Origin of the sequence: Methanolobus sp. ZRKC2, from assembly GCF_045291185.1 — an archaeon.
Lineage (GTDB): Archaea > Halobacteriota > Methanosarcinia > Methanosarcinales > Methanosarcinaceae > Methanolobus.
This window is the reverse complement of sequence record NZ_CP146980.1, coordinates 1,153,432-1,268,774: the sequence shown is the minus strand read 5'-3', so window position 1 is coordinate 1,268,774 and position 115,343 is coordinate 1,153,432. Positions and strand designations below refer to the sequence as shown.

General features: G+C 43.2%; 116 protein-coding genes, 6 tRNA genes and 1 pseudogene (1 of these 123 running past the window's edge). 56 read left to right on the top strand and 67 right to left on the bottom strand.

The features are described from left to right. The first annotated feature begins 10 nt into the window (after nt 1-10). The 6 genes from V7O62_RS05975 to V7O62_RS05950 all read left to right on the top strand — a co-directional run bounded on the left by V7O62_RS05975 (nt 11) and on the right by V7O62_RS05950 (nt 2,470). Entirely contained in the window at nt 11-577 is a 567-nt protein-coding gene (locus V7O62_RS05975) for a 30S ribosomal protein S4 (RefSeq protein WP_406658093.1), read from the top strand. A gap of 4 nt (nt 578-581) precedes the next feature. Next, nucleotides 582-965: a 30S ribosomal protein S11 gene (locus tag V7O62_RS05970; RefSeq protein WP_406658092.1), complete on the top strand. Its 384-nt coding sequence runs from the start codon at nt 582-584 to the stop codon at nt 963-965. A 20-nt stretch (nt 966-985) separates the two neighbouring features. Further along, on the top strand, nt 986-1,783 hold the full coding sequence (locus V7O62_RS05965) for a DNA-directed RNA polymerase subunit D (protein WP_406658091.1): 798 nt from the start codon (nt 986-988) through the stop codon (nt 1,781-1,783). Between the two features lie 48 nt (nt 1,784-1,831). After that, a tRNA-Leu gene (locus V7O62_RS05960) sits at nt 1,832-1,919 on the top strand. A gap of 69 nt (nt 1,920-1,988) precedes the next feature. Continuing rightward, nucleotides 1,989-2,073 (top strand) — tRNA-Leu (locus V7O62_RS05955). 250 nt (nt 2,074-2,323) lie between these two features. After that, nucleotides 2,324-2,470, top strand: a complete 147-nt coding sequence (locus V7O62_RS05950) for a hypothetical protein (protein ID WP_406658090.1) — start codon at nt 2,324-2,326, stop codon at nt 2,468-2,470. 131 nt (nt 2,471-2,601) lie between these two features. Here the strand turns inward: V7O62_RS05950 and V7O62_RS05945 are convergent, their stop codons facing one another. From V7O62_RS05945 to V7O62_RS05930, 4 genes are all read right to left on the bottom strand, one after another. Further along, entirely contained in the window at nt 2,602-2,934 is a 333-nt protein-coding gene (locus V7O62_RS05945; protein ID WP_406658089.1) for a DUF2834 domain-containing protein, read from the bottom strand. A 74-nt stretch (nt 2,935-3,008) separates the two neighbouring features. Further along, nucleotides 3,009-3,887, bottom strand: coding sequence for a polyprenyl diphosphate synthase (gene uppS / locus V7O62_RS05940; protein ID WP_406658088.1), 879 nt, complete (start codon nt 3,885-3,887; stop codon nt 3,009-3,011). A gap of 94 nt (nt 3,888-3,981) precedes the next feature. After that, nucleotides 3,982-4,293 carry a DUF2551 domain-containing protein gene (locus V7O62_RS05935; protein ID WP_406658087.1) on the bottom strand — a complete coding sequence of 104 codons (312 nt, stop codon included), beginning with the start codon at nt 4,291-4,293 and terminating at the stop codon, nt 3,982-3,984. Between the two features lie 115 nt (nt 4,294-4,408). Beyond that, nucleotides 4,409-5,464 (bottom strand): radical SAM protein, encoded by a 1,056-nt coding sequence (locus V7O62_RS05930; protein ID WP_406658086.1) that lies wholly within the window; start codon nt 5,462-5,464, stop codon nt 4,409-4,411. Nucleotides 5,465-5,555: 91 nt separating this feature from the next. Between V7O62_RS05930 and V7O62_RS05925 the strand changes: the two genes are divergently transcribed. Next, the gene (locus V7O62_RS05925; protein ID WP_406658085.1) at nt 5,556-5,741 is read left to right on the top strand and encodes a 4Fe-4S binding protein; all 186 of its coding nucleotides are present in this window, start codon (nt 5,556-5,558) and stop codon (nt 5,739-5,741) included. 3 nt (nt 5,742-5,744) lie between these two features. On the opposite strand, the gene V7O62_RS05920 is transcribed toward V7O62_RS05925, so the two are convergent. Then, nucleotides 5,745-6,320 carry a flavin reductase family protein gene (locus tag V7O62_RS05920; RefSeq protein ID WP_406658084.1) on the bottom strand — a complete coding sequence of 192 codons (576 nt, stop codon included), beginning with the start codon at nt 6,318-6,320 and terminating at the stop codon, nt 5,745-5,747. 229 nt (nt 6,321-6,549) lie between these two features. Here V7O62_RS05920 and xseA point away from each other — a divergent pair, with 229 nt between their 5' ends. From xseA to V7O62_RS05905, 3 genes are read left to right on the top strand one after another with little or no spacing between them, the layout of a single operon-like run. Next, a complete protein-coding gene (gene xseA / locus V7O62_RS05915; RefSeq protein WP_406658083.1) occupies nt 6,550-7,767 on the top strand; it encodes an exodeoxyribonuclease VII large subunit in 1,218 nt (405 codons plus the stop codon). Nucleotides 7,768-7,778: 11 nt separating this feature from the next. Then, nucleotides 7,779-8,063, top strand: a complete 285-nt coding sequence (locus V7O62_RS05910; RefSeq protein WP_406658082.1) for an exodeoxyribonuclease VII small subunit — start codon at nt 7,779-7,781, stop codon at nt 8,061-8,063. A 16-nt stretch (nt 8,064-8,079) separates the two neighbouring features. Then, a complete protein-coding gene (locus V7O62_RS05905) occupies nt 8,080-8,859 on the top strand; it encodes a class I SAM-dependent methyltransferase (RefSeq protein ID WP_406658081.1) in 780 nt (259 codons plus the stop codon). Between the two features lie 29 nt (nt 8,860-8,888). Here V7O62_RS05905 and ccsA read toward each other — a convergent pair whose 3' ends face one another. After that, nucleotides 8,889-9,953 carry a cytochrome c biogenesis protein CcsA gene (gene ccsA, locus V7O62_RS05900; protein ID WP_406658080.1) on the bottom strand — a complete coding sequence of 355 codons (1,065 nt, stop codon included), beginning with the start codon at nt 9,951-9,953 and terminating at the stop codon, nt 8,889-8,891. Further along, a complete protein-coding gene (locus V7O62_RS05895; RefSeq protein WP_406658079.1) occupies nt 9,950-10,909 on the bottom strand; it encodes a cytochrome c-type biogenesis CcmF C-terminal domain-containing protein in 960 nt (319 codons plus the stop codon). Before V7O62_RS05895 ends, ccsA begins: the two co-directional genes overlap by 4 nt. A 128-nt stretch (nt 10,910-11,037) precedes the next feature. On the opposite strand from V7O62_RS05895, the gene V7O62_RS05890 reads away from it, so the two are divergent. The 5 genes from V7O62_RS05890 to V7O62_RS05870 all read left to right on the top strand — a co-directional run bounded on the left by V7O62_RS05890 (nt 11,038) and on the right by V7O62_RS05870 (nt 14,811). After that, entirely contained in the window at nt 11,038-11,595 is a 558-nt protein-coding gene (locus V7O62_RS05890) for a CDP-2,3-bis-(O-geranylgeranyl)-sn-glycerol synthase (RefSeq protein ID WP_406658078.1), read from the top strand. Between the two features lie 133 nt (nt 11,596-11,728). Further along, nucleotides 11,729-12,280 (top strand): orotate phosphoribosyltransferase, encoded by a 552-nt coding sequence (gene pyrE / locus V7O62_RS05885; RefSeq protein ID WP_406658077.1) that lies wholly within the window; start codon nt 11,729-11,731, stop codon nt 12,278-12,280. 156 nt (nt 12,281-12,436) lie between these two features. Further along, a complete protein-coding gene (purD, locus tag V7O62_RS05880) occupies nt 12,437-13,741 on the top strand; it encodes a phosphoribosylamine--glycine ligase (RefSeq protein ID WP_406658076.1) in 1,305 nt (434 codons plus the stop codon). 17 nt (nt 13,742-13,758) lie between these two features. Next, nucleotides 13,759-14,664: an ornithine carbamoyltransferase gene (gene argF, locus V7O62_RS05875; protein ID WP_406658258.1), complete on the top strand. Its 906-nt coding sequence runs from the start codon at nt 13,759-13,761 to the stop codon at nt 14,662-14,664. A gap of 59 nt (nt 14,665-14,723) precedes the next feature. Then, nucleotides 14,724-14,811 (top strand) — tRNA-Leu (locus V7O62_RS05870). Between the two features lie 8 nt (nt 14,812-14,819). Here V7O62_RS05870 and V7O62_RS05865 read toward each other — a convergent pair. Together V7O62_RS05865 and V7O62_RS05860 are read right to left on the bottom strand one after the other, a co-directional pair. Then, nucleotides 14,820-15,605, bottom strand: a complete 786-nt coding sequence (locus V7O62_RS05865) for a helix-turn-helix transcriptional regulator (protein ID WP_406658075.1) — start codon at nt 15,603-15,605, stop codon at nt 14,820-14,822. A gap of 241 nt (nt 15,606-15,846) precedes the next feature. Further along, on the bottom strand, nt 15,847-16,668 hold the full coding sequence (locus tag V7O62_RS05860) for a nitroreductase family protein (RefSeq protein WP_406658074.1): 822 nt from the start codon (nt 16,666-16,668) through the stop codon (nt 15,847-15,849). A 107-nt stretch (nt 16,669-16,775) separates the two neighbouring features. Here V7O62_RS05860 and V7O62_RS05855 point away from each other — a divergent pair, with 107 nt between their 5' ends. Together V7O62_RS05855 and V7O62_RS05850 are read left to right on the top strand one after the other, a co-directional pair. After that, a complete protein-coding gene (locus tag V7O62_RS05855) occupies nt 16,776-17,549 on the top strand; it encodes a GTPase (RefSeq protein WP_406658073.1) in 774 nt (257 codons plus the stop codon). Between the two features lie 20 nt (nt 17,550-17,569). Next, nucleotides 17,570-17,791 carry a DUF2769 domain-containing protein gene (locus V7O62_RS05850; protein ID WP_406658072.1) on the top strand — a complete coding sequence of 74 codons (222 nt, stop codon included), beginning with the start codon at nt 17,570-17,572 and terminating at the stop codon, nt 17,789-17,791. A gap of 48 nt (nt 17,792-17,839) precedes the next feature. Here V7O62_RS05850 and V7O62_RS05845 read toward each other — a convergent pair whose 3' ends face one another. Next, complete coding sequence (locus V7O62_RS05845; RefSeq protein ID WP_406658071.1) at nt 17,840-19,900, bottom strand: methyl-accepting chemotaxis protein; 2,061 nt, start codon at nt 19,898-19,900, stop codon at nt 17,840-17,842. Nucleotides 19,901-20,144: 244 nt separating this feature from the next. Between V7O62_RS05845 and V7O62_RS05840 the strand changes: the two genes are divergently transcribed. Next, complete coding sequence (locus tag V7O62_RS05840) at nt 20,145-20,900, top strand: type 1 glutamine amidotransferase (RefSeq protein ID WP_406658070.1); 756 nt, start codon at nt 20,145-20,147, stop codon at nt 20,898-20,900. Beyond that, nucleotides 20,890-21,357 carry a hypothetical protein gene (locus tag V7O62_RS05835; RefSeq protein ID WP_406658069.1) on the top strand — a complete coding sequence of 156 codons (468 nt, stop codon included), beginning with the start codon at nt 20,890-20,892 and terminating at the stop codon, nt 21,355-21,357. Before V7O62_RS05840 ends, V7O62_RS05835 begins: the two co-directional genes overlap by 11 nt. A gap of 22 nt (nt 21,358-21,379) precedes the next feature. Here the strand turns inward: V7O62_RS05835 and V7O62_RS05830 are convergent, their stop codons facing one another. From V7O62_RS05830 to V7O62_RS05820, 3 genes are all read right to left on the bottom strand, one after another. Then, nucleotides 21,380-22,267: a PHP domain-containing protein gene (locus V7O62_RS05830; protein ID WP_406658068.1), complete on the bottom strand. Its 888-nt coding sequence runs from the start codon at nt 22,265-22,267 to the stop codon at nt 21,380-21,382. Between the two features lie 161 nt (nt 22,268-22,428). Then, nucleotides 22,429-22,761, bottom strand: coding sequence for a P-II family nitrogen regulator (locus tag V7O62_RS05825; protein WP_406658067.1), 333 nt, complete (start codon nt 22,759-22,761; stop codon nt 22,429-22,431). Nucleotides 22,762-22,770: 9 nt separating this feature from the next. Next, the gene (locus V7O62_RS05820) at nt 22,771-23,967 is read right to left on the bottom strand and encodes an ammonium transporter (protein ID WP_406658066.1); all 1,197 of its coding nucleotides are present in this window, start codon (nt 23,965-23,967) and stop codon (nt 22,771-22,773) included. Between the two features lie 359 nt (nt 23,968-24,326). Here V7O62_RS05820 and V7O62_RS05815 point away from each other — a divergent pair, with 359 nt between their 5' ends. Together V7O62_RS05815 and purB are read left to right on the top strand one after the other, a co-directional pair. Then, on the top strand, nt 24,327-25,034 hold the full coding sequence (locus V7O62_RS05815; protein ID WP_406658065.1) for a hypothetical protein: 708 nt from the start codon (nt 24,327-24,329) through the stop codon (nt 25,032-25,034). Between the two features lie 144 nt (nt 25,035-25,178). Continuing rightward, nucleotides 25,179-26,516: an adenylosuccinate lyase gene (purB, locus tag V7O62_RS05810; RefSeq protein WP_406658064.1), complete on the top strand. Its 1,338-nt coding sequence runs from the start codon at nt 25,179-25,181 to the stop codon at nt 26,514-26,516. A gap of 172 nt (nt 26,517-26,688) precedes the next feature. On the opposite strand, the gene V7O62_RS05805 is transcribed toward purB, so the two are convergent. The 3 genes from V7O62_RS05805 to uvrA all read right to left on the bottom strand — a co-directional run bounded on the left by V7O62_RS05805 (nt 26,689) and on the right by uvrA (nt 30,560). Further along, nucleotides 26,689-27,180, bottom strand: a complete 492-nt coding sequence (locus V7O62_RS05805) for a rubrerythrin family protein (protein ID WP_406658063.1) — start codon at nt 27,178-27,180, stop codon at nt 26,689-26,691. A gap of 26 nt (nt 27,181-27,206) precedes the next feature. Beyond that, nucleotides 27,207-27,557: a DUF2173 family protein gene (locus V7O62_RS05800; RefSeq protein WP_406658062.1), complete on the bottom strand. Its 351-nt coding sequence runs from the start codon at nt 27,555-27,557 to the stop codon at nt 27,207-27,209. Between the two features lie 174 nt (nt 27,558-27,731). Next, nucleotides 27,732-30,560 carry an excinuclease ABC subunit UvrA gene (gene uvrA / locus V7O62_RS05795; protein ID WP_406658061.1) on the bottom strand — a complete coding sequence of 943 codons (2,829 nt, stop codon included), beginning with the start codon at nt 30,558-30,560 and terminating at the stop codon, nt 27,732-27,734. A 242-nt stretch (nt 30,561-30,802) separates the two neighbouring features. On the opposite strand from uvrA, the gene htpX reads away from it, so the two are divergent. Both htpX and pspAB read left to right on the top strand, forming a co-directional pair. Continuing rightward, on the top strand, nt 30,803-31,684 hold the full coding sequence (gene htpX / locus V7O62_RS05790) for a zinc metalloprotease HtpX (protein WP_406658060.1): 882 nt from the start codon (nt 30,803-30,805) through the stop codon (nt 31,682-31,684). After that, on the top strand, nt 31,684-32,256 hold the full coding sequence (gene pspAB, locus V7O62_RS05785) for a PspA-associated protein PspAB (RefSeq protein ID WP_406658059.1): 573 nt from the start codon (nt 31,684-31,686) through the stop codon (nt 32,254-32,256). Before htpX ends, pspAB begins: the two co-directional genes overlap by 1 nt. An 11-nt stretch (nt 32,257-32,267) precedes the next feature. Here pspAB and pspAA read toward each other — a convergent pair whose 3' ends face one another. Together pspAA and V7O62_RS05775 are read right to left on the bottom strand one after the other, a co-directional pair. Continuing rightward, nucleotides 32,268-32,546, bottom strand: coding sequence for a PspA-associated protein PspAA (gene pspAA, locus V7O62_RS05780; RefSeq protein WP_406658058.1), 279 nt, complete (start codon nt 32,544-32,546; stop codon nt 32,268-32,270). Further along, complete coding sequence (locus V7O62_RS05775; protein ID WP_406658057.1) at nt 32,543-33,244, bottom strand: PspA/IM30 family protein; 702 nt, start codon at nt 33,242-33,244, stop codon at nt 32,543-32,545. Before V7O62_RS05775 ends, pspAA begins: the two co-directional genes overlap by 4 nt. 273 nt (nt 33,245-33,517) lie before the next feature. Between V7O62_RS05775 and V7O62_RS05770 the strand changes: the two genes are divergently transcribed. From V7O62_RS05770 to V7O62_RS05755, 4 genes are all read left to right on the top strand, one after another. Next, nucleotides 33,518-34,351: a HEAT repeat domain-containing protein gene (locus tag V7O62_RS05770; protein WP_406658056.1), complete on the top strand. Its 834-nt coding sequence runs from the start codon at nt 33,518-33,520 to the stop codon at nt 34,349-34,351. Between the two features lie 131 nt (nt 34,352-34,482). Beyond that, a complete protein-coding gene (locus tag V7O62_RS05765) occupies nt 34,483-34,977 on the top strand; it encodes a flavodoxin family protein (RefSeq protein ID WP_406658055.1) in 495 nt (164 codons plus the stop codon). Nucleotides 34,978-35,017: 40 nt separating this feature from the next. Next, nucleotides 35,018-35,212: a hypothetical protein gene (locus V7O62_RS05760; RefSeq protein ID WP_406658054.1), complete on the top strand. Its 195-nt coding sequence runs from the start codon at nt 35,018-35,020 to the stop codon at nt 35,210-35,212. Between the two features lie 680 nt (nt 35,213-35,892). Further along, on the top strand, nt 35,893-36,210 hold the full coding sequence (locus tag V7O62_RS05755) for a hypothetical protein (protein ID WP_406658053.1): 318 nt from the start codon (nt 35,893-35,895) through the stop codon (nt 36,208-36,210). A 36-nt stretch (nt 36,211-36,246) separates the two neighbouring features. On the opposite strand, the gene V7O62_RS05750 is transcribed toward V7O62_RS05755, so the two are convergent. Further along, nucleotides 36,247-36,402, bottom strand: coding sequence for a hypothetical protein (locus tag V7O62_RS05750; RefSeq protein ID WP_406658052.1), 156 nt, complete (start codon nt 36,400-36,402; stop codon nt 36,247-36,249). 347 nt (nt 36,403-36,749) lie between these two features. On the opposite strand from V7O62_RS05750, the gene V7O62_RS05745 reads away from it, so the two are divergent. Together V7O62_RS05745 and V7O62_RS05740 are read left to right on the top strand one after the other, a co-directional pair. Then, a complete protein-coding gene (locus V7O62_RS05745) occupies nt 36,750-39,623 on the top strand; it encodes a GLUG motif-containing protein (RefSeq protein WP_406658051.1) in 2,874 nt (957 codons plus the stop codon). A gap of 380 nt (nt 39,624-40,003) precedes the next feature. Next, a complete protein-coding gene (locus V7O62_RS05740) occupies nt 40,004-40,282 on the top strand; it encodes a DUF1905 domain-containing protein (protein WP_406658050.1) in 279 nt (92 codons plus the stop codon). Between the two features lie 216 nt (nt 40,283-40,498). Here V7O62_RS05740 and V7O62_RS05735 read toward each other — a convergent pair whose 3' ends face one another. Beyond that, nucleotides 40,499-43,546: an FAD-binding and (Fe-S)-binding domain-containing protein gene (locus tag V7O62_RS05735; protein ID WP_406658049.1), complete on the bottom strand. Its 3,048-nt coding sequence runs from the start codon at nt 43,544-43,546 to the stop codon at nt 40,499-40,501. A 166-nt stretch (nt 43,547-43,712) separates the two neighbouring features. On the opposite strand from V7O62_RS05735, the gene pyk reads away from it, so the two are divergent. Beyond that, entirely contained in the window at nt 43,713-45,152 is a 1,440-nt protein-coding gene (gene pyk / locus V7O62_RS05730; RefSeq protein WP_406658048.1) for a pyruvate kinase, read from the top strand. 35 nt (nt 45,153-45,187) lie between these two features. On the opposite strand, the gene V7O62_RS05725 is transcribed toward pyk, so the two are convergent. The 4 genes from V7O62_RS05725 to V7O62_RS05710 form a co-directional block, all read right to left on the bottom strand. Continuing rightward, nucleotides 45,188-46,168 carry a formylmethanofuran dehydrogenase gene (locus V7O62_RS05725; protein WP_406658047.1) on the bottom strand — a complete coding sequence of 327 codons (981 nt, stop codon included), beginning with the start codon at nt 46,166-46,168 and terminating at the stop codon, nt 45,188-45,190. A gap of 6 nt (nt 46,169-46,174) precedes the next feature. Continuing rightward, entirely contained in the window at nt 46,175-46,543 is a 369-nt protein-coding gene (locus V7O62_RS05720) for an ATP-binding protein (RefSeq protein ID WP_406658046.1), read from the bottom strand. An 18-nt stretch (nt 46,544-46,561) separates the two neighbouring features. Then, the gene (locus V7O62_RS05715; protein ID WP_406658257.1) at nt 46,562-46,867 is read right to left on the bottom strand and encodes a CGGC domain-containing protein; all 306 of its coding nucleotides are present in this window, start codon (nt 46,865-46,867) and stop codon (nt 46,562-46,564) included. 102 nt (nt 46,868-46,969) lie between these two features. Continuing rightward, nucleotides 46,970-47,629 carry an NAD(P)/FAD-dependent oxidoreductase gene (locus V7O62_RS05710; RefSeq protein WP_406658045.1) on the bottom strand — a complete coding sequence of 220 codons (660 nt, stop codon included), beginning with the start codon at nt 47,627-47,629 and terminating at the stop codon, nt 46,970-46,972. Between the two features lie 91 nt (nt 47,630-47,720). Between V7O62_RS05710 and V7O62_RS05705 the strand changes: the two genes are divergently transcribed. After that, complete coding sequence (locus tag V7O62_RS05705; protein WP_406658044.1) at nt 47,721-48,077, top strand: winged helix-turn-helix transcriptional regulator; 357 nt, start codon at nt 47,721-47,723, stop codon at nt 48,075-48,077. A 143-nt stretch (nt 48,078-48,220) separates the two neighbouring features. Continuing rightward, a complete protein-coding gene (locus V7O62_RS05700) occupies nt 48,221-48,484 on the top strand; it encodes a hypothetical protein (protein ID WP_406658043.1) in 264 nt (87 codons plus the stop codon). A 97-nt stretch (nt 48,485-48,581) separates the two neighbouring features. Here V7O62_RS05700 and V7O62_RS05695 read toward each other — a convergent pair whose 3' ends face one another. Then, nucleotides 48,582-49,940 carry an MATE family efflux transporter gene (locus V7O62_RS05695; RefSeq protein ID WP_406658042.1) on the bottom strand — a complete coding sequence of 453 codons (1,359 nt, stop codon included), beginning with the start codon at nt 49,938-49,940 and terminating at the stop codon, nt 48,582-48,584. Continuing rightward, nucleotides 49,937-50,368: a MarR family winged helix-turn-helix transcriptional regulator gene (locus V7O62_RS05690; RefSeq protein WP_406658041.1), complete on the bottom strand. Its 432-nt coding sequence runs from the start codon at nt 50,366-50,368 to the stop codon at nt 49,937-49,939. The genes V7O62_RS05695 and V7O62_RS05690 overlap by 4 nt, the downstream gene beginning before the upstream one ends. Nucleotides 50,369-50,777: 409 nt before the next feature. On the opposite strand from V7O62_RS05690, the gene V7O62_RS05685 reads away from it, so the two are divergent. The 4 genes from V7O62_RS05685 (at nt 50,778) to V7O62_RS05670 (ending at nt 53,177) form a co-directional block, all read left to right on the top strand. Then, on the top strand, nt 50,778-51,077 hold the full coding sequence (locus tag V7O62_RS05685; RefSeq protein ID WP_406658040.1) for a PspC domain-containing protein: 300 nt from the start codon (nt 50,778-50,780) through the stop codon (nt 51,075-51,077). 139 nt (nt 51,078-51,216) lie between these two features. Beyond that, on the top strand, nt 51,217-51,348 hold the full coding sequence (locus tag V7O62_RS05680) for a hypothetical protein (protein WP_406658039.1): 132 nt from the start codon (nt 51,217-51,219) through the stop codon (nt 51,346-51,348). A gap of 42 nt (nt 51,349-51,390) precedes the next feature. Further along, on the top strand, nt 51,391-51,819 hold the full coding sequence (locus V7O62_RS05675; RefSeq protein ID WP_406658038.1) for a YbhB/YbcL family Raf kinase inhibitor-like protein: 429 nt from the start codon (nt 51,391-51,393) through the stop codon (nt 51,817-51,819). Nucleotides 51,820-51,857: 38 nt separating this feature from the next. After that, entirely contained in the window at nt 51,858-53,177 is a 1,320-nt protein-coding gene (locus V7O62_RS05670) for a glycerate kinase (protein ID WP_406658037.1), read from the top strand. A gap of 22 nt (nt 53,178-53,199) precedes the next feature. Here V7O62_RS05670 and V7O62_RS05665 read toward each other — a convergent pair whose 3' ends face one another. After that, nucleotides 53,200-54,042 carry a TatD family hydrolase gene (locus V7O62_RS05665; protein ID WP_406658036.1) on the bottom strand — a complete coding sequence of 281 codons (843 nt, stop codon included), beginning with the start codon at nt 54,040-54,042 and terminating at the stop codon, nt 53,200-53,202. Between the two features lie 100 nt (nt 54,043-54,142). Between V7O62_RS05665 and V7O62_RS05660 the strand changes: the two genes are divergently transcribed. The 3 genes and pseudogenes from V7O62_RS05660 (at nt 54,143) to V7O62_RS05650 (ending at nt 57,211) form a co-directional block, all read left to right on the top strand. Then, on the top strand, nt 54,143-54,373 hold the full coding sequence (locus V7O62_RS05660) for a hypothetical protein (protein ID WP_406658035.1): 231 nt from the start codon (nt 54,143-54,145) through the stop codon (nt 54,371-54,373). Between the two features lie 120 nt (nt 54,374-54,493). Then, nucleotides 54,494-54,795, top strand: a pseudogene (locus V7O62_RS05655) (isocitrate/isopropylmalate family dehydrogenase); the annotation flags it as partial. A 190-nt stretch (nt 54,796-54,985) separates the two neighbouring features. After that, nucleotides 54,986-57,211, top strand: a complete 2,226-nt coding sequence (locus V7O62_RS05650) for an NADP-dependent isocitrate dehydrogenase (protein WP_406658034.1) — start codon at nt 54,986-54,988, stop codon at nt 57,209-57,211. 329 nt (nt 57,212-57,540) lie between these two features. Here V7O62_RS05650 and V7O62_RS05645 read toward each other — a convergent pair whose 3' ends face one another. Beyond that, nucleotides 57,541-58,899, bottom strand: a complete 1,359-nt coding sequence (locus tag V7O62_RS05645; protein ID WP_406658033.1) for an isopropylmalate synthase — start codon at nt 58,897-58,899, stop codon at nt 57,541-57,543. A 256-nt stretch (nt 58,900-59,155) separates the two neighbouring features. On the opposite strand from V7O62_RS05645, the gene V7O62_RS05640 reads away from it, so the two are divergent. Further along, the gene (locus V7O62_RS05640) at nt 59,156-59,659 is read left to right on the top strand and encodes an amino acid-binding protein (protein WP_406658256.1); all 504 of its coding nucleotides are present in this window, start codon (nt 59,156-59,158) and stop codon (nt 59,657-59,659) included. 5 nt (nt 59,660-59,664) lie between these two features. Here V7O62_RS05640 and V7O62_RS05635 read toward each other — a convergent pair whose 3' ends face one another. Beyond that, nucleotides 59,665-60,873 carry an NAD(P)/FAD-dependent oxidoreductase gene (locus V7O62_RS05635; RefSeq protein WP_406658032.1) on the bottom strand — a complete coding sequence of 403 codons (1,209 nt, stop codon included), beginning with the start codon at nt 60,871-60,873 and terminating at the stop codon, nt 59,665-59,667. Then, nucleotides 60,854-61,582 (bottom strand): HAD family hydrolase, encoded by a 729-nt coding sequence (locus V7O62_RS05630; RefSeq protein ID WP_406658031.1) that lies wholly within the window; start codon nt 61,580-61,582, stop codon nt 60,854-60,856. The genes V7O62_RS05635 and V7O62_RS05630 overlap by 20 nt, the downstream gene beginning before the upstream one ends. Nucleotides 61,583-61,735: 153 nt before the next feature. On the opposite strand from V7O62_RS05630, the gene V7O62_RS05625 reads away from it, so the two are divergent. Beyond that, nucleotides 61,736-61,894, top strand: coding sequence for a hypothetical protein (locus V7O62_RS05625; RefSeq protein ID WP_406658030.1), 159 nt, complete (start codon nt 61,736-61,738; stop codon nt 61,892-61,894). A 315-nt stretch (nt 61,895-62,209) separates the two neighbouring features. On the opposite strand, the gene V7O62_RS05620 is transcribed toward V7O62_RS05625, so the two are convergent. Then, on the bottom strand, nt 62,210-62,929 hold the full coding sequence (locus tag V7O62_RS05620) for a helix-turn-helix transcriptional regulator (RefSeq protein ID WP_406658029.1): 720 nt from the start codon (nt 62,927-62,929) through the stop codon (nt 62,210-62,212). Between the two features lie 309 nt (nt 62,930-63,238). After that, nucleotides 63,239-63,310, bottom strand: a tRNA-Arg gene (locus V7O62_RS05615). 385 nt (nt 63,311-63,695) lie between these two features. Between V7O62_RS05615 and V7O62_RS05610 the strand changes: the two genes are divergently transcribed. Then, nucleotides 63,696-63,767 (top strand) — tRNA-Cys (locus tag V7O62_RS05610). Between the two features lie 46 nt (nt 63,768-63,813). After that, on the top strand, nt 63,814-64,008 hold the full coding sequence (locus V7O62_RS05605; RefSeq protein ID WP_406658028.1) for a MoaD/ThiS family protein: 195 nt from the start codon (nt 63,814-63,816) through the stop codon (nt 64,006-64,008). Between the two features lie 24 nt (nt 64,009-64,032). Here the strand turns inward: V7O62_RS05605 and fdhD are convergent, their stop codons facing one another. Genes fdhD through V7O62_RS05590 form a run of 3 tightly spaced genes read right to left on the bottom strand, consistent with a single transcriptional unit; the run spans nt 64,033 to nt 66,372 of the window. After that, complete coding sequence (gene fdhD / locus V7O62_RS05600; protein ID WP_406658027.1) at nt 64,033-64,830, bottom strand: formate dehydrogenase accessory sulfurtransferase FdhD; 798 nt, start codon at nt 64,828-64,830, stop codon at nt 64,033-64,035. Between the two features lies 1 nt (nt 64,831). Next, entirely contained in the window at nt 64,832-66,013 is a 1,182-nt protein-coding gene (locus V7O62_RS05595) for an aminotransferase class V-fold PLP-dependent enzyme (RefSeq protein WP_406658025.1), read from the bottom strand. Nucleotides 66,014-66,048: 35 nt separating this feature from the next. Then, nucleotides 66,049-66,372, bottom strand: a complete 324-nt coding sequence (locus V7O62_RS05590; protein WP_406658024.1) for a transcriptional regulator — start codon at nt 66,370-66,372, stop codon at nt 66,049-66,051. A 281-nt stretch (nt 66,373-66,653) separates the two neighbouring features. Here V7O62_RS05590 and pscS point away from each other — a divergent pair, with 281 nt between their 5' ends. Continuing rightward, entirely contained in the window at nt 66,654-68,024 is a 1,371-nt protein-coding gene (pscS, locus tag V7O62_RS05585; RefSeq protein WP_406658023.1) for an O-phospho-L-seryl-tRNA:Cys-tRNA synthase, read from the top strand. 44 nt (nt 68,025-68,068) lie between these two features. Beyond that, nucleotides 68,069-68,815, top strand: coding sequence for a HesA/MoeB/ThiF family protein (locus V7O62_RS05580; RefSeq protein ID WP_406658022.1), 747 nt, complete (start codon nt 68,069-68,071; stop codon nt 68,813-68,815). 37 nt (nt 68,816-68,852) lie between these two features. On the opposite strand, the gene nadA is transcribed toward V7O62_RS05580, so the two are convergent. The 25 genes from nadA to V7O62_RS05455 form a co-directional block, all read right to left on the bottom strand. After that, nucleotides 68,853-69,785, bottom strand: a complete 933-nt coding sequence (nadA, locus tag V7O62_RS05575; protein WP_406658021.1) for a quinolinate synthase NadA — start codon at nt 69,783-69,785, stop codon at nt 68,853-68,855. A gap of 165 nt (nt 69,786-69,950) precedes the next feature. After that, entirely contained in the window at nt 69,951-70,316 is a 366-nt protein-coding gene (locus V7O62_RS05570; RefSeq protein WP_406658020.1) for a DUF1641 domain-containing protein, read from the bottom strand. Between the two features lie 12 nt (nt 70,317-70,328). Next, complete coding sequence (locus tag V7O62_RS05565) at nt 70,329-71,519, bottom strand: NAD(P)/FAD-dependent oxidoreductase (protein ID WP_406658019.1); 1,191 nt, start codon at nt 71,517-71,519, stop codon at nt 70,329-70,331. Nucleotides 71,520-71,774: 255 nt separating this feature from the next. Then, nucleotides 71,775-72,086 (bottom strand): 30S ribosomal protein S10, encoded by a 312-nt coding sequence (rpsJ, locus tag V7O62_RS05560; RefSeq protein WP_176964439.1) that lies wholly within the window; start codon nt 72,084-72,086, stop codon nt 71,775-71,777. 34 nt (nt 72,087-72,120) lie between these two features. Further along, nucleotides 72,121-73,389: a translation elongation factor EF-1 subunit alpha gene (gene tuf, locus V7O62_RS05555; RefSeq protein ID WP_406658018.1), complete on the bottom strand. Its 1,269-nt coding sequence runs from the start codon at nt 73,387-73,389 to the stop codon at nt 72,121-72,123. Nucleotides 73,390-73,507: 118 nt separating this feature from the next. Further along, complete coding sequence (locus tag V7O62_RS05550; protein WP_406658017.1) at nt 73,508-75,709, bottom strand: elongation factor EF-2; 2,202 nt, start codon at nt 75,707-75,709, stop codon at nt 73,508-73,510. Nucleotides 75,710-75,759: 50 nt separating this feature from the next. Further along, nucleotides 75,760-76,320 carry a 30S ribosomal protein S7 gene (locus V7O62_RS05545; protein WP_406658016.1) on the bottom strand — a complete coding sequence of 187 codons (561 nt, stop codon included), beginning with the start codon at nt 76,318-76,320 and terminating at the stop codon, nt 75,760-75,762. A gap of 5 nt (nt 76,321-76,325) precedes the next feature. Further along, nucleotides 76,326-76,754 carry a 30S ribosomal protein S12 gene (locus V7O62_RS05540; RefSeq protein ID WP_406658015.1) on the bottom strand — a complete coding sequence of 143 codons (429 nt, stop codon included), beginning with the start codon at nt 76,752-76,754 and terminating at the stop codon, nt 76,326-76,328. A gap of 49 nt (nt 76,755-76,803) precedes the next feature. Then, on the bottom strand, nt 76,804-77,229 hold the full coding sequence (locus tag V7O62_RS05535) for a NusA-like transcription termination signal-binding factor (protein WP_406658014.1): 426 nt from the start codon (nt 77,227-77,229) through the stop codon (nt 76,804-76,806). A gap of 14 nt (nt 77,230-77,243) precedes the next feature. Continuing rightward, the gene (locus V7O62_RS05530) at nt 77,244-77,531 is read right to left on the bottom strand and encodes a 50S ribosomal protein L30e (protein ID WP_406658013.1); all 288 of its coding nucleotides are present in this window, start codon (nt 77,529-77,531) and stop codon (nt 77,244-77,246) included. 99 nt (nt 77,532-77,630) lie between these two features. Further along, a complete protein-coding gene (gene rpoA2 / locus V7O62_RS05525) occupies nt 77,631-78,743 on the bottom strand; it encodes a DNA-directed RNA polymerase subunit A'' (RefSeq protein ID WP_406658255.1) in 1,113 nt (370 codons plus the stop codon). 31 nt (nt 78,744-78,774) lie between these two features. Continuing rightward, nucleotides 78,775-81,417, bottom strand: coding sequence for a DNA-directed RNA polymerase subunit A' (locus V7O62_RS05520; RefSeq protein WP_406658012.1), 2,643 nt, complete (start codon nt 81,415-81,417; stop codon nt 78,775-78,777). Nucleotides 81,418-81,428: 11 nt separating this feature from the next. Further along, on the bottom strand, nt 81,429-83,243 hold the full coding sequence (gene rpoB, locus V7O62_RS05515; RefSeq protein ID WP_406658011.1) for a DNA-directed RNA polymerase subunit B: 1,815 nt from the start codon (nt 83,241-83,243) through the stop codon (nt 81,429-81,431). Next, complete coding sequence (locus V7O62_RS05510; protein WP_406658254.1) at nt 83,236-84,858, bottom strand: DNA-directed RNA polymerase subunit B''; 1,623 nt, start codon at nt 84,856-84,858, stop codon at nt 83,236-83,238. The genes rpoB and V7O62_RS05510 overlap by 8 nt, the downstream gene beginning before the upstream one ends. Nucleotides 84,859-84,970: 112 nt before the next feature. Next, nucleotides 84,971-85,207, bottom strand: coding sequence for a DNA-directed RNA polymerase subunit H (locus V7O62_RS05505; protein ID WP_406658010.1), 237 nt, complete (start codon nt 85,205-85,207; stop codon nt 84,971-84,973). A gap of 48 nt (nt 85,208-85,255) precedes the next feature. Next, nucleotides 85,256-85,332, bottom strand: a tRNA-Lys gene (locus tag V7O62_RS05500). 383 nt (nt 85,333-85,715) lie between these two features. Then, entirely contained in the window at nt 85,716-86,951 is a 1,236-nt protein-coding gene (locus V7O62_RS05495) for an adenosylhomocysteinase (protein WP_406658009.1), read from the bottom strand. A gap of 57 nt (nt 86,952-87,008) precedes the next feature. After that, nucleotides 87,009-88,307: an amidohydrolase family protein gene (locus tag V7O62_RS05490; protein ID WP_406658008.1), complete on the bottom strand. Its 1,299-nt coding sequence runs from the start codon at nt 88,305-88,307 to the stop codon at nt 87,009-87,011. A gap of 2 nt (nt 88,308-88,309) precedes the next feature. Continuing rightward, nucleotides 88,310-88,951 (bottom strand): HD domain-containing protein, encoded by a 642-nt coding sequence (locus V7O62_RS05485; RefSeq protein WP_406658007.1) that lies wholly within the window; start codon nt 88,949-88,951, stop codon nt 88,310-88,312. Next, on the bottom strand, nt 88,942-89,712 hold the full coding sequence (locus V7O62_RS05480) for a 4-phosphopantoate--beta-alanine ligase (RefSeq protein ID WP_406658006.1): 771 nt from the start codon (nt 89,710-89,712) through the stop codon (nt 88,942-88,944). The genes V7O62_RS05485 and V7O62_RS05480 overlap by 10 nt, the downstream gene beginning before the upstream one ends. 42 nt (nt 89,713-89,754) lie before the next feature. Beyond that, a complete protein-coding gene (locus V7O62_RS05475) occupies nt 89,755-90,699 on the bottom strand; it encodes a prohibitin family protein (protein WP_406658005.1) in 945 nt (314 codons plus the stop codon). Between the two features lie 45 nt (nt 90,700-90,744). After that, nucleotides 90,745-91,671, bottom strand: a complete 927-nt coding sequence (locus V7O62_RS05470) for a pantoate kinase (RefSeq protein WP_406658004.1) — start codon at nt 91,669-91,671, stop codon at nt 90,745-90,747. Then, nucleotides 91,671-92,915, bottom strand: coding sequence for a bifunctional phosphopantothenoylcysteine decarboxylase/phosphopantothenate--cysteine ligase CoaBC (gene coaBC / locus V7O62_RS05465; RefSeq protein ID WP_406658003.1), 1,245 nt, complete (start codon nt 92,913-92,915; stop codon nt 91,671-91,673). Before coaBC ends, V7O62_RS05470 begins: the two co-directional genes overlap by 1 nt. Before the next feature lie 147 nt (nt 92,916-93,062). Beyond that, nucleotides 93,063-93,740: a M48 family metalloprotease gene (locus V7O62_RS05460; RefSeq protein ID WP_406658002.1), complete on the bottom strand. Its 678-nt coding sequence runs from the start codon at nt 93,738-93,740 to the stop codon at nt 93,063-93,065. 20 nt (nt 93,741-93,760) lie between these two features. Next, nucleotides 93,761-94,120, bottom strand: coding sequence for a BlaI/MecI/CopY family transcriptional regulator (locus tag V7O62_RS05455; RefSeq protein WP_406658001.1), 360 nt, complete (start codon nt 94,118-94,120; stop codon nt 93,761-93,763). A gap of 129 nt (nt 94,121-94,249) precedes the next feature. Between V7O62_RS05455 and V7O62_RS05450 the strand changes: the two genes are divergently transcribed. From V7O62_RS05450 to V7O62_RS05420, 7 genes are all read left to right on the top strand, one after another. Continuing rightward, nucleotides 94,250-95,479, top strand: a complete 1,230-nt coding sequence (locus V7O62_RS05450) for an ABC transporter permease (RefSeq protein ID WP_406658000.1) — start codon at nt 94,250-94,252, stop codon at nt 95,477-95,479. Beyond that, nucleotides 95,472-96,170 (top strand): ABC transporter ATP-binding protein, encoded by a 699-nt coding sequence (locus tag V7O62_RS05445; protein ID WP_406657999.1) that lies wholly within the window; start codon nt 95,472-95,474, stop codon nt 96,168-96,170. The genes V7O62_RS05450 and V7O62_RS05445 overlap by 8 nt, the downstream gene beginning before the upstream one ends. 29 nt (nt 96,171-96,199) lie before the next feature. Continuing rightward, complete coding sequence (locus V7O62_RS05440; protein WP_406657998.1) at nt 96,200-96,694, top strand: Fe-S-containing protein; 495 nt, start codon at nt 96,200-96,202, stop codon at nt 96,692-96,694. Between the two features lie 124 nt (nt 96,695-96,818). Then, the gene (locus V7O62_RS05435; protein WP_406657997.1) at nt 96,819-97,844 is read left to right on the top strand and encodes a Vms1/Ankzf1 family peptidyl-tRNA hydrolase; all 1,026 of its coding nucleotides are present in this window, start codon (nt 96,819-96,821) and stop codon (nt 97,842-97,844) included. 13 nt (nt 97,845-97,857) lie between these two features. Further along, a complete protein-coding gene (locus tag V7O62_RS05430; RefSeq protein WP_406657996.1) occupies nt 97,858-98,415 on the top strand; it encodes a hypothetical protein in 558 nt (185 codons plus the stop codon). 39 nt (nt 98,416-98,454) lie between these two features. Further along, nucleotides 98,455-99,234, top strand: coding sequence for a 23S rRNA (uridine(2552)-2'-O)-methyltransferase (locus tag V7O62_RS05425; protein ID WP_406657995.1), 780 nt, complete (start codon nt 98,455-98,457; stop codon nt 99,232-99,234). 127 nt (nt 99,235-99,361) lie between these two features. After that, on the top strand, nt 99,362-100,348 hold the full coding sequence (locus V7O62_RS05420; RefSeq protein WP_406657994.1) for a hypothetical protein: 987 nt from the start codon (nt 99,362-99,364) through the stop codon (nt 100,346-100,348). Between the two features lie 43 nt (nt 100,349-100,391). Here the strand turns inward: V7O62_RS05420 and V7O62_RS05415 are convergent, their stop codons facing one another. Further along, a complete protein-coding gene (locus tag V7O62_RS05415; protein WP_406657993.1) occupies nt 100,392-100,682 on the bottom strand; it encodes a DUF211 domain-containing protein in 291 nt (96 codons plus the stop codon). Between the two features lie 167 nt (nt 100,683-100,849). On the opposite strand from V7O62_RS05415, the gene V7O62_RS05410 reads away from it, so the two are divergent. From V7O62_RS05410 to V7O62_RS05400, 3 genes are all read left to right on the top strand, one after another. Further along, nucleotides 100,850-101,491: a histidinol phosphate phosphatase domain-containing protein gene (locus tag V7O62_RS05410; protein ID WP_406657992.1), complete on the top strand. Its 642-nt coding sequence runs from the start codon at nt 100,850-100,852 to the stop codon at nt 101,489-101,491. An 8-nt stretch (nt 101,492-101,499) separates the two neighbouring features. Continuing rightward, complete coding sequence (locus V7O62_RS05405) at nt 101,500-102,171, top strand: cyclase family protein (protein ID WP_406657991.1); 672 nt, start codon at nt 101,500-101,502, stop codon at nt 102,169-102,171. A gap of 243 nt (nt 102,172-102,414) precedes the next feature. After that, nucleotides 102,415-103,296 carry an archaellin/type IV pilin N-terminal domain-containing protein gene (locus V7O62_RS05400; RefSeq protein ID WP_406657990.1) on the top strand — a complete coding sequence of 294 codons (882 nt, stop codon included), beginning with the start codon at nt 102,415-102,417 and terminating at the stop codon, nt 103,294-103,296. A 340-nt stretch (nt 103,297-103,636) separates the two neighbouring features. On the opposite strand, the gene V7O62_RS05395 is transcribed toward V7O62_RS05400, so the two are convergent. The 5 genes from V7O62_RS05395 to V7O62_RS05375 form a co-directional block, all read right to left on the bottom strand. Further along, the gene (locus V7O62_RS05395) at nt 103,637-104,182 is read right to left on the bottom strand and encodes an XTP/dITP diphosphatase (protein WP_406657989.1); all 546 of its coding nucleotides are present in this window, start codon (nt 104,180-104,182) and stop codon (nt 103,637-103,639) included. After that, the gene (locus V7O62_RS05390; RefSeq protein ID WP_406657988.1) at nt 104,175-104,750 is read right to left on the bottom strand and encodes a Kae1-associated kinase Bud32; all 576 of its coding nucleotides are present in this window, start codon (nt 104,748-104,750) and stop codon (nt 104,175-104,177) included. The genes V7O62_RS05395 and V7O62_RS05390 overlap by 8 nt, the downstream gene beginning before the upstream one ends. 27 nt (nt 104,751-104,777) lie before the next feature. After that, on the bottom strand, nt 104,778-105,782 hold the full coding sequence (locus tag V7O62_RS05385) for a bifunctional N(6)-L-threonylcarbamoyladenine synthase/serine/threonine protein kinase (protein ID WP_406657987.1): 1,005 nt from the start codon (nt 105,780-105,782) through the stop codon (nt 104,778-104,780). A 27-nt stretch (nt 105,783-105,809) separates the two neighbouring features. Further along, entirely contained in the window at nt 105,810-110,141 is a 4,332-nt protein-coding gene (locus V7O62_RS05380) for a PGF-pre-PGF domain-containing protein (protein ID WP_406657986.1), read from the bottom strand. 124 nt (nt 110,142-110,265) lie between these two features. Continuing rightward, a complete protein-coding gene (locus tag V7O62_RS05375; protein ID WP_406657985.1) occupies nt 110,266-114,516 on the bottom strand; it encodes a PGF-pre-PGF domain-containing protein in 4,251 nt (1,416 codons plus the stop codon). On the opposite strand from V7O62_RS05375, the gene V7O62_RS05370 reads away from it, so the two are divergent. Further along, nucleotides 114,515-114,724 (top strand): hypothetical protein, encoded by a 210-nt coding sequence (locus V7O62_RS05370; protein WP_406657984.1) that lies wholly within the window; start codon nt 114,515-114,517, stop codon nt 114,722-114,724. The genes V7O62_RS05375 and V7O62_RS05370 overlap by 2 nt on opposite strands. 204 nt (nt 114,725-114,928) lie before the next feature. On the opposite strand, the gene V7O62_RS05365 is transcribed toward V7O62_RS05370, so the two are convergent. Then, a protein-coding gene (locus V7O62_RS05365) for a cobaltochelatase subunit CobN (protein ID WP_406657983.1) crosses the window boundary here: on the bottom strand, nt 114,929-115,343 show its 3' end. Its footprint extends 5,780 nt past the window's final position; 415 of the gene's 6,195 nt are visible here — the last part of the coding sequence; the start codon falls outside the window, past its right edge; its stop codon occupies nt 114,929-114,931.

Here is a 115,343-nt window from a genome sequence, read left to right as displayed (position 1 = left end):
AGGTGATTTTATGGGATATCCAGGTAAAAAAAGAAAGAGTTATGATACTCCAAAGCACCCCTGGCAGGCAGCCAGGATGGCCGGTGAACTTGAGCTTGTTAAAAAGTATGGTCTCCGTAACAAGAAGGAACTCTGGAAGGCACACAGTGTCCTGAGAAGGTACAGGGCGGATGCCCGCAGGCTTCTTGCAGAATCTGCAGAAGGAGAACTCACAGGTCACTTGAAGACCGAATCTGACCAGATCCTTGCAAGGCTCATTCGCTACTCAATACTTCACGGCGATTCCAATGTTGATGATATTCTTGGTCTGCAGACCGATTCCATTCTGGAGCGCAGGTTGCAGACACAGGTCCACAGGCTCGGACTAGCACGTACTCCAAAACAGGCCAGGCAGTTCATTACTCACGGTCACATTGCGATTGATGGTAAGAGGGTTACAGTTCCCGGTATGCTTATATCAAAGGACGAAGAAATGCGCATAGACTATTATGGCAAATCACCGCTTACCAGCGAAGGGCATGCAGAAAGGCCTGCACAGGTTGCTTCATCTGTAGCAGGAGTAGCAAAGGAGGAATAAATTCATGGCTACAAACGGAATCTGGGGCGTTGCTCACATCAAATGCTCATTCAATAACACTATCATCACAGTGACAGACATCACCGGTGCGGAAACATTAGCCAAGTCTTCCGGTGGAATGGTTGTAAAAGCTGCACGTGATGAAAGTTCACCTTATACTGCCATGCAGATGGCAAGCCAGCTTGCAGATATACTCAAGGACAAGGGAATCGAAGGAGTTCACATCAAGGTGCGTGCACCTGGTGGGAACAAGCAGAGAAGTCCGGGTCCTGGAGCACAGGCTGCAATCAGGTCATTTGCAAGGGCAGGTATCAAAATTGGAAGGATACAGGATGTAACTCCTGTGCCACATGACGGAACCCGTCCAAAAGGCGGAAGAAGAGTATAATCTAAAGCGGATACTGACTCATGACAATGGAAATAGACGTACTGGAGATATCTGAGAGGTCTGCAAAATTCGTATTGTCTAATGTAAGTGCGGCCTTTGCGAACGGTATAAGGAGAGCTGCTCTCTCCGATGTACCTACACTTGCAATTGACGATGTCAATATATACAACAATACGTCTGTCCTCTTTGACGAACAGCTTGCATTAAGACTTGCTCTTATTCCTTTAACTGCAAACATGGATGACTTCGTGCCCATGCAGGAATGTAGCTGCGGTGGTTCTGAATGTCCTGGATGTAAAGTTTCCCTGACGCTCAGCGCTGAAGGACCAAAAATGGTATACTCGGGTGACCTTATTTCCTCTGATGAAACAGTGCGCCCTGCAGATCTCAATGTACCCATAATTGATCTGAAGGAGGGCCAGAAGGTCGTGCTTGAAGCTATAGCTCATGTGGGTTATGGTTACGATCATGCCAAATGGCAGGCAGGTGTTGCTTGTGGATATAAGAACATGCCTGTTGTTACATTCACAAACTGTGACAAATGTGGTGCATGCATTCAGGAATGTCCTCAGGATATCATTAAAATGGGACCTGAAAAGGCTGAAATCTCAGACGAAGATATTCTGAAATGTATACTCTGCAAACTCTGTCAGGAAAAATGTGAGATCAATGCGATTAAAGTTTCCCAGGATGAAACTTCTTTCATTCTGACTATGGAATCGGACGGCTCTTACACTATTCAGGAGTTAATTATAAATGCAGGGACGAACATTAAGGACAAAGCCGCCCGGATGGGGGAAATCTTAGATTCCCTGTGATCCGGCCAGGAGATTTTTCTCCTGAATATTTATTTGATCTGCACTTGTGCGGGGGTTGCCCAGCCAGGCCAAAGGCGCTAGGTTGAGGGCCTAGTCTCGTAGGAGTTCGTGTGTTCGAATCACACCTCCCGCACCATATTTTATCATTTCAACTTCATCAGACTTTAAGTAAAATGCGTTAAATTATTTCATTCATAATTCTTGTGCGGGGGTTGCCCAGCCAGGCCAAAGGCGCTAGGTTGAGGGCCTAGTCTCGTAGGAGTTCGTGTGTTCGAATCACACCTCCCGCACTATGTGCTATATTGTGGACTCTGCTTTTTCTTGTTTCAAGGATTTTTAATGTATAATGCTCAATATATCTCATTTTTTATCATATTCACAAAATATCATATTTTCATCAACAGATTTAACACATTGTTGATTTTTGTTATCAGAAGACTTTTTACTGATTTTATGTCCAGAGTGAATATATACTGACAAATTCCAATCATGCATTGGGCGTATATGCTCCATGGAGTCTAACAATAAGGGGGAGTGAATATGGACAAAAAATTCAGGGAAACAGAACAAGAAAGAGAAGATATTCGTACTGAATATACAACTGCAAAAAGTAGAAGAGAAGAAATTGAAGACATAGAAAAGAAGGAAAGAGAAGAAATTCTTAGCAAAGACAAGAAAATGAAATAACAACAGAATGCAGAAGGCATCTTTAATTATTTGTCTATCTGCAACATATGAGTGCTCAAGGATTTAAACAAATCTCCTGGGCATGTACTCATTTTATTAGATTTTCAAAGCAACTGAACTTTTACGTCTCGCTAAACAGAAATCCTATCATTGTCCAGTTGCAGCTGTCTCATATACAGAAACAGAGGTAACCCAAGAGAAACTCCTACCAACAATGTTGCTACCACTGGTAGCCAGAGTTTCTTCATATGCAGTCTTCTTCCTTCAGTTGCAATAAATACTAACAGTACAATGGCAGACACAATAACATCCATTGCAAAAAAGCTGCTTATATCGCTGGCCAGCATTTGCTCAACGAACAACTGGATATCTATTCCGTTTTCCATCAGGAAGGAAACAAAGTAGAAGTATGGCAGGATAAATCCAGCAATGCACAATATAAGGTATACATTCCGAAGTTTCATAAATTCAGAACCTTTGTGAGCTATACACAAAGTTTCTCTTTTAAGGATATATTTTTTATGAATAATGGAGGAAATCAATGTTGCATTTTTCCTGTTTTTGATATACTCCTCATATCGTTAACTTCCGCCTTTCCAAGCACTTTCAGGAAATGGGCAGCACGAACTGCAGTTTGTTGTTTTCTCTCTTCTATACGGGTCTGGTAGACTCTTATAGAACGAAGAAAATCAATCTTGCGGAATTCAGGCCAGAAAGGAGCACAAAAATAGGATGCACACTCGTTTCCATTTGCCTGCCAGGGGAGAAAATTCGAAACACGTTCGTCTCCCCCTGTTCGAATGATTAGGTCAACGTCAGGAAGTGCTGTTCCTCCGGAAGGATAAAGGTGGTTGGATATAGTATCTTCGTTGATATCCTCAAGGGCTATCTCACTTCTTTCAACCTTTGCTGCTATCTCTCGGACAGCTTGTACGATCTCCTGCCTTCCACCATAGGCAATTGCAACATTAAGATTGAACTTGTCATACTTTGACGTTACAAGTTCAGCGTTCTTTATGGATTCCTGTAACTGTTCTGGTAATTTTTCTATGTCACCGATAGCATGGACTCGCATTCTTCTTTCATGAGTCCTTTCATCCTCTCCTATCTCGTCGAACCTGACTTTTATCAATTCGAAAAGATTAGCTTTCTCATCATTTGGCCTGTTAAAATTTTCGGTTGAAAAAGCATAAATGGTCAGATGATCAATGCCCAGCTCACAGGACCACTCTATGACTTTTTCCGTCATGTCTGCTCCCTTTACATGTCCAAAGACATTAATCTGGCCAAACTTTCGTGCATACCTGCGATTACCATCCATGATAATTGCAACATGCCTCGGAATCGGGGCATTTTTGACTTCTTGTGTAAGAAGATGTTCATATCCTCGATAGATCAACTGAGGTATGCGCTTCAATAAAGGACACCACTTCTTTTAGATTGCTTGCAAATCAACGGAAATATCTGCGTTTTTGATAATTCAATATATAAGAATAACACGATATGTGCAATTAATAATTTTCCAGAACAGTTTTTACAATATCTCTATAATCTTCTTTCAACAAATAGATATTATGATCACCAGTCACATCAATGCTAAGTATTCCTAATCTGGTATTCATAAGGCCTACCATTGCTGAAACACCTCTGTAACTTACATCAAAATCAGCGTTGTGAAGATGTTCGTAAACGTCGCCTGTAGTGAATTTACCCCCTTTGAGGAATAATTTCAATACGACTTTACGTATACCTGTGTCATCGCGACTAAGATATTTTATGAGTCTCTCCCTTACTCGCTCTTCTATCGTTTCCAGTACAAACACCTCTTTTTTTTATATGTTACTTTCTCTTATAAAACTATTGTACTTGTAATCGTAAACCCGTGAGGGCAATGAAAATCGTACTACTTATATCATCCTAACATATATAATTTGGCTTTCAAACAGGCATCTTTTCGACTATTAGTCCCTTTTCAAAAGGATATCTCTCTATAATGTACATTTCATCAGTTTTTTGCCGTAATAGTTCTGCAAGATCTTCCAGTACCCACCATGCAGTCTCAATCCCGGATTCTGTTATTTTTACCAGTTCATCAGGTATGCCTTGCTCTAGGAAGCAATCAATTACTTTTTGCATGGTTCTTTCATCCTTACAGATGACCTGTCCGTAAATTATGGTTCCGTCTTCAGTAATTTCATCAAAATCCCTTGCAGTGTTTTGAGCAATGCGTATCAGGCGTTTCCTGAGCTGAACTGCATCTTTGTAAGTTGATGAGCAGAAGTGCATTTTGGAGGCTACCGGAACTATCGTCCGTGCAAGCTCCCTTGAGCCTTCAACAGCATTGGATATATCGTTCTGAAGTGTAAAACCATGCAACTTCATATCCTCTGCATTGGAATCAGAGAACTCCAGTTCATTAAGGTTCAGGAAACAGTCCATTTTTCGAGTGAAATCTGCTATCTTTTCAACACCTTCAATTGCAGGAATTTCAATTCCAACCTGTAAACCATTTTCCTTTGCACATTCAATTGACATGGAATAATTGCTCTCTTCGATGCTGTCCCAAAGGTCTGCCGGTGGATGGAACCTTATTTCATTCAACCCGGCATCAGCAAGTCTGACGATAACATCCCTTTCAGGGGCCAGCGATGTATAAAGATGAATATGATGATCCTTTCCAAACTCTGATTTCAGCACTCTTATGTAATGAAGTACTTCCTTGAGTTTGAGAAGTGGTTCCCCTCCGGTGATACCAGTGCCAAGAGCATCCATCTGCCTTGCTTCTTCGATTATGTCCCTGTCGGAATTGATGAGTCTCTCATTGGCATAAACCACCTCATTTCGTCTCTCATGGGACACCGGGCAATAAAAACAATTCCTGGGGCATATTCCAGTAACGAAAAGCACCATCTTGGCTCCAAGCTGGCACAGCTTACAGCCTTCTGATAAGAATGTGTTAAAAGACCCTGTCTCACTCTGGCTCAATTCACTCATTGCGCAATCTAACGTTTGTATGTATATAAGGCTTGGTAAAACCATTCCTTATTCAACATCTTAATGTAAAATAGTTACATGCTACAACCGGATGGAAGAGAAGAATGGCCATATTGCAGTCATTGGTTGCAGGAAATGCGGTAAATGTAACAATGTCTGTCCTCAGGGAGCCCTGTACAAGGTGGATGGGATTGTGCGGGTGGATTATAGCAGGTGTACCTTTTGCATGGAATGTATCAGGGTCTGTCCCAATAAGGCCCTGATTTACATGGAATGAACATTATTTCTTCTTGATCTCCCCGCCAATTGAGAACGCTTTCCCGAGTATTTTTCCTACTCCGTGGTAGTTTCTGGTCTCCGGTGCGAACACAATTGCTTTAACTTTTTCAATATCAGGTGTTCCACTTTCACTCAGTATGGATTCGTTGGCCTTGATGTCAACGATCTCTCCTATAAATTGCGTGTGGAGCCCAATCTCAAAACTATGAATGAGCTTGCATTCCAGAGCAATCGGGAACTCTTCTACGTAAGGAGCGTACACCAGCTCACTCTTTACTGGCGTGAGGCCTGCCACTTCGAACTTGTCCGCATTTTCGCCGCTTTCCATGCCGAAATAATCAGTATGTTTAACGTATTCTTCTGAAGGTATGTTGACAGTAAAAGCTTCTTTTTCCATGATATTCGTGTAACTTTGGGTTGCTTTCCTTAATGATATGCTGATACACGGAGGATCCGAGCAGGATATTCCTCCCCAGGCAATGGTTGCTGCATTGGGGTTGCCGAACATATCATACGTACCGATCACCCATGCAGGTGTCGGGAATGCAAGTGGTTTAGCTCCTATGGATATTTTCATGAATCTGACTCCCTGTCAAAATAGAGACTATTGCATATTGAACCTTGCGGAATGCAGATGATAATGTCCGGGCAAGCTTTCAGAGTATAATTTCATCCTGATGCTAGCATTAAGAAAATTCTCTTCCTATATCAGGAACGCTTAATATAGTCGATGAACAATAGTTTCACATAGCTTCCTTCAGAATATAATAGCAGTAATGTATTCTTAAAATAACGGAGTATCACGTATGGGAATATACACGGTCTCACAATTGAACGATTATATCAAGCATCTGCTGATAAGTGACCCTCAACTTAGTCAGGTATGGGTCAGGGGTGAGATCTCAAACCTTACTAAACATAGCTCTGGTCACTATTATTTTACACTGAAAGATAAAGGCAGCCAGATGAGCTGTGTAAGCTTCAGGTCAACTAACAGGTCACTGAAATTCGACCCGGAATCATCCATGAAAGTACTGATATTCGGCTCTCTTGATGTATATACCGTACGAGGGCAGTATCAGCTTCGTGTTCTGGACATGCGCCCGGATGGCATAGGTGAGCTGTACAAGGCATATGAACAACTCAGGACCAAGTTACAGGAAGAAGGATTATTCGAAGTATCCCGCAAAAAGCCCATTCCGCGTTATCCGCATAGAATAGGGGTCGTGACATCTCCGACGGGTGCTGCGATACATGATATACTGAATGTGCTCAAGCGCAGATATCCCGTAGATGTGCTGCTGTCCCCGACAATCGTACAGGGTGAGATGTCAGCGGATAGCATCGTGAGTTCCATTGAGAAACTCAACCATACGGATGTGGATGTCATTATACTTGGAAGGGGTGGAGGTTCATTGGAGGACCTATGGTCGTTCAATGAAGAAATAGTTGCAAGGGCCATATACGACTCATCTATTCCTATTATCTCTGCTGTGGGACACGAGACTGATTTTACAATTGCCGATTTCACAGCTGACCTGAGAGCACCCACCCCTTCAGCTGCAGCAGAACTGGCAGTACCTGACAGTTCCTACCTTCAGATGCATATCCTGTCACTTTCGGAGCGTATTGAAAAGGCTGCAATACGAAACATATCCACATATTCTGAAAGACTCGATTATCTACGCAGCAGACTGGAACCGGAAAAACTCAGTGATATTTTGCGGCAGAATTTCCAGAGAGTTGATGAACTCACTCTCAGGATGGAGCGTCTCTCCGGAAGAATAATAGAATCAAAACAGTCATTACTTTCCAACCTTGCAGGCCGGTTGAATGCCGTAAGCCCCCTAAAGACATTGGAAAGAGGCTATGGCATTGCAATCAGGACTGATGACCGAAAAGTAATCCGCAGTACGGAAGATGTGTCTGAAGGTGATGGTGTCGGTGTGATCGTGAGTAACGGAACTATAATATGCAATGTAAAAGGAATTTCTAATGATCATGTTCGAGATATCGGAAATTAACGGAGGAAATAATGAAAAAGCTGGAAAATGAAGAAGAAGACCCGAAAATAAAAGTCGATCATGAAGAAGTCAGCGAGGATATGAGCTTTGAGGAGTCTCTCGACCAGCTTGAATCCCTTGTGGACAGACTGGAAAGAGGTCAGTTACTTCTTGATGAAAGTCTTGAATTGTTTGAGAGGGGTATGAAACTGGCACGTATCTGCAACAAAAAATTGTCCCGGGCTGAAAGGAAGATTGAAGTGCTCATTGAAAAGAACGGCAAGCTTAAGACTGAGGACTTCATCGAGGATGAATAATGGGGTGGCCAAATTAATGAGTAATGGTTTTGACGGTCAGAAATACGAAAAGTCTTCTTCACACCAGAAAGAATGGGGAGAGAGACTTATCAAAGAGATTGACCTGAAAGGCACGGAACATATACTGGACCTTGGCTGCGGAAACGGTCTAATCACAAAAGCCCTGGCTGAGAGAGTACCCGAAGGAAGTGTTGTCGGAGTTGACAGTTCATCTTCTATGCTTGAAAGGGCACGCTTCCATCAGCTTGATAACATGGAGTTTCGGTTGCTTGACATAAGCGATATAATTTTTGATCGAGAGTTCGATATTGTTTTTTCGAATGCAGCTATGCATTGGGTCAGGGATCATGGCAATGTACTCCGCAAAATATACGCTTCTCTTAAATCAGGTGGAATTATGAGGATGCAGTTTGCAGGCGAGGGAAACTGTCCTACTCTTTCAAAGGTACTGGAAGAATCGATGTCTTCCGCTGCATTCGAGCAACTGTTTCAGGATTTCGAATGGCCCTGGTATATGCCTGACGCAAATAGCTATGAAGATATGCTCTCATCTGCAGGATTTATGAAGTACAGGGTATGGATGGAGGATGCTGATCGCAATTTCCAGGACGATCAATCTTTTGTAGGATGGATTGAGCAGCCAAGCCTTGTTCCTTTCATGAATGCACTGCCGGAGGAAAGCTATGCTCTTTTCAGGGATACGGTTATCGAAAAAACAAAGGCAGCAGCTTTACAGGCAGATGGTACCTACTTTGAGGCTTTCAGGCGAATCAATGTCTTTGCTGTAAAAGAATAAAAAAGAATAAAGAGCAGAGTTTCAGAGCATTATTTTTCATCCTCTAAGTATCTTCTCACGAGCAAAAACGCACTACTGCCAGTCAGCACTATAAGGAAGATAGCTATCACAAGCCCTTCCTGGCTGAAGTCCTGCCATGAATGTACTGATGCCCACATACCGCTCCTTGTTACAAAGGTAGCAAATATCACAAGTATGAACGAAAGCACTGCAAGCAGAGGCGCAAGAAATCCGTATTCTCCATATGATACTCGTGTTCTTGCATGCAGGAATGCAGTGGATGTGATCCAGGGTATAAGGGATGAAGTTTCCACAGGGTCCCAGGTCCAGTACCATGCACCCCATCCAAGTACTTCATATGCCCAGAATCCTCCAAGCCCGATTCCGAGTGTGAGGAAGAGCCATGCTACACGCATCCAGTCCTTTGCTATATCTGTCCACCTGCTGTCCTTTGTAAGCAGATTTGCGATTGCTGCTGCAAAGGGTATCGTAAATGCAGCATATCCAAGGAAAAGTATGGGGGGATGCACTGCCATCCAGGGGTTGCGGAGCAGGGGATTCATGCCCTGGCCGTAGGGAACATCATGGAGTACGACAAAGGGATTCCAGTTCGTAAGTTCAACTCCGATACCTTCCACTACGTGGTAGGCAGCAAAGGGATTCTTCAATACCAGAAGTAGCAGAAGTACTGAACTTATTGCAAGTGACGTCATTCTGGTGATATCCATGAGCCTGGTACCTGCAAGGTGCTTTGTGGGATTTGTGTATTGCATCAGAAGCAACATCATCAATATTGCCCAGGCCCAGAGTAGTAGTGATCCTTCCTGACCGGCCCAGAGTGCTGATATCCTGTAGTACCATGCCAGGTCAATGCTGGAATGGCTGAATACGTAATCATAGGATGCATTCACAACAAGAAGCTGGAATACCAGTACTATCATCGAGAGTGTGGTTGCAGCAGCACAGAAGAATTCCATCCTTTTTGAAAGGATGCCGAATTTGTGCCTGCTGGTAATGATTTTACCAAGAGATAATACTGTTGCTACGACACATGTGATGAAAGCAATCCATATAAGTATCATTCCAACATTCATTTTCTTCCTCCCTTGGTTATTTTATTTTTATTCCCGGGAGATTCCTTCGCATCTTTCCTGCGGTCGGTTATTAAGAGTGCGATAATACCAATGACCATGAGATACATCCCTCCCCACAGGAAATTTATGAAAGGTACGGTTCTCATATAGATGTCTATTTTATCTTCCTGGAGATCTACAACCCTCGGTGCTACGAACAGTTCTTCGGTGAGTCCTCTGTGGATGTATGTTGTAGTGTAGCTCTGTCCCCATTTGAAGTCGGTTATATATTCCATCCGGCCTTCCCGGAAGTATTCTCCTCTTTTATAAATCTCAAAATCTATTTGAGTAACATACGATGACCCGGGGTATTGCTGATATGCATTTCCTTTATATGAAGAATCCATTCCTGTTATCTTCAGGACGTAATTCTGATTAGGAAAATGAGCCACCTCATTTGAGGAGACTACGCTTGTTCCCTCTACTTTCATATTTGAGCTCAGTACGATTCCGAGGAGGATAAACAGTATTCCCAGATGTATCAGATGAGCACTAAATCCCCTGACTTTCTTTCTCAGGGGTTTTTGGCCAAGGGCTTTTATTATCTTGTAGATAGTTGCCATAAGAGCAACTGCAATGATAGGAACAGAAACATCAATCGGCAGGTTTCCGAAAGGAGATATGATGGCAAAGAAAATAGATAGCAAAGCATAACCGCCGACTACCACTAATGTGTTTTTCTGACCCATATAACCCACAAGGAGGCAGGTACTCAGGATAAGTACCAGTGCTGCAGTTGGCAAAGCGGTCCTGTTGTTGAAGTACTCAGGCTCAAGGCTTATTTCAACCCCGGTCGTGAGTTTTGCAATAAGAGGTGTAATCATCCCCATCATTATTATCGTCGCCAGGAGCAGAAAAACAATTACTGTGGCGAGCATTGTATTCTTTGATGTTAGAACAGGTTTTTTGTCTTTCATCGTTTTCCAGCCAATGTCTGCAACATATATATAGTATAGAGTTGCAGACTGGGGCTTGCGATAATTTATATAGTTGTTACGCTCTCATGCAAATAACTGGAATATTATACAAAACGAGTTTTGATAACATGATGGAGATAGTGCTAACTGCTGTGTGGCTAATGCTTCCGGCTTATATCCCGAACTCGACTGCTGCTGTCTTTGGTGGTGGAAAACCCATTGATGGTGGCCGAACGCTCAGCGACGGAAGACGTATCCTCGGTGACGGGAAAACCTACAGGGGACTTGTGGCCGGTACTTTGTGCGGAATGCTGCTGGGCTTGCTTCAGACATATTATCTGGCGGTCAATGGCACAATATTTGGGGTAGAACTGCCTTCCTTCGGGGAGCTCCCCGGTGGCCTGGTAGTAATCTTTACGCTCGCCTTTGGTTCTCTTTTTGGTGATATGTTCATGAGCTTCTTTAAGCGAAGGCTGGGGCTGAAAAGAGGTGCACCGTTGCCTGTAATTGACCAGCTTGATTTTGTTTTTGGTGCATGGTTGCTGACTTATATAGCATCTCCTGTGTGGTTTACTGAAAATTTCACTTTCGGAGTTATCATTGCAGTGCTGATAATTACGCCGTTGCTGCATTTTGTGACAAATGTCATAGGTTACTTCATTGGGGTCAAAAATGAACCCTGGTGATCAAAGAGCTTAGATTGACAGGGTTTTAGGATTTAATGGGTGAGGCTTATATTCAGGCTCATACTTAATTGTTGGAACTTAGAGTTAGATAATTCAGGTACAGAGTTAATCAAAAGTTATCAGAGTTGTATTCATGGTAAAGGAATCTTTTAACGATAAACAGTCACTGATCGATGCCCTGAAAGAATGTGGAGCTGTCAGGTTCGGAGATTTTACTCTTGCTTCAGGGAAGAAGAGCAGTTATTATGTAGACATCAAAAAGGCAAGCACTGATCCGCTGACCCTCAAAAAGATTGCAAGGGAAGCCACCACCTTGATCCGTGATATGCACGTGGATTCTGTTGGAGGAGTTGTTCTTGGAAGTGTTCCGCTTGCTACTGCAGTATCACTTGAATCGGGATTACCTCTGGTGCTGATCCGTAAATCCGATAAAAGTTACGGGACTGGCGGGCGTTTTGTAGGAGATGTCCGGGAAGGTTCTAAAATTGTCCTGCTTGAAGATGTGACTACCAGTGGAGGCTCAGTCAAGGATGCCATTGAGGCTATTCGTGCTGAGGGTGCCATAGTTGAAGCTGTGGTAACAGTAGTGGACCGTGAATCAGGTGCATCGGAAAATCTGGCATCTATGGACGTAAAACTTGTTCCACTGGTCAGGGCAAGTGAACTTGTCTCGTCTCCACAATAGTTTTCCTGAGAAGAAAAGGTAAATTATTTATTTCAGGAAATTGAACTTTGTGATATTCTAAATCCTATTAAACAATAAGGTAAAGAAATCGTATTTTAGCATCTATCAAATTTATCACACACTTATTATCAGCATTTTTAAAACGAGGTTTAAGTCATGAACATTTTAGTAGTCGGTGGTGGCGGAAGGGAGCACGCTATAATAGCAGCATTGGCAAAGAGCAGGAAAGACCCTTCTCTGTACGCAGTAATGTCAAAGAAGAATCCGGGAATTGCACATCTATGTGAGGATTTTTTGCTGGAGAAGGAAACCAATGTTGAGAAAGTGGTCGAGTTTGCTGCCAGGCACAACATTCAGATCGCAGTGATTGGTCCTGAGGCTCCTCTTGCAGCCGGACTTGCCGATGCACTTGAGGATGCGGGCATTAGTGCTGCAGGCCCCAGAAAAGCAGTTGCGGAAATAGAGTTCAACAAAGCATGGGCACGAAATTTCATGAAGGAGAACAATATTGCCGGATGTCCCGAGTTTGAAGTATTCGACGAAAGGGAGCCAATGGATGCTTTTATCGAAAAGCTTGGTGATGTTGCTATCAAACCTGCAGGTCTTACAGGTGGAAAAGGCGTCAAGGTCATGGGTGACCAATTGCCTGATCTGGACGCGGCCAAAGAATATGCTGCAAGCCTTCTTGATGGGGATAGCGTTGTGGTTGAGGAAAACCTCAAGGGCGAGGAATTTACCCTTCAGGCTTTCGTTGACGGTGAAAATCTTGCTTTCATGCCTACAGTACAGGATCACAAGCGTGCCTTTGAGAGTGATCTTGGTCCTAACACCGGTGGAATGGGTTCGTACAATGCGCCGGGAGAGATACTTCCTTTCCTGATTGAAAATGATGTAGTTCAGGCAAAACAGATCATGAAAGATACAGTAGTTGCATTGAAGAAAGTAACCGGTGTGGGCTACAAGGGTACATTGTACGGACAGTTCATGATAACTCCTAACGGCCCCAAGGTCATTGAATTCAATGCCCGTTTCGGTGATCCTGAAGCAATGAACGTTCTGCCACTTCTGGAGACCGATTATGTGGATGTTCTCTCTGCAATTGTCACTGAAACCCTTGACAAGCTTGATGTCAGGTTCAGCGGAAAAGCTACCGTCTGCAAATATGCGGTTCCTGCAGGCTATCCCGATAACCCTACAAAGGACCGGGAAGTTGTAGTAGGCGACATCGGAGAAGCACTGATATTCTATTCAAGTGTCTATGAGAAGGACAATAAGGTCTATACAACTGGTTCAAGGGCTGTGGCTGTTGTAGGTATGGCTGATTCAATACAGAGAGCTGAAGAGATTGCTCAGAATGCACTGGAGAACATAACCGGTGACCTGCATTCCAGGCGGGATATCGGTACCAAGGCCCTTATACAAAAACGTATTGATCATATGAAAACGATACGTGGAAACTAATAATAATGGATGATACCATGAAGCACCTGCTATCGATGACCGATCTTTCCCATGAAGAAATAATCGAATTGCTGGATATGGCAACGGACCTGAAGGAAAAACGCCAGAGGGGTAAAGTCACAGACCTGCTGAAGAATAAGAGTATCGGTATGATTTTTGAGAAATCATCAACCCGTACCAGAGTTTCTTTCGAGGTAGCTATGTCAGATCTCGGAGGTCATGCCTTGTATCTCAATACAAGGGATATGCAGGTTGGAAGAGGAGAAACCGTAGCCGATACCGCTGCTGTGCTTTCACGATATCTCTATTGTATTGTTGCCAGGGTATACAGTCATGATACTGTAAAAGAACTGGCTGAACATTCCAGCATACCTGTGGTAAATGCACTTTCTGATCTGGAACATCCCTGCCAGATAATTGCTGACCTGATGACCATCCGTGAATATAAGAATCGATTGACAGGTCTGAAATATGCCTGGATCGGTGACGGTAACAATGTTTGTAACTCTGCAATTCTGGGCTGTGCCCTGGTAGATATGGAAATAGTTGTTGCATGTCCTCCTGGCTATGAACCGGATGAAAATATAGTTGAGCAGGCCAGAAAAATGGGAGGCAAGGTCACGGTAACCCATGATCCTGCCGAAGCTGCAAGGGATGCAGATATCATTTATGCTGATGTGTGGGTTTCCATGGGAGATGAGGAAGAGCGCGAAAAGCGTTTAACGGAACTGGCACCCTATCAGATTAATTCAGAACTTGTAGACCTCGCAAAGCAGGATGTAATAGTTATGCATTGCCTCCCTGCACATCGTGGTGAAGAAATTTCCGCAGAGGTTATGGATGGTCCTCATTCTGTGGTTTTCGATCAGGCTGAAAACCGCCTGCATGCCCAGAAAGCCCTGCTATTGAAATTAATGTGCTGAACCGCTTATTCAAACACAAGCTTTAACTAGAAAAAGCGCTACTAAACAGCATTCAGTTTGCGGGAGTTGCCCAGCCAGGCCAAAGGCGCTAGGTTCAGGGCCTAGTCTCGTAGGAGTTCGTGTGTTCGAATCACACCTCCCGCACCATACGTTTTTTAAATGTCACTTATGAGCATTGATCTTTGTTTGTAATTCTCAAAAAATTCTTTACCCCATTCTGAAGAATTCCGGTTAAAGCTCAGAAGAGTCTTATTATCATATTGTAATTTTTCGTTAAATAGCATGAGCATAATACAATGATCATTCTGGGCGAATTTCATGAATTCGATATTATCAGGATACAGGAAAAGTTCGAAACTTCCGGTATTTATGCAATTCATGAATTCTTTTGCATGGCTCTCTTTAATCCGCTTTAATAGTTCGTTGTCAACTATCATTGATATTTGCACCTGTTTCTCTATCCACTCATTTAAGAGTGAATCAAAATCAGGATATAAGAACCTGCAAATAAAAGACGCTGAACTTGATTCGAAGGTCCTGTCGCGGAAATCATTGTTAATGCCATGTAAGTCCATTGAACTGGGTTCTGTTATTTCACAATCTCCAAGTTCACTGATCCTTTCAAGGAGATTTTTGGGGAGAAATTCTAAGTTTCGGGTTCCCCAGTAGTCAATATCAATGTCAAGGATATCAACGGTTTTCAGAAAAGGTTCAATTTCATCAACTACTAATTTACCGATAGTTGTCAATTGGTAAACATCATTGAATTGGGTAATTAAGTGATAATCTTCCAGTATCCTGATTTGAGGGAGTAATGCCGGCCTGTTAGTTTTCAGATGCTTGAGAATTGTTTTCATTACTTTTGGGCCGCTGTTCAATAACAGGAGCACTTTCTTCCTTTTCTCTGATGCAAATACTACGTCAATTAAGGGTTTCTTCATAGTCCGACACACTTCTTTAACTTATCATTCCCCCAAACGATAAACTTCAAGTGATTTATTACTCTCAACCTAGCGAAGTTGTCATGACATTTAAACTTATTGAAATTTAACCTTAAATCCCGGAAAACAATAAAAAATCCCTGCCTTTCTAGTGGCCTGGCAGGATTACATTTTAAACAAAGCCTGTGATTTTTTCCTGAACTGATGATGACATTGCTGGACTGATCTATTCAAACCTTAGTCATTTCCAGGAGACTCTGGCCGGCTCTCTTCCAGGTATGTTCCTTACTTTGTACATGGGGTAACCAAACATCATTGCATATTGCACAATATGACCCTCAGGCAGGTCAAGTTCTTTAATGAGTAGTGGATATTCCGATGCGGCCATTTTCAAAAATCCAGCCCAACAAGTCCCAAGGTCAAAAGCCGGAGCAGCGAGTTCAAACCATGAAAGGGCAATTATACTATCTGTGAATGCCATTGGATTTTCTTCAGCAGCGTACGCAATCGCCACATGCGGTGCTCCATGACAAATGGGATCTTTTCCTGCTTCATATGCAGAGATGAGTGGAGGCACAATTGTTTTTAATGGGTGCATTTCTTCACTGTCACGGATGCCGCGCATCCAGTCGATGCTAATCCGGGTCAGTTCACGTACTTCTTCAGGATCATGTATAATAAGCCAGTGAACAGGCTGGTTATTCATTCCGGATGGCGAATAACGGGCAATGTCAAGAATTTCCTCAATTTTTTCCCTCTTTACTATTTCATCTGTATAGTTACGGACGGAACGACGCTGTCGCATGTAGACTCCTATTTGCCCGGGTGTAATTCCATGCCTTTCTTCTTCAGATATGGTTGAATGTGTTGTATTGAACTCCGGTGAAATGGAATCTTCAGGGCAGAAAGCTTCACAGTTTCCACATTTCGTACAAAATACACCCACTTCATCCGGCATGAAAGGCATGCCTTCACTGTCCGGGACAATCAGGTTCACTGGACATATTTCCATGCATGTGCCACACTTCGTACACGTATCAGGGTTAATCAAAATACTTTTCATACTATCCAACTCATTTAATAATCAGCGACCCTACGTGATAAATATTTGTGCTACTGTCAGTCAGCTACCTGTAACACTTCTATATCTTCGGGCTATATAGCAATAGCATGGCAAGTTACAAGATGCTGGTCAAGGATGTAATCAAGCAGGCAGACGTACTTCTGGAAATTGTGGATGCACGTTTTCCTGACGAGACAAGGAACAGTGCTGTCGAAAATGAAATAAGCCGCTTCAACAAGCCATTCATCATCGTTCTGAACAAATGTGATCTTATCTCAAAAGAGAAACTTGAAAAAGCTAAATCCCGTTTTTCCAAGATAGCCCCAACCGTATTTGTCTCAGGTAAGGACAGGTACGGCACGACTATTCTCAGGCACAAGATACTGGAGGTCGTCGAAGCTTCCAAAATCAAAGACCGGGATATTCTGGTAGGCTGCCTTGGTTATCCCAATACAGGTAAATCATCTGTTATCAATGGTGTTACAGGAAGGCACAGGGCCGGAACCTCTGCAGTATCCGGGCATACAAAAGGTGTGCAGTATGTAAACGCCGGCTCACGCATCAAGTTTATCGATACTCCCGGAGTGATACCCACCGATGAATTCGATGAGATTATGCAGGGTCTTCTGGGAGTGAAGGATGCCACGCATTTGAAGGATACGATTGGTGTTGCCCTTAAGATCATCGAAGTGATGTGTTCCGGGAACCGGGCTGCTCTGGAATCTTTTTATAAAGTATCTATTGAAGATGAGGATGCCTACGAGGTACTTGAACTTATAGGTCAGCAGAATAAGTTCTTGAAGAAAAAGGGCGAGGTTGATGAAACAAGGACTGCTATCCGGATAATCCATGACTGGCAAAAGGGACAGTTTATTGTCTGAGTTTTACATAGGAATTATCTATGTCAACTAATATGGGAAAATATTTCGGGGTCTGCACTTCTTATCATCATTCTAAGGGCTGCAACTGTCCGACGTGTCCTTCGTATCCTGAAAATGGGATGTATATGTTCTGTTCGAAAGGTAAAAGTTCGAAATCCGAAAAGAAGGCCGGATGCTTATGTAAAGAATGCGAGATATACCTGAAATTCAGGTTTGAGGGTGATTATTTCTGTAGAGATTAACTGCAGAAAATCATTATCGACACAAAAATAAAAGAAGAAAAAATGGAATCATTCTGATTCCATTGTCTGGCTTTCGATTTTGAACATTTCCAGCTTCTGTCTCAGTGCATCTGCCATGTTGCTAAGGTCCTGTGCAGTATCTGTGAAATCTCCCATCGATGAAGCCTGTTCTTCAATGGCTGCTGCAACTTCCTCAGTTCCTGCTGCCGAGCTTTCACTGACGGCTGAAACTTCTTCCAGGGATGCGGTTATCTCCTGGATGGACGCAGACTGTTCCTGTGCTGAAGCAGCTATGTTCTGTGCCATACCTGCAACTTTTCCGCCACCTTCAACGATACTCTTTACAGCATCAACTGTTTCGTTAAGTGCTGCTGCCCCACTTGCAACAGTACTGGTGCCACGTTCAACAGCTTCTACCGCCTCACCGGTTCCCTGCTGGATTTCCTGAATGAGCAGGGATATCTGCTGTGCTGCATTGCCAGAGTCTTCTGCAAGTTTTCTGACTTCATCCGCAACTACTGCAAAACCTTTCCCGTGATCACCTGCCCTGGCAGCTTCTATAGCAGCATTCAGTGCGAGGAGGTTTGTCTGATCTGCAATATTGGTAATCAGGCTTACGATTTCGCCGATTTCCCTGGATTTGTGATCAAGTTCCCTTATAACATTTGCAGAGTCTCCTGAAGCTTCCTGTATCTCATCCATCTGTGAAAGTAGCATTTCTGACTGGTTGCCAACTTCTCTTATGAGATTACTTGCTGCGGTTGCGGTTTCGGCTGCTTCCTGCGCACTGCTCGCAATTTCCTGTACATTCGTTGTCATGTCAACCATGGCCTTTGAAACCTCATCTGCCCTGCCTGACTGGCTCTGTGCACCGGATGATATCTCTGAAATGGTATGGGATATTTGGTTTGAAACAGAACTCATTTCATGTGATGTGCTAAGGATTCCGCCGGATGTGGATGTTATCTGGTTCACGCTATTGTTGACTTCCTTAACCAGTTCCCTCAGGTGCAACGTCATTTTATCCATTGCAATAGACAGTTGTCCTATCTCATCTCGTGAATCATCTGCAACATTCACACTCAAGTCACCTTCTGCGATCTGGTTTGCAGCAAACAGCATCTTGTCGATTGGCTTTGTTAGTGTCCTTGAGAATCCAACAGCTGCAAGTGAGCCAATTATGGCGACTGCCAGGATTGCCACAGCAACTCCGTATTTTATATCGCTTATGGACCCTTCGAAATCTTCAAGGTAGCTTCCTGAAGCTATGAACCAGTCCATATCTTCATAATAAGTGTAGGCAAGTACTTTTTCTCTTCCTTCCCAGGTATACTGGATGTATCCTTCTTTTGTGGCTATGATTTCCTTAATGAAGTCCTGATCGTAGACATTTTCACCTTCCATTGTCGGGTGTGCTATAAGATCTCCGTTGGAATCCATTATAAACATGTAACCGGTTTCACCTATTACGATGTTGCTGAAGTGGTCTTTTATCTTACTCAGGAACGGCTCTTCTTTGACACCCACGTATAAAATTCCTATAATTTCTCCGGATGTGTCCTTGATTGGCTCATAAGCTGTTAGATACCATGCATTTACCACCCATGCTCTTCCGTAGAATGTTTCTCCATTTTTTACCACGGCATCATAAACAGGTTGGGATACTGTCGTGCCTACTGCCCTTTCCCCTTCATCGTTAATTACATTGGTAGAAACACGCACTGCTTGATTGTCAATAACCTGGAAAACTGTTGCAGTTCCTCCTACCATATCTTTAATACTGTCGACGATCTCGTAATTGCCGTTAACCACATGTTCATCGCCAATAACCATTTCTCCGTCTACTATTTGTGGTTCACCTTCAGTATAGAAAAGGCTTCTCGCAACTTTCAGATCACTATTAACTTTGTCCTGTGCAAGAGAAAATGTTGATTCCAAAGAGTTTTTTTCCAGCATCACCTGCTCTTCGAGCTTTATCTGTACCTCATTGTGTATGGCTTCTTCTGCCTGTATTCCTGCATAGACCCCGACAATCAAAGCAGGTACTATGGCTAATATTAATGTAAATATTATCAGCTTTTTGTTTAGTCCGACGTCACGAATGCGCATTCATTCTCCTCCAGAATTCTGGTCCATATTCCATCTATTAATATATCAAAATTAATAATAAATATATAAGTATATAAACACTTCTATAATATGTTCCATAACTTGGCGCCAGGTAACTTTTTTACATATTATAATTAAAATACTTACAAATAAAAAAATTATGTGTATTATATTTTAATCCTATTATATTTCATCCCAAAAACCTTTAACCTGTGATTTTATTATGGAAACCTAGTGACTTTCAATGAGGATACACTGTCTACAGCATCTTGAATTCGAGACTCTTGGCAATATAAACCAATGGGTTTGTGGTCGGGGTCATACTCTTTCAAGAAGTCTTCCCTATGCCAGTACACTGTTTCCTCAGCTCGATGACCTTGATCTTCTCATTATTATGGGCGGTCTTATGAGTGTGTATGAGGAAGACAGCTATCCATGGCTTAAACTTGAGAAAAAATTTGTAAAAAAATGTCTGAACGAAGGGAAAGCAGTTCTAGGTATATGTTTCGGGGCACAGATGCTGGCCGAAATACTGGGCTCACGTGTCTCAAGGAATGAGTATAAGGAAATCGGATGGCATAAGGTGAAAACAATAGATGGGAATGGAAAGTTTGCTTTATCTTCTGGTTTCCCGGAGGAGTTCACTGCTTTGCAATGGCATGGAGACACGTTCGCTCTCCCTGAAAATACGGTCCGCCTGTTCGAAAGTGAAGCATGCAGGGAACAGGGATTCATTTTCAGGGACAATGTACTTGCTGTCCAGTTTCATCCTGAAGTTGATGAGAGATGCATACAAGACCTGGTTGAGAACTGCAGAAGTGATTTAGTGTATGGCAGGTATATCCAAAATGAGAATGACATCGTTGACAGGCCTGATTTCATAGAGGGATCTGCATCCCTCATGTTTTACATACTTGACTGGTTTGAGTCTATCCATTTAAATAAAACAGATCTATGGAATCCAGGAAAAAACTTTCAGGAGGAAGACAATGGCAGATGATATTGATAACATGAAAATAGAAAAAATGAGGGAACTATGCAGGATGCGTCCTCTTATCTATTCTGATCTTGATCACCTGAAAAAAGGTTCCACCGGCTTTCTCCATAATAAGGGTTACTCTAGCCGGGAAATAGCTATTGCCCTGGAGCTGGACTTGAGGGAAGTAGAGAGCAACCTCAAAGGAACTGGCTTTGCGCTTGATTTTAGGAAAATAAGTAAGTACAGTGATGATCTGCCTGACAACATCGGCGATGTGATAAAGATCAGAATTCCGTCATTCCGTCCTGATGACATTCCTGTTATTGCCAGTGTCCGTGTAATTCAATGTATCCCAGGGAATGGGAGCTGTGGTTTGGTTGTAAAACTTCTGGAGGATGTAGATACCGTTTATCCTATGTTCGGTAAGAAAAAAGAGGGAGATGAAGCTGTTGTTCCTCTTGAATGGTATATCCACTGATATACCTTTATTTATGGCTTCTTTACAGGACCGGTTCTTTGGTTCTGGTAGCATCTGCGAATGACTCAATATTGATATTTTTCCTTTCAAGAGATTCTATTAATGCCCGCTGGTCAAAATACATATCATGTGTGTTATATTTTCCAAGTGAACAACGTGCTGTCCTGTCTTGTCCGTGGAAATCTGACCCACCTGTTATCAAAAGATTATGCTGGTCGGAGATACCATACATAATATCTACCTGCTCCTTTGTGCTGTTTCCGTAAAATACTTCAAATCCATCGATACCATTTTGAATCAACGACTCAGCTACAAAAGGTAACATTGGCATACTATCATACAGATCAAGTGTTCTTAAGAGGTGGGCACAAATTGCTTTTCCACCTGCCTTATGAATTGTCCTGATAGTTTCACGGGCTGAGAACTTTTTAATTTCTACATAGAACGGTGAGGTTTCAGCAAGCCATTGGTTGTGGAAGTCGTAGTTGCTCATATCTCCCTTAATAACAGAAGTACAGATATCGTGCTTGGTTATTATTCCCCTGGCATCTTCAAGCATCGAATAATCGATTATCCAGTCATGGGATTCCAGCATGGAACATACTTTTTTGGAGTAATCAATTGCGTTGTTCCTGGCTTCATCTGTTTTTTTCAGCAGGTACGGGTCTTCTCTGTCAAAACCATATCCAAGGATATGCAGTTCTATTTGTGGGATGTCAAGTTTGCTTGTAAATTCTATTCCCGGTATGAATTTGAGCCCTCTGTTTGCACATTCCTTTTCGGCAATATCAAGGCCTTCCACCGTATCATGATCGGTGATACTTAGTGCTTTTAACCCTACATTTAAGGTATATTTCACAAGCTCCGCAGGTTCCAGATCCCCGTCTGAAAATGTTGTGTGTGTATGCAAGTCTGCTATTACTTCGATTTTGACACCTTCGTAAATGAATGATGAACTGTATTTATCTTAATAAAATATGTATTTTGCCTCTATAATCTATATTTTTTGTAGAAAGTATGTGTTCATGAGTAAAAAAATAATAAACATGTGGTTATCATCCACATGTCATATTAAGATACTATTTCTTCATCTGTCCTGATACCTGCAACGATCTCCACAGGAGAGACGAAGATCTTCCCGTCACCGAATTTGCCGGTACGTGCAGTTTTCCGGATGATGTCAATGATAGGACGGACATCCTCGTCGCCTACTATCATCTCGATTTCTATCTTTGGAATCATGTCTACTTTAATTTGTTTTCCTCTGTACTGGAGACAGATTCCTTTTTGTGCACCACGCCCTTTCACTTCATGCACTGTCATTGAGAAGTAGCCTTTCTCCTCCAGTGAGGATTTAACATTTTCAAACACCTCGGGCCTGATAACAGCTATTACTCTCTTCACACCATCACCTCATGCTGTTGTGGATTCCCCGTGCTGGGATATATCCAGTCCCACATATTCTTCCTCTTCGGTCACACGCAGTCCCATTACCTTGTCTACCAGCTTTGCCAGTATGAATGTCACTGTGAATGCATATATCATGGCAACGGATGCATCAAGTACCTGAATGAGGAACTGGTTAACGTTTCCGTAAATAAGTCCGTCTACCCCTCCGATAGCTGCACTTGCAAAGATTCCTGTTGCAATAGCCCCCCAGAATCCCCCCATCCCATGAACTGCCCACGCATCAAGACTTTCATCAAGTCCTCTGCGCACACGGAAAAGCAAAGTACCGTAACAAAGCAGCCCGGCGAAGCCGCCGATTAAGATCGCAGACATCGGGCCTACAAACCCGGATGCGGGAGTTATTGCTACAAGACCTGCAATCGCTCCACTGATCATTCCCAGTGAACTTGGCTTACCTCTTATCCATGATGCTATCATCCAGGTGATTGCCCCGGATGCAGCTGAAATATTTGTAACTACAAGAGCGTTAACAGCAAGTCCGTCTGCTGCCAGTGCACTTCCTGCATTGAACCCGAACCATCCGAACCAGAGCAGTGCTCCCCCAAGAAGAGTAGTAGTGATGTTTTCAGCTTCCATACTGTATTTCCCAAAACCTGCACGGTTACCTATTACCAGTGCAAGGGCAAGTGCACCGAATCCCGAGCTGATATGAACTACGGTTCCTCCGGCAAAGTCAAGAGCACCGAGTTCCCCGGCCCAGCCGCCGCCCCATGCCCAATGGGCCAGGGGATCATATACCAGCGTTGTCCAAAGTACCCCAAACACCATAAAGGAACTCAGCTTAATGCGTCCAGCGACTCCCGATGTGAGAATAGCAAGTGTGACTCCTGCGAATACAAGCTGGAATACCATGAAAAGCATATCCGGTATGCCTTCTCCATCAAGTCCTACGCCCCTGAGGCCTACGAAATCCAGTCCTCCTATGAATCCTGCGATATCGGACCCGAAGGAAAGTGAATATCCGAATAGTACCCACTGGATGCTCACAATGGCAAAGGCGACAAAAGACATTGCAATCATGGAAATAAGGTTCTTGTTGCGCACCATTCCACCGTAAAAGAGTCCGACTCCAGGTGTCATAAGCATGACCAGAGCAGTACAAATGATTATAAATGCGGTATCTCCAGTATCGAGCACCATTTCAGATCACCTTCTCATGGACCAAAACAGCTTTTTTTGAAATCCTGTTCATAGTTGTACCTTCCATATTATTCACCAAGTATTTATGTTAGTATTAGGATGTATGAAGCATTCTTCCTTTTTCCTATTTATTAATATTTAAAATTAATGGTTTTTTAATTGCTAAATTAATCCAAATTCAGGCTATTGAGAAAGGAATTGTCCTGTTAGGATCATCCAATCAAAGGAGAAAACTGAAATAACTACAGTACTGTCGTTTGTTCTGCATTTTCCTCTGCAATCAAATGACAATATTTTTAAACTTCCACAATCACATATCCATAATTTATAGATGTTGAATTCCCAATGGAGTGAAACTTATGGTTTCTGGCGATATTGATACAAAAAAGAAAAACGGTAAAAATAAAGGAATCAAGATTGTTGTCGCGGTTGTTGCGGTATTTATTTTTGCTATATTATCGGTTGCAGCAGCTTCCGGGATGGTATACATTCCCGGTTTGACTGAGTTGCTGGGTACTGACAAGGCAATTGATCTTGGTGTTGAGACTGACCCCGTGATATTTAGTGAACTTGTGGAAGAACAGGGTATTACCCTTAGTGATCCTGTGTCAGCTTATAAGCTTACAAGCAGTATCGAATACTCGGACACATCCCCGATGGAAGCAAGTCTTTCAAGTTCCCAGTTAAGCTCTTACCTGCAGGCTACAAATAATGACGGTCCCCTGAAGGATATACAGATAAAGCTGGGAGATGGCAATCAGGCGCAAATGTCTGCCTACATAGACCTAAGTGATATGGGATATGATTTCAAGGGTCCGGTTTATGCTGAAGGTAGTTTTGAGAAGGCAAGTGGCAACTCAATTAAGCTGGACATCTCCAGTGCTAAAGTAGGACTCCTCCCTCTTCCCGAAGGAAGTACCACACAGGGAGAACAGGAGCTTGAGAACCTGATTAATTCCCACCTTGCAAGTATGCCGGGGTTAAATATCGAAAACCTGGAAGTTGAGGAAGGAAACCTGAATTTCATGGGTGATTTCCCCAGGACTATGGATGTAGTCAATAACTGAGACTTCAGGTATTGATTCTTTCTTTTTATCCTCGTCTTTTTTTCTTTTTGACTTTCAAAGCCTATTTATCAGATACGGATAATACCAACATCCATTACGCTTGATGATATTATTATCATAGTACCAATAATGGAGATCTGATACATGGCAATCCATCCAATTGAATATCGTTATGGAACAGAGGAGATGAAATTTGTCTGGAGTGAGGCCAACAGGCTTGAGAAGGTAATGACAGTCGAAGCTGCACTTGCAAAGGCAGAGGCTGATATCGGCCTGATTCCAAAGGAAGCGGCAGACATCATTGAAGCAAGCATCGGCAAAGTCGAACTTGAAAGGGTTAATGAGATCGAGAATGAGATCCACCACGATATGATGGCTGTTGTGATTGCAGTCTCCGAGAAATGTGAAGAAGATGCCGGAAAATGGGTGCATTTCGGTGCAACTTCTAACGACATGCTGGATACAGCAACCGGTTTGCAGCTCAAGGAAGCAGTGCAGATTCTTGAAGATAAGATGCAGAGCTTGCTTGATATATTATTATTGCAGGCCGATGAACACAAACATCTGGTATGCGCCGGAAGGACGCACGGCCAGATCGGTGTCCCAACAACCTATGGCTTACGCTTTGGCATATGGGCTTCCGAGATAGCACGCCATATCGAACGTCTGGAGCAGCTTAAGCCCCGTCTGCTTGTCGGACAGATGACCGGAGCTGTGGGAACACAGGCGGCATTCGGAAAAGATGGGATTGAGGTTCAAAAGCGTGTAATGGAGTATCTGGAGATCGGTTCGGTGGATGTGTCCAATCAGATCATACAGAGGGACCGCCATGCAGAATTTGTAATGTGGATGGCCAATACCGTGACAACAATCGATAAGATTGCTGTTGAAATACGCTCCCTGCAGAGAAGCGAGATCGCAGAGGTCGAGGAAAGCTTCAGGAAAAAGCAGGTAGGATCATCAACCATGCCACACAAGAGAAACCCAATCAAGTCAGAGCAGATATGCGGGCTTGCAAGGATCGTGCGTTCAATGGTAGAGCCGGAGCTGCTTAACAATACTCTCTGGGACGAGCGTGACCTGACCAACTCTTCATGTGAAAGGATAGTCTTCCCCGAGTCATGTGTGCTGACCGATCATATCATCAAACTGGCTATCGGTGTTATTGAGAATCTCAGGTTCTATCCCGAAAACATCCGCCGTAACCTGGACCTTCTAAAGGGCCTGAATATGGGTGAAGCAGTGATGATCGAACTTGCAAAACGTGGTGTAGGTCGCCAGGAAGCCCACGAACTTGTTCGTTCCAGTGCCATGGAAGCCCATGAGAGTGGTATGCATTTCAAGGAAGTCCTTATGGCAAATCCGGATGTTGCAAACTACCTGAGCGAAGATGACATCATAAATCTCGTGGACCCTGACAAGTACATCGGAACTGCTGTGGAGCAGGTCGAGATGCTTGTTGAGAAACTGAAGAAGAAATGATATTCGAGGGTTATTAACCCTTTATTTCGGTAAGTGACCTATTTATTATGCTCTCTCAAATGCTCTTCATTACAGAGAGTAGTGAAAAACTAAGACGGAGATCATTTTTCTTATAGATCTCTGCCAAGTTTTCCGCTTGCTTTTAGAAACAGTGTTGACTTATCGTTGTTCGTCAGTCTATTTTATCGTATTTTGATACGGGTGCCCCGCAGATAGGACAGTTGCCTTCAGGTTCGCCTTCATGGGTGTGCCCACAAACACTGCATACATAGTAGTCAACTTCTGAATTTTCACCAATCTCTTCCAGTGCCTTTTCATATAGCCTGGCATGTATCTTCTCTACTTTGTTCGCAACCTCAAAGCTCCAGAGAGCCCGGTTGTCTCCTTCTTTTTTGGCTTCTTCTATGAATTCGGGGTACATTGTCTCAAATTCATATGTCTCGCCCTCAATGGCATCTTTCAGGTTGTCCATAGTGGTCCCGATTCCACCCATACGTTGCAGATGGTTGTGTGCATGGACTGTTTCAGCTGCAGCAGCGGCCCTGAAAAGTTTTGCTATCTGATGGTATCCTTCATCATCTGCTTTTTTTGCAAATGCCAGGTATGTTCGGTTTGCCATTGATTCGCCGGTAAATGCGGCCTTAAGGTTATCTTTTGAACTCATTCTTACCAATCCATAATTTAACAACTTCAGCAGACATTCAGGGCTCTGAGTAATTGCTGAAGATCAGCTTTTTCGCTTTCGACAAAAACGCCCCTTGTGCCTGAGATTACGATTATCCAATCACCGCCACTATACATCCAGTTATGCTGGGGTGCCCAGTTCATCTGGTAGAGTTTTGTGTAGGCAGTGGCCAGAGCATCGAACATCATGTTAACGGTCCCACAGAATTTGGATGTCATCTCTGCCATCTCTTCAGGCATGGCTATTTCGGATTTATAGTCCACAAGTTTTCCTTCCGGACTGAAAATACCTGCAGCTGCAACGCCATCAATTTTAAGAAGCTCATCCAAGGATAAATTACATTCTTTTCCGTTCATATTCTAACCCTCATTCTATCCAGAGGCTTCCCATCACCTCTATTCTGATAGAGGCACATCGCTGTATATAAGTTTATAACAATATGGATTTTTTCAGATTTATTCAAAAGATGTAACTACGGTTCATAGTTTCGTAAAAATAAAAAAGAAAGAAACAGAGAAATTTCAAAATGCTTATTTAGCAAGCATTTTCTTCAAAAATTTCCCGGTATAGGATACCTTACTCTTTGCAACCTTTTCCGGAGTTCCCTGTGCTATAACCTTTCCACCCCTGTCACCACCTTCCGGTCCCAGGTCGATGAGCCAGTCGGCGGTCTTGATGACATCGAGGTTGTGCTCAATGACTATCACTGTGTTTCCTCCTTCTACCAGCCTCTGGAGTACTTCCAGGAGCTTTTTCACATCATCGAAGTGCAGGCCGGTGGTGGGTTCGTCCAGGATGTAGACTGTTTTGCCTGTAGAGCGCTTGCTCAGTTCGGTTGCCAGTTTTACTCTCTGTGCTTCGCCGCCGGAAAGGGTTGTGGATGACTGGCCCAGTTTGATATATCCCAGACCCACATCGTACAGAGTCTGCAGTTTCCGGTTGATGGATGGTATGTTTTCGAAGAACTCAAGTGCTTCCTCTACAGTCATGTCAAGGACTTCAGCGATGTTCTTATCCTTGTAGGTGACCTCCAGGGTCTCTCTGTTATAACGCTTACCGTGGCAAACCTCGCAGGGAACGTAAACATCCGGCAGGAAATGCATCTCTATTGTGATTATACCGTCACCGGTACATGCCTCACACCTGCCACCGCGGACATTGAAACTGAAACGGCCGGGCTTGTACCCGCGGGTACGTGCGGTCTTTGTCTGTGCAAAGAGATCCCTGATGGGTGTGAAAAGGTTGGTATAGGTCGCAGGGTTTGATCTCGGTGTTCTTCCTATGGGTGACTGATCGATTGTTATGACCTTGTCCACATGTTCCAGTCCGCCGATGTCCTTGAACTTACCGGGAATTTCCCTTGCCCGATTGAGTTTCTTGGCCAGAACCTTGTTCAATGTCTCATTGATAAGCGTACTTTTGCCGGAACCCGACACCCCTGTAACACATACAAGTATCCCCAGCGGGAATTCCACATCTATGTCCTTCAGGTTGTTTTCACTGGCTCCGTAGAGTACGAGTTTGTTCTCAGGCTTTCGTCTCTTCTTTGGTATTTCTATAGCCAGTTTTCCACTCAGGTATTGGCCTGTAAGGGAATTATTATGTGCCATAATCTCTTCGGGGCTGCCTTCGGCAACGATTCCCCCTCCGTGGATGCCTGCTCCGGGCCCCATATCCACTACGTGATCCGAGCTGCAGATTGTCTCTTCGTCGTGTTCGACAACGAGCACGGTATTTCCGATATCTCTCAGGTGTTTAAGAGTATTAATGAGCCTAAGGTTATCTCTCTGGTGCAGGCCGATGCTTGGCTCGTCAAGGATATAGAGCACCCCCATGAGACTTGAACCGATCTGGGTTGCAAGCCTGATGCGCTGTGCTTCTCCTCCGGAAAGTGTTGCTGCAGACCTGCCCAGGTTAAGGTAGTCGAGGCCGACGTCTACAAGGAAGCCTAGTCTGGCCTTGATTTCTTTTAGTATGAGGCGTGCGATAGTGTATTCACGCTCATTGAGCTTTTCTTCAAGATGCTGGAAGAAATGCAGGCTTTCCTCAACGGACATGCCTGTGATGTCAATGATGTTATTTCCATCTATTTTTACAGCAAGGCTGGCTGGTTTGAGCCTGTCACCTCCGCATACGGGACATGGTTTTGTGCTGATGTACCGCTGCATTCTATCCTTGCTGCTCTCTGATTCGGTTTTCTCGAAAATTTTGGAAAGATTTGCAATAACTCCCTTGAACTTGCCTGTATGTCTCCACATACCGCCGTTCCTGCCGGTGTGTACGAAAGGTATGGGCTTATCACTGCCGTAGAATATTATCTTTTGTACTTTCGGGTCAAGTTCACTAAAGGGTACATCCATGGAGAATCCCAGATGGTTTGCAAGTGATTCCACTGATTGCATGTAATAGCCGTCTTTGGTCTTGCTCCAGGGTTCGATTGCTCCTTCACGCAGAGTAAGAGTCCTGTCAGGAACTATCAGGTCGGGGTCGAACTCCATAGAGGTGCCCAGTCCGTGACACTCGGGACATGCACCCTGGGGACTGTTGAATGAGAATGCCGCAGGCTCCATCTCCTCAAAACCGATGCCACATTCCGTACAAGCAAGTTTTTCACTGAATGTCAGCTCTTCACCATCCAATACCTGGACAGTAAGGGTGCCTCCACTCTTCTCAAGCGCTGCTTCAACGGAGTCTGCAAGTCGCTCCTCTACTCCTTCCTTGATGACCAACCTGTCGACGATTATCTCTATATTATGCTTGACATAACGTTCCAGTTCAATATCCTGTGCATCTTCCAGTGAGTATACTTCGCCATCGATACGTGCGCGTGTAAAACCTTCGGCAAGCAGTTCTGCAAGCAGTTTTTTGTACTCTCCCTTCCTCTCCCTGACTACAGGTGCAAGCACATGTATTTTTGTGCCTTCAGAAAGCTTCATTATGCTGTCGAGTATCTGGTCAACACTCTGGGTCTCGATTATCCTTCCGCACTCCGGGCAGTGCCTTATGCCTATTCTTGCATATAGCAGCCTGAGGTAGTCATAGATCTCTGTGACTGTACCAACTGTGGATCTTGGATTCTTGCTAGTGGTTTTCTGCTCTATGGATATAGCAGGTGAAAGACCTTCGATGTACTCTACATCAGGTTTTTCCATAAGTCCCAGAAACTGCCGGGCATATGCGGAGAGAGATTCCACGTATCTCCTTTGTCCTTCGGCATAGATGGTATCAAAAGCAAGAGATGACTTCCCGGAACCGCTGAGTCCTGTGATAACTATGAGTTTATCACGTGGAAGAGTCAGATCCAGATTTTTCAGGTTATGTTCCTTTGCGCCTTTTATTATGATATTGCTCAAAGACATGGCTGTGTTCTCATAAGGTGATTAACAGGTAAAGTTTACGGTGCTGTTCTTTTGTTCGTCTGGTGAACGTTTTTCAGGTCGTGACCGGGTCACAAAAAAGTATCTTTTCTACGATCTCATCCTATTATAAGCTGGTGATATGAGTAGATATTTGCATCCAGGCTGTTTCCATGATAAAACATTATATCTGGTAAGTTCCTTTAACTAAGAGATAGCAATTACATAAAAATAAGGGGTTTCTCATGGTAAAATGGAAAAGGGATCTGGGACTCGAAGGAAGAATGTTGTTGACTATGTTCCTGCTTGCGGTAGTCTATCTGTTCTTTTTGGTATTTCTTACTTTTATGAATGCTCCGCCGTTATTCATGCTATTGTTCATAGGCGTGGCCCTGGGAGCACAGTATTACTACTCTGACCGGATTGTCCTCTGGACCATGAATGCAAAGGTTGTATCCGAAAATGAGGCTCCGAACCTTCACCAGACCATTACCCGGCTGTGTGCTATAGCCGATCTTCCAAAACCCAGGATTGCAGTGGTGAATACCCAGGTGCCAAATGCATTTGCCACCGGCAAGGGACCAAACAGTGCAGTTGTGGCGGTTACAACTGGCTTGATGGACAGACTCAACCAGGGGGAACTGGAAGCGGTGCTTGCCCACGAGCTCAGCCACGTAAAGAACAGGGATATGGCCATACTGACTATAGCAAGTTTCATCTCGACCCTTGCGTTCTATTTTGTGAGGTATTATCTTTACTTTGGTGCCTTCGGAGGCAACAGACGAGACTCGGGTGGTATCATGCTTGTATGGATAGTTTCTATTGCTGTCTGGGTTGCAAGTTTCTTGCTCATACGCGCTCTTTCCAGGTACAGGGAGTTCGCGGCAGACAGGGGTTCTGCGATTATAACAGGCCAACCCTCAAACCTTACATCCGCACTGCTGAAGATTAGTGACGTGATGCCGCGCATACCTTCAGATGACCTGAGAAAGGTGGAAGGTATGAATGCTTTCTTTATCATACCGGCAGCAGTCTCAGGTTCTTTCATGAACCTTTTCTCCACTCATCCTTCCACCGAAAAAAGGATTGCTGCACTTGAGAAGATCCAGAAGGAGCTTGAGCTCTGATGGGACTGAAAAGTATGTTCGATTCCCTGCTTGGAAGGGGAAGCCTTCCCAAAGCAAAGACTGATAAGCTTTTTGCCATATCCACAGCGGTGGTTACTATGGAGATCGATCTGCGTCTGGAGCCTTCCAGCTCGGCAGGTATCTGTTTTAAGCCCATGGAAATGTCAAAGTATGAAACAGCAAGGGAAGAAATAGAGGGTCTTTTGAAGTATAGTACCCAGGAAACGGGGACTTCGTTCAGACTTGAGAAGGATGAGTACAACTTTCTGTGGGTAATTTTAAAGGACCCGGATTTTGAAGATCTTGTCACAAATATTCATATGATCTCCCAGACACTCATTGAGCAGGATTTCGGTGAGCAATTGCTTTGCGCCGTATATCGCTTCGAGGGCAAGGGACCGGTTTACTGGATATACAATTTTAAGCAGGATGGCTATTATCCTTTCGCACCCCAAAAGAACCATCAAAGGGATAACTCGCTGGAAATGAGATTGAAGTCCCTGATGGAAAGGGAATTGCCTATTGAAAAAAATATAGAAAAATGGTATCCCCTTTGGGGAATGCCATTCTGATCTTTTGTAGCTTAATCTTCGAAGATTCCTTCGCCTGTAAAGATTTCTCTTGCTTCATTCAGGGTGAGGTCTTCCGGTGGAAGGATAATATCGGACTCCCTGATCTCATCATCATCCAGTTTCCTGCCGTTTGACCTGACCATGCCGATGAGCTTTGAAAGTTCGGTCCTGTATTCATCTTTTTTTTCCTCGGCAACCAGATCCACGATCCTGTTGTCGATGACATTGAGTTCGTCCAGCAGGCTGCTTGGAACCTCATACTGCCCGTCTTCGGATACCCTGATTATCATTTGCCTGCCTCCTCCTTGAGTCTGGCAAGTTCCGCATCAACGCCGGACTCAGCATGCATTTTTGCAAGTTCCCGGTCAATGTCATCGCCGCCGCTGGCCGTGACATCATCCAGTGTTCCTGTTTCCAGAAGTTCGTCGAGTGCAGATGCACGGGCCTTCATTTCTTCTGTCTTGTTCTCAGCCCTGTCTATTGCCAGGCCGACATCAGCCATTTCCTCACCGATACCGGAAACTGACTCATTGATTTTTACCTGGGCTTCTGCTGCTGAATACTGTGCCTTTATGGTTTCCTTGCGGGTCCTGAATACTTCTACCTTTGTGGACAGGCGCTTTTCGGCTGCAACCAGCTTTTCCTGCTCCTTTTCAAGGTCGGATATTTGCGTGTCAAGGCCTTCAACCTGAATCACCAGGGCACTTTTTCTTTCAAGTGCCATCCTTGCCAGGTCTTCCCTGTCGGCTTTAATGGCATCTTTTGCCTGCCTGTCCAGTTTGTCGATGTTTTGCTGGAGTTTTGAGCGCTGCAATTGCAATCTCTTTTTTGAAGTCGTGACATCAGCGACTCCTCTTTTGACATTTTGCAGCATTTCCAGTTGTTTCTCATAAGAGTAATCCAGTGTCTCTCTAGGGTCTTCCATCCGGTTGACCAGTTTGTTCATCTTTGCTTTTACCACTGTTCCCATTCTGTCGAGTAAGCCCATTTTCTTCCTCCGCATAGTTTTGATATTTGAAAGACTATCAGATTTGCTATTCCTATTGTTGTCTGTGTTGATATTTCTAATTTTAGTTTCATTAAGATATGCACCAAGTTTTGGCAAAATCGCCTGTTTTTCTAGGGATTTGTAGATTTAAGGTTGCAATTATTGAAAGATAATGATGGTTGTTTGTACATGGAATTTATTGATTACTCCTTGTATGTTATTTGTATCAATGAGTAAAAAAGATTATGTAGTATGTCTTCTTCATTCACTTGAATGAAAATTCATACTGTTGCAATAATTCTAACTATCTCAATTATCGTAATAACCGTGATGTCAGGTTGTATCGAAGACACTTCCGTAGATTCTCCAATAGATGGACTGAGTAGTGAAAATTCAAGTATTGCTTCTAGTGCAATAGATTATCTTGTAGAAAATGGTGATGAGTATACAATTCAAGCGCTAATTCAGGTCATAGAAAATAAAAATGAAACAATTGGAAAACGAGAGAATGCAATTGTTGTTCTTGGCAGAATAGGTGACAATAAGACGGCAGATTTGCTGCTTAATATTTCCATGAATGAAGAGGAAGAAAAAACTCTCAGAAGGGCTTCGATACTGGCTCTTGGAGATATTGGTAATAAGACTGCAATTGAATCTCTCAGGAAACTGGGTTATGGTGATGACGGACTTATTCTATATCATGCTGCGTATGTTCTCGATAAGTTGGAAGAAAATCCTGAAGTGTTCGGAACTTATGGAGAACTCCCATATCCTTTGAGTGAGGAACATAGGCTTTACAGGAACAATGTCCGTGAGATCAGTATAGCACACAGAAGTGAGAAAGATAATTACTCTTTTCCGAATATAGAAAATGCAACCAGTATTTTAGTTGGTTACAGTACCAAAAGTGGTTATATAGAGATCTCAAGCAATGTCAAGCCTGAGGCTTCAGCAATGGATGAGATTTACCAGGTATATGACAGTGAAGCAAAGAAAAGGGGAATCAGTAAAGTACCTGTTCGGTTTGTTTATGGCAACGTATCTTTCTGTCAGGGTTATTTCTGTTCATTGGAAAATGCCACAAATGATTTTGATTTGAGCTCTTAGATCCTGCTTTAATCTTTCTAAAACAGCAGGTCATTTTTTTGTATCAATATTTCTAAACTACATTTTCCTGACGCTTACCTATATTAATCTATAGTTTGATACTTTGTTTAATAAAAAAATGAGGTATGGATATGAAGACATTAGTAACGTACATGACACAGACCGGTAACACAAAGAAAATCGCAGAATCCATTTATGGTGAACTTGAAGGAGAAAAAGAGATCAAACCCCTGTCTGAGGTATCGGACCTTGAAGGATATGACCTTGCATTCATAGGTTTTCCGGTGTTACAGTTCGATGTTCCTCCAAACGTAAAGAAGTTCATGTCTGAGAAGACATCAGGAAAAAATATCGCCATATTCATGACCCATGCTGTTCCTGAAGGATTCGAAGCTATTCATTCATGGACCGGTTCCGCTTCTCAGGCAGCTACCGGAGCTAACGTGCTTGGATCGTTTGACTGCCAGGGGGAACTTGCCCAGCATGTGATTGATATGCTCTTAAAGGCAGATGATCCGCAGATGAAGGCATTCGGAGAGATGGGTCCTTCCACAAAGGGACAGCCTGACGATTCACGCGTGCAGAAAGCAAAGAAATTTGCCAGGGAAGTGCAGTCTAAGGTCTGAATTTATTATCTGATCAGGTCTGGAAGAGAAGGGGATCATAATGGCAGAAAAGAAAAAGGCTCCGGTTTTCTGCGAGAACTACTGCCTTATCTGTAAGGGAGCACGTGCCGGGAACAGCCTGTGCAAGGCATTGCAGAATCTTGAACTTAAGATTGTCGGAAAGAATGGCTGTATCTGGGGCAAGGCAAGAACTGAATACTACGGTGTCACTCCTGACAAGCCAATTCCGAAATGATGTATATATAAAAGGCAAATTTGTCTTTTACCTCTTTATTTTTCTGTATGTTTTAGATATTTTTCTTTTTCTCGAATTCTGTTATCGAATTGGTAATTAGGGGGTTACGAGATTGTGACTGATGTTTATAGGTTTTTTACTTCCTGTTTTGCCAAATAGAGGAAGGTATAAGAGATGCCATTCCTAATGTTCTGTACCATAGTTCGATGTTATTTAATTGTTCAATTCCCAAATCAACAAAAAAGTATAACAAAAACAATTATGGCAACTATTTCAACTAAATATTTCTCTATTAAATCCAATAATTGCATCAAAGAATCCATGACTTCCTCATATTTATAACGGAATGTATCTATTGACATTATATAAAACATGCGTATGATATATTTGCAATTTGATTAAATTACCGACTTCTCCCAAAACTGCCATATTTTCACCATATATGTAATCATATTTTAGTTCAAATATATACCTAAACCGCCAAATAAAGGAGGGTGACTACAAAATAACATTTGTAAATTAATCCCACCACTCAAAATAAAAGAAATGAATGACCGAATCTAGTAATGGAGAATTTTTTGATATATTCATAGATTCGAACTTATCAACATCATTATAAATGGTTAATCGTTATAATTGGTCAAAATGTTTAATTATGAAGTTGAGATAAGTGATTAATTATGAATGATGATGAACTTGAAGAAATGATAATGAAAAGTCCTTCAGCACGAGAATCCGTTAAAATGGAACATGAATTGCTTCGGAATACAGCTTCACATCCATTGAGAAGAAAAGTTGTTAGATCAATCGGTATATTTGGAAAGAGATTTGGTGAAATTAAGGAAGATATCAGTATCGATGACAATTCCCTTAAGTATCATATCGATTTTCTCAGGAATGGTGAGTTTCTGTTACTTGAAGATGATACAACCTACAAGCTTACTGATAAAGGTATGGATCTTCTTTCGGACATGAGCTCATCCTATATCGCCAAATAAAGGAAGTTATTTAAAATACATATTCTGGCGCGTGAATTAAGCTGCTAGAAATGCAGGTAAAATTGCTAAAGCTGCTCCTACAAGTAAAGCCAATATTCCCATGATGTTAAAACCATTTTTTTGGATGGCTATTCCAAGACCAATGATGAATATTCCTACAAATGTAATGATAATGCTGGTTAATAAGGACATTACAACACTCCCTTTTATTCATAATTAACCCGATTGTTTATATTGTTATTGTCATCTTAATTTACCATATAGATGAAATCGCTATGAAGCGATTGCTTCCATAAAAGGTTCTATGGAATATTTCTCGAAAATGGAACCAGAATTTCCGGGAAATACTGGTTCCTGGAATTCCGTAACTGCCAAATAAAGGAAAATGATTTGGTATTTGCTAGATAAAATTAAATATGAAAGTATCTATATATTTTGGCTATTTATTAATTCCAAATCATAAAAATGGTCCTAAGAGAAAATCGTTACAGTACCGTATTCCGGCAATCGATACAAACCTAGAATACCAGGATAAGATCATGAAAACAATGTCACAATGCTTCCATAGCCACAAGAATAATGCTCATGAATTCAAATCAAGGTCAGCCATTCTGAAAATCTCAATGCTATTGCTGTTTTGCCTGTTACTCAGCGTACCGGCATCGGCTGCTACTTATTCTGGTGGCAGCGGTACACTTGCCGACCCATATCAGCTATCAACTGATAGTGATATTGATACGCTGTCCGTCACTTCTGCTGATTGGGGCAAGAACTTCACACTGACACAGAACATTACACTTGTAGGCAATCACAGCTCAATCGGTAATTCCAGCATCAGATTCACAGGTGACTTTAACGGAAGCGGATTTATAGTGAATAACCTGACCGTTTTTCAGACCACTTACGATGCCGGATTCTTTGGTTGTACAGATTTAGGTGCTAATATCCATGACCTTGGAGTAGAGGCAAGCTCGGATGGTATTGTAACAACAAGCGATTATGTCGGTGTGTTGGTCGGAAAGAATTATGGCACTGTGAACAACAGTTATGCTACTGGTAATGCCTCAGGTAATCACCGTGTTGGCGGTCTGATCGGATATAATTATGGCACTGTGAACAACAGTTATGCTACTGGTACTGCAACAGGTAATGAGCATGTCGGCGGTCTGGTCGGACAAAATAGTAAGACTGTGAGCAACAGTTATGCTACTGGTAATGCCTCAGGTAGTCATATTGTCGGCGGTCTGGCCGGATATTCTGGTGACACTGTACGCAACAGTTTTGCAACTGGTACTGCTACAGGTGGTAGTTATGTCGGCGGTCTGGTCGGATTTAATGATTACACTGTGAGTAACAGTTTTGCCACTGGTACTGCCACAGGTAGTAGTGGTGTCGGCGGTCTGGTCGGATATTCTAGTAAGACTGTGAGCAACAGCTATTATTCTGGCATTCCGGACAACAGTATTGGAATTACGTCTTCCTATGCCAATTTCACCAGTTTTGCATTCATTTCCGGAAGCTCAGGGCTTTACTGGAATGCAAGCGACAACAACATCACAACAGCCGATGATCCGGGTTTTGTATGGAAAATCGTAGATGGGTATACTCATCCGTACTTCCAGTATCAGGACACGCCTGCACCACTTGCACCATACGTAGAATCCATATCAGTGAGCAATGGTATCAATAACAGCGACGACAGTGCGTCATTTAAGCTCAACGTTACAGGGTGTAGTTTTAACATCACGGATACTGTGTTTGTAAACCTGACGATGGAAGGTCAGACCCCGATAAACGGAACAATTGACAGTATCACCTATACTACCATCAATACTACATTCAACCTGACACAGGCTATTGCATGTGACTGGTCACTATATGTCATCAACCCTGACAGCCAGAATTCAATAGCTAAGACCTTTACAGTCGGATCACTTTTCATGCCGGGAATTCCGGAAACATTCACAAATACAACAGGTAATTTCTGGGTGAATCATAGCTGGAATGCAGGTACAGGGGATATAGCTGATTTCTATAACGTAAGCCATGACCTGGGCTGGCAAAACGATACGATAAAAAGTTTCAATCATACCGGACTTGCCGCTCATGAATGGTCCAATATAACGGTCTACGCATACAATTTCACTGATTCCACATTATCGGCAGGAGTCAGTAACAACGTTCAGATCCCGAACAATGCTGTCACTATTCTCAATGTAACGGATATTATGGTATGTGAAGGAGAAACTATCAGTTTTGACATCAACTCCACGGATGCAGACGGAGATACGCCGCAATTTGACTGTAACAGGAGTTCCCTGTTCGACAGTTTCAATACCAGCAACGGCGAAGGTTCGTGGGTCACAGACCTCACTGATGCGGGAACTTACTACATTGAATTCAATGTAAGTGACGGTTATGGTTCGGTTGATTCTCAGGTAATGAACATTACATTAAACAATGTCGTAACTCCGGTTGCCAATTTCAGTGCGAGCGTAACTTCAGGAACAGCACCTCTGACAGTCACTTTCACAGACAATTCCAGCAACAACCCGACAGCCTGGTCCTGGGACTTTGGGGACGGTGCAAATTCCAGCCATCAAAGCCCGATTCATACTTTCAACGCTGTCGGAACCTATGACGTAAGCCTGAATGCAAGTAACTTTGCCGGAAGCAACCTCAGCAGTAACATGACCATCACCGTTACAACAGTACCAAGTTCCGGATCATCAGGCTCCGGTGGAGGCGATGGAAGGACCGGAGAACTACACATCCGTGAATTGGATGAACCCGGTGAGAGTATTGGTGAAGGTAATACGGAAGAAAAAAGCACAAAGTATGTCGAGTCCGTGAGCTTTGAAGCTGGTTCCAACGGCGAAACCCTGACTGATGTAGCGGTCTGGTCCAGTGAAGAAACCGGATATCTCAGCGTCGGTGCGGGCACCAAAGTTACAAGTGCGTCAGGTGGATCTGTTAACAATATCAGGATAGTAGATATCCTGCCTGCTACGGACGTTCCTGAGATGGAAGGTGCAATGGCTTTTCAGGCCTATGAATGCACACCTGACGGTACAACATTCTCCCCGGCTATCAGCCTGACATTTACACTGAGCGAGGAAGAATGGAAGCAATACGGAGAAAGCACAAGAGTAGGCTGGTACAATGATGACACCGACGAATGGGAGATAATGAAAGGAACCGCAGATGCCGGTTCAAGGACCATTACCATTAAAGTATCGCATTTCAGCACTTATGCTCTCTTCAGTGATGATATCGGAGAGGTTGTGACCGGGAAAACGGACAAAACAGGTATGCAGAGCAGTATGTCTATGCTCTGGCTGTGGATAGTTTTACTCCTGGTAATTGTCGGAGGAGCCGGATACTATGTTACACAGGTGAAGAAGAAGGAATAATTCCGTATAGATACGGCATTTTTTACTTTTTTATTTTGTGTGTTTCATATTGTACGTTTATTTCGATATTTATGGGGATGCAAATTTATCATATATTGCTAATTAATGGAAAACTTCCAACAGCATTTTAAAAAATGCCTTTTTCTTTTTAAACAATCTTGGTTTTACTGCAAGCTTCCAAAGGTGAAGTAAGATTTTCTCCTATAATACCGACTAATCGGAAATTTTCAGTAAGGAAAAAATCGAATACTACGTTGTCACCTCTAACAAGCCGATTCCAATAAGATTTAGAATACAGGCTCTATAGAAAGCCTATAAAGGCACAATTCTACAGAGCTGCCTTCCAATCTTTTAAAATACGCCTGTACCAATTCCATATTATGGGTGTTTATCAAACAAAGGGAGAAGTTGAGATATTTCCCCAAAAGGGAGGATGGGTATACGTGCGAGTTCCTGTAAGTATCACAGAGCAATTGCTTTACAGGGCTCAAAGAGGTTTGATACCCATCAGGGCAACTGTAGGGAATACTTCATGGGATACTTCACTCATGCCTATGGGAGATGGGACTCATTTCATTGCGCTGAATGCAAAAGTGAGGAAAAAAGAAGATATTGAAGTTGGAAACGACATAACAGTCACATTCCAGTTGAGGGAATGAGACCTTAATTTTTGTCTGTTCCCATCTATCCTGGCAATTCGAAAAGAAGCCGTATTTGAATAATGCTTTTAAGAAGGGTTTTTTCAAATGGCTCCTGAACAGGAAAGGTTTCATGCGCTGAATATTGACGACTGGCACAACTGGCTCAGTGATAATTACAGAAAAAGCAGTGGGGATAAGAAACCTTGAAAGGCTTCTTATTTCTTTTCCGCTTGTTCAGTGCGTTTTAATATACTCAATCATCTTCGGGGTCAGAAGCGGTGCAATCTGCGGAAGCATGTTGGGCATCAGATTCCCCATGGCCGCAGGCATGAGGTCAGGCATCTGCTCCTTCATATGATCCGGCATTGGCACTCTTTTCTCAACAGCCTTCAGCATCTTTGGCATCACCTTGGGCATAAGGGATGGCATTAGCAGCGGCATCATCCTTGGCATCATTGGTGTCATGAGAGCGTCCATACCTGGCACATACTTTACTGTCTTCATCATGGCCTGCATGTATGAAGGCATAGCATCTATCATATCAGGTAGCAGTTCAACCATCATTTCCGTCATGTTTTCAGGTACCATGAGTTCTATCATCTTGTCGAAAGTTGCCCAGGCAACAAGTGCATCATTTGTAGAATCCGGGATATCATAACCGAGACTGCGGGCGGCAAGCGCACCAAGGTCCTGAATTTCCATGTTCACATTGTTCTCCTTCGCAGCTATCCTGAACTGGACAAGGCAGCACGGGCATAGTGCAGCCATAATGTCTGCATCCTGGTCTGCAGCCTCCTGCAAGCGTACATTACCGATTTTACCGGCAACATCCGGCTCATCAATAAGCGTCACCACAGAACCACAGCAGAGAGCTTTTTCACGGTTGTGCTCCATTTCCCTGAACTTAACACCAGGAATTGCCTTGAGCAGTTCGCGTGGGGCATCGTAGACTCCGGCACCGGCCCTGCCAATATGGCATGAATCGTGCCATGCAATGGTCTTGTTCAGAGGTACCTTGAATTTAGGCTTCAGGATATCCATCTTGTCCATGAGAACTTCAGAGTAGTGCTTTGCTTCGATGTCAAAGTCCATACCAAGTTTCTCAGCCCACTGAGGGTAGATTGTCCTCCACATGAGCAGACATGCAGGACATGAAGTGACAACGGTCTTAACCTCCTTCTTCTGCATGTTGGCGATATTCATTTTGAGGATTCTCTCAAAGACATCCCATTTTCCTGCCACAAGCATCGGTATACCACAGCAGGCTTCCTTATCTCCAAGATATGTGAAGTCGATTCCTGCATCGTCAAGCAATCTTACGGTTCCCACTGCAACATCCTTTTCCACAAAGGATGCAGTGCATCCTGCGAAATAGGCAATTTCTGCTTTATCTTTCACCTTTTCACGAATATCATCAGGCATCCATTTGTCCCTGTCAGTCCTGTAACTGGCCCATATGTTCCTCTGATTATCAAGGCTCTGTGCCATGATCTCAAAGGGAGGGATAGTCATCATGCCTCTCTTCTGGACAAAATTCTCCCTTAGTGTCATCCATGAACGCTCGATCGGAAGGTCAAGCTGACAATAGTAATCACACATCTCACAGGTAGTACATGCAAGGAAAGTATCAACCTGCTCCTGGTTAAGTTCCATCCTGCCTGCAAAATATTCCTTGAGGAAGAACCATTTTCCTCTTGGTGACTGGGATTCCCATCCTCTGCCATAGTACTGGTCGCATTCATTCACGCAGTATCCGCACTGTGCACAGGTATATGCATGAGAAACAACATCCCCGGGAATTCCTTTTGTTTCCCTGAACTCCTGTTTTCCTACCCCTGACATATTTCCCACTGCACGGGTGATGGGCTCAAAGGCTTTTGCAAAGGAAAGTCCTGTCTTCAGCATCGACTTGCCTGTAAGGGTCTCAGGATTCATTATGTCATCAGGATCAACCTGTTTTTTGAATTCTTCAATGGAAGGGAGTCTCTTGCCAAAAACATTCTCTGCCTGTTTTGAGAAATACAGTCCAGAGGAGTATATTCTTCCACCATTCTCTTCGGCAATTTTGACTATGCTCAAAGCAAGCGGAAATGCAAGGTTATACTTGAAAGACGTTTCAGAGTGCGGCATAAAACAGAGCATGACAGCTTCGTCACCCTTTGTGACCATTCCTTCAACAAGCACAGGAAGGCCAATCTTATCGTAAATCTCCCTGAACATTGTGTCAATCTTATCTACCGGGACAACCACTTCGGCAGGAATGAATGATGGTCCAAGTCTCTTAACCTTCATTGACCTGAACCATTCCTGGGTCTCATGCTCTGCAATCTTTTCAGGCAGTACCTTTCCTCCTGCCTGTTCAATTATCTCTTTAAGCCCGCTGACATTCCTTGATTCTGGATACGCAAAGTTACATATATAGGATTCAGGAAGCTCTGGCCTGTGTTTTTCGACTGTCTCTCCGTAGTGTGTTTTGTAAGGCGCACGATTTTTCATATCGGCCCACTGTGGGTTAATGAATGAGATGGCCCAGACAGGGATATTTTTCTCCCCTACTTTTCTGATAGCTTCCTTCATGCCTTTAGCATCGGGAAACTCTGCTGACATGGCGTTTGTCTTCTCGTAGTCCCTGATTTTCAGTGTGACCTCTATGATGATACCTGTAGTTCCCATTGTTCCGGTGATCTTATCAAGTTCTTCTCCGGAAAACTCTTCGACCTTGCCGTTTGGAAGCACAACCCTGGCAGACTCCATAGTATCCTGTGACCATCCGTACTCATAACTTCCATAACCGACTCCGTTCTGGGCAAGCCATCCTCCCACGGTTGCCGAAAGTGCACTGGAGGGTACAGCCTGCACGGCAAGTCCTTCCCTGTTCAACTTAGTTTCCAGGTCATACCATATGATGCCTGCTCCCACCGTTACAAGATGTCCGTCCTTATCGACATTGATGATCTTCCTCATGGGAGTAACATCTGCAATAATGCCCCCCTTTGTAGGTATAATTCCGCCATAACCGGAGGATGCACCTGCTCTTGGCACCACAGGGATACCGTATTTGCGTGCAAATTTCATCAGCTCGACTGCTTTCTCCTCGTTGGTAACCTTCACGATTGCAGCAGGTTTTGTCTTGCCAAGCATTTTTCTTACAAGTGACGGCAATGCACCTACATCGTGAGTGTAGTAGTGCCTTTCCGTTTCCTTGAAATTAACCCCTTTTCCGAATAAGGATAAAAGCTCTTGTTTTTGTCCTTCCGCAAGTTCATAAACCGTATTTACCATTATAACACTCCAATAATTAATATTATTTTATATGTTCATAATAATTCTTGATAATTAATCATTTAAATCGCGTTTATATAAAGACGCTTGAATACTGCGGAATAAACCTTAATTTGATCAGTTCTATAATAGTAAAAAACGGGAGTAACCGAGGAACGATATAACCATGCACCTGCCTGAGAACAAAACAAAGATCGTGTGTACGATTGGCCCTGCCTCTTCCTCAGAGGAAGTCCTGAAAGAGCTGATCATGAACGGTATGAATGTAGCAAGGCTGAACTTTTCCCACGGCAATCTGGAAGATCAGCGCGCGGTGATCCACAGGATAAGATCACTAAGTTCTGAACTTGATAAAGTTGTTACAATACTTGCTGATTTACCCGGTCCGAAAATGCGAATTGGTAAATTTGAAAAGGAACCGGTGTTTTTGAAAAAAGGTAACCGTACAATTCTTACAACAAAAAATGTACTGGGTACAGAATCATTAATTCCGGTAAACTATTCGAGGTTGTCGCAGAGTGTAGAGGCTGGCAAACCGGTATATCTTAATGATGGTTTCATTCATTTGAAATGCACTAATATTCAGGAGGAAGAGGTTCACTGTGAGGTGATTGTCGGAGGTTCTCTTTCTTCAAATAAAGGACTTAATATCCCGGGTGCAAAGATATTCATTGATCCTATAACCGGAAGGGATCTTGAGATCGTTGACTTTGCTCTTGAGGAAGGTCTGCATATATTTGGTGTGTCTTTTGTAGAATCCGCAGAAGATGTCAGGAAACTACGTGAATATGCAGCCAGCAAAGGAAAAGATATTTTCGTTATATCCAAGATTGAACGCGAAAATGCTGTCCATAACATCGATGAAATCATAGAGGAAAGTGACGGTATTATGATCGCCAGGGGAGATCTGGGTGTGGAGATTCCCATACAGAATGTGCCTGTTGTTCAGAAAGAAATCATACATAAAGCCAATTTGCTTAGTAAGCCGGTTATCACTGCTACCCAGATGCTGGAGTCTATGATTGAGAATGTACGTCCTACGAGAGCAGAGGCTACGGATGTAGCAAATGCTATTATTGACGGTACCGATGCCATCATGCTTTCTGCTGAGACCGCAGTGGGAAAGTATCCTGTAGAAACAGTGCAGATGATGGTGGAGATTGCAAAGTCGACTGAAGCCTGGAGAAGTCATACCAAGGAAGGTATTGAATTGATGAAAAAGGCCCTGCGACGTATGCATCCGGGTGTTGAGGACATGATTTCCATACAGGTGAATGATGCCCTCCAGAACCTTCCTATCAAATGTGTCGTTACTCCGACAGTATCCGGAAAAACACCAAGGAATATATCCCGTTTCAGGCCTGATCGCTGGATACTTGCTTTTAGCCGCTATCCCGAAACCTGTGAACAGCTTGGATTACAGTATGCTGTATATCCTACATTTGTCAGGGAACACGTTGATGATTGGGAATCCAAGGTTACAGGCTTCTTAAAAAATTCAGGAGTAGTCATTAAAGGAGATATGATTATCCTCACAAGAGGTCAGCCATCGGGTCGAGGTCATGCCGGAGGTACTAATCTTCTCAAATTCATAGAAGTCGAATGAACCTGGACAGTATGGTTAAAATGAGATGAATGGAATCAGTCAATTCTTCTCATGACTATTGATCCGTCACGCATACGGACTTCCATGAATTTTTCTTTTTCTTCTTCAACCTCATACTTGTTGTAGAGCATGGACTCTACTCTGCCAGCTCCCATTAACTTTCTCATAAGAGCACTGTCTTCGCCCTTCATTTTGACTTTTGCAGCAGGAGAGCTGGTTTTTGCTTTCTTTTTAGAATAAATACTGCCACCTGCCATGCCTGCACCAATAAATCCCTTGGCTTCATGGAATGCCAGTACCCCAGCCTTCATATAAGCACCTGCAAACTCTCCTACACTGCCATGTATTGCAACTTTGCCGCCATACAGGTGTGAGCCGGTATTCATTCCTGCATTTCCGTGGACAATAACCGTACCTCCTTTCATTAGCACCCCTGTGCCGTTATGGGTGTCATTTTCCACGATAATTTTCACGGGATTATAGCAGCGTGCTCCGATTGTTCCCCGCAACAGGCCGTCGTTTAGTATAAGTGTTCTGTCGCTTGAATTATATTCATTTGAAACCAGTGTGTCATTTCCCGGCCCATTGCAGGCTATGTCCGTGATGGAGCGAAATTTGCGATAGCCTTCAATGTCTGATAACACTTCAATGATGTTCCCAAATGGTTCTTCAATTTCGCCACTGGCATAGAGTGAGCCCGAGACCATGCCCATGGCAGCCTCAGGGCCAATATTTCCATCTACAAATATGTTTCCTGCCTTTTCGGCATCCCCGCTTCCGCCGAAATGCCTGAGGTCTGCTCCCATACTATAGGCAAAATTCTTGCCGACATCTCCTTTAATATGGATATCGTCTCCGGCTTTCAGTGCCTCAACAATTTCACTGTAACTATACCTGGTGTTTTCCTGGAAAGGAATCTTGTCGCCGGGATCAATTGTCTGGTTGTGCCAGTGAAAATTGAAAGTATAGTCACATAAGTAATCTGCTGTTTCTTTTAGCTCGATATTGATTCCCATACAACCTTATCCATGTATCAATTGTGGGAGGCATCTTGTACATACCCAGATGCTTTCCATATTGTGCCTTGCAGGAAGGAGGTAGGATTCTTCTTCTCCGCAGCCACATTTGAAGCACTGTATAGATACATCTGTCTTCTTTGGCTGTGCTTCGGCTTTTTCAGGATTGAATTCAAGAGCTTGTCTCTGCTCAACAGATATTGCACCTACCGGGCATACTCCTATACAGAATCCCATCCCATCACAGAGTTCATCCGAGACTACCTTTGCCTTGCCATTGACAAGCTCTATTGCTCCCTCAGCACAGGGGGCGATACATTGCCCGCATCCGTTACATTTCTCTTCATCTATTTTGACTATTGTTCTGGTTTTCATTACTTTCTCACCTGGATATTAGTGATGTGTTCCTTCAACGATTTTTATTCCTGCATCGGTGATAGTCTTTTTTATCTCCTCTATATGAGGACATCTGGGATAATTGTCCATCTGCATGCATGAACTGAGGTGGATTACATCAACTCCACGCTTCTTGAGAGACTTTATCAGGCGGTATACTCTGCGCCCGGAACATCCTCCACACGTGAAGAAGGCTACCATTTCAGCTTTATCATCATATTCCTTGAAGTGCATGTTCCGTTTGTTAAATGCCATAAAACATCCGACTCCCGGACATGCCTCGGAAACGATGTCGCATCTGATAACAGCAATCCTTGTTATTTTTTCAGCATCTTCGATAGTATCAACCTCGTTTTAAGAAAAAGAAGGGGGAAATCCCCCAAAATGTCAGGAATTGTAAGGTTATTACAATCCGATTTCTTCCTTGAACTTGTCAAGGCCCATTTCGTCAATAACTCTTCCAAGACGGTGTTTGGAACCATTGGTTTTAGTGAAACTGATGATTTTGTCCACCAATCCCATAACTTCATCTTCGTTCAGTTCGTCTGCGATGACGTCAGCAAGTCTTGGCTTAAGAGCTGCATTTCCTCCAACCATGACGGTGTATCCTTTTGGTGTACCCATGATGCCTATGTCTTTTATAGCAGGTTCTGAGCATGAGTTTGCACAACCCGAGACAGCCATCTTAAACTTGGACGGAAGTGGCATTCCATGGTATATTTCGTCCAGTTTCAGTCCGAGACCTACGGAATCTTGCTGTCCACGCTTACAAAATGTTGTACCTGGACAGATTTTGATACTCCTTACGCAAATTCCGATAGCTGCACCTGGTTTAATCCCAAGGTCGTCCCAGGCATTATCAATGTCTTCTTCTTTCAAACCTACAATGGCTACCCTCTGGGATGAAGTAACTTTTAATGTTGCAGCATCATATTTTTCCGCAACGTCTGCAATCTTCCTCAGGTGTTCTGCTGAAACAATCCCTCCTGGAAGGTGTGGTGCTATTGCATATGTTTCCTTGTCTCTCTGCAGGATCGCTCCCTTTTCAAGTAAATCTTTTGCCATTTATGTCACTCCTTTATTCCATTATAAATCTCTGGACCCTGATATATTATGGATAGTGCCTTATATATTGTATGGTTTCCAATTAGATATCATGAAAGACTGTACGATCTATAAGACGGTGGATATCATCGGCAAGAAGTGGTCCCTGTGCATCCTGCTTGAGCTCTATAAGGGTGAGAAAAAGCAAAAGCGTTTTAATGAACTGAAAAATAAATTGCAGGATGTTACTCCCAAAACTCTCTCTATAAGGTTGAGAGAACTGGAAGAACAGGGCTTTATTGTTAAGAAGATCGATGATTCTACAGTTCCCATTAAAAGTGAATATTCTTTGACTGAAGGCGGCGAAGATTTTATCAGGGTTATTCAGAATATCAAAAAATGGGGCCTTAAATGGAAATATGAGAACGATGAATGTGAGAACTCAAATTGCAGGCTTTGCCATTTATAAGTTTTTTGTTTATATGCTCTGCAGAAAATAGTTCTCCCAGAAAACTACGTCTTTAGATTTTCTTCTCCTAATTACGATGTGCATTTAATTCAGGCTGGCTTTCAACAAAACATTTATTGATGCAAAAGTAAGTAACTTTAGCAATGGTAGAAACGCCAAAGCCAAGTATGCAATCATCCAAAGTCACTGAACGCATAAATGCGAAAGCTTTTGAATTGTTGGAGAAAAATCCACAGGGTTTGCATTGGTCAGAACTGCTCTCAATGATTGCTGAATCTGATCCCTCTTTTCATCCGAAAACCGTCAACGGATGTATCTGGAAACTTGTCGAAAAATATCCTGACAAAGTTTACAAACCATCCAGAGGGCTTTTTCGTTTACTGAAATATTCCAATGAGTCCTCTTAATCAGTCCTTTCAAATTTTTCATACATCTATAGTGCTAAGCTGCATATGAAAAATAGCATATTCTCAGTAGCTGATAACATTTAAACGTACATATTTGTCATTTGACAGACTCTATTGAAGGATTTTTGAGGAATTTCGCTTCTTTTATGAGCATAAACACTACGAATGAGAACATCAAATACTGTCCGATCGGGTTTGCCATCCACACACCTGTAAGACCGTAGTATTGTGGCAGCATGAAGAGTAAGGGTAGGATGAAAATGAAAATCTTACCGAACTGAATGAACAGTGAAGGTTTTACCTTGTTCACTGATTGGTAATAAACCGCTGAGGCTATGATAATACCTTCGACAATAATTCCGAACATGAATATTCTCATGCCTTCTGTTGCCGTTGCCAGTAGTTCCGGATCGTTGCGATTGAAAATCTGGATGATTGGTTCTGGAAAAGTGTACATCAAGCTAAAACCAAAAAGACCCACTAACAGACAGGCAATAATCGCCATCCGAATCGCACTATAAACTCGATTATAAAGTTTTGCACCATAGTTGAAACCGATTATTGGCTGAACGCCATTAGAGATACCCTCGAATATCATGTAGAAAATCGAGAAAGAATATTCGATTACCCCATAAGAGGATACTGCAACTTCGGAACCATATTTCAGGAGCATATAGTTGTAACCCAGAATAAGCACTGCAAGAGATGTCTGCATGACGAAAGTTGGAAAACCGGTCTTCAATATCCCTGCCATCATTTTAAGATCAAGACTCATATCAGAAAGACGAAGTCTCATTCTTGCATGGCTGCTGAAGAAATACAATATGAATACCACAGCAGAAACTCCAAAAGCGATTATTGTAGCAATTGCAGCACCCTGCATTCCCATATTCCATTGCATAATGAATAGATAGTCAAGTACGATATTTGTCACAGCGCCTAATGCCGCTACTTTCATAGCTAAAGATGGCTTGCCGTCATTACGAACCAAAGGATCGAGACCGATACTTGCAATCAAGAAGATTGAACCAATGAGGATAATACTGAGATAAACGTTTGCCATGTCGAAAACGATGCCAGTGGCGCCTACCATTCTCAATAGAGGCTCTGTGAAGAATATGCCTATAATAGCAAAGAAAGCACCTACAACAACCATCATCGGTAAAAGATTCAAGGCGATCCGATGAGCTTTTTTCCTGTTTCCCCTTCCGAGTTCAAGCGCCACGAGTGAGGCACAACCGATACCTAGCATCATTGCTATTGCTAAAGTTGCAATGAGGATGGGATATACAAGGGTAACTGCAGCAAGTCCAAGAGTACCAACACCGTTACCGATAAAATATCCGTCTATGATTATCTGGATACCACCAATAATGAAGCCTACAACCGCAGGAAAAGTGAACTTCTTGAATAATTTGTTCACACTTTCAACTGCTAATTCATCATCATTATTCATTTTCCTGTTTCCTCTTCTAGATTTGAGGTTATCTTTTCCCAGAGGCCCACGAAGACCTCAAACTCCTGGTAATCAAGGATTTTTTCGATCTTTTCAAAGAACCTCTCATCAGCAGATCTGAATTGTTCGACCAATTCATTTCCTTTTGCAGAGAGACTCAATTTAGAGACACGTTTATCAATGTCTGAGCGCTTGACCTCTAAAAGGTCCATGTCAGCAAGTTTTTTCACCATATTGCTTGCAGAAGGTTTCTTCACATTCATTGCAGATGCAAGCTCTGATATGGTAGGGTTCGTGAGTGATTGAACGTTTTCAAGATATAACAGAGAGTTAAAGCTCACGTCAGCATACGTCTCAAGCATTTTATTTTTAGTCAGGATATTTTGATAGTACTTATCAACTTTTTCAAACGAAAGCTGCGCAGACATGATATATAGTTAGGCTAACTAACATATAAAGTTGATGAAAGCACTATGGCAGCAATGAAGTATAAAATATGCTTTTTTGTTAACTACCAGCACTTTTCTTCTCTGAATATTTTTAAAAATAACTTTCCGCTTTTTATTTATCCTACAGTCTTCTGCGATAAAGCCGATAATATAATAAGAATCATTTAGCTTTTTGCGACTGATTGAGTTTTACCCTCATTCTGCTCTTTCAGCCGAATAATTGTCCAATAATATTCTCAAACCGGGATTTCAAATTCGAATAAGTATCTGATTTCTACGACAACATAGTTGAAGCTACATCTCAAGCAGCTACACGTAATCAAAAAGATCATAATGCAACTCCCGGAGTTCACACAAGGTTTATATGTGAACTTTTGCTAAACTACTAATGGATAATAAGTTATACATGATTAACTACGGGGGTAGTGACAGTATGGGGAAACATTTGAGAAGGTCAAACGACAACAAGATGATAGCAGGTGTCTGTGGTGGTATCGGTGAGTACATTGGTATTGACCCTGTTGTAATACGCTTACTATGGGCTGTTGGAACGCTAATCAGCTTTGGTGTAGGCGTCATAGTCTATTTACTTTCATGGATTATCATTCCTAAGGAGGAAGAAGCACCGGCTCCCCGGGAAGTACAGCGTCCTGAAGAAGAGAAAGATGAGAAAGAAGAGGAACAGTAAGGCTTGTCCTGAGCTCTGTTTTAGCTCGTTACATGTTTTTATCCGCCATTGCGTCTGCAGTACAAAATAATAAATAGCTAGTATACCTGGTTGTAGCAAAGATCGGTAGGTGTGTCCATATCCGATCAGGGGAAACAAAATGGTATCCAGTAGCTTTTCAGGACATATCATTCTTTTTATTATCCTGACATTTGTGATTTTGGCTGCTGGGTGTGCTACAGATAACAATAATGAATCTCCGGAAAATTCGGATGGCCTGGCAAATGAGTAGGATGGAAATACACAGTTAAATCATTCCGGGGTAGATGACATTATGATTACAAGTAATGCTTTTGAAGATGAGGGAAAGATACCGGTAAAATATACCTGTGATGGGCAGGATACAAGCCCTCCTCTGGAGTTTTGGGATATTCCTGAAGGAACACAAAGTCTGGCATTGATAGTTGTAGATCCGGATGCTCCTTCTGGTGACTTTTTCCATTGGATTGTTTGGAACATCACGCCTGGGCCAGGCATAGATGAAAACAGTGTACCTGGAGTAGAAGGCAGGAATAGTTTTGGTAAAATTTCATACAATGGCCCGTGTCCACCTTCTGGAACTCATAGATATTTCTTCAGGGTCTTTGCCCTTGACACCGAATTGAATCTGGAAAGCGGATCAAAGGTCGATGAGCTGGAAAAAGCTATGCAAGGTCATGTTCTCTCGGAAGGGCAATTGATGGGCAGATACGGGAGAGCTTAGTTACCTTGTTTCATTCTATCTGATTAAGAGGTAATTTTATGCCAGATGACTTGATCTCCGATGCAAAAGAAATTGTCTCAAATGCAATCTCGGGAGTCGATCCATACAACTGTATTCAAAAGTCTGTGAGAAAGGATGGCAATTTCCTGTATGTTGGTGAAAAACAGTTTGACCTTTCATCTTACGAAAACATCTATCTCATTGCCTTTGGGAAAGCTTCGGTTGCAATGTCACGCGCCCTTGAGGAAATATTAGGGGACAAACTTTCAGATGGTTGTGCAGTCACAAAATATGCATTTGTTGGTCCCTTAAAAACAGTGAAAGTAATGGAAGCAGGTCATCCTATTCCTGATGAAAATGGTGTGATTGCAGCAAAGCACATTAGTACCTTTCTCAGAAAAACAGGTCCCAAAGACCTTGTATTCTTCCTGATTTCCGGCGGGGGTTCGGCATTGATGACTCTCCCTCGAAAAAACATTTCTCTGTCTGATATTGTTCACCTGACCGATAAACTCATGCAAGTCGGTGCGACCATTGAAGAGATTAACGCAATAAGAAAACATCTTTCTGCAGTAAAAGGCGGGGGACTTGCAAAAATGGCCTATCCTTCGGAGTCAATAAGCCTTATTCTTTCCGATGTTGTGGGTGATCCACTTGATGTGATTGCATCAGGTCCCACGGTTCCCGATAGTTCCACATTTGATGATTTCCAGGAAATAGTGACACGATACAATTTGAACCTGTCTTCGGCAGTACAGGGTTTGCTGGAAGACGGGCTGGAGGGTGTAGTGGAAGATACTCCCAATCATGAAGATCCGATCTTCCAAAGATGTTACCATTACCTTGTGGGCAATAATTCCCTCTCCCTGCAGGAAGCAGGGAAAAGGGCAAATGAACTGGGATACAATACCTTGCTGCTTACTTCATCACTGACAGGCGAGGCTAGGGAAATTGCAAAGGTCTTTGCGTCTATTGCAAGGGAAGAAAGGAAAAATTCCGAACCACTACCACTTCCTGCTTGTATTCTTGCCGGTGGTGAGACAACTGTACTAATCAGGGGAAAAGGCCAGGGTGGCAGATGCCAGGAAATGGCGCTTTCCTTTGCAATTGAAGCACAAGGGCTGGAAGACATTCTTTTCTTACCTGCTGGAACGGATGGAAATGATGGTCCGACAGATGCGGCCGGAGCTTTTGCTGATGGCTATACTATTGAGAAAGGCAGAGACCTCCATATAGATGTAAGGGAGATGCTCCAGCAGAATAATTCATATGAGTATTTCAGAGAATTGGGAGATTTATTGATAACCGGTCCCACGGGCACGAATGTGATGGATGTATATATCCTGCTTGTCAAATGAGCCTGTTTAAATACATGACATTTTACACTTCGATGTCCACACTATAGACTTTCTCAGGGTTTTCCTTGTGAATCTTCCAGAATGGCTCTTCTCCAAATTCAGCCGCAAGCTTTAGGGTTCTTTTGGGTATTGTTTTTGGTCCGAGTACCGCCCCCGGTCTCTCGGGATCATCAATGTAATCTGTCTCCATCATGAAACGAGTACCCTGTTCAATTGCTTCTTCAATAGCTCCCTTGCCTGCAAGCACTCCGGGAAATATGCCCAGCCTTTCACACACGTTGACCAGAGGTGGAGCATAATGCTTGACAACTCTATCCAGCCTTATACCCGTCTTCTTAGCTCGTTCGGTTATGTCGATCAGTTCGGGTTCACCTACACTTTCAGTATGTAACTGAATGGCACAGTCCAGATCTGAAGCAAGTGTGAAAGCATATTCCATAACCTCATTGGAGGCATCCCACACTTCTTCGGAAACAGGGTAATGCGGTCTTCCACTTTTCAATCCGACAGCCAGTCCTCTTTCGACATAACCTGCAGCTATCTCCAATCCACCTTTCATGGTTTCAACAGCTTTTTTGAGATCCATATACTCTGTAAGCTTTGTTATCTCCGCAGGATGAACTCCCAGTACAGGGAAAGATGTGATTCCTGTCTCGTTGATTTGCTTTGAGATATCGATTGTTTCCTCAAAGACAGCTATATGGTCTTCAGGCTTTGTAACCCTGATACCAAGGGTCCAGCTCGGTTTCATTACCAGGAATATGTGGGTTCCTCCCGCATTCTGGAACTCCTTGACCGCTTTTAGCCCCTTTGCACGGGGATCAATGTGCATGTGTTCATCTGTGATGGGGAAACTGTGTGTCATATTAGCATTTATGCTCTTATTTTATCTAAAGCGATACGGTTTAATTCACGAAAACTGGCGAGTGATTATTTATAAATGATTATGATGTGAATACTTTTTCATGAATGTAGAATTATTCCTGAAGCACAGGGAAGTCAAGCTCAGCTTGCTATCACTGGTGGGCCAAATACTCATAATTTCTTTTGTCTCTGCAAGCCTGGTCTATGGGGATGTGTCCTCTGAAAGAGCTACCCTATTAATCATTGTTTTAATCAGCTTTATCTTTGTTTTTTTGGTTACTATCAGAAGACTTGTTTTACTGGCAAAATCAACTGATTCCCTCGGGAGCTAACCTCTTATCTGCGGGAAAATTTTGCCTGTTTCTCCTTCAGGTATGGCCTATATATATGATGTAGTCGTTAATAAAGCAATTTGCCCTTCATGATTATACAATTTATTGGAAAGTGAGAATATGAGTAAAGCAGCAGCAGTTATTAAAGGCTACGGAGTTGCCCCGGATCTTGTAGAGGCAATGCTCAAAGTAGCAAACGCTGCAAACAGCGAAGTGGAGTTCATCACATGTGATGCAGGAGCAACATGGTGGGAAGATAACGGGATGACTCACTTATCCCTGATGAGGCATGGGATCTCCTTGAAAGCTCAGACGCATGTTACAAGGAACCAACAACTACACCTGGTGTAGTTGGAGCTCCAAGAAGTATAGCAATATCTATCAGGCAGAAATACGACCTCTACGCAAACTTCAGGGATATATATAACGTGAAAAAAGTGTACGCTTAATTTTGAAGAAGTCCAAATTTTGTCCCCTCGCACAATACTTCGGGGATATAGTTAATACTGAAAAAAGGAACTCTTAAAAAATTATTTGTTTTCTGTCAAATTACATTTCGTTAAAAAACGTATTGATTTTGAGCAATATTAATTTACAGAGAAAAGGATTGACATGGCACAGAAATCGACAATCATTTATACGAAAACCGATGAAGCTCCGGCTTTGGCAACCAGTTCGTTCCTGCCTATTGTACAGGCTTATGTGAAAAACGCCGGAATCACTATGGAAACGAGGGATATCTCCCTGGCTGGAAGAATCATTGCCCAGTTTCCCGAAAGACTGACAGAGGACCAGAAGATTTCCGATGCCCTTTCCGAATTGGGAAAGATGGTCTTAACTCCGGAAGCCAACATTATCAAACTACCCAATATCAGCGCTTCAGTTCCCCAGATCAAAGCGACAGTCGCAGAACTCCAGGCTCAGGGATATGATCTGCCCGATTATCCCGAAGATCCTTCTAATGATGAAGAAAAGGCGATCAAAGCGAAATTCGATATTGCCAAGGGCAGTGCTGTTAACCCTGTATTGAGAGAAGGGAATTCTGACCGCAGAGTTCCTAAAGCTGTAAAAAATTATGCGAAAAAACATCCCCATTACATGGGAGAATGGAAGTCCGATTCCAAATCCCATGTAGCCAGCATGACCGGCGGAGATTTTTATGGCAGTGAGAAATCTGTTGAAATTGAAGAGGCTACCAATTTCAGAATTATCTTTACAGATGATGCTGGTAATAAAACACTATTAAAAGACAAAGCCTCTCTTCAGACTGGAGAAATCATTGATGCAGCTGTTATGAGCAAAAAAGCGCTTCAGGCATTTCTGGCTGAACAGATAGAAGATGCCAAGGCTCAAGATGTCTTATTCTCCGTTCATTTGAAAGCGACAATGATGAAAGTTTCTGACCCTATTATTTTCGGTCATGTTGTTAAGGTCTTCTTTAAAGAGATATTTGATAAATATGGTGATCTGCTTTCAGAATTTGGTGTAGATCCCAACCAGGGGCTTGGAGATCTCTATACAAAAATCCAGAATCTGCCTGAAGACAAACAGGCTGAAATCAAAGCAGATATAGAAGCTGTGTATGCTAAGAGACCGGCATTGGCTATGGTTAACTCCGATAAGGGAATTACCAATCTCCATGTTCCCAGCGATGTTATCATCGACGCTTCCATGCCTGCAGCAATCCGCTCATCAGGTGGCATGTGGGGACCAGACGGGAAACTGAAAGATATGAAAGCCATAATTCCAGACCGCTCTTATTCGGGAGTGTATCAGGAAACTATTGAGTTCTGTCAAAAACACGGTGCCTTTGATCCATCAAAAATGGGAAGCGTTTCCAATGTGGGGCTTATGGCGCAAAAAGCTGAAGAATATGGCTCACATGACAAGACCTTTGAGATGACTGGTACAGGAAAAGTCCAGGTTATCGATGACAACAATAATGTACTCATTGAACAGCCGGTAGAGGAAGGAGATATCTTCCGCATGTGTCAGGTGAAAGACGCACCCGTTCAGGACTGGATCAAACTGGCCGTGAGAAGAGCCAAAGCGACAGGCAATCCTGCAGTCTTCTGGCTCGATGAGAAAAGAGCTCACGATTCACAGCTCATTAAAAAAGTGAACAAATACTTGAAAGATCATGATACTGATGGCCTGGAACTATTGATCAAAGCTCCCGTTGAAGCGACCAGGTTTTCATTGGAGAGAATTAAAGAAGGCAAAGATACAATCTCTGTGACTGGAAATGTTTTGAGAGATTATCTGACAGACCTCTTTCCTATTTTGGAAGTAGGAACCAGTGCGAAAATGCTATCAATCGTTCCTCTAATGAATGGTGGTGGGCTTTTCGAGACAGGTGCCGGCGGTTCGGCACCCAAACACGTACAGCAATTTGAATCGGAAGGTCACCTGCGTTGGGATTCCCTGGGAGAATTCCTGGCCTTAGCTGTTTCTCTGGAGCATCTGGGCAACAGTTTTGACAATCCTAAAGCTCTGGTTTTAGCAGAAACATTGGATGAAGCGACAGAGCTGGTCCTGGAAAACAGAAAATCACCTTCCCGAAAAGTGAATGAGATTGATACCAGGGGATCTCATTTTTATCTGGCAATGTATTGGGCTCTGGCTCTGGCTGATCAGGAGAAAGATAGTGAATTAAAAGCGATTTTTGAACCTGTAGCTAAAGCTCTGATGGAAAATGAAGAGAAGATTGCCAATGAGTTGTTAGAAGCTCAGGGCAAAGCTATGGATATCAAAGGATACTATGCTCCAGATGAGGAGTTGAAATCCCATGCCATGAGACCTAGTGCGACTTTGAATGGGATTATCGATTCAATTTAATTTTATTGTGGAAACAAAAAGAAAGCCCCGGTTTCGGCCGGGGTTTTTTAGTATCTAAATAATCAATGTGATTAGGGAGCTAAGGCTTTCGCTTCTGCTTAGGTTGGAAAGACAGATGCGTCTTCTATCATACCATTAAACTAAGTATTACCGGGTGGATATAAATTCATTATTTAGTAAAAATATATAGTCTCCGATACTGTAGGCTAATATCGAGAAATGTGGCTTCTACAAAAGTATCAGATAAAAATAAATGAGTGATGGCGGAAGTTCCCGCCATGAGATATTGCTACGCTTTTTAGCCAGCAGTCTCTGGAAAAAAGATATCACTAATTTGATCCGTCTACGGTATCATGCATACGTGGCTTAATCCCGGTCGTACTGGTTCCTGCATTGGTCTCCCGATTCTCGCCATCTTCGTCACGATGCATGTCCTTTCTGACCATTGGATTGAACATGAAGTATTTTTTGACATAGCCGAGTATTTCTTCATCGGAGATGCATGAAACCCTTTTGTCTTCGTTGTAGAGCTTCTGGATATCGGATTGGATGGAACGAAGACGCTTGTCATTCTTTTCCACTTCTATGTTTACGTCCATCAGCTCATTGAGAGTCTCCTGCACTTTGAATCTTAAAACCTCGATACCGGATGAATCTCCAACCAGGAAGTTCCTTTTTCCACCTACTGTCTCAGGTGGGTAGGGCTCATAGGTAAAGGGGTTCTTGATAACGCCTGCAGTGTGGATTCCTGACTCATGGGCAAATACATTGTTACCCACAACAGACTTATTCCTTGGTATTCTGATGCCGATCTCCTTTTCCATAAATCTGGAGAACTCCGCAATGCAATCAAGATTATATTTGTCGAATCCTTCAACACGCCTTTTCAGGAACAGAAGCAATTTTTCCATCTCCGCGTTGCCTGATCTCTCTCCGATCCCCAGGAAAGTTACGTTTGACCAGTCGGCTCCATGCCAGTACCCTGCAAGGGAATTGGGAACCGCAAGACCAAAATCGTCGTGGCAATGAGTTTCGATGTGCTTCACATTCAGCTCTTCTTTCAGATGCCTTACAATAGTCGGTATTCCATATGGCTCATCTACACGTGTGAAAGGTACTCCGTAACCTATAGTGTCACATATGCGTATTGTACAGTCGGGATCGATGTCAATTATTTTCTTGATGAGCGGGAAGACAAAATTATAGTTGTCAGCACGGGTCATGTCCTCGATATGTGCTCTTGTCCTCAGGCCGTGGTCTACAGCATATTGTAGTGCATTGAGATATTTCTCTTCCGCTGCCTCCCGGCTTGGAAGTCCCATCTTATCAAAGATGTGTGGATCGGATACGGACATCAGAACTCCTGTCTCTTCAATTCCGTCGATGTCCAGAACCATATCTATATCTGCAGGATTTGCACGAGCCCAGCCTGTGATCTCCGGGAACTCATATCCCATGTCCTGCATGGTCTTAATGGCTTTTCTGTCCCTTTCATTGTAGACAAATGATTCCAGTTTTTCAATGCCTATTCTGTGCAGATATTCATATATCTTCACTTTGTGATGGGTTCTCACAACGATTCCTGGCATTTGAGAGCCATCACGTATAGTACTGTCACTGATAGACACTTCCTGCCCATATGGCAATCTGATTTTCGGAAGGTCATCGTAGTCCCTGTATGTTTTCATTCTGTTCCTCCTTTAGAGCAAGCTTTCCGATATTCCCGGTATACTTACTATCTCTAGAAATGGCAGGATGATCTTTTTCCATCCGGATAACGAGCGTTCCAACTCCGGGCAAACGTGCGTTATTAAGTAACTAGCAGATTCTATAACATGATCTAATCCTTAAAATGCTTTTCTTTTATCTTCTTTCAATCCTGAAAACTGTAATAAGGATAAACTAACCCTAAATCTTAATACCTTTAAGGATTACATGATGATTATGTGGAGTGTACTGCTCAAAAAGTTTGAAAAACATCCGGCACAACAAAAAGTCCTGAGACTTTTGTTCGAGCGCGGTTTCCAGGTGAATGATGAAGGAAAGGTTATATCAGGTGCAATTGAAATTGCTCATACCCAGCTTGCAAAGGAAGCGGGTGTTGACCGACGGGTTGTAGATTCAACAACAGAGGCGATACTTTCCGATGAGTTGTTAAGGAAGATATTCCAGAATGTAAAGTCAGTTCCTTTCTTGCGTGATGTTGCTCCGTTGCTTGGTCTCGGTGTAATCATAATTACGCCTGATGATGCTGTCCATAAAGGGATTATTTCCGAAGTATCTGCTGTTATAGCATGTCATAATATCAGCATCAGGCAGGCAGTTTCAGATGATCCCTTCTTTATAACGGAACCCCGCCTGACAATAGTCACTGACACAAAAGTCCCAGGCAGCATTGTTGAAGAACTCCTTGAACTTGAATCTGTCAGAGGTGTGAGCATTTACTAGGAATTCTAGAGCACAGCTTTTGCAAAGGCTTTGAATACCCCGAACAAGTGCCTTGAATTAGAGGGACTTAGCAGCTTTTTTATGACGATTGAGGGATGGTCCATGTCTCCATAGGTAGTAATAGTGTCAAGTATGGGTGGCTTGTTCATTGAAGCAATGAGTTCATCCATCTCGCTATCTCCCAGTCCTCCCATAAAGCTATGAATCTTCATACCCATGGTGAGTTCCTTTCCAATTTTTGCTCTCCACCTGCGGTCATACTCGGAAAGTCGTTGCGCTGAATTGTCCTCTTCAAGCGCAGCCCTGGCAGCAACCTCGCCTGCTATCTTAGCACATGCAGCACCGGTATATATACCTCCACCTGACGTTGGCTTAACTTGTCCTGCAGCATCTCCTACAATCAGCGTACCTTCTGAATAGGTTTTTTCCAGAGGGCCGAGAGGGATTCCTCCGATTACAAGGTCAACCTGTCCTCCTCCGTACCGTGAACTAATGTGAGAATTGCTCTTAAGCATTCTTTCAAGATGTAAAGAGACATTTTCATCATTATTGTAGTCGACAGCCATACCTATGCGGGAAACTTTTTCATCGATGGGAACTGTCCATCCGAAGAATCCGGGAGCTTGCGAGCCAACAAATAGTTCCACAAAGTCCTTGTCCGGGGAATTATAAGGAGCTTCTATCTGTATTCCCGGGAGTGTCTTCTTCACTCCTCCAAGGCCTGCCATCTTTGCTATACGGCTACGAACCCCATCAGCACCAATCACGACTTTTGAGGTGATATCTTTGATGTCACCATTTTCAATGACCGATAATTTCTGAACACCCTCTCTGTTCTGAAGATCAATTGCTCTGGTATTTATTTTCAGTTTCACATCACTGTCAACTGCCATTGCTGCCAGGGTCCTGTCGAAATTCTTCCTTGAGACTACATACGCTTTTGTTTTTTTTCCATCTACGGGGAGGCAGGCTCCGTTCATTGAGTGCACAAAAGCCCCACGTACCTTGTTCAGGACAAAATTATCAGAAGGGTGTACATCGCATTCGGATACTGCCCTTGTGCTTAAAAGACCCGTGCAACTCACAGGTGAGCCTATAGATGCATGGTCTTCTATCATCAATACATTTGCACCGCTCTTTGCAGCATATCTTGCAGCTGTAGAGCCAACAGGTCCGGCTCCTACAACAATAACGTCATAATCTGTGTTCTTCATTCTTCCCATCCCGTATAAGCTTCAGTACGTCACTGAAATTTTCGAGTACATGATCAGGTTTTTCTTCGATAAGTTCCCGGCCCGTTTCCGGGTTACGGTCACCATAGATTGCATACGCTGCTATCATTCCCAGTTGTTTTGAAGGTATAATGTCCCTTTTCAGGCTGTCGCCTACAAAAAGTGTTTCATGAGGCAGAAGTCTCATGGATTCAAGAGCATATGTGAATGTCCTGTGAGAAGGCTTTTTCCATCCTGTGATGTCAAATGTGAAGAGGGAATCAAAACAATCGTAAAGGCCTACCTTTTCAAGTCTTGCTTTTGCATTTCTCATTTCCGCATCTGTCAGGATAGCCAGGTTAATGTCCATTGACTGAAGTTCCTTGATTGTGTTTCTGACACCAGGATATAGTTTTACGGAGCGTACCTTTTCTTTTTCATATATATTGCAGCACTCAAGGAAGCTCTTTTCAGAGAAAAGGCCACAATCTTTCATGTAGTCACTGATGTTTTCAATATTCTCGAAGCCATGTTCTCCTCTGCGGAAATATCTGAAAAGCTCATAAGCGTCCCCTTTTCCCAGATATCCTACAATAGCTGAACAGGCAAATATCTTTGCTTCAACAAAGTCGAAGAGGGTGTTATCCATATCAAAGATAATACCTTTAATTTTGTTGTTATCGTTAACTGGCCCAGACTGCTTTATGAACATCCCCTCCCTCTGTTTTCAATTAATAGTTTTTGGGTGTATACTTAATAAATTCGTTGCTTTTAGGACCTAAACAGCAATATTTTTATATAGCTTTTTTATATATTATAACTATGAATATTTCCAATGAGGAAATTTTCTATCTGGAGGGATAAATTGGTTACAGGAACAAACCCAAATACAAACGAGAGCAAAAAAACAGATTCTGGAGGACTAATGTCTTATGGGGGATCTAATAATGAATACGAAAAGGAAGGTTTCTATTCTGCCTGCGGACAGGCTTTCATACGAGTATCTCCGATAAAAAAGAATTAGTTTTATTCACAAACAATTTGACGTGCTCTTGAAGCTGTATTCCAGGGAGAAAAAGCTTTAAGAATATTCCATTTTCTTTTGCCAATCTTCTGCTTTTATACTATTCTATCTCCTTATATAAGGTGATAAAAGGTTTGGTTATATACGAATAAACCATACTTTTACTTGTACACATCTTGACAACCTCAACCAACTAACTTTTTACAAAGGGTGTGTACTGACCACTGAAGCACCTGTTTAAGGTGCTTCAAAAACTGTGGTATGCAGCAGTAAGATATTTGGAAGCCATCCCCCCGGCTTTGTGCAGTTTAACCTTTAGTAGTTCAGACTTTCGGACCTGTCTTTATAGTACTGGAAAAGTTCTTCTCCCCATTCAATAGCTTTAGATTCGGAACTTAAGATAATACGGTTAGTGTATCTGCCGTTTTTATCCAGCAGGGAAAAGGACATGAACAGATCACTTACTGTGATACTCACAGGTTTTACATCCTGTTTACAGATTGAAATATGTGAGCTACCTTCTTCTAAAAGTATCTCTATTTCCTTCTCATATTCCCTTTTCAGTGACTGGGAAAGTGGATTTTCATTGCATGGTTCGGTAATCTCTGAATGAATATCTTCTTTAAGCAGATTGTATACCTCTTCTGTCATTATGACCTTCACATCAACACCTTGTTCCAGAAAGCTGGAATATGGGAGGAGATATGAAGGGTGGTATATGGAAATGAAAGTCGATATTCGGCTCGAACCATCAATCCTCTTGAGCATTTCTTCTTCTTGCTCGAAAATACTCGGAAGGTTCGGTTCCAGAATTTCACATGTTCCCAGTTCTCCTATCCTGAAGAGAAGTTCTTTAGGTATGGGACTGAGATCGTGGTCGGTCCAGTAATCCATGTTCTTTTCATGTACACTAAGACTCATCAGGAGTTTTTCCATGTTCTCAACTATGGCTTCTCCTGTTGGTGTAAGGGCATACTTGTCCCCTTCATAGATTATCAAGTTCCACTCAAGCAATTTTTTTACCTGAGGTATCATGGATTTCCAAGGAAAATCAAAGTAATCTTTTATTTCTTCTTTTGTTTTTGATCCTTCCTTTAAGAATAATAAAAGATTCTTCCTTTTCTCTGAAAGAAATATCGTGTCAAGTAAGGAAGACCTCGTTCTAACCCCCCACACATATTTAGTCGTGCATGCATATAAAGCATTGCAAAATGGTTTTTTAATTTCACCCTTCATTCGGGATAGTAAAATAAATTCTTAGAAGACCTTCACAAAGTCTATATCCTCAGAGACACCTTTCTTCTTTCACATTTTGCTCATGTACGCTGGATTGGAAGCGTTGTACGGACCTGCCGGGAATTGAACCCGGGTTCTAAGCTCCGGAGGCTCAAGTGATATCCTCTACACTACAGGTCCCTTCAAAAACCGTGGTATGCAGCATTTCATAACACTTTCATGAAAGATAAACCTGATGCATAGTAGCACTTTTTGCAATAGGATGCTATTTGTATAATTTGAATCTTCCCGGATAAGTGAATTTCAGGAGATAGGGTGGGGGCATTTTTGAAAGACGAGCAGTTTTATTTAAGGAGGTGTGATCCATATTCAGGAAAGCCCCGCACCGAAGACTCCTACAACTTTTCCCTAAATAAACTGTTGGCAAATACTTGCTATAGATTGTCAGAAGATATTTAGGTTCTATAGTTCCTGGGATTTTGATATCTAAAAGATAGCGTTTCCTCTCTCGCAGGTTTTAAATATCAGATATATCTATTAAGAATATTCACAATTGTGAATTATTGCCAGGATGGCGGAGCGGCTACGCAATCGCCTGCAGAGCGATTCTATCCCGGTTCGAATCCGGGTCCTGGCTTAACCTAACCATAATGATTCTTATATTACTGTAAGGCGTTGAATTCATGAAAGTCACATTGCATTCCGGAAAAATAGAAGAACTGGAAATCGAGTCCCTGACAGTTGAAGAACTTCTACGGACTCTTGGAATCAGCCAAAGTGAAGTACTTGTGACAATAGCAGGGGAAATAGTGCCTGAAGATCGTGTTCTCAGCAACGAGGATGAAGTTCGTATAATCCATGTTGTTTTTGGTGGATGAGACCTTCATTCTTTGATTTATTCTTTACAATTGTCCTTGTTCTTTTTCAAGGTAGCCGGCATCTTCAGAAGGCATATCCGATACACGTTTTCCTCCCGAATAAATGTTCATTTTCTTTCCTCTCACAAAACCAATAATGGTAAGGCCTCTGGCCTTTGCTATCTCTACTGCAAGCGTTGTAGTCGCACCTCTTGAAACAATAACAGGTATGTTTGCCACAAGGCATTTACGAACCATTTCTGAGGAAATACGTCCCGAACATATAGCATAGGTCTTTGAAAGGTCGATATCCTTTTCCAGGGCATGTCCTATCACCCGATCGAGTGCATTATGCCGGCCGATATCCTCCACAACAGTGATTCTACCTTCTGTGTCATACAAACCTACTACGTGTATGCCTCCTGTCCTGATGTGGAGTTCAGAGTCAAGTGCTTCCTTTAAGGAATTTCTGATTTTTTCAGCATTGAGGTTCAGGTCCGAATCTATTTCCGGAAGTTTCTCCGTATCAAGGAACGACATACTTCCACCACAGCCACTCAGGACTGTCTTTTGCGAAGTAAGTATTTTGAAAGGATTTGTTGTGAGAACGCTTGCAGTGTTCTTCTCGAAGCGAATTGATTCTATCTCTTCAATATCTTTGATAATGCGCTCGGTATAGAGAAAACCAATAATAAATTCCCTGAGCATAACAGGACTTGTCATGGCTGTAAGGGCATGTCGTCCGTTGACACTGACAGCAAGTGGCATTTCCTCTATTACCGGATGCATATCCTGTGAGAAGGACTCTCCTTCTGCTTTTACACATGGTAATTCCCTGAACATCTCATAATCTCCGGGTTATCTCTTTAATGGTATCCAGAAGGAGGTCTATCTCTTCTTCCGTGTTGTAAAGGTAGATACTTGCACGTACCGTTCCGTGGGGAAGTTCCAGGTAGTCCATCAGGGGCTGGCAACAGTGTTCTCCTGATCTTGTGATTATACCTGATGCTTCATCAAGTATATGTGAAACTTCATGCGGATGCATACCTTCTATGTTGAAGGAAACAACGCCTATTCTCTCATCCTCTTCCACGGGACCGTAAACTTGCACCTTTTCAATATCTTCAAGCCCATTAATTAATCGTTCAGCAAGTTCTTTCTCATGCCTCTCAATATTTTTCAGTCCCACTTTTGTCAGGTAGTCAACAGCGTGTCCAAGTCCGATCATTCCGGAAACATGAGGTGTTCCCGCTTCGTAGCGTTCGTAGCCTTCGGAAAGGGTATAAGTATCAAGGGATACTTTTTCGATGGCTCCACCTCCTAGAAGCAGGGGATCAATATCAGCTTCTTTCATCCAGAGTATTCCCGTACCCGTGGGCCCGAGCATCTTGTGTCCGGAGAAACAAAAATAGTCACAACCTATGTCCTTTACATTCACGGATATGTGCGGGGCTGATTGTGCTCCATCAATAAGCAGTTTGGCTCCGTGTTCCTGGCATAATGATGCTATTTCCTTTACCTCAAGGATATTCCCGAGTGCATTGGATGCGTGCGTAATAGCTACAAGTCTGGTATCCTCGTCGATTACAGCTTCAAAGGCATTGATGTCTATAGCGCCATCATAAAAAGGCTCAACAACGGATACATCTACTCCTTTTTTCCGCAGGTGAATCCAGGGCAGGAAGTTTGAATGATGCTCTAGAACAGTGGTTACAATATTGTCTCCATGTTGCCAGTTGAGTCCGTAGGCAATTGTATTGACAGCCTCGGTAGTATTCTTGGTAAGCACGGTGGTACCATCTTCTCCACCAATGAACTCTGCCACTTTCCTATGGGCATCCCAGTATTTTTGAGTTGCAAAGGCGGTCAGTCTATGGACTCCTCTGCCTACGTTTGATCTGTAGTGTCGCTCAAACTCGTTCATTGCACAGATCACAGGTTCAGGGGAAAGGCTTGTTGCAGCGTTGTCAAGATAGGCAACATCATTGAGGAGTGGAAAGTCTCGTCTTATACTATCGATATCCATTGAGTTTCCCATCTCCAACAAAGAACAGTACGAAATCAGCTCTTACTTTTGCCGCCCAAACACTTCTGGTCTTCTTCACGCATCTGTACGCATATCTGGCATATACGGGCAGAAAGGTCATCAACGCGTTTCTCTTTCATGTCCAGCGCCAGAAGATGTATGGATTCTTTGACATCGTCTTCGAATACGATCCTGTAACCTCTCTTCTTGGAAAGATACTGTGATACTGCTGAGGGTGCCATATCCAGCTCTTTTGCAATATCCTGCTGATTCAGGCCACAGTTAACAAGTTCTTCCGCAATTGCCGCTCTTATGGCTGGCAGTACATCCCAGACTATCATCTGGCAGGGTAATTTCATAATATCTACTCTTGTTCTGATTTTAAATATCTGTTTTTCGTGTCTAATTCACGATTGCGAATTAATTCTGTATCCTAAAGTACCTTTCGCAATGTTCTTTGTACGGTTTGTTTCCTATGTCTGGCATAATTCTTATATAGACATAACTGCTAAACAATAAATTCACAATTGTGAATCCAAATAAATTAGAGATTATCATCTACATGCGAAGTGAAATGCCAAAATACAGAAAATGAGGTTTGAGATAAATTTCATCAGGAAAGGACAAAGAGGTATTTATTTTGAATATTAGAGTTCAAAAAACATTTGAAGCACTTTTTGCTTTGGAAGACATCCGTGAAATGTTGCGAAGTACTTTACCGGATGGTAGTGACCAAGTGGAAAGCAGAGAGTTCAATGAACAGATTAACAGGATTAAAAATATAATCACTGATTTAGAAGCAGGCACTGGCTCTCCTAATGTTGGCAAAATTGCCGGGACATTGCCTGTACGCAGCCGTGAAGAAGAATACATTAACATACAGCCGATTCAGGCTGCAGGGAGACTGACTCCTGAAGCACGCAAAGCTCTCATAGCTTATGGTGACGGATATTCTGCCTGTGACAGTTGCCGCAAACCTTTCCGCCTGGATAAAATTTCAAAGCCTCCAATCGCTGATTTCCACACAGACCTTGCACAATTCCTGAATATGGATACAGCTCGTGTTGTCCCGGGTGCAAGAAGAGGTTTTCAGGCTGTAACTTCCAGTCTGGTAGAACCTGGTGATTCGGTAGTTGTATCTTCACTTGCCCATTATACGGAATTCCTGGCAGTAGAAGCTGCGGGTGGAATAGTAAAAGAAGTTCCAAAGGGCCTGGATAATATTATTAAACCGGACGATGTTGCTGAAAAGATCGAAGCTGTAACTAAGGATACCGGGAAAGCTCCCAAGCTTGTGATGATAGATCATTTTGATTACCAATTTGCCAACGAGCATGATGTGCGTGGTATCGCCAAAGTTGCACATCAATATGATATTCCTTTGCTGTATAATGGAGCATACACAGTCGGAGTAATGCCTGTTAACGGTAAGAAACTGGGTGCTGATTTTGTGATTGGCTCCGGACACAAGAGTATGGCATCTCCTGCTCCTTCCGGTGTGCTTGCGACTACCGATGAATGGGCTGATGTTGTGTTCAGAACTACGAGCATGGTCGGTGATCTTACAGGACGTAAGTTTGGTGTAAAGGAAGTTGAGATGCTCGGATGTACTCTGATGGGCTCTACCCTGATGGCAATGATGGCTTCTTTCCCTGCTGTTAAAGAGCGCACTCTCCACTGGGAGGATGAGATCCGGAAATCTAATTTCCTCATGGAGAAGCTCCTGTCCATCGAGGGCAGCGAGGTTCTGTCCGAATACCCGCGAAAACACACTCTTTCGAAAGTTGATACTACCGGAAGTTTTGATGTTGTGGCTGGTACTCACAAAAGGAAAGGTTTCTTCTTCTCTGACGAGCTCTCAAAAAGAGGTATTGTAGGAGAATTTGCAGGTGCAACACGCGCCTGGAAGCTGAATACCTATGGTCTTTCCTGGGAGAAGGTCCGATACCTCGGGGATTCACTTCAGGAAATCGCGGAAAAATATGAATTGAAAGTCAACCGCCAAGGTTGACCAACCCGGATGACAGGATCAGGTTTTTCTGTCTTGAGGTGGAAATGAAAAGCATGTTAAGTGAGCAGGAGCTTGAACGTTATTCCCGGCAGATAATGCTCTTTGGTGAAGAGGGACAAAAGTGCCTGAAAAATGCCAGGGTTTTAATTGCCGGTGCAGGTGGCCTGGGATGTCCGATAGCATTGTATCTGGCTGTTGCAGGTGTAGGATATTTGAGACTGGTTGACAAGGATGTGATCGACCGCTCAAATCTCAACAGGCAGGTGCTTCACTGGGAACCGGACATCGGAAAAGAAAAAGTCACTTCAGTTGAAGAAAAACTTCGTTCTATCAATCCTGATATTGATGTCGAGATTTTTACCCGGACCATAGATGAGTCAAATGTCTCAGAATTCACGGAGAATGTGGATGTGATAGTAGATGCAATGGATAACTATGCTACACGCTATCTTCTTAATAAACAGGCACAAGAGAGAGGTATTGCGCTTATCCATGGAGCTGTCCGGGGCTTTGACGGACAGGCGACGACCATAATCCCGGGTAAAACTGCATGTCTGAATTGTTTTTTTCCTTCCGCACCTCCGAATGAAGTATTTCCTATTGTAGGTGTGACAGCCGGAATAATCGCAATGGTACAGGCGAACGAAGTGATTAAGTATCTGGTGGGAACCGGTGAAATGCTTACTGGCAGGCTGCTTATATGGAATGGTCTTTCTGCTGAAATGGAATATTTACGTTTTAATAAAAGATGTGACTGTGAAGTTTGTGGCACGCCTCAAGACAATAAATGAGGTTTAAAGCTCATTTTAAGGACAACAATCTCCCGGTTCAACGAACTTCAAGCATCCGTGTTATGGCCTTGCGTGCCCTGTCTGCAATTTCCTCCGGGACAATTATCTGTGGAGTAAGGCTTTCCAGGGAAGCGTGCACTTTTACAAGATCTGTTTTTTTCATGGTAGTGCAAATAGCCTGTGAGGAAAGTGGATAGCATATTTTTTCAGGACAATCCTTTTTCATCCTGTGAAGGATACCTATTTCTGTTCCGATTATGAACTCTTTGCCGGGACTCGAACATACACGTTTTATCATCCCTGAGGTCGAGTACACGCCGTCTGCCAGGTCAATAACTTCGGCCCTGCATTCCGGGTGAACAAGCACTTCTGCTTCAGGATGCAGTGAGCGAGCTTCTTTTACGTCATCAGTTGTCATTCTATCATGTACAAAACAGAATCCTTCCCAGGGAAGTACTTCTTTGCTGGTGAATCTGGCAACATAAGCTCCGAGGTTTCTATCCGGCACGAAGATAATCCTGTCTTCGTCCAATGACTCCACAACTTTTACTGCATTTGAAGAAGTGCAGCAGATATCACTTTCTGCTTTAACCTCTGCACTGGTGTTTACATAACAAACGACTGCTGCATCAGGAAATCTTTCTTTCAATACTTTCAGTTCTCCGGCAGTTATCATCTCTGCCATGGGACAATTAGCTTCAGCTGCCGGCAGCAGAACTGTCTTGTCTGGGGAGAGGATGGCTGCTGTTTCAGCCATAAAATCTACACCACAGAAAACGATAACATCATTGTCAAGGGTTGCAGCTTTTCTTGCAAGTTCCAATGAGTCTCCTATGAAATCGGCTATATCCTGTACTTCCGGTATCTGGTAGTTGTGGGCGAGGATGATGGCATCCTTTTCTTTTTTGAGCCTGTCAATCTCTTCTATAAGTGAATGAGGGTCAAGTGTTTCCTTGCTGGTAAGGTTCATGAATTATACCTTTGTCAGAGATATCTTTCTTTTTTATACTTAAATATCCAACTGACAAATATGTTCATCACAATTGTGAATCAATTATGTTAAGTGTACTGATCCATATTTATAGATTTTGTGATAGGTGCAGACAGTACATTCAAATCTAGAAATTAAAATGCGTTAATCACTTGCTGCCCGACCAATAGCTTTCAAAAGTTCTATCATGATGCCAAGTCCTTTCTGGAAATCTTCATCCTGTATTTCCCTGACCAAACCGCCGACTCCTATCTTTGGTGGGTCCAGAAGAGCTTTATCAAGCTGGGGGTCCTGCAATCCTCTCTCCATGACATCGACAAGATCAGTACTGATCATTGCGTTAATCATTTTGAAATAGACCGATGCAATTTCAGCTATACCGTGTGCAGTCTGATCGTTCATGTAGTCCTGTAGCATTCGTGATGTTCTTATCAGGTCCAGTAAAGCTTCAACATCTGAAGGTGTAATTTCGATTCCCGATATCTGACTGGTGGTAATATCTTCTGTCATGCCTCTCCCTCCTCAGAATAATCCTTTAACACTGGCATCCCAGTGTATATGATAATACATACGATACAGATACCAGCCTATTTCGGTGGTCTTGAAAGGTGCAGGAGGTACTCCGTATTTCCATGTGGCAATATAGCCTTTCCCTGGTGTGGTTTGGGTTTCCATATCAGTTACTATCGGACAACCTGTTTCACCTTCATAGTGTGTCTTCATACCGTTTCCATAAACATCGTTGATCAGGTTCTGACTCACCGCCAGTGCCTGGTAATGTGCTCCGATTCCTGTTTTGAGAATTTGGGCCGGTCCAAGATCTCCCAGGACATATACATTATCAAAGTTACCCGCAGGCCCTCTGTACTGAAGTGTGGTTTCGTTTGCTGACAGCCATCCCTTTTCATCTGTAAGACCGGAATCTATCAATGGTTGGGGAGCTTTATGAGGGGGGATAGTGATTAATAAGTCGTAATTGGCTATTTCACCATTTTTTGAGGTCAACATTTTTGCAGTAGCATCGATGCTGGAGAGCTGGAAGTTTCTGATGACTTCTACATTCTTTTCTTTAAATTGTTCACTTACCATTTTATTGAACTCAGGAGGTCCTATGGGTTCCATGGGCCAGAACAGGGTCAATTGCACATCATCCCTGTTCTTTTTTACATTACGAAGATAACTATCGAGCATGAAAGTGAATTTTATAGGTGCACCGGGGCAGGGAACAGGCATGGAGGCAACTGATATTGCAACTCTTCCTCCATTGATTTTTCTTATGATATCCCGTACCTTGAAAGCATCCTCCAAAGATGTATAAAACGTATTAAGGTCATCTGTAAGCCCCGGAACAGCATCGACATCGGCTCTGCAACCCATTGCAACGACGAGGTGTTCATAACTGTACTTTTTACCACTCCTGACAGTTACTTCTTTATTTTGGAGATCTACTGAGGTAACCTCGCCATTCTTTCCATAGAAGGCTTTCACTCTGGGACTTATGAGTTTCTTCCGTGATCTTGTGATATCTTCAGGTGTATAAAGATCAAAAGGGATGAAGGTAAAACCGCCCTGATTAATACTCGTATCACTTTTGTCGAGAATTGTTATCTTCAGTTCTTCTCTTGCAATTCTATTCCTGAATTCCCTGGCTAGGATATTTGCTACAACCGAACCGGCATAGCCTGCTCCTAATATCAGTATTCGCTCTTTCACACATATCTCCCCAGAGTTTACTGAGTTTTCACTTGATATATTAGTTGCGTTACTGATGTATTTTGGCAGTTGTATTGAGAATGAAGGTGTATATATAATTTGTATATTTTAGCAGTTTAGTAATGTGAACGGTCTTTGTAAAAAGTACAAAGACTACCGTCCTTGTTGAAAAATTCAAAAGAATATTTGGGGTGTTACAGAATGTTCTGTAACGTTTAAGGAGTATAGTTATTGTGAACAATAACTATAGCGTTTTTAGTTCTGTAATACGATCTCAATGTTTATGTCCTTTGGGACTTGAATACGCATGAGCTGCCTGAGTGCACGTTCGTCGGCTGCAATATCGATGAGCCTCTTGTGTACACGCATTTCCCAGTGATCCCATGTTGCGGTTCCGTCACCACTTGGACTCTTACGGACAGGTACTACCATCTTTTTAGTTGGTAGGGGAACTGGTCCTGAGATACTTACACCTGTTCTGTCTGCAATGGCTTTCACCTGTTCGCAGACTCCATCCAGGTTTACCGGACTGATCCCTGATAATCTTATTCTTGCTTTCTGTGACATGTTTGTCTCCTAAAAAAAGGAAAAGTTGAGTGTCTTATTTCTGTGTGACACTCATGCACATGCCAGCTGCAATGGTCATACCCATATCACGGATAGCGAATCTTCCAAGTTGTGGGATTTCCTTTACTGGCTCGATTACCATTGGCCTTGTTGGCTTTACGGTAATGATTGCTGCATCTCCTGCCTTGATGAAGGTTGGGTTCTCTTCCTTGACCTGACCTGACTTTGGATCAAGCTTCTTGTTGAGTGCCATAACTGTACATGCGGTCTGGGTTGTGTGGCAGTGGAATACAGGTGTGTATCCTGCTGTGATCGCGGATGGGTGCTGGAGCACTACGATCTGGGCGGTGAACTCATCAGCAACTGATGGTGGGTTCGCAGCCGGGCCACAGACGTCACCTCTTCTGACATCGTTCTTTCCGACACCACGTACGTTCCAACCGATGTTGTCACCAGGTACTGCTTCAGGAACTTCTTCGTGGTGCATCTCGATTGACTTTACTTCTCCGGTAACGCCACTTGGATTAAAGGTCACATCTTCACCTTTCTTCATGATACCAGTCTCTACCCTACCTACTGGTACGGTTCCGATACCTGAAATGGTGTATGCGTCCTGTACTGGGATACGGAGTGGAAGCTTGTCTGGCTTTTCTGGTTCCTTGAGGTCGTTAAGGCATTCAAGAAGTGATGGGCCTTTGTACCATGGTGTATTCTCGCTTGACTTTGTGATGTTGTCACCTTCGAATGCGGATGTTGGGACAAATGGAATTTCGTCTGCCTTGAATCCGACCATACCGAGAAGCTGGCTTACATCTTTCTTGACTTCGTTGTATCTTTCTTCGCTGTAGTCAGCTGCATCCATCTTGTTAACAGCAATGATGAGCTGGTTGATACCGAGTGTCCTTGAAAGGAACACGTGCTCTCTTGTCTGAGCCATTACACCATCAGGTGCTGCTACGACAAGAACAGCTGCATCTGCCTGGGAAGCACCGGTGATCATGTTCTTTACGAAGTCACGGTGACCTGGGCAGTCTACTACTGTAAAGTAGTATTTGTCGGTATCGAATCTCTTGTGGGAGATATCGATGGTTACTCCTCTCTCACGCTCTTCCTTGAGGGAGTCCATTACCCATGCGAAAGCGAAGGATTCTTTTCCTTTCTCTTTTGCTTCTGCCTTGTATTTCTCGATAAGGTGAGCAGGTACTGCACCTGTTTCGAACATCAATCTTCCGACAAAAGTTGATTTGCCGTGGTCAACATGACCGATAACTGCTAAGTTCATGTGTGGTTTCTCAGCTGCCATTTTCATATCTCCTACTTTTAATTATAAATTATCAATTTGATTTGACCTAATAGTTGTTTTCACGTTTAAACCTTTCTGAAGAAAAGGGATTTGCAGCCAATGCTGCAGTCCTCTGTTCTCACTGGCTCAAGAAATCAGATGCCTGTGGTAGGTCCTTCTTCAGCCCCTTTCTTTCTCTGATGGAGCACACGATCTCACTGCTCAGGTTTGTTGGCAGTGTGTCGAATCCTGCAAACTCAGTACTCCACATTGCACGTCCTTCAGTTGCGGACCTTATGTCTCCTGCAAATCCAAAGAGTTCGGATACGGGTGCTTTTGACTCGATAATGGTCATGTCACCTTCTGCCACCATGTCAGCAATAACTCCGCGACGTCCCTGAATCTCCTTGGTTGCACCGCCCATCTGGTCCTGTGGAACCTGGATGAATACCTTCTGGTATGGTTCAAGAAGTGTGTCATCTGCCATGAGCATTGCTGCCTGGATACCCTGTCTTGATGCAGGAATTACCTGTGCAGGTCCTCTGTGGACAGCATCCTCATGAAGCTTTGCATCAACGAGTTTGACCTTTACACCCATACATGGTTCTTTTGAAAGAGGTCCTGCCTTCATTACTTCCTGGAATCCTTCAAGGATAAGTTCCATAGTTTCGTTAAGGTGCTGGATACCCTTTGTTACATCGATGTAAACATTGCTTTCAAAGATATTTGCAATACCTTTTGCCTCATCCTTGCTCATTCCTGCTGCCATGAGTTTCTCTCTGCGCTCCACTTCAGGCATGCGCATTGATATCTCACCCGCTTTGATAAGGTCTCTGACTTCTTCCTCAAGAGGCTCGACTTCAACGTAGAATCTGTTGTGCCTGTTTGGTGATTTTCCTTCAACAGGGCCGGCACTACCGCGAATTGTTTCACGGTACACAACAATAGGTGGTGTTGTTGTAATCTCTACACCCTTGTCACGCTCGATCCTGTGAGCAATGACTTCCAGGTGAAGTTCACCCATACCGGCCATCAAGTGCTCGCCGGTTTCTTCGTCAAGTGTGATCTTAAGGGTTGGGTCTTCCTTTGCTACCTGTCTCAGTACATCAACAAGTTTTGGAAGATCCTTCATGTGCTTTGCTTCAACAGCAACAGTAACTACAGGTTCACTTGCATGAGTAATGCTTTCGAAAGGTTCCATGCCATCAAGGGTAGTTACAGTTGAACCGACAATAGCATCTTTTAGTCCTGTTACAGCTGCAATGTTACCTGCAGGAATGTTCTCCACTTCCAGTCTCTTCGGACCCATGAAAACACCGACCTGCTGAATTCTGTTCTTCTTTGCAGCTCCTGATACATATACTTCCATTCCACGGGAAAGTGAACCACTGAACAGTCTTCCAGTTGCGACTTCACCTGCATGTGGGTCCATTGTAATGTCTGTTACCATGAAAGCAAGATCTCCTTCCGGATCTGCATTGATCATTGACTTGGCAATCTCAGATTCCTTGTCACCGTGCCAGATTGCATTGATCCTTCCTTCCTGTGCTTCAAGAGGGGAGGGGAGATACCTGATAACCATATCGTTCAGGACTTCATGAAGTGGACACTTTTCTGCAAGTTCCTTTATGCTATCTTCATCATCAGCTTTGTTGTAATCATAGATCTGCTGGAAACTGATTCCGGTCTTCTGCATCATCGGTACGCTGATAGCCCAGTTGTAAAGTGCTGAACCGAATGCTACTGTTCCGTTAGCAGCATCGACTCTCCAACCTGCTTTGTAACGCTCTTCGTTCATACCTTTGATGAGCTTGTTTACGTGATCAATAAGCTTACCGAGTCTGATCTGCATTTCCTGTCCGTCGACCTGCAGTTCGTTGATGAGACGGTCAACCTTGTTAATGAACAGTACCGGCTTGACATGTTCCTTCAATGCCTGCCTGAGAACAGTCTCAGTCTGTGGCATTGTACCTTCTACAGCATCAATAACCACAACTGCACCGTCCACAGCGCGCATTGCACGAGTTACGTCACCACCAAAGTCTACGTGACCCGGGGTATCAATAAGGTTAATGAGATATTCTTCGTCCTCATACTCGTGGACCATTGAAACGTTTGCGGAATCAATTGTAATACCTCTTTCCTGTTCTTCTTCATCAGAATCTGTCCAGCATGCGTTACCAGCAAGCTCTTTTGAGAGCATGCCTGCACCTGCAAGAAGGTTGTCTGATAATGTTGTTTTTCCGTGATCGATGTGCGCAACGATACCAATGTTGCGTATCATCTTTGGCTCCTTCATAAGCCCCGCAACACGGTCAACCATTTTGTCGCTTTTAGCCATATTTACTACCTGTTTCCTGGAATTTTCTAATTATTATAATATGTATGGCGTTAACGTGCTGCCTTCGCAACCCTTTCCTTTGCATCCTTTCTGTTAATGGAGAAGCATTTAGCATCGCGGTTTGCCGCAGCGATTATCTCGGATGCAAGGCAGGAGGCTGCACTTTTCTTTGATTTGAAAGCTGCCTGGTTGGCACCCATTGTAATATATCTTAATGCAGTGTCCACACGCCTCTGTGAAGATGTATCAACAGCCTTTGGTACGGATATTCCTCCGTATTTGAGCCTTACGACTTCTTCTCTTGGTCCTGCATGTGCAATAGCCTCGACAAGTACCTGCATAGGGTTCTTCTGTGTCTTTGTGCTGATTATGTCAAAGGCTTCCTCAACGATCCTGAGTGCAGACTGCTTCTTGCCGGTATTCTGCTCGTTGCGCATGACATTGTTCACAAGACGCTCGACGATGGATATGTCGGACTTGTTGAACTGCTGCCTTGCATGTTTTCCATTACTGTGTGGAATTATTACAGGGTCCAGGTTCACATAGCTCTTGATTCCAAGATCAGCGACCTCTACCTCTCCGAAATCCCATTTTCCAAATAATTTTATCATGTAAATTATCTCCTTGGTTTTTCCTTGCGGCCGATGACCATCTCATTAAGAGATACATTGTTCACTGCGATGACCTTGAAACGTACACCTGGGATATCACCCATTGCACCACCCATACGGCCACCTATTCTTTCTACTGTAACCTCGTCGTGCTCATCAATGAAGTTGATTGCACCGTCACCAGGGCAGAAAGCTGATACCTGACGACCATTCTTGATCAGTTGTATTCTTACACATTTCCTGATAGCCGAGTTCGGCTGTTTTGCTTCAACGCCCACCTTTTCAAGTACGATACCTCTTCCCTGAGGTGCGCCACTGAGTGGATCTGCCTTTACGTTAAGACCAAGTTCACGCCTGTTATAGCGAGAGTCCTTCCATCTTGCATCCTTTCGCATGCGTTGAACCGTGTGAGCTGCATATTTTCCATTTGGCATTATTATGTCTCCGATTATGTATTATTGTGAGTTGTTGACTTTGTAATTATCATTGCAAGATAACGTCATCTATATCATGATGCCTTTTAGCAACAAGCTTGACTTTCTCTATATTTTTCCCATTACGTCCTATGGCAAGTCCCTTGTCCTTATTAGATACTTCTACATAAGCTAATCGCTTGTTGTTTCGGCTAACGATGTTCACCGATTTGACAGTTACCGGGCCGAATGCATTCTTGATAAAAGCAACAGGTTCCTCTGAGTATTCTACAAGATCTATATGCTTATCTACAGTTTTTTTCATCCGGTTTATGTGATCTCCATTCTTTCCTATAGCAGCGCCCATGTCGCCTTCCTTGATCACATATATTATGCGTCCGTCATCGATTATACAATCCTTGACCGTTGCTCCCGTCAGTTTTTCAAATAATGCAATATATCTGATCCCTTCTGTAGACAGCTTGATCTCACTCAAGTAAGGCACTCCCTTTAAGATGCAGCTAAAATATCAGATTCGCCGCTGTCAAGGATAGCCATTGCTGCAATGATGAAAGGCTTACCGCATGCAGGTCCAAGTTCGGTGCCAGGGCCTGGGTAATTAAGTACAGGTACGTCTGTGCTCTCTACTTTCTCTCTGATTTCTGGAGGGCAGTTTGCAGCGAGTACCACCATTTTCGCTTCATTCTTTACAGCAGCATCAATAGTCCGGTTTGAGCCGATAATGACTTTCCCGGTTCTGATGACCTTGATAAGTGCTTTATCAATGTTAATATCCATTTAGATCAACTCATTTGTAATCAATTTGAGATTTGTATTCTAATAAATGATTCCTTATATGTAGTTTCTGGTTGTTCTTCCTAAGCAACATCATATTGTTTATCTGGAAACTAGGTGTACGTCGCCTGTACCAAGCTTAATTGGCTGGCCAACAATGATGTTCTCAGTTACACCATTGAGTTCGTCCCTGTCACCACGCATTCCCGCATCAAGCAGGTGGTTGACTGTGACCTCGAAAGCAGCACGTGCAAAGACACTGGCTTTCTCACCGGAGATTCCATGTCTTCCGATCTGCTTCACTTCACCGTCCGAACACATGATGTCCGATACAAGCATGATATGCCTGATGTCCACAGTAAGACCCTGCTCGGAAAGAGTATTGGTTGCTTCAGTAATAATTGCATTTCTGGCAGCCTCGATGCCGAATACATCGTAGATTTCTCCGATGTTATTGGTATAGGTCCTTGTAACATCCACGCCTTCTATTTGCAGAACTTCTTTAAGCTGTGAGCCTTCGGTATAAAGGGTATATTCTTCGCCATCCTTCCTGATTACAACCCTTTTGATACCTTCAATACCCTTGAGGGTAATGCCATGGATATTCTTGGCAAGTTGCAAGAGTTCCCTGTACGAAGGAGAATTAGGTACCAACACTATCTGATTCTGAATATTTCCTGAAATATTTACCATAACATCCAGTGAATCTCTTAGCTTGTCTGCGATCTCATCCGCAGTAAGGGATCTCTGCATCAGCGTCTTTTCATGCAGGTCGATGATGAGCTGCATGTTTGCCAAGTCAGTTGTGATGTCTGCAAGGTGTTCGATATGTGTTGCCTCTATCTCCCAGGCAAGTATACGGGCCTTGTCCCTGTCGGTTGCATATCCTTCCTCAAGTGCGATAGTCATCATCGGTGTGCTTGGTTGCTTTCTTGCATCCACGATCTCAATAAGACGGGGCAGTCCGAGGGTAACGTTAATTTCGGCCACACCTGCATAGTGGAATGTACGCATTGTCATCTGTGTACCTGGTTCTCCTATGGACTGTGCTGATACAACACCTACAGCTTCACAGGGCTCCACACAGGCATAATCATAACTTTCCATGAGACGTTCGATGATTTCTTCAAGCTCCTTCTTTGTTACACCTACTTTGATCGCATCGTCTCTCAGGGTCTTCTTTATATTCAAAGGAAGATCGAGATTCTCGATCATCGCATCTATGGTAGTTTCACTGATGCTCATTTCAGTTCACCTCTTTCCCGGTAACCATCCTGACTATTCGGTGTACAGCTTCCGGCTTACTATAATCACTCTTGGTAGAATCGATTCCATCCTCACCATATTTGAATTGTACTACGACGCCACGAGTCTCACGAACAGAACCGTCATATTGTACTTCCAGATCCTGCAATGCGTTCACAAGTCTCCTCTGGAGGTAACCTGATTGTGATGTACGGACCGCAGTGTCCACAAGACCTTCACGGCCACCGATTGCGTGGAAGAAATATTCGGTCGGATTAAGGCCACTCTTGTAGCTGGCTTTTACAAAACCGTGCGCATCTGCTCCAAGGTCACCCTTGTCAAAGTGCGGGAGTGTCCTTCCTGAGTAACCTCTCCTTATCCTTTCACCACGAACAGCCTGCTGACCAACACAGGCAGCCATCTGGGTAAGGTTAAGCATTGAACCTCTTGCACCGGATTTAGCCATTATCACAGCTGAATTTTCAAGACCTAGCTGCCTTCCTGCAATATTACCGGTCTGGTCCCTGGCTTTACCAAGCTCCTGCATGATCTTCATTTCAATGGTTTCCTCAAGAGTACGTCCTGGCAATGGTTCCAGCTCTTTTGCCTCATAGGCTTCGATAAGACGCTTGACATTATCTTCAGCTTCATTAAGCAGGTTGGCTATCTGGGTCTTGGCAGTAAGTGGTATGTCTTCATCACTTATTCCGAAACTGAGTCCGGTCTTCATAACACCACGTATTGCAAGTCTTGTGAAATCATCCACGAACTTTGCTCCTGCCTCGGAACCATATTCCTTTACCATCTTATCAAGGATCTTGCCTTTGAAAGCACCGATTGACTGTTCATCGATGGTTCCCAGGATCATCTCTCCATCCTCAATCACTACATAAGCATTGTACTCGCAGTCTTTCTTCTTGCAGATGTCACATTTGTAACATACCTGGGCAGGGAATTCAAGGTACAATCCCTTTGGCAATATCTGGCTGAATATCTGCTTACCGTTCCAGAGAGGCTCTCCGTCTTCGGAGTAACTTGCAGGCTCGGGAAGGTCTCTAACATCGGATTTTCTGAGAAGCTCCAGAGCTGCATTCTTTGTGATCTTGTTCTCATTCCTGGTTAGCAAGAACAGTCCTGATATGTGGTCATGTATACCACCAATGATGGGTCCTCCGAAACGTGGGGAGAGGATGTTTTCCTGCACCTGCATGAGAATGCTGGCCTCAGCCCTTGACTCTTCGGTCTGAAGAACATGCATGTTCATCTCATCACCGTCAAAGTCAGCATTATATGGTGGACATACTGCAGGGTTCAGCCTGAATGTCTTAAATGGTAGTACTTTTACCCTGTGTGACATGATACTCATCTTGTGCAATGATGGCTGCCTGTTAAACAGGACAATATCTCCGTCCATAAGCTGTCTTTCAACTGTCCAGCCTACTTCCAGTTTCTCGGCGAGTTCTTCCTTATTGATCTCTGATACCCTGATGCGCCTGCCATCATCACGGATTACATAATTAGCACCGGGATGGACCTCACTTCCACGCTCCACATACACACGAAGCAGCTCAAGGTTCCTGGAGGTTACCCTCTCGGGTATTGTCATCTGTCTTGCGATTTCAAAGGGCACGCCGACCTCATTGATGCTCAGGTTTGGTTCGGGAGATACAACAGTACGTGCAGAGAAGTTCACACGTTTACCTGACAAACTTCCTCTAAACCTTCCTTCCTTACCTTTAAGACGCTGGGTAAGGGTTTTCAGGGGCCTTCCTGACCTGTGTCTTGCAGGTGGTACGCCGGAAACTTCATTGTCAAAGAAAGTTGTCACATGGTACTGAAGGAGTTCCCATAAATCTTCAATGATTAGCTGTGGAGCACCAGCATCACGGTTCTCCTGGAATCTCTGATTAATACGTATAATATCTACAAGCTTGTGGGTGAGGTCGTCCTCACTGCGCTGACCGGATTCAAGGGTAATGGAAGGCCTGACAGTTACCGGTGGTACAGGAAGTACGGTGAGTACCATCCATTCGGGTCTTGCACTTGCAGGATCCATTCCAAGAACTTTAACGTCTTCATCGGGTACGCTTTCAAAGCGATCCCTTATCTCGGTTGGAGTCAGCTTGTGTCCGTCCTCAATATAATCCGTAGGTTTCTCGAATTTTATCTCCTTCTGTTCGGCAGAACAATAGGGACAAACCTTTGTCTTGCGGGCTTCCTTGAAGACTTCGTTGACGATGTCATCAGGCAAGTGTCCCATTTCCTTGGAGCTGGTAAGCTGTGCAAGGAATTCATCCTTCTTCCCTGCCTCCAGAAGCAACCTGCTACAGTTGTGGCATATTGAACGAAGGGTTTTACGTATGGTCTTGTTGAATCCTACATGGATTACAGGAGCTACGAGCTCGATATGTCCGAAATGTCCGGGACATTCGCCTGCACGGCTTCCACATGTCTTACATTTAAGACCGGGGTCTATCACACCGAGCCTCAGGTCCATAAGTCCCATGTCAATCGGGTAACCATCATCATCATATGTGTCTGCAGTGATGATTGAGGTCACACTCATTTTCCTTACTTCGCGTGGTGATAACAAACCGAATTTGATAGCACCGATCCTTTTAGGAATTGATGGCAGATCTTTCATATTATATCACCTCACACAGCATCCTCGAGCTGCAGCCTAGGAGCCACACCAAGGGACTTGATCTCATCAAGCAATAATTTGAATGCATAGCTCATTTCCACCGGATGGATATCAGTCTCGGCACCACAGTTCGCACAGTACCTGATATTTCTCTTCCTGTCGAAAGTGGCGATCATTCCGCAGTGACCGCAAACAAGTTCCACTACCTTGTCTGATTCATCCAGTAATCTTTCCTTCAATGTCATTGCAGCGCCGTGGCCAATAAGCACATCACGCTCCATTTCTCCGAAACGCAGACCTCCTTCACGGGCACGTCCTTCGGTTGGCTGGCGGGTAAGCACCTGTACAGGACCGCGGGATCTTGCATGCATCTTTGAAGCAACCATGTGGTGCAGCTTCTGGTAAAGGATAACTCCGACAAACACATCTGCCTGGATTTTCTTTCCGGTAACTCCGTCAAAGAATACTTCCTTGCCTGTATGTGCAAATCCCTGCTCCTTAAGTCCTGCACGCAGGTCATCTTCGTATTCTCCTGAGAATGCAGTAGCGTTGATACGTCTTCCTTCCATGGAGCCTACTTTTCCTCCGATCATTTCAAGCACGTGACCGACTGTCATACGTGAAGGGATTGCATGTGGGTTGATCACAAGGTCAGGAACCATTCCCTTTTCTGTAAATGGCATGTCGTTGTATGGTACGATGAGTCCGATAACACCTTTCTGTCCGTGTCTGGATGCGAATTTGTCACCAATCTCGGGAATCCTCTGGTCTCTTATCTTCACCTTTGCAAGCCTGGTACCATTGATGGATTCTGTAAGCAGCACCGTATCAACTATACCTTTCTCGTTGGAACGCATGGTGATTGCACTTTCCCTGCGTTGTTCTACGGTTATTCCGAAATCAGATTGTTCTTCAAGGAAACGTGGAGGACTGGTTTTCCCGATAAGTACGTCATTTGGTCCGACGATGGTTTCCGGGTTCACAAGACCGTCGACGTCCAGGTTTGCATATGCTTCGGGACTACGGGCACCTCTGTACTCTGAATCCGGGATCTCAAACTTATCTTCCTGTCCTCCCGGATATCTTCTTTCCTCGCCTTCGAATGTCCTGAGGAAGTGGCTTCTTCCAAGGCCTCTCTCGATGGAGCCCTTGTTGAAGACCAGTGCATCTTCAATATTGTGTCCTTCGTAGGACATGACAGCTACCACGAAGTTTTGCCCTGCAGGCCTTTCATCGAAGTGAATAGCTTCACAGGTCTGGGTTCTTACCATTGCCTTCTGTGGATAGTGCAAAAGATGTGCACGTGTGTCTGGCCTGAGTTTTGTGTTTGATGTGGATACTCCTATACACTGTTTAACCATCGCCGCACCCATGGTGTTACGAGGTGATGCATTGTGCTCTGGATAAGGTACCATTCCAGTACATATTCCAAGCATAAGGCCAGGATTGATTTCCTGGTGGGTGTGATTTTCGGTGATGTCCTCACCATAAAGTGCAATGAAAGCATTCTCTTCTTCTTCAGAATCAAGGAATTCTATTTTTCCTTCACTGAGAAGTTCTTCGAATGTCAATTCCCCTTCTGCAATCCTTTCCTGTTCTTCCTGGCTGATAAGGGATTTTCCATCTTTTACGATGATGGCAGGTCTTCTTGCACGACCCATGTCCGAGTTGATAATTACTTCATGAATGTCTTCATACAGGGTCACATTGATCTGGCTGGAAATTAATCCTTCCCGACGCTGTTTCCTGATATTTTCGACAAGGTCAACAGGATCTGTATGTGTTCCTATCAGCTCTCCATTCAAGAAAACTTTTGCCTCATTCATCGATATTACCTCCTACGCTGTCATCCAGTGTATCAGAATAGTTTGAATACCCGATAGGTTCAGAAGTCGTTTCTTCTGTGTGCTGGATGTTATCAAGTTCTTCAATGTAGTCTTCCAGTTCTCCTTCGTAGTCTACCTTCATAGTTGCAGAATGCAGTATTGTCGGCACGACTCCAAGGTCACGTAATATGCTCTTGATGGCTTTACTGTCATCGGTTCCGGTAGAAAGTTCTACCATTTGTGCAAAATTCTTCACCAGACCACAGTTAGGACCTTCAGGGGTTTCTGAAGGGCATAACCTTCCCCATTGTGTGGGATGCAGATCACGGGCCTCGAAATGCGGTTGCGCCCTCGAGAGTGGGGAGATAACACGCCTTAAGTGGGAGAGTGTTGAGATATAATCTGTCCTGTCAAGAAGCTGTGATACACCTGTTCTTCCGCCTACCCAGTTTCCTGTTGCGAGTGGATGCTGTAACCTGTCAGTAAGCACATCTGCCCTTACAAGCGTAATAACGTTGAGTTCACGGTTTCTCATGTTTGCCCTTTCGAGCTGGTATTTTATGTCACGTGAAAGCCTGTTGAAAGCCACCCTGAAGAGGTCTTCCATCAAGTCTCCTGTAAGCTTGAGTCTCTTGTTGGAATAGTGGTCTTTATCATCCTGTTTCCTCTTTGACAGAGCAAGTTCGAAACATGACTCGGCCATTCTTCCAAGGAAATTTGCCTTTGCCACCCTGTTGTCCGGCTCATTACCCAGATGTGGCAACAGATATCTGTCAATAACGTAATTGGCACGTTTGATCTGGTAGTCTCTGGCCTGTCCTGAAGCAACACGGGAACCTATCTTTTCCATGGCTTCTTCCATGGTGTCGACTTCTGCTTCCTCAAGGTTCTCGAACATGAACTTCATGATCTCAGGATCTGTGGATACGATTTTGACAAGATCCTCGTCAGTCTCCACACCGAGTGCTCTCATAAGTGTGATGAAATTGACACGTCCTGAGATAGATGGGAATGAGACCTCAAGAAGTGATTTTCTTCCCCTTTCAACAACTACAAGTGCCCTGTAACCTCTTCTTTGTGAGAATACTTTTGCAACCTCTATGATGTCGCCGTATCTTTCTCCGAACTCTGCGAGAATCTTGTTGGGAGCGAGATCCTCAAGCGTCATAACTACACGCTCGGTTCCGTTAACAATGAAATATCCTCCCGGGTCAAGGGGATCTTCTCCGTATTTGACCATTTCCTCATCAGTTATATCTTGCAGGTTACAAATGTTGGATTTGATCATTACGGGAAGCTGGCCGATTTTCGCTTCCTGTGGCTCCTTTTCTTCCTCACCCTCTACCACGCTCATCTGGAGATAAAGCGGGGCTGAATATGAGAGATTCCTTAACCTTGCTTCGTTCGGGTAGAGTCTTTCGATGGCTCCGTCAGCCTCTTTTACAATAGGATTCTCCACTCGTATCTTGCCCAGTTTGATGTATGTATCTTCAAGATCCGTTTCAATTATTTTTTGTTCATCGATTATCTTCTGAAGCCCGGTCTCCAGAAACTTGTTATATGAATCGATGTGATGCTGTACGATCTTATCTTTCGTAAAAAATGAGTTCGCAATCTGTCCTTTACTTAACGCTATGATAGCACCCTCTTTATGTGACTTAATGATATCGTGAAAAAAACATAATGATACTGTCCTTGCTTTCTTGTGAAATGAAACTTGGTTTATTTCACGCAATTACAAGTCTGTAATAATACGCCTCGCCGGCTGTCTGGCTATTTCGGGTAATCTTGACAACTTCTCCTGCCTGTGCCCCTATCTCCTGTATCACAGGATCGTCAGTTTTAATCTTTGGAAGTTGTTCTTTCCCGATATTGTATGCTTTTAAAACAGTTTTTAATTCTTCTTCCGACATAATCTCATGTTTCGGGATTAACTCATGGTCGAGCAGGCTGAACTTTCTCACTTAATTTCCTCCCTCAAAAATGTGAACGTGAACACCCCTTGCAAAATGTGGCGGGCTCGTAGGGATTTGAACCCTAGGCCGTCTGGTTAAAAGCCAGACGCTCTGCCTGACTGAGCTACGAGCCCATTGTGATTTGCATGGTTTTTGCTGGAGGTACTGCACGCCCTTTCTTCGGTGTAGCGGTGACAAAAGGAATCCATGGTATATATATCTTGTGGAAACCGCTGCCATTGCTGCGATCTTCATCCTGTAATGTTATTTGGGTATTTATATTTATTTGTTCTCTATTTTATTTATATCTGGTTAAATAATTAAATCTCATAATGTATATATATGAGTAATTTGGCTTTTTATACTGTAGCACAGATTTTTCTTTTTTAATGCGTTGCACATTGTTTTTCAGTATTTTTCTTCCTTGATTTAAAGCACAACTTATCCAGATGTTCATCTCTGCAGAATTTGCCCGGAGAAAAAAAAGAGAAAAAGAAAAGAAGTTATGGATGTGGTTTTATGTACCGCATGACCAGCTGTCCATATATTCAGCCTGCTCCGGTGAGAGCTTGTCCAGGCTGATACCCATGGACTTAAGTTTCATTTCTGCAACACCTATGTCCAGTTCATGGGGGACGGAATGCACACCATTTACCAATTTGTTCTCTGCAATGTATCTTACACAGAGCGCCTGGTTTGCGAAACTCATATCCATAACTTCAGCAGGATGGCCGTCGCCTGCTGCAAGGTTTACAAGCCTGCCCTCGGCAAGAACGTTGACTTTCCTGTCGCCAAGGTCGTACTCTATAATGTTTTTCCTCACAGTTCGAACTGACTTAGCCATTTTCTCAAGGTCCTCAAGATTTATCTCTACGTTAAAGTGACCTGAATTGGCAAGTATTGCGCCGTCTTTGATGACCTTAAAGTGTTCTTTTGTGAGGATATCACGATTGCCTGTGGTAGTTAGGAATATGTCTCCTATCTTTGCTGCTTCTTTCATAGGCATAACCTCATTCCCATCCATACGGGCTTCCAGTGCTCTTATAGGGTCTACCTCGGTAACGATAACATTTGCTCCGAGCCCTCTTGCACGCATAGCAGCTCCTTTTCCACACCATCCGTATCCGCCGATGACAGCATTCTTGCCGGCAACAAGGAGGTTTGTGGTTCTCATTATGCCATCCCAGGATGATTGTCCTGTACCATAGCGGTTGTCAAAAAGGAATTTTGTCATAGCATCATTGACAGCAATAACAGGCATCTTCAGGGCACCTTCACGTTCCATGGATTTGAGCCTGTGGATTCCGGTAGTTGTTTCTTCACAGCCTCCGAGGATGGTAGCAAGCATTTCCGGACGTTCTGTATGCATCTTGAAGATGAGGTCGGCACCATCATCAATTGTAATATCGGGTCCGAAGTCGAGAACCTTATCGATAGCATCATAATATTCTTCTGTAGAACAGTCATAGCTTGCATGGCAATCTATACAATCACGCGTATCAAGGGCAAGTGATACATCATCCTGTGTGCTCAACGGGTTACAACCGGTAATAGCAACTTCCGCACCACCTGCAGCCAGCGTCTCTACAAGCACTGCTGTTTTAGCTTCAACGTGTAGTGCCATTGCGACCTTGTGTCCCTTAAGTGGCTTTTCTTTCTCAAACTGCTCCCTAACTGCGGCAAGAACCGGCATGTGATTGCGAGCCCACTCTATTTTCTGGTTCCCGGATTCCACCATTTCTTTATTACTCATTTAGTATCTCCTTAATAGTTTAATTACGAATGTTGTGTATACTTCTGCATCTAATATTTAAGAGTTAATTCTTGAGACTAGTTCCTTTGAGGCTTTTTGTATCTTCTCAAGGATGCTTTGTTCATCAAGACTGATTACTTTGTAATCCTCCATCAGTATTTTTCCGTTCACGATGGTAGTTTTGACATCTTTTCCACAGGCAGCATAGACCATATGTGACGCTACATCGTACAATGGAGTAAGATGTGGCTTTTTCATGTCAACAATTATAATATCAGCGTTGCATCCTTTCCTAAGCATTCCGCTGTTTATGCCAAGTGCTTTTGCTCCGTTCACAGTGGCCATTTCAAGAACTTCACGTGCAGGTAGTACCGTGGGGTCCATAGTGCTGACCTTCTGGAGCAATGCTGCTGTTTTCATCTCCTCAAACAGATCAAGATTGTTATTGGATGCGCATCCGTCCGTTCCAAGTGACACGTTGGCTCCGGCATCAAGTAGCTTTGCAACAGGTGCAATTCCCGATGCCAGCTTCATATTGCTTATAACATTATGGGAAATGTTCACATTGTGTTCTGCAAGTATCTTTATATCACCGTCAGATAGCCAGACACAGTGGGCTGCAAGCACATCGGGTCCCCAGAAGTCAATATTCTTGAGGAAATGTATGGAACATACACCGAAGTTTTCTTTCATGTGGTTAAGTTCAGCTTCAGTTTCCAGAACATGAATGTGTATCCTTACGCCGTCTTTAACAGCCTGCTCCTTAACCCTTATGAGAAAATCCTCTGAACACGTGTTAGGCGCATGGGGTCCGTACATTGTGGTTATTCTGCCATCTGATTTTCTTTTCCATTCTTCTACGAACCTGGCACCTTCTTTAAGTTCGGCATCTGCTTTCTCCTTATCTCCAAAGTCGATCATTCCGTAGGAAAGCGCTGCCTTCATACCAGATTCATTAACCGCCTGTGCTACCCTGTCCATATGGATGTACATGTCTGCAAAAGCCGTTGTTCCCGATTTAATCATCTCCAGGCAGGCAAGCTGTGTCCCTACATAAATATCCTCATCAGTGACCTTAGCTTCTGCGGGCCATATGTGATTCTCAAGCCAGTCCTGTAGTGGCATGTCATCAGCATAGCCTCTGAACAAGGTCATTCCTGCATGGCAGTGAGTGTTTATCAGTCCGGGCATGACAATGCTGTCTTTGGCGTCAATTACTTTCTCTGCAGTTTTATCTGTCGAACTGCCGACTTCTGTGATGATACCATTCTCAATCACCACAACCCCTTTCTCAATGTCTCTTTTATCGGGGTCCATCGTAAGTATGTAAGCATTCTCTATTATGATATCAGCCATCTTTACCTCTCTTGACCTGTTTCCTTTTCAAGTTCTTCCAGGTACAGGTGCATTATCCTTAATCGCTGTTCTGCAATCACCTTTGCAGTTTCCGTATTAAGTCTGTCCATTATCTTAAAAGGTTTTCTTTGCATGTAATCATAGAATCCGTCAAAGGGATCTTCAGTATAAGCATTCATAGAAGTTTCTTTGACGGTACCAATGGTTTGTTTCAGTGCCCTCAGGGCTCCCATAGAAACAAGTGAGCGGAATATTCCGACTGCTCCCAGTGCATCCAGCCTGTCGGCATCTTGAAGTATACAGGCTTCGATGGTCTCGGCTTTCATACCTCTGCTGAATCTGTGAGTCCGGATGCAGGATGTCACATGGTTTATCACATTACTGTCAGCTCCTTCGGAGGACAGGAATTCACGTGCAATTTCCGCACCGTACTCGGCATGGTTCCCGCCTTCCTGGTGCTCCTTCACTATTCCGATATCATGCAGCAATGCTGCAAGCTGAAGCACCTGGGGGTCACCACCTTCCATTTCATGAATCTCCAGGCAAAGCCCCTCCACACGTTCGATGTGTGAGATATCATGTGTACTTGGCTCATTTGCCAGTGTTTCGGCAACAAACTCCCTTGTACGTTCTATCAGATCCATTGGATTCCTCTTTCCTCTGACTGCTGTTTCAACTTTTCCTGGATGGCATAAAGTGCATCGGGGATCACTTTATTGTTTTCATATGAGTCAATAACCTCCTGAAGCGATTCCCTGCTGTCATGCTTCATGTCTTTTGCGAACTGGATCATGTTCTCCAATGCCCGGGTCACATTATCCACGATCGATATTGTGGCGCTTAAGGATGTTCTTGAGAGTGGGTTCAGATCAATTGTGATCACAGTCTTCTCCATTTCTACCAGTTTTTGACAACGGTCTCCGTCTTCAAGGGGTACGAGCACCACATCGGCACTGAAGATGCCTTCTTCATCCACTATGGCACGGTCATGGGACAGTCCAAGCCTTTTGTCACCCTTGCCGCCGAGCACTTTTCCTGCTCCATTGGCTTTGAGATGTTCTATTATCTTGTGTACCCTTGCATCACTTCTGTGGAAAAGGTTCACCTCAAGCATAGCCCCTGTAACATCTGCAAGTGCTACAAGGCTTTCAGGCACGAGGGCTGCGGTGTTCCCGTTAACGGAAATTATCGGGTTCTTGGCAAGAAGTATATGGGCCACAGCCGCACGCTCTGCAAAGGCTGCAGATTCTGTTGTTCGTTCTCCTATAAGGTAATCGAATGCTTCTCCTCTGCCCTGGGCCACCAGTCCTTGCTGACTGGTGATGCCCATATGTATTCCATCTATTATTTTTTCCCGGGTGATGAGGGATTCATACCTTGGATGATCCCTGGGAATTCCTGTCATTTATGTCCGTATCTCCCAATTTGCTTCGATTCACTTAGTTGCTTATTTGCTTGTATCCAGTATAAGTCCCTGGTCTGTAGGAACTATCATTGTGGATATTTCCTGGCCCTGAAGCATCTCTATGTACTTGTAATCAATCAGGTTCGGGTTCTTTGACAGTTCTTCATTGATGACGCTCAATGCCTCGGCCTCACCATGTGCCTTTGCAATGGTTGCATTTGCAAGACCATTTGCCTCGATGATTTTTCTCTCTGCCTCAAGCTGTTCTTTTTCCTTAACGAAGACCATCCTCTGGGCTTCTTGGTCTGCCTGGAGCTTTGCCTCAATAGCCTCTGCGACTCTTGTTGGCAATACGACGTTTCTTACCAGTACTTCTTCTACAATGATACCATCGCTTCCCAAAGCTTCGTCAATATTGGTCAGCATTTCTCCTGCTACCTGTTGCCTTTCCTCTCCATAGACTTCCAGGGCGGTTTTGGTTGATACTACTTCACGTATAGATGACTTTATTGAGGGACGTATTATCTTTTCAGCATAGTTACTTCCCAGGGTCTGATGTACTGTGCTGACTTCATCGGGTATTAACCTGTACCTGACAGTTATATCCATTCCAAGGGTAAGTCCTTCTACTGTAAGGGCTTTTATCTGGTCATCACCTGAAACCTGGCCTTCACCTTCTGTTCCGCTCATAGTGTATGTTTCACTCCTGACAGAATATTTGGTAACGCTTACCCATGGAGGGACTATGTGCAGACCTTCCCCGAGTTCCTCTTCTTCAACGCCCCCGAACTGGTTGAATTTCACTCCTACCTCTCCGGCACCGATGGATACGAATATCGAGCCGAACATCACTGAAAAGACGATTAAAATTATGAATATGATCGCAATAGATCGGAATACCGTTACGAATATCGGTGGTATCTCTTTTATCGGAATGTTTGGGCCTTCCTTAGGTGGCTTAGGATCCCATTGTTCTTCAATAACCATGTTTTTACTTCTCCTTTTTTTTATTCAAATATAGTCTTCAGTGAACTATGATCGTGTATTTAAATAAGTTTGTACCTTTCTGTTCTTTCTGACAAGTTTCACACTACCGGTGTTTATCCTGTACTGTAATACGTTCCCGAAATCCGAAAGTACATCCGCTATCTCATTATCTTCTGGTTTTTGTGCCATTGCAAAGACTGTGTTTCCCAGCATTGCCTGGGATGCGATCCCGTCTGCAGATTCTACAGCTTCTATAACTTCTGCTATTTTATCATCTGACAGGCCGGTTTCGATGGAAAATTCCCTGGAGCAGAGCATAAAATTCTCCATTGTGGGTTTTTCCATGAGTTTATTCATAGCTGTCTCTCCTGCCAGATTGATGCTCTCAACTTTTTCCTTTCTGTTCAGTACTGATGATGTGGATAGCTCTCCAAGTACGACACACCAGACATTTTCCTCACCTGAAGGTATCCTGTCATAAATTCCTATGCCAGGAGCACCTGGCGTTTTTCTAATCACGATTCCACCCAATGATTGGGCAGCAACATCTCCCAATCCGCTGCTGTTCTTTACCTCTGCTAAATGTGCAACCTGATTCAATCTGTTGGCAGTGAGATTGAGGCCAAGAACAGAGTTAAGCGCATAAGCCGTCCCCAGAGCGCCTGCACCGGATGCACCCAGGCCGGACTCAATGGGTATTTCTGCTTTGCATTCTACTTTTACCGGGCTGTCGGTAAGTGCTTCAGCTACGGTGCGTATTGTTTGTCCTTCAACTCTCTGGCCATTGAGTGATATTTCTGTCTTCTCTATTCCTTCCCCGCAGAAGACAGTTGTCTCAATGCCTGCATTAAGAACTATTCCACATCCTGTGGATCCTTTCCTTAAAGGATCATTATGGTCATGCACTTCAAAAAAACCGGTAATATGAGCCGGTGCAAATGCTTTTGCACTGGCAATGTCTTCGAAGGCCATTAATGTTTTTCCCCTTCCGGGAACATTCTGGTAATCTCATCCATCAGGGCACTTGCAATCATACTTTTAGAACCGCTTATGTTTGTGTGCTCTTTCCTGCCAGGATGGATAATATACACACTGTTCTCTTCTGTACCCATGCCTCCTGAACTGACATCGTTTGCAACTATCATATCGAGTTCCGAGCTCTCCAGAGTATGCAGGGCACGTTTGAAAAGCTCTTCCTGTCCAATGCCTGTCTCTGCCTTGAAGCCGACTATCTTTATTTCAGGATGGGTTTTTCTTGCTTCTTTAATGAGTTTGTTAGTCGGTCTGAGGGAAAGAGTCAGTTCTCCTCCTGACTTTATTTTCGTCTGAGATGAATCGAGTGTGTAATCGCCAATTGCAGCTGCACTTACCAGCACATCACAGCCCTTTCCAAGTTCTTCCAGAACTGTATTTGTCATCTGCTCGGCGCTTTCTGCATACATCTCATTTATCCCGTAGATTCCAAGCTTGTTTCTGTGAACGATGGTGACATCAGCACCCCTGCGATAAGCTTCCAGTGCCAGCTCAACGCCAGTCTTCCCGGATGCCCTGTTAGTGATTATGCGTATAGGGTCAACGGATTCGGCAGTTGAACCGCTTGTAATGAGGACCTTTTTCCCGTGTAATGTGTTGCTGCCGATACGGCGTTCGACTTCCAGTACGATCTCATCATTACCTGCTATCTTGGCAATGCCTTCTTCTAGCCTTGGTCCGACGAAGCTGATCTCCCAGTCTTTTATCTTCTCTATATTTTCCATAACTGCCGGGTGGTTGTACATATCCTCATGCATTGCAGGCACGATCATTACTGGCTTGCCTGCTCCGATGGCTGTGGTGGCAAAGGTCGTCACAGGTGTGTCATCTATCCCTGCTGCGATTTTTCCGATTGTATTAGCTGTTGCAGGTGCAACTAGTAGGAGGTCTGCTCTGCCAAGGTTGCCAAAGAACTCCACATGCTCAACTTTTCCGGTAATCGAAGTGATAACTTCGTTTCCAGTGGCGTAGTGCAGGGCCATAGGGTTTATAATCCACCCGGCAGCTTCACTCATGACCACATATACATCTGCTCCCCTGCGGATAAATTCCCGTGCAAGCTCTACTGTTCTCACAGCAGCGATGCTGCCTGTGACTGCAAGCACGATTGTTTTTCCCTGAAGTGACCTGGATTTGCCGGATTTTATCCAGAGGGTGGGATGTTCATTTGGAATTTGAGGCATGTTCTGTCCTTTTTTGATTAAATAAGTGGATTTTTAGTATTTAAGAAGGTTGGGTTGTAATATCCCTTATTCAATATTTTATTTGTTCCAACATATTTCCTGTTCTCGTTTGTGTCCTCATACACATGCCATTCACTTAATCTTTTGTCAGCTTATCTTCGCTCTCGCCGATTCCAGAGAACTCCTTCCAACGACTTTTTCTGCGAACATGTCCGCAAGTGCCTCCAGTTCATCTTCTGCACCGTTCCTGGTAAAACTCATCAATGCCAGTTGTCTCAGTATCGGCGTTCTGCTATTGTGGCGAATGTGCCATACCTCGTGTGCGAGGATGGCTTGCAGCTCATGTTTCTCCATAAGCTCCAGTAATCCCAGGGACAGAAAGATAGCTTCTCCCGAAGCGAATGCCCTGGGAATTGCAGAGTCATAATAATAGATGGTTGCTTTTGTGGCAAGACCATCGACAAACTCCTGAGGCCAGTCCATGATCTCGGTAATTGGCCTTGCATCGTATCTTTTGATAAGTATCCTGTAGTACATTCTTGGCAGGAGCAGGATAATGGCCGTCGACAGTGTCACGTATCCCAGATATATCTCAATGCTCAACATTCGGCTGCATTGCATTGCGTAAACGACGGCTGCGATGGCAGAGATGATAAACAACTGGCCTGCAACAAAAGATGAGAGCCTTGTAATGGGTCTGCCGGTCTTAATATAGATACTGAACATCAACAATGCCAGGATCAACGATATTCCTATCAATGGAAAAAAACCGGAATCGTTGATGCAGGCGATGTAGCATTCCACCTCATTTTGTATGGAGAACATGTTCAGTATCCTGAAGCAGGTCACTTCTTGTTATTATATGCGTGAAAATTCTCGATTGCCACTTTCCCGAAGCTGTCTACAAGACTGTCAAGCACCTTCTTTGTGATAGTGTTCGCGGTATTGTCCATGGACTCGGTTGCTGAATAGAGATATCTTACCTTCGGTCCGCTTTTATCCAGCTTACGTGTTGCGAAACCTGCTTTTACGAGCCTGTCAAGAGTTCCGGCAACGCTGGATAGGGGTATATCGGTCCTTTCGGTAATCTCGGGGGTTGTCACTTCTTCATTTTCCCAGAGAATTTCCATTATCCTGGATTCAGTGGGACTGAAGAATTTTGTCAATCCCTCATTGGAGAGATTGATCCTGTCCAGTTTTACCATGACTTTACAACTGCTGTAAAGCGATATATATCTTATGAGTTTGTCTATTTCTTGCTTTACACCTGGCGTAAAGTTAATTTATGTTTACACTTAATGTAAAACAACTTACTTTACACCTGGTGTAAAGTTGTGCTCGATCGATTTCTGACAGGGCAGATAGTGATAAAAGACAGAGGACAAAGAATGCACTTACACTCTTTTGTATTGAAGGACGTATTCCGCAGGAAGACCAAGCTTGTGGTCGCTGTACTTGGTGTAGTTGTGGCAGCTGCTGCAATTGTAGCTGTTGTTACCACATTCTCGGCAGCAACGGAAGGATTCCATGAAGCTTCGAACAAATTCGGTGCCAATATTATAGTCCGCCCGGAGGTAGAATCAATACCCCTTGTGGACGGATTCACTTCAGTGGGTTCACTTTATACTGGAAATAACTACATCGAAGAATCAGATATTCCCCATATCTACAATATTAAGGATAGTGCAAGCCTGTCTGTCGTAGCACCGAGGCTCTACGGTATTGCAGAACTTAGTGGCTCCTCCGTTGTCGTGATGGGTGTCGATCCGGAGCAGGAAAGGCAACTCAAGCCCTGGTGGAACATCGAAGGTCAATGGATATCCGTGGAGGACACGGGACATGCCGAGGCACTTGTAGGTTCGGACATCGCCCTTTCCCTTGGGCTTGAGGAAGGCTCCATGATAACCCTTTCAAAGGAAAATGTTTCCATCGATGCTAGGGTTTCCGGTGTGATTGAGAGTACCGGTGGCAATGAGGATGCCTACGTCATACTTCCGCTTGCGTCTTCCCAGTACCTGCTTTCGCAGGAAGGCAGAGTCAGCAGCCTGGAGGTAAGGGCGCTGTGCAATGCCTGTCCTGTAGAGGATATGAGCCAGCAGATAGAAGGCGTATTTCCCGGGTTGGAAGCCAGGGCGATGAGCCAAATAGTGCAGAATGAGATGCTGGTGGTAAATCATACGAAGTCTTCGGCAATGGCTGTCTCCATAATCACCCTGCTTGTGAGCACACTGACCGTTGCATCCACTATGCTTGCCTCTGTTAATGAAAAGATCAAGGAGATCGGTATTATGCGTGCTATCGGTGCAAGTGACATCCAGATAGTTTCCATGCTCTTCCTTGAAGGTGGCATTATCGGTCTTGTAGGTGGAACTATCGGTTTTATTGTCGGGACACTGGCTTCCTATGCTGCAGCCCCTATGCTTGTCTCGGTAACACCTGAGCCTATGTGGAATATCCTGCTTCCGGTTGTAGTGATCTGTATGCTTACAGGTATGATAGCTTCTCTTGCTCCGGCAAAAAAGGCTCTGGGGATAGACCCTGCGGAGGTGTTGAGAAGTGTCTGATAGTGATACTGGCAATACTAACAATACTAACAATACTGATATCATCAAGGTCATGAACGTGACAAAAAATTACAGCCTTGGTTCCAGTGAAGTTGAGGTCTTACACGACATCGATCTTAACATCAAAAGTGGTGAGTTCGTATCTATCATGGGTCAGTCAGGTTCAGGCAAGACCACTCTTATGAATCTCATAGGTATGCTGGACCGTCCTACGAGTGGAAATATCCTTATCAACGGCAGCGATATTACAGGCCATTCCCAGAAGGAACTCGTGGAGATGAGACGCAGGGCAGTGGGCTTCATCTTCCAGCAGTTCCACCTCATCCCTTCACTGACGGCTTATGAGAACGTTGCTTTGCCACTGGTATTTGCCGGCATGAAAGATGAAGGTGCGGTTGCAAGCGCAATGGAACGTGTGGGCCTGTCCCACAGGATGCACCACAAGCCCTCGGAACTGAGTGGTGGTGAACAGCAGCGTGTGGCAATCGCAAGAGCAGTTGTCATGAAATCGGAGATACTGCTTGCTGATGAGCCGACAGGTGCCCTTGATGCTGTCACAGGAGATAGGATTATATCTTTGCTGAAGTCCCTTGCCGGTGAGATGACGGTGATAATGGTAACGCATAACAGGGAGCTTGCTGCACATTCTGACCGGATAATTGAGTTGCAGGATGGTTGCGTAAAGAAATAGATCTTATATGAAATACCGGGAGCAAGAATATGAATAGAAAATTGGTCTTAGTTTCGTTGTTAGCAATTATATTATCCTTTTCAGTACTGGGATGTGTGGGTTCTGACGATTCAGCATCTGCAAGTTCCTCTGACCCTGCAAAGGGAACATGGATTGAGGCAGAGGTAAGCGGGGATACGGTATCCATTCCTGTCAGTTCTGTTGAACACTATACAAATGCCCACTTCAAAGTTAACACCGATATCGGTGAAGTCGCAGCTATGGCTTATATATTAGATGATGAGATCATGGTGAAGTCCAATGTATGTCCTCCCTGTGGCTCGATAGGATTCACTTTAGAAGATGACATTCTTGTCTGTGACTTGTGCAGCACTGTCTTTGACGCAGCTACGGGTGACGGTATCCAGGGAGGATGTGTGGACTATCCAAAGGAGAGCATTCCATATACGATATCAGATGGAAATATAGTCATGAACCTGGATGACATTGTGACTGCCCACAGGAATACTGTAGCTATATATTGAACATCTTGCATGATTTCATTTTAGTGAATAAGGCTCCTCTGTCTTATTGCCTATTTTTTCAAATCTTTTTGATAAAGGACTCAATAGGCATATTTTTTATACAGGACGCTTCTATTGCAGTTAGATGGTTGAAAAAGACAGGGTCATTAACAATATCAACTATATTTTCAAAAAATATTCAGGCAAAGAAGAACTTGAGGCCGAGATCAACAAGCTTCAGTCACACATACTTGAACTTGAGCTGGATGTGAATACTGCCAATAAGCGCTATGAGAAGAGTGCAGCATCTGAAAAAAGGGCTGTTGCAGCAAAACAGGGGGCTGAAGAAAAGCTGAAAGCTGCGGAAGTAAAGCTTCGAAGTCTGGAACATGAACTTGAGAAATGTAAAAAGGATGTTCCGGGACAATTATCTTTTACACGTAAGGATATGTTTAACAAAAAACAAGCTCATGAATTACTCCAATCCCTGTCATCCATTGAATACCCTGCCGCTTCACTGCTCACCGTTCATATTGCTGCCGGAGGAAAACCGGAAAACATACAGGACTACGGGAAGCTTGTGGAAGAACTGGATTCTGAAACCCTTGCAATGATTGGGAAGGTAAGCTCATCCACAGGTCTTGTATTGTTTTATTCTCCTGATCATCTTGTAAATGAACTGATAGTCCCTCCTTTGCCCCTGAAAAGATCTTACTGGACCAAAGGTAACACTTTTGACACTGACTCCTTACTTGAGTCAATAAAAGAAAATGTCAGCATGAGTGTTTTGGTAGCACATGCGGGTGAATCTTTTGTTGGTTACTCATTTGATTCTGAAGAATTCGATTCATTCCAGGTGATAAAGAGCAGTGTAAAGGCCAAACATGCAAAGGGAGGTTTCAGTCAGAGAAGATTCGAGCGCCTAAGGGATGAAGATATAGCCCATCACATCGACAAGGTAAAGTTGTCTTTGAAGGAACTGCTTGAAGAATTCGAAGAGAACATAGACTACCTTTTTCTGGCAGGTGACCTTCAGCTTGCAAAGGAAATGACTTCAGATGTGCCTCTGGATATCGAACAGGTATTCTCTTCATCTGATATACGTATCGAAAAGCATTATGTCCAGGATATTCTGAATCAGTTGCTGGTTTATCGTAGGTACAGGCTTTAATGGGTTGAATGTTATGAAAAGTAAAGAAGAGCTCTGCGGGATAATTGATGCCCTTGGCGCCCTTAGCGTCGAGGAGATATGCTTAGTTTCAAAAGAACTGTCTCTGCTCAGGAACATTACTCCTTTGACTTTCCATTCCGTAAAGGATCTTTGTGCTGATGCTGAAAAGGAGCATCTTATTGCTGCTGTTTCCTGGGAAGAGATTGAAAATCTGGAAATGGATGAGATCTCTTATTATATACTTGGTCCCAATGCATTCCCCGAGATTCCCTTCGAGTTGAGTGAAGTTATCGATATACTTCAGATTGAAGAGAGGGAAGTTGATCTCAGCAAAGTTGCAAGCAGGTTCAGCAGAAATCTGCATAAAAGGATAAAAAATCTGGAGATCAAGGTTGATTCCATTGATCAGGCAAAAGTCAATCCAAAAGACCTTGAGAATCTTGAACAAAGGTATAGTGATATATTGAACCAGTACTATGATTACAGTTTCTGGCTTCCCGGGGACATGTCAGATATTGAAGCCGAGATACAGGTTCTTAGCAGCAGAATAGAAGCTCTGAAACCGGCATAAGGTATTTGACAGTTGGATATAATCAGGTAGCAGATTCACATGGCAAGGGACAGACGGGATACTTACTACTGGAGAGCCAAGGACGAAGGATTTCGCTCCAGAGCTGCCTATAAGCTTTTTCAAATTAACGAAAAACACAATATCATAAAACCCGGAGACACGATAGTGGACCTCGGAGCAGCTCCGGGGGGATGGCTTGAGGTTGCAAAGAAGCTTTCCGATGGGCGGATAGTTGGCGTTGATCTGCAACGGATCAGTCCGATCGAAGGTGTGGAGACTATAAAAGGTGACATCACTTCAGACAGGACTATCGAGAAGATACTGGAAATGGTAGGTGAAGCAGGTGCGGATGTTGTCATATGTGATGCGGCACCCAACCTTTCAGGAAACTGGAGTCTTGACCATGCAAGATCCATAGACCTGACTACATCAGCCCTTGAATGTGCCAAGAAGATACTGAAGCCTGGTGGTAACTTTGTGGTGAAGGTTTTCCAGGGAGACATGTTCAAGGATTTCCTTGATGAGGTCCGCAATAACTTCACCTTTACTCGTTCTTATTCTCCCAAAGCTTCAAGGTCACAGAGCGCCGAGATATATGTCATTGGTAAAAAGTTCCTCACTGCCCCGCTTCGCAGGGATGATGAGTTTAATGTTGAAATAAAGAAGTTGGGATCAAGTGGAGATGGAGCGGTTCTTGTTGAGGGTTTTGTAGTATTTGTGAAAAATGTCCGGATCGGTGACAAGGTCAGGATCAGGATAAGGGATGTAAAACCCAATTTTGCTTTTGCGGATGTCATTGATGACGCTGACCAACGATAAGGATCAATTTTTATTATTTTTATACGTGCTTTTTATACCCACTCCAGAATATTATTGTAGTAATTATCTTTAAATGTAAATTGTGAGATAATGTATTCATCGCTTTCATCTGGGGATTAGACCCTTTATGCCTGTTCCAAAAAAAATTTCCCGTCGTGTTGCTCTGGCAGCTTCGATTGTAGTAGTCCTTATAGCAGGTGCCACGTTATTAGACCTGTATTCAACAAAACAGACACAATCTGATGTTGAAAACCTCTGGCAGGAGGCTAAAGATTATCGTGATCTGGGAGACTTTGAACCGGCTATGCAGGTTTACAACAATGTGTTTGGAATAATCTCCTCGGATGATTTCCCGCGGGAATATGGTATGAATCATTATTATCGTGGAAAAACATATGAAGAGATGGCCTCTCAGGCAAATGCTTCTGCCAATCTGCAGAACAGTATATCTTCATACACTATGGCCTCAGATTTCTTAACAAGAGAAGATAATCCTGCAGAATTTGCCCTGCTTCAATATGGCCTGGGAGATTCATACCTAAAGTTATATGAAGTGAATAACAGGAATGAAGACCTTCAGGCAGCTCTACTTTCCTATGAAGAGTCCCTCAATTATTTTTCGATAGCTAGTAATCCTATGTACTATGCTTCAATAAATAATAAGCTTGGGAATGCATATCGGAAGAAAGGTATGGTTCAGAATGATTCTCTTGACCTGTCTAATGCTGTGGGGTTCTATGACGAGTCTTTAAGAGTTTTCAGGGCAGACGTTTATCCTGTAGAATATGCAGGTGTGCAGAACAACCTTGGAAATGTGTATCTGGAGCTATCAGGCATAAGTGATGGGAAATCAAATATCAACAAAGCTATAGCTGCATATGAGAATTCTCTGGTGGTATTCACTATTGATACACGGCCTATGGAGTATGCCACCGTACAAAACAATCTGGGAAATGCTTACTTTGAGCTGTCAAAACTGGAAAATAAAAAATCGAACACCGAGAAGGCAGTAAATGCCTACCATGAATCCTTAAAGGTTTTTACAGCGGATCGCTTCCCTGTTGAACATGATGGAATAATGGACAATATCATAAATGCCTACAAAAATCTTTGATTCTATTGCTGCCAAATAGAGAATAAAAAAGTAACTTACTTTTTCATCTTTCCTGCAGGGTCTCTACTTCTTCTACGAGTTTTTGGCCGGCAGCAATCTCATCTATACTGTGTATGACAGCGCCCAGATTCTCAATTGAGTTCTTTATCTCTTCATAGTCAAGGTTTTCACCTTCGATTGTGATTTTAACGGTTTCTGTCTGCTGGTCTACCTCGTAAAGGCTGAGGTTGACTCCATAAACACCATCAATTACACTTAGTATCTTTGAGAACTCTACGATCGATGGATGGTGGGGCTTTAGTACATCCAGAACTAGTCTTCTGATTCCTGTCAATTTTTACATCCTTCCTGCTAGAAATATGATTGTAATTAAACTCTCTTTATTAAATATGAATTTTGTTGATAAATAAAGACTTTTGTATTTTTATGTACATGGATGGCTTTATTAGAGTATAATGCATAGCCATCTATAAGTTCCGGAAAAACATGCAAGGTGTTATCATGATAGATATGCATACCCATTCCATTTTCAGTGACGGTGAACTTATTCCCAGCGAGCTTGTAAGAAGGGCTGTAGTCAAGGGCTACAAAGCGATAGGAATCACGGATCACGTTGATTTCTCTAACGTGGAACATGTTCTTGAGAATGTCAAGAAGGCCAAGTATCTGGAAGATGAGCTGGACATACAGGTAGTCGTAGGTGTTGAAATCACCCACGTACCTCCAAGGAAGATTGCTCCGCTGGCCAGAAAAGCAAGGGAGTTGGGTGCAGAGATAGTTGTTGTTCATGGAGAGACTATAAACGAGCCTGTCATGCCCGGTACAAATGCAGCTTCTGTTGAGCTTGAAGATATTGATATACTCGCACATCCGGGTTTTATCACCCCGGAAGAAGCTGAGACTGCCCGTGACAATGATGTGTGCCTTGAGATAACTGCGCGCAACGGCCACAATAGGACAAACGGACACGTGGCCAGGATTGGACTGGAAGCCGGTGCAACACTTGTTGTCGATACAGATGCGCATAGTCCTGATAATCTCATAACACGTGATTTTGCAAAGATGGTGGCAATGGGTGCGGGGCTTACCGAGAGGCAGGCAAATGATGTGCTGGATAACTCATTACGTTTCCTGAAGAGCTGACCCTATTCATGTCAAAATTTAACATCCGCAAAAAGATCATTGATATCTCCGTAGGTATATCTCCTGATACTTTTGTGTATCCCGGTGATCCTGAAACACAGGTAGAATCCGTTTCTTCTATAGACATGGATGGCTATGCTGTTTCCAGAGTGAGTTTCGGTACGCATACAGGAACTCATGTGGATGCTCCTTCTCACATTTTTGAAGAAGGCCTGAGCATTGAAAAAATTCCAATTGAAGCACTTGTTGGTGAGGCTATAGTTCTTGACCTCTCTTTTGTGAATTCTGAGATTTCAAGCGATGATTTGAAAATGGCTCTTGGGAAACTTGTAGGCGAACACAAATCAGATGTTCAAGTGTTGCTCATAAAGACATGTGTTTCCCTTGATGTAAAAGAGAATGAAGATTCCCTGTATACCCAGAGGAATCTGGATGCAAGTGCAGGTTTGTGGATTATGGAACATGGTTTCAGGACAGTTGGCGTGGATACTCTTTCTGTGGATTCAGATGCTTCTTTTGATAATCACAGACTGTTTCTGGAAAACGGTATAATAATTGTGGAAAATCTTAACTTTTCGGAAGTAAATGCAGGCTTTTATCAATTTGTGTGTCTTCCTTTGAAGCTATATGGCTGTGATGGTGCTCCTGCGCGGGCGATTCTGTTTGAGAATGGGCTCTAGATGGATGATTTTGTTTTATATCAAGAATAACATATTAATGGATTAATTTAAATATTACATATGTTATACTATATTGTGTAAATCGTTTGAAATGAATATATGGGATGAGAATGCGGTTATTCTGCTAAGTTCCAAAAATTATTAAATAACAGAATTAATATACTATAAACTATATACTCATGTTACACGATTGCTACAACGTTTGATGAGGGAAGTCGCACGAAAGCAAATCAGAAGCAGACAATGCACAGTGACAACCGTGCACAGGTAGGTATAGGTACTCTAATCATTTTCATATCAATGGTACTGGTGGCTGCAGTAGCATCAGCACTCCTAATCAAAACTTCCGGTGTGCTTCAGCAGAAAGCATCCCAGACTGGCCAGGAAACTACCAGAGAGGTTGCTTCCAACATGCGTGTTGATCGTGTGGAAGGTGAACGTGCAATATACGAAACGGTTACTGTAACCGATGGTGTGGTGTCTCCTACAAATATAAGTTGCGATCGAGGAACAATAGTCGAATGGATTTCTGAATCCGGTGGGTTCAATGTTTCCGTTAATGGAGGAACTGCCAACTCGGTTGAGGCTGGATCCTATTATGAATATCGTTTTACACAATCAGGTACTCACAATTTTACAGTGAGTTCTGATTTTGCAGCTGATGTAGTCGGAACGGTTGTTGTAAGTGACACACTAGAGTATGGTGAGATCACAAAATTACACATATCCGTATCACTTGGTCCTGGTAGTGAAGATGTGGACCTTTCACAGCTGATTATTTATCTTTCAGATGGTGAGCATGTTGCTAATGTCCGGTATAATACTGATGCTGAGACCACTGAAATACACAATCCTACTTCTGAATATTTTTCAGTAAGCCCAATACGTTCCCGTGATCAAGCAACATTCAAGGCCACACAACCTGTGTTAAGGACAGGTGATATCATGGAGATCGTAGTAGATATGCGAAAAATCTACCAGATTGATGATGAAGACTATGAAGGCCTTGAACCAAGGACTGAAGTTGCTTTCCAGGTAAGGCCGGAAGCCGGTGCTCTTGTAGTTTTCGACTTTATAACACCAGGTGCTTACTTCAATGAAAAGTATATCCTGCTGAGGTACTGAGAACTGGTTTAAAAAGTGTGATACAGTACATTTTCTGTTGCAAAATACGATCCAGAAGTGAATTCATCAGTGACTACAGGATTTGTATTTTTCTTAATATTTCTCACAGAGTTATGGAATATTGTCTTTGTACCTTCCATATCCTTTATACTCTAAATACACATTCTGGATTGAAAGCAACTCAACAGAAAGCTCATGTATCTTTTTAGACTTACAACCTGTGTAGGTTGCTATCACTCCATGAAGTAGATTCAAAAATAAGTATAGCTGTGGTTATCAGTGTAGGATGAATAATTTTAAGAGGAACAGCTATATCTTCAATTTTTTCTGTAATTTCCTCTCAATCCAGCCATTCAAGGAATTTATCCAGGGCTCTTCTACGATGGGATAGCTTATTCTTTTCTTCATTACCCAGCTCACCGAATGTTTTCCCGTTGTAATCAAAAATAGGGTCGTATCCAAAGCCACCGTTCCCACATTCTTCAAAAGAGATCTTTCCATCAACTGTGCCAGTAAACACCTCTGGCTCTTTGCCGGGTTCGCAGTAGCCAATAACTGACTTGAAGGTTGCAGTCCTGTCTTCTTCATCTTCCATGAGTTTCAGTACCCTTTTGTTACCAAGATTCTCTTCAACAAAGGCTGAATAAGGGCCTGGAAAACCGTTAAGTGCCTTAATGAACAGTCCGGAATCATCCACCATTACAGGCATTCCCAGCTTTTCAGCCACCCACTTGGCTCCATAAGCTGCAATGGGTTCAAGCTCATTCTCCTGCAACTCGGGATATCCATCACTATTCTGGATAACCTCAATGTCCTTTGCTGCAAGTATTTCCTTCACTTCACTGAACTTGCCTTTGTTGCCTGTTACAAAAATGATCTTACGCATATCTTCCTCTTTTTTCTATTTCCTTTACTCTTTCCAGTACTTCACCAGAATTGTCACATGTATGCCTGTAGCCTCTGGAAAAAGCATCTATAAGTGCTCTATAGTCATGATGTGTACTCTCGAACGTCTGGAACAGGACGTGTACGTCCACACCTTTTGCTTCGACTCCCGGGTCCATGAATGATAACCCGAAGTCTATCATAAATATTCTTTCATTGTAAAGTAGTAGATTTGAAGTTGTAAGGTCACCGTGGATGATTCCTCCTGAATGCAATCTGCCTATGAGTTCTCCGAGTCGCTCGCTTAAGCTTTCATCGATAACATGTTTCAGTGGAGTTCCCGGAATGTATTGCATAACAATGGTCGAGTTTTGTATATCGTGTACTATCGGGGTCGGTATTCCAAGACGCCTGGCTTCGGATATCAGGCGGGCTTCGGCCTTTGTCCTTTCTTTTCGGATTCGTTCATCAAGTTCCCTGATACGGTACCTTTTTGGTACTCTTTCCTTGACGATAAGTTCTCCCTTTACTTTAACTGTAGCTTCGGCACCACTCGTCAGATATGTCATATTTTGCTTACCTCATATTACCGAAAGTCATTCACGCCAGGTCACATTGACATCGTCAGGCCTGAAATTCGGGTTCACATGTGAATCCTCAATCGACAGTGTATCTCCTGCCTCATACATCAGTAGTCCCAGATAGGCTATCATTGCCCCGTTGTCGCCCATAAATCTTTTTTCGGGAACATAGAAGGATGCTCCTCTGTCTTCACACATAATGCCAAGCATTTCCCGAAGCCTTGCATTTGCTCCCACTCCACCTGCAAGAAGCACTTCATTCTTCTCAGTATGTGCAAGTGCGCGTTCGGTTACCTCTACGACCATGGCAAAGGCATTTTCCTGCAGGGAATAGCATACATCCTCTATAGGATATTTTTTGAGACTCTCTGTTGCAGCAGTGGAAAGTCCCGAGAAGGAAAGGTCCATCCCCTTGACTACATAGGGCATGGGAATATAGTTATTTGATTTCTTGGCCAGCTGCTCAATCTTTGGGCCACCAGGATGGCTGAGGCCTGCGCTTCTTGCAAATTTATCAAAGGCATTTCCAAGACCTATATCCAGTGTCTCTCCGAAGACACGGTATCTTCCCATACGGTAAGCCAGTACCTGTGAGTTTGCACCGCTGACATAAAGTGTTACGGGATCATCAGCAGGTGTCTTCCATCGTCCTACTTCTATGTGGGCAAGACAATGATTAACGCCTACAAGCGGGATATCCAGAGTAATGGCAAGCATCCTTGCAGCAGTTGCAACCGTACGTAAACAGGCGCCGAGTCCGGGTCCCTGTGAGAAGGAAATAGCATCTATGTCATCTGCTTTGATACCTTTTTCCTTAGCCTCTTCAAGTGCTTTTTTAATCATGGCAGAAGCATATTTTGCATGGTGCTGCGCAGCTTCACGCGGATGTATGCCTCCGCTTGGAGGGCTGTATGTGTCGGTTGCCTCCGAGATTACGTCTTTTTCATTCACGACAGCAACGCTGAGATTCCATGCCGTGCCTTCGATACCAAGGACTGTTCCTTTCAAATCTAATTTCACCAGCGTTTAATGGTCAGCATCATAATATTAATTTTGCTGTTTCCTTACAATGAAATAAGCAATTGTAAGAATAATTCCGGCAAAACCTGTGTAGATCAATGACATTGTATTTGATGTGGATGGTTTGCTATCTGAACCGGATTCCTCTTCCGGTAAAGGTACTTCGTCGGTTTGCACTTCCTGTTCGAGCAGGACGTCAGCATTGACATTATTTTCCATTTGCTGTATCGTACTCTTCCCTGTGATTGCAAAGGGTGAAAAGCCAGGTGTCCTTGATTCAAAATAAAGGTAGTTCTCATCCGATCCGGATTGTTCGGTAGGTAGCTTTTCCCATGACTCGTCTGCGTATCTGTACAGGTTTATTGATTCCTCATCGATGAAGTTGCCAACTACCCATGATCTGTCAACTCTGAACCCAATAGTCGGATCTTCGATATTGCCTTCTGTTGCATAGCCTGTTTTACCAACCCAGATATTGATGTTTTTATAGACCAAGTCCGGCGCAGGACTATGGGTAAATGTGGATATATTCTTCAAAACTTCGATCGTGACGGTTATTTTTCCCGCATTTTTCAGTGAATGGTAGCGAACATAGTCAATATCGTTATTCACATCATTAAAATCAAAGTCTACTACTTCCTCTTTTCCTGCATACACGGTAAGCACGTCTTTCAGTGCGATATTCTCATATTCTTCACCTGTGGATCCTCCACCACCACCGCCTCCTCCGCCACCGGATGAGCTGGAACCGGGTGAAGTGACTATTTCTGTGGATGTTTTGATGCTGGTATTTGACCAGCTACCAATGTTGTCTGCGAAATCGATGGCTTTGAGGCTGTACAAATAGCTTGTACCGGCAGAGAGTCCGGTGTCTGTCATTTGCGTACCTGAGTTATTCTTAAGAAATTTCCCATTCTTCCATATTTCGACATGATTCGTATCTTCAGACTTGCTCCATACCAAAGTTATGGATGATGTGGTACTGGAGCTACTCAGATCGCTGATAACCGGAGCTATGTTGTCTTCAAGTGGTGCATAGATGCTAAGGTGGGTTATGTTTGCAGTTACTGTGTGGGCTGATATGTTTCTTGAAGTTCTGAAAGGAATCCATGAATTGTTATCAGGGTCATACCATGCAAACATAACTTTTTCAGTGTTCGTTACGAGATATGGGTCATATCCAAGTGTAAGAGAAACGTTTCTGCCAAACTGATGTGAATAGTCTTCATCCGATTCATTTTTGACTATGATATCAAATACACTTCCAGTAAACTTTGATCCCATGTCTGGTTCAGTCATTTCTATAACCGAAACAGAGAGGTTTCCCGGATTTGCAGAAGTGCCTGTGATGTTAAAATTGAAGGACGGGTCACTGACATTGTCTCCAATGCCTGGAACATGGAGTGTTACTTCATCATTTCCGGTTGTATCAAAAGTTTCCCCAAGACTAAGATAAATGGTGGTATTGGAGCTGTAGTAATCATCTTCTGAATTATTGAAAATAGATGTGACATTGATAGTGTTTGTCCCGTTTGAAAGAGGAACACCACTGAGATTAAATATTCCGCTCGAAACCGGATGAGACAGGTTAGTGATTACTCCGTTCACATAAACAGAGACATTTGTTGCGACTCCTGCACTACCGTTCATTGAAAAGCTACTGATCGGAAGGTAATAGATGGTTCCTGATTCAGGGGAATCGATTGTTGGCTGACTTGTGAACACCGTGAAGTTTACAGTTGTTGAATTTACGTGTCCTGTGATATCCTCGGCAAAGACTGTGATGCTATGATTTCCTTCAGTAATATTTAGTATGGTAGTGGATGAAAATCCTGTTTCTTTTGTGGAGTTAGCTCCATTGTCAATGCTATACCAGAAATCGCACATTTTTCTATTACTGATATTTATCTCAAATGATTCTTCCTGTATTACTGCTTTCTCTTCAAGTCCCTGTACTTGAATTACATTTTCTTCAACACTGGAATAAAATCTCCATTCGTAACTTATCTCTCTGCTCAGGTTTGTCAGTGCACTGACAAACACATCATGATATCCTTCGGAATATGGCTGCGCTGTCAGGTTTTCTATCCTATAGCCTCCATTGATGCCTTCCAGTGAGTGAACTACCTGCAAACCGTCTATAGTCATGTTAATTGAGCTTGCATTTATTCCATGGGGGTGTGTGAAGTTAAGGTAAACAGCAGTTGTAGCGTTATCTGTGTATTTATCGTTTTGCGGATACTCGTTTGAATCAAATGTTGTGTACAGGACAAGTGAGAAATTCTGAGGTCCCTGGGGTATGTTTGTACCGTTCACAATGAATGTATATGTTCCACTTGCAGGGTTGATTAGTTCAATGCCTTCTACGTTATTTAATTCATCAGGAGCTCCATTTCCGTAGTATGTGGTGTCATCGGGTCCCACTACTTTCAGGTCAAGATTGTTAACGAGCTGCAATTCTACGGCTGCATCCCCGGGATAATCCGTCCAGGCAAGTGTTGCCCTGAGAATTTCAGAATCAGCGACTATGTCGTAACTAATGTTCCATGACTCGCTGTAATTCAGTGCGATATTATCAAAATAGCTTATAACTTCCGGATATTGCGGACATATGGAGTTTCCAACATCAACCCTGCCCCATCCCTGTGAGTAATCGGGTCTTCCGGAAATTTCCTGTGTGCTCCCTGTTCCGTATTGCCCAGGTGTTATGTTCAATGCACCATTGATTAGTGTTGCTTTTAACAAAGCAGCACTTGGGTTGCTTAAACTTTCGATTTCCGTATAGTATTCTCTTACAATTGCAACTGATCCTGCAGTTATTGGGGTGGACATGCTTGTACCACCCATGTACAGGTAATTGTCATCAATGATTCCCCATCCATTTGAATTCCCTATACTCGATCTGGTGGAAGCAATGAATGTGCCTGGTGCAACAACGTCAGGTTTAATTCTCCCATCATCAGTTGGTCCTCTGCTGCTGAAGGCTGCAATACCCTTGCTGTCGTCTGCCAGATAGTCACTATAGATCGGATTTGCTGCGAAGCTCAATGGCCAGGAAGTTCCATATCTGGAACTTGTTATGTCTGGTCTGTAATTTTCTGATGCACCAACGGTAAGGCAATTCTTTGCAGTAGCAGGAGCTCCTAAAGAATCCTGGTCAACCACTCCATCTGCGTTAGAATCTACTCCGGAGTTTCCTGCGGAGAAAAGTATCAGCATATCCGGATGTTCCCACATAAACTGATCGACCTGCTGTGATCTTGTGGTATAATCTCCGTTAAGTGGGCTTCCCCAGCTATTGGTATGTATTCTTGCTCCAAGGTCATACGTTTGCTGGAAAAGATCATTAAGATCGCCGGGCAGAGTCAGGGAACTGTAGCTGTTTCCTGCAGCCTGAAATATTAGCGAGGCTTCAGGTGCTATCCCGGTATACTCTCCTCCTGAGAGTGCTCCATTCCCAAGTACAGAGCCTGAAACATGAGTTCCATGGCCATTCTGGTCAGCAGCACTTCCATCATCTGCCACATCAAAGATATTGATTATTCTCCCTCTCAAGTCTGCGTGCATTGAATCATCGTTCACACCTGTATCCAGTCCGGTGTCACATACTGCTACGATTTGGCCACTGCCATTGAGTCCGAATGTCTCGTGAACTGTTTCAACATTAACGATTCCTGTAGAGATGCCGTTGTCTACGGTTGGTTGAACGTATTCTTCAATCCAACTGATTCCGTTAATGGTCGCAATTCCCGGAAGGATGTCCGCCTGTGATTGTACTTTTAATGTCTTTCTTGAGCCGGAAATGACATTTCCTCCCGATGTTTCAATGTCATTTGCTACTCTTTCATAGTCTTCTGCCGAGAAAAGTATTATCTGATATACAATGTCTGTTTCAAGTTCGGGGCTAGCAATTTGAATCGTCTTTGTATCAGTTACTTCTGGGTCGTATTTGTATGAAGGCTTGTACTCGCCAACCCACTTGACAAAATCCAATGCTTGAACCTGAATTTTGACATCTTCATTCATTTTGAAAACAAATGCATTGTTTGGAATGTAATTGTATATTTCGGCTCCCTTTGATGATACGTCCTGTTTCCATTTTTCCTGCACATGTCCGCTGAACTGTACAATATAGTATTTTTCTACATTTCCAGCAGGCATTGCAGAGTAATTTATTGCTGCTTTCTCAGAAGCCTGGCTTTCGTATTCATTTACGATATCTGTTTTAACATGCCCGGCTTTCAAGAGAAGTACATCGGTGTTACCAAGGTCATTTTCATCTATGTTTGCTGAGGCATTAAAAGCAGTCAATAAAATGATAAGGATAATTTTTATGAGGGTTTTGTTTTTTGTGCACATGCAAAAATCCTTCAATTAGATACAGATAACACAATATTATATCAAATATATTTATATCTGCTGTCTAATAAAAAATGAAAGGTCTTGCTATCCTTAAAATATTTTGCGTGCACGGAAAAATAGGTTATTGCCTTTTCAGGAAGAAACAGGCAATACAAATTATTAAACCACTGATTAAACCGGAAATGAAATTCAAGCTATTTTCTTTTTCAGTTTGATTCAGATCAGCATTTCCCTGGCCTGTTGAATCATTTCTGAGAATTTCTTCATCTTGGGCTGAGTACAGTGTATCCTGGCTGTCAGCCAGTTTTGTCTCGCTTTGTACTTTGTCGCTGCTTATTGCAAAGGGAGAAAAGCCGGGTGTCTCTGCTTCGAAGTAAAGATATTCTTCATCTTCTCCGGTCAGGGAGGTGGGAAGTGCTTCCCATGAGTCTTCCGAATACCTGTACAGTTTCACATCATCAGTTTCAATATCATTTTCTTCCAGCCAGGATTTTTCGACCTTGAATCCGATCTTCAGGTTTTCAACATTGTCAGGACTGACGAATCCGACTTTACCCACCCAGATGTTCATTTGTTGATAGACATTGCCTGGAGCATCTGTATCTGCAAACGAGGAAGTGTCTTTGAGAACTTCAATGATTGCCTGTATTTTTCCGGAGTTCTTCAGTGAGTCAAACTGGATAGATGTGATTGCGTTGCCTTCTTTTTCAAATTCATAGTTGAGATGTGAATCTTTGCCGACAAAGATACCAAGTACTTCCTTTACAAGGATATTCTCGTATTCTTCACCGGTGGCTCCTCCACCACCACCGCCTCCACCACTACTGCTTCCTCCGGATGATGGGGTTGAAGGTGTAATGGGCGTATTTTGTTCAATGGTGACTGTTATGGCATATTCCTGAGTGGTGCCGTCTCTGGCAGTTACATTGTAATTCACCAGGTCTGTAAAGTTCTGTGAAACTCTTGAATCTGGTGCTATGCTTTCTCCGGTATGAATTATTGTTGGAACAAGTGCTGTGACATTAGTTCCGTAAGGTACGCTTAATGTCACCGTTTTTGCTGTTTCATTAATTGTACCTGTTACTACCGGATCCAGTTCATTGAACTTGAAACTTGTAATTTCTTTGCTTGGATCCAATGCAATGTTGACAGTCACTATGTATTCCTGGGTCGAACTATCCTCTGCTGTTATGGTATATGTTACAGGATTTGTGAAGTTCTCTGCAACATCAGAATCTGGAGAGATGCTCTCTCCAGTGTGAGATATTGTTGGTACTAATGTTGTAGCATTTGTCCCATAAGGTACATTTAGTGTCACCGTCTTTGCTTCTTCATCAATTGTACCTGTTACTATCGGATCAAGTCCTGTGAATTTAAAATTTGTAATTTCCTTAGACGTGCTTGATGCTATATTGACAGTTACTGTGTATTCTTGGGTCGAACCGTCTTCTGCTGTTACGTTATATGCTACAGGATTTGTGAAGTTCTGTGCAACACCAGAATCTGGTGATATACTTTCTCCGATGTAATCTATTGTTGGAGAAAGTTTTGTGACATCCGTTCCATGTGGCACATCCAATGTTACTGTCTTAGCAGCTTCGTTGATTGTACCTATCACTGCCGGATCCAGCTCTTCAAGCTTGAAACTTGTAATTTCTTTGGCTGGATTTAATGCAACAATGACAGTCACTATGTATTCCTGGATCGAACCATTTTCTGCCATAACCGTGTATGTCACCGGACTCGTGAAGTTTCTTACAGCTCCTGAATTTGGTTCAACGTTCTTTCCAGTGTGGGATATAGTTGGAGCAAGTGCTGTAACATCAGTTTCGTATGGTACATTCAATGTAATTGTCTTCGTTGTTTCATTAATGGACCCTACAATTTTTGGATCAAGTTCTCCCAATTCAAAATTTGTAATCTCCTTAGACGTATTTGATGCTATATTGACAGTTACTGCGTACTGTTGAGTAGTTTCATCTTTTGCTGTTACAGTATATGTTACTGTATCTGTGAAGTTTTCTGCAACTCCTGAGCCTGGCGATATGTTTTCTCCGGTGTGAGTTATTGTTGGAACAAGTGCTGTAACATCAGTTCCGTATGGTACGGTCAGAGATATGGTGTTTGCTTCTTCATTGATATCTCCAATCACTAAGGGTTCGAAGTCTTCAAAATTAAAGCTTGTAATTGCAGCTTCTACATTGAATTCCCATCCATAGGAGAATTGTTGTCTGCTAGCTGTTTGAGCAGTTACCAGTACATCGTATTCTCCGTTCTGGTAAGGAGTAGTTTTATCGTAATATATCCTGTATCCGCCGGGTATTTCCTCAGTACTGTGCACTACGATAGAACCATTGATCATCATATTTATTGAGCCTTGGTCTACTCCTCCCGGATGAACAACATCCGTGGAGATGATTGTTGAACTATTATCAGTGCTTGATCCGTTTTCAGGGAATTCATTATTGTCGCATGTAAATGAGAGAACGAGAGAGAAGTCCTGGGGTCCTTCCGGTACATGAGTACCATCAACCCTAACGTTGTAATCTCCATCCACAGTTTCACTGATTTCCACTCCCTCAACATTATTGGCGGTATCGGGAGCATTATTGAGATCATAATTTCCATAGTATGTGTCATCAGGACTGGTTATCGTCAGATCAAGGTTGTTCACAAGCTGTGGAATTACTAGTGTACTCCCTGGATAATCCGTCCACACAAGTGTTGCACGAAGGGGCCTGCTTTCTTCTATGTATTCATAATCAAATTCCCAGAAATCATCTGTGTCTGCAATCTTCTCCTCATCAAAATAAGCGATAACATCTGGATATTGAGGAAACAGGGAGTTTTCGATATCGATTCGTCCCCATCCCTGAGAATAATCCGGCCTGCCTTCTATCTCTCTATAATCTCCTGTACCGTACTGACCCGGTGCCATGTCATGGGCACCGTTTATTAGGGTTGCTTTGAGTAACGCAGCGCTTGGATTAGAAAGATTTTCAATCTCAGTGTAGTACTGCCTGACAAGTGCTGCAGAACCTGCAACTATTGGTGTTGCCATGCTTGTACCACTCATTGGAGCATAGTTTACATTTTTATACCAAGGACTAATAATGGCTTGGCTAGACTTGACAGACACAATGAATGTGCCTGGCGCGACAACATCTGGTTTAATCCTCTCATCATTTGTAGGCCCTCTACTACTTGAAGCTGCGATGCCTTCAATATTATCTGCTAGTTTGTCTTCATCAATGGGAAATCCATATGAATTTCCCCACTGGGTGAGGAAATCTTCTCTATAATTTTCAGAGGAGCCTACAGCAATGCAGTTCTTTGATGTTGCTGGGGAATCAATTGAGTCATGATCAATAACTCCATTGAGATCCGAATCTACTCCTTCGTTCCCCGCCGCAAAAAGAATTAGCATGTCAGGATGTTCCCACATGAACCTATCGATTTCTCTTGCATCTGTAGTATATGCTCCACTTAAAGAATCGCCCCAACTATTGGTATGTATTTTCGCTCCAAGGTCATATGCAGGCTGAAAGACATCACTTAAGTTAACTGGAAGATATAGGTAATCGCTATCATTTCCAGCAGCCTGAAATACCAGCTCTGCTTCAGGTGCCATTCCACTATAGTTTCCTCCAGAAAGTGCACCGTTTCCCAGTACTGAACCGGCTACATGTGTTCCATGACCATTCTGGTCTGCAACACTTCCATCATCTGCCACATCAAAGATATCGATTATTCTTCCTCTCAGGTCTGCATGAATTGCGTTTTTATTTCCTGTATCAATTCCGGTGTCGCAAACGGCTACGATCTGCCCGTTTCCGTTCAATTTGTGTGTTTCGTGCACCGGAGTAACACCAACGATAGTTACAGCAACATCGTTTGAAAGAACAGCTTCACGGTATTCTTCAATCCAGCTTATACCGCTGATGGATGCAATCTCATTGACACGGCTTTTTTCAATCTCGATCTTCATCATATTGCCAGAGGTCTCTATCACAGATCCTCCTGTCCTTGCTATCTCTTTTGCTATTCTTGAGTTGTCGTTTGCATTAAAAAGAAGTACCAGAAGATCAGCTTTTTCTTCTGATGATATAGACTTTGGAAGGTCTGTGGAAATTGCAACCACAGGTTCATATTTGTAAGAAGCCTTGTATTCACCTATCCATTTTACAAATTCGAGTGAACTTACCTGTGATTTAATAGAAGAGTTCATCCTAACAACGAAGGCGTTGTCCGGCAAATAGTCATATAGTACAGCTCCTGTTTGGCTAATTTCCTCCTTCTGATTTTCAAAAATCGGTCCGCTAAACTGTATAATGTAGTATTGTTCTTCGTCAATCTGGTTTTCTTCAATCATGATTGAGGATACAGCCATTTCCCCTTCATTGTATTCAGAAAGATTATCTGTATTTATAGTAGCTGTTTTCAGGAATATCATATTCCCATTGCTGTCTGAAGAAGCTGAAATTGCAGTGCTTGTGCATGATGTTATGAGTAATGTGAACGTAAATAAGATTAAGAAGAACAATCGTTTTTTGTGCATTGCCACCCTTCCATTTTGTTGATTCTGACACTCGCCGGGATCTTTACCACATAAGATTCTGCGAGAAGGCTAAAGAATGTTAATAGCCCCTACTTTACATTCTCAAAAAGAGAAATTATTCAATGATATTTATGTTTTTGTAAATTCTTTTAAAAGTAAATAATATATTTAATTTAAATAAAAATAGATAGAGGCACTTTTCGATTGAAAAGTGCCAAAAAAGTCTTTAAATTTGTCTTCTTCTCCAGAATCCAAAGTACATGGCTCCAACTCCTGCCACTACCAGTACAGAGGCTACAATATCTGAACCCGTAAATGAGAAACTACTACTTTCTGGTTTACTGACACTATCTTTTGTCATCTCATAGCCTTCTACGTAGTTATCAGGTGTAGATTTTGCTGCATCTTCTACAGGTGAGTTAAGGTCCATTCCTGCTCCGGAACCTGACATCATGGTCTGGTTGGATGAACCGGAACCGGCTTCAGTAACTTTAAGTTCAGTACCTGTTTTACTGCTTGAACTGCTCGAAGGGCTAGTTATTTCAGGTTGCTGGGTCTGGAATTCCGGTCTCTTGGTTGCATCATACATCAACTCATTGAATTTATTCTGTGTGTCTTGACTGATTCCTGCAGCTCCCATG

Excerpts from the sequence above, each read along its gene's own strand:
- V7O62_RS05805 (WP_406658063.1), bottom strand. The coding sequence starts at position 27,180 with ATGAGTTCAAAAGATAACCTTAAGGCCGCATTTACCGGCGAATCAATG.
- V7O62_RS05390 (WP_406657988.1), bottom strand. The coding sequence starts at position 104,750 with ATGACATATCTGACGAGTGGTGCCGAAGCTACAGTTAAAGTAAAGGGA.
- V7O62_RS05550 (WP_406658017.1), bottom strand. The coding sequence starts at position 75,709 with ATGGCTAAAAGCGACAAAATGGTTGACCGTGTTGCGGGGCTTATGAAG.
- V7O62_RS05895 (WP_406658079.1), bottom strand. The coding sequence starts at position 10,909 with ATGAAAGACAAAAAACCTGTTCTAACATCAAAGAATACAATGCTCGCC.
- tuf (WP_406658018.1), bottom strand. The coding sequence starts at position 73,389 with ATGGCAGCTGAGAAACCACACATGAACTTAGCAGTTATCGGTCATGTT.
- V7O62_RS05770 (WP_406658056.1), top strand. The coding sequence starts at position 33,518 with ATGAAAATTCATACTGTTGCAATAATTCTAACTATCTCAATTATCGTA.
- coaBC (WP_406658003.1), bottom strand. The coding sequence starts at position 92,915 with ATGCCTCAAATTCCAAATGAACATCCCACCCTCTGGATAAAATCCGGC.
- V7O62_RS05700 (WP_406658043.1), top strand. The coding sequence starts at position 48,221 with ATGGTAGAAACGCCAAAGCCAAGTATGCAATCATCCAAAGTCACTGAA.
- V7O62_RS05480 (WP_406658006.1), bottom strand. The coding sequence starts at position 89,712 with ATGACAGGAATTCCCAGGGATCATCCAAGGTATGAATCCCTCATCACC.
- V7O62_RS05595 (WP_406658025.1), bottom strand. The coding sequence starts at position 66,013 with ATGGATATCGATAGTATAAGACGAGACTTTCCACTCCTCAATGATGTT.
- argF (WP_406658258.1), top strand. The coding sequence starts at position 13,759 with ATGAAGCACCTGCTATCGATGACCGATCTTTCCCATGAAGAAATAATC.
- pspAA (WP_406658058.1), bottom strand. The coding sequence starts at position 32,546 with ATGATAATCAGGGTATCCGAAGACGGGCAGTATGAGGTTCCAAGCAGC.
- V7O62_RS05405 (WP_406657991.1), top strand. The coding sequence starts at position 101,500 with ATGTCAAAATTTAACATCCGCAAAAAGATCATTGATATCTCCGTAGGT.
- nadA (WP_406658021.1), bottom strand. The coding sequence starts at position 69,785 with ATGAACCTTACCAGCAAGGAAACACTTGACCCTCATTCACTTATAGAA.
- V7O62_RS05865 (WP_406658075.1), bottom strand. The coding sequence starts at position 15,605 with ATGAAGAAACCCTTAATTGACGTAGTATTTGCATCAGAGAAAAGGAAG.
- V7O62_RS05475 (WP_406658005.1), bottom strand. The coding sequence starts at position 90,699 with ATGGTTATTGAAGAACAATGGGATCCTAAGCCACCTAAGGAAGGCCCA.
- V7O62_RS05400 (WP_406657990.1), top strand. The coding sequence starts at position 102,415 with ATGCACAGTGACAACCGTGCACAGGTAGGTATAGGTACTCTAATCATT.
- V7O62_RS05650 (WP_406658034.1), top strand. The coding sequence starts at position 54,986 with ATGGCACAGAAATCGACAATCATTTATACGAAAACCGATGAAGCTCCG.
- rpsJ (WP_176964439.1), bottom strand. The coding sequence starts at position 72,086 with ATGTCACAGAAAGCAAGAATAAGATTATCAGGGATCAGTCCGGTAAAC.
- V7O62_RS05660 (WP_406658035.1), top strand. The coding sequence starts at position 54,143 with ATGAATGTAGAATTATTCCTGAAGCACAGGGAAGTCAAGCTCAGCTTG.
- V7O62_RS05775 (WP_406658057.1), bottom strand. The coding sequence starts at position 33,244 with ATGGGCTTACTCGACAGAATGGGAACAGTGGTAAAAGCAAAGATGAAC.
- V7O62_RS05850 (WP_406658072.1), top strand. The coding sequence starts at position 17,570 with ATGTCAACTAATATGGGAAAATATTTCGGGGTCTGCACTTCTTATCAT.
- rpoB (WP_406658011.1), bottom strand. The coding sequence starts at position 83,243 with ATGAATGAGGCAAAAGTTTTCTTGAATGGAGAGCTGATAGGAACACAT.
- V7O62_RS05545 (WP_406658016.1), bottom strand. The coding sequence starts at position 76,320 with ATGATAAAATTATTTGGAAAATGGGATTTCGGAGAGGTAGAGGTCGCT.
- V7O62_RS05765 (WP_406658055.1), top strand. The coding sequence starts at position 34,483 with ATGAAGACATTAGTAACGTACATGACACAGACCGGTAACACAAAGAAA.
- V7O62_RS05975 (WP_406658093.1), top strand. The coding sequence starts at position 11 with ATGGGATATCCAGGTAAAAAAAGAAAGAGTTATGATACTCCAAAGCAC.
- V7O62_RS05910 (WP_406658082.1), top strand. The coding sequence starts at position 7,779 with ATGAAAAAGCTGGAAAATGAAGAAGAAGACCCGAAAATAAAAGTCGAT.
- V7O62_RS05890 (WP_406658078.1), top strand. The coding sequence starts at position 11,038 with ATGATGGAGATAGTGCTAACTGCTGTGTGGCTAATGCTTCCGGCTTAT.
- V7O62_RS05970 (WP_406658092.1), top strand. The coding sequence starts at position 582 with ATGGCTACAAACGGAATCTGGGGCGTTGCTCACATCAAATGCTCATTC.
- htpX (WP_406658060.1), top strand. The coding sequence starts at position 30,803 with ATGGTAAAATGGAAAAGGGATCTGGGACTCGAAGGAAGAATGTTGTTG.
- V7O62_RS05380 (WP_406657986.1), bottom strand. The coding sequence starts at position 110,141 with ATGTGCACAAAAAACAAAACCCTCATAAAAATTATCCTTATCATTTTA.
- purD (WP_406658076.1), top strand. The coding sequence starts at position 12,437 with ATGAACATTTTAGTAGTCGGTGGTGGCGGAAGGGAGCACGCTATAATA.
- V7O62_RS05570 (WP_406658020.1), bottom strand. The coding sequence starts at position 70,316 with ATGACAGAAGATATTACCACCAGTCAGATATCGGGAATCGAAATTACA.
- V7O62_RS05620 (WP_406658029.1), bottom strand. The coding sequence starts at position 62,929 with ATGATACCTCAGGTAAAAAAATTGCTTGAGTGGAACTTGATAATCTAT.
- V7O62_RS05370 (WP_406657984.1), top strand. The coding sequence starts at position 114,515 with ATGATTGAGGATACAGCCATTTCCCCTTCATTGTATTCAGAAAGATTA.
- V7O62_RS05925 (WP_406658085.1), top strand. The coding sequence starts at position 5,556 with ATGGAAGAGAAGAATGGCCATATTGCAGTCATTGGTTGCAGGAAATGC.
- V7O62_RS05520 (WP_406658012.1), bottom strand. The coding sequence starts at position 81,417 with ATGAAAGATCTGCCATCAATTCCTAAAAGGATCGGTGCTATCAAATTC.
- V7O62_RS05745 (WP_406658051.1), top strand. The coding sequence starts at position 36,750 with ATGAAAACAATGTCACAATGCTTCCATAGCCACAAGAATAATGCTCAT.
- V7O62_RS05725 (WP_406658047.1), bottom strand. The coding sequence starts at position 46,168 with ATGGGAATCAATATCGAGCTAAAAGAAACAGCAGATTACTTATGTGAC.
- V7O62_RS05430 (WP_406657996.1), top strand. The coding sequence starts at position 97,858 with ATGAAAAGTAAAGAAGAGCTCTGCGGGATAATTGATGCCCTTGGCGCC.
- pspAB (WP_406658059.1), top strand. The coding sequence starts at position 31,684 with ATGGGACTGAAAAGTATGTTCGATTCCCTGCTTGGAAGGGGAAGCCTT.
- uvrA (WP_406658061.1), bottom strand. The coding sequence starts at position 30,560 with ATGTCTTTGAGCAATATCATAATAAAAGGCGCAAAGGAACATAACCTG.
- rpoA2 (WP_406658255.1), bottom strand. The coding sequence starts at position 78,743 with ATGATCGAGAATCTCGATCTTCCTTTGAATATAAAGAAGACCCTGAGA.
- V7O62_RS05800 (WP_406658062.1), bottom strand. The coding sequence starts at position 27,557 with ATGAACGGAAAAGAATGTAATTTATCCTTGGATGAGCTTCTTAAAATT.
- V7O62_RS05605 (WP_406658028.1), top strand. The coding sequence starts at position 63,814 with ATGAAAGTCACATTGCATTCCGGAAAAATAGAAGAACTGGAAATCGAG.
- V7O62_RS05760 (WP_406658054.1), top strand. The coding sequence starts at position 35,018 with ATGGCAGAAAAGAAAAAGGCTCCGGTTTTCTGCGAGAACTACTGCCTT.
- V7O62_RS05930 (WP_406658086.1), bottom strand. The coding sequence starts at position 5,464 with ATGAGTGAATTGAGCCAGAGTGAGACAGGGTCTTTTAACACATTCTTA.
- V7O62_RS05735 (WP_406658049.1), bottom strand. The coding sequence starts at position 43,546 with ATGGTAAATACGGTTTATGAACTTGCGGAAGGACAAAAACAAGAGCTT.
- V7O62_RS05485 (WP_406658007.1), bottom strand. The coding sequence starts at position 88,951 with ATGGATCTGATAGAACGTACAAGGGAGTTTGTTGCCGAAACACTGGCA.
- V7O62_RS05950 (WP_406658090.1), top strand. The coding sequence starts at position 2,324 with ATGGACAAAAAATTCAGGGAAACAGAACAAGAAAGAGAAGATATTCGT.
- V7O62_RS05690 (WP_406658041.1), bottom strand. The coding sequence starts at position 50,368 with ATGTCTGCGCAGCTTTCGTTTGAAAAAGTTGATAAGTACTATCAAAAT.
- V7O62_RS05815 (WP_406658065.1), top strand. The coding sequence starts at position 24,327 with ATGGTTTCTGGCGATATTGATACAAAAAAGAAAAACGGTAAAAATAAA.
- V7O62_RS05375 (WP_406657985.1), bottom strand. The coding sequence starts at position 114,516 with ATGATTGAAGAAAACCAGATTGACGAAGAACAATACTACATTATACAG.
- V7O62_RS05965 (WP_406658091.1), top strand. The coding sequence starts at position 986 with ATGACAATGGAAATAGACGTACTGGAGATATCTGAGAGGTCTGCAAAA.
- V7O62_RS05710 (WP_406658045.1), bottom strand. The coding sequence starts at position 47,629 with ATGGCAAAAGATTTACTTGAAAAGGGAGCGATCCTGCAGAGAGACAAG.
- V7O62_RS05530 (WP_406658013.1), bottom strand. The coding sequence starts at position 77,531 with ATGGATATTAACATTGATAAAGCACTTATCAAGGTCATCAGAACCGGG.
- V7O62_RS05845 (WP_406658071.1), bottom strand. The coding sequence starts at position 19,900 with ATGCGCATTCGTGACGTCGGACTAAACAAAAAGCTGATAATATTTACA.
- V7O62_RS05675 (WP_406658038.1), top strand. The coding sequence starts at position 51,391 with ATGATTACAAGTAATGCTTTTGAAGATGAGGGAAAGATACCGGTAAAA.
- V7O62_RS05495 (WP_406658009.1), bottom strand. The coding sequence starts at position 86,951 with ATGAGTAATAAAGAAATGGTGGAATCCGGGAACCAGAAAATAGAGTGG.
- V7O62_RS05820 (WP_406658066.1), bottom strand. The coding sequence starts at position 23,967 with ATGGTGCTCGATACTGGAGATACCGCATTTATAATCATTTGTACTGCT.
- V7O62_RS05425 (WP_406657995.1), top strand. The coding sequence starts at position 98,455 with ATGGCAAGGGACAGACGGGATACTTACTACTGGAGAGCCAAGGACGAA.
- V7O62_RS05920 (WP_406658084.1), bottom strand. The coding sequence starts at position 6,320 with ATGAAAATATCCATAGGAGCTAAACCACTTGCATTCCCGACACCTGCA.
- V7O62_RS05720 (WP_406658046.1), bottom strand. The coding sequence starts at position 46,543 with ATGAAAACCAGAACAATAGTCAAAATAGATGAAGAGAAATGTAACGGA.
- V7O62_RS05945 (WP_406658089.1), bottom strand. The coding sequence starts at position 2,934 with ATGAAACTTCGGAATGTATACCTTATATTGTGCATTGCTGGATTTATC.
- pyk (WP_406658048.1), top strand. The coding sequence starts at position 43,713 with ATGCACCTGCCTGAGAACAAAACAAAGATCGTGTGTACGATTGGCCCT.
- ccsA (WP_406658080.1), bottom strand. The coding sequence starts at position 9,953 with ATGAATGTTGGAATGATACTTATATGGATTGCTTTCATCACATGTGTC.
- V7O62_RS05855 (WP_406658073.1), top strand. The coding sequence starts at position 16,776 with ATGGCAAGTTACAAGATGCTGGTCAAGGATGTAATCAAGCAGGCAGAC.
- V7O62_RS05630 (WP_406658031.1), bottom strand. The coding sequence starts at position 61,582 with ATGTTCATAAAGCAGTCTGGGCCAGTTAACGATAACAACAAAATTAAA.
- V7O62_RS05455 (WP_406658001.1), bottom strand. The coding sequence starts at position 94,120 with ATGGTAAAACTGGACAGGATCAATCTCTCCAATGAGGGATTGACAAAA.
- V7O62_RS05435 (WP_406657997.1), top strand. The coding sequence starts at position 96,819 with ATGGTTGAAAAAGACAGGGTCATTAACAATATCAACTATATTTTCAAA.
- V7O62_RS05860 (WP_406658074.1), bottom strand. The coding sequence starts at position 16,668 with ATGAAAAGTATTTTGATTAACCCTGATACGTGTACGAAGTGTGGCACA.
- V7O62_RS05685 (WP_406658040.1), top strand. The coding sequence starts at position 50,778 with ATGGATAATAAGTTATACATGATTAACTACGGGGGTAGTGACAGTATG.
- V7O62_RS05905 (WP_406658081.1), top strand. The coding sequence starts at position 8,080 with ATGAGTAATGGTTTTGACGGTCAGAAATACGAAAAGTCTTCTTCACAC.
- V7O62_RS05750 (WP_406658052.1), bottom strand. The coding sequence starts at position 36,402 with ATGTCCTTATTAACCAGCATTATCATTACATTTGTAGGAATATTCATC.
- V7O62_RS05635 (WP_406658032.1), bottom strand. The coding sequence starts at position 60,873 with ATGAAGAACACAGATTATGACGTTATTGTTGTAGGAGCCGGACCTGTT.
- V7O62_RS05670 (WP_406658037.1), top strand. The coding sequence starts at position 51,858 with ATGCCAGATGACTTGATCTCCGATGCAAAAGAAATTGTCTCAAATGCA.
- V7O62_RS05840 (WP_406658070.1), top strand. The coding sequence starts at position 20,145 with ATGAGGATACACTGTCTACAGCATCTTGAATTCGAGACTCTTGGCAAT.
- pyrE (WP_406658077.1), top strand. The coding sequence starts at position 11,729 with ATGGTAAAGGAATCTTTTAACGATAAACAGTCACTGATCGATGCCCTG.
- V7O62_RS05640 (WP_406658256.1), top strand. The coding sequence starts at position 59,156 with ATGTGGAGTGTACTGCTCAAAAAGTTTGAAAAACATCCGGCACAACAA.
- V7O62_RS05395 (WP_406657989.1), bottom strand. The coding sequence starts at position 104,182 with ATGCGTAAGATCATTTTTGTAACAGGCAACAAAGGCAAGTTCAGTGAA.
- V7O62_RS05645 (WP_406658033.1), bottom strand. The coding sequence starts at position 58,899 with ATGAAAACATACAGGGACTACGATGACCTTCCGAAAATCAGATTGCCA.
- V7O62_RS05835 (WP_406658069.1), top strand. The coding sequence starts at position 20,890 with ATGGCAGATGATATTGATAACATGAAAATAGAAAAAATGAGGGAACTA.
- V7O62_RS05540 (WP_406658015.1), bottom strand. The coding sequence starts at position 76,754 with ATGCCAAATGGAAAATATGCAGCTCACACGGTTCAACGCATGCGAAAG.
- V7O62_RS05665 (WP_406658036.1), bottom strand. The coding sequence starts at position 54,042 with ATGACACACAGTTTCCCCATCACAGATGAACACATGCACATTGATCCC.
- V7O62_RS05590 (WP_406658024.1), bottom strand. The coding sequence starts at position 66,372 with ATGAAATTACCCTGCCAGATGATAGTCTGGGATGTACTGCCAGCCATA.
- V7O62_RS05755 (WP_406658053.1), top strand. The coding sequence starts at position 35,893 with ATGAATGATGATGAACTTGAAGAAATGATAATGAAAAGTCCTTCAGCA.
- V7O62_RS05420 (WP_406657994.1), top strand. The coding sequence starts at position 99,362 with ATGCCTGTTCCAAAAAAAATTTCCCGTCGTGTTGCTCTGGCAGCTTCG.
- purB (WP_406658064.1), top strand. The coding sequence starts at position 25,179 with ATGGCAATCCATCCAATTGAATATCGTTATGGAACAGAGGAGATGAAA.
- V7O62_RS05490 (WP_406658008.1), bottom strand. The coding sequence starts at position 88,307 with ATGGCTGATATCATAATAGAGAATGCTTACATACTTACGATGGACCCC.
- V7O62_RS05470 (WP_406658004.1), bottom strand. The coding sequence starts at position 91,671 with ATGGCCTTCGAAGACATTGCCAGTGCAAAAGCATTTGCACCGGCTCAT.
- fdhD (WP_406658027.1), bottom strand. The coding sequence starts at position 64,830 with ATGTTCAGGGAATTACCATGTGTAAAAGCAGAAGGAGAGTCCTTCTCA.
- V7O62_RS05410 (WP_406657992.1), top strand. The coding sequence starts at position 100,850 with ATGATAGATATGCATACCCATTCCATTTTCAGTGACGGTGAACTTATT.
- V7O62_RS05440 (WP_406657998.1), top strand. The coding sequence starts at position 96,200 with ATGAATAGAAAATTGGTCTTAGTTTCGTTGTTAGCAATTATATTATCC.
- V7O62_RS05705 (WP_406658044.1), top strand. The coding sequence starts at position 47,721 with ATGAAAGACTGTACGATCTATAAGACGGTGGATATCATCGGCAAGAAG.
- V7O62_RS05460 (WP_406658002.1), bottom strand. The coding sequence starts at position 93,740 with ATGTTCTCCATACAAAATGAGGTGGAATGCTACATCGCCTGCATCAAC.
- V7O62_RS05695 (WP_406658042.1), bottom strand. The coding sequence starts at position 49,940 with ATGAATAATGATGATGAATTAGCAGTTGAAAGTGTGAACAAATTATTC.
- xseA (WP_406658083.1), top strand. The coding sequence starts at position 6,550 with ATGGGAATATACACGGTCTCACAATTGAACGATTATATCAAGCATCTG.
- V7O62_RS05680 (WP_406658039.1), top strand. The coding sequence starts at position 51,217 with ATGGTATCCAGTAGCTTTTCAGGACATATCATTCTTTTTATTATCCTG.
- V7O62_RS05740 (WP_406658050.1), top strand. The coding sequence starts at position 40,004 with ATGGGTGTTTATCAAACAAAGGGAGAAGTTGAGATATTTCCCCAAAAG.
- V7O62_RS05580 (WP_406658022.1), top strand. The coding sequence starts at position 68,069 with ATGAAAAGCATGTTAAGTGAGCAGGAGCTTGAACGTTATTCCCGGCAG.